The organism is Bacillus sp. 17RED48, assembly GCF_019837545.1.
In the GTDB taxonomy this organism is placed as follows: domain Bacteria; phylum Bacillota; class Bacilli; order Bacillales; family Bacillaceae_G; genus Bacillus_A; species Bacillus_A wiedmannii.
This window is the reverse complement of record NZ_JADAXG010000004.1, coordinates 173,015-288,357: the sequence shown is the minus strand read 5'-3', so window position 1 is coordinate 288,357 and position 115,343 is coordinate 173,015. Positions and strand designations below refer to the sequence as shown.

The 115,343-nt window shown below is 33.9% G+C and carries 120 protein-coding genes and 4 pseudogenes (2 of these 124 running past the window's edge); 99 read left to right on the top strand and 25 right to left on the bottom strand.

All coding sequences use genetic code 11. The features are described from left to right. Positions 1–371, bottom strand: partial view of a GNAT family N-acetyltransferase gene (locus ILT06_RS18545; protein ID WP_000009770.1) — the 5' portion only. The gene continues 61 nt to the left of window position 1, outside the view; only the first 371 of its 432 coding nucleotides appear in the window; the start codon lies at positions 369–371; the stop codon falls past the left edge of the window. 153 nt (positions 372–524) lie between these two features. Between ILT06_RS18545 and ILT06_RS18540 the strand changes: the two genes are divergently transcribed. From ILT06_RS18540 to ILT06_RS18515, 6 genes and pseudogenes are all read left to right on the top strand, one after another. After that, positions 525–1,235, top strand: coding sequence for an ABC transporter ATP-binding protein (locus ILT06_RS18540; protein ID WP_222655350.1), 711 nt, complete (start codon positions 525–527; stop codon positions 1,233–1,235). Beyond that, on the top strand, positions 1,228–2,427 hold the full coding sequence (locus ILT06_RS18535) for an ABC transporter permease (RefSeq protein WP_222655349.1): 1,200 nt from the start codon (positions 1,228–1,230) through the stop codon (positions 2,425–2,427). Before ILT06_RS18540 ends, ILT06_RS18535 begins: the two co-directional genes overlap by 8 nt. Positions 2,428–2,709: 282 nt before the next feature. Then, complete coding sequence (locus tag ILT06_RS18530; protein ID WP_064477370.1) at positions 2,710–3,297, top strand: YpjP family protein; 588 nt, start codon at positions 2,710–2,712, stop codon at positions 3,295–3,297. A 106-nt stretch (positions 3,298–3,403) separates the two neighbouring features. Further along, positions 3,404–4,039: an HAD family hydrolase gene (locus ILT06_RS18525; protein WP_222655348.1), complete on the top strand. Its 636-nt coding sequence runs from the start codon at positions 3,404–3,406 to the stop codon at positions 4,037–4,039. A gap of 1 nt (position 4,040) precedes the next feature. Then, positions 4,041–4,150: pseudogene (locus ILT06_RS33105) on the top strand (aminoglycoside phosphotransferase); the annotation flags it as partial. Between the two features lie 29 nt (positions 4,151–4,179). Next, positions 4,180–5,106 carry an aminoglycoside phosphotransferase family protein gene (locus tag ILT06_RS18515; RefSeq protein ID WP_098103303.1) on the top strand — a complete coding sequence of 309 codons (927 nt, stop codon included), beginning with the start codon at positions 4,180–4,182 and terminating at the stop codon, positions 5,104–5,106. 41 nt (positions 5,107–5,147) lie between these two features. Here ILT06_RS18515 and ILT06_RS18510 read toward each other — a convergent pair whose 3' ends face one another. Together ILT06_RS18510 and ILT06_RS18505 are read right to left on the bottom strand one after the other, a co-directional pair. Beyond that, the gene (locus tag ILT06_RS18510; RefSeq protein ID WP_088046796.1) at positions 5,148–6,431 is read right to left on the bottom strand and encodes a S41 family peptidase; all 1,284 of its coding nucleotides are present in this window, start codon (positions 6,429–6,431) and stop codon (positions 5,148–5,150) included. Positions 6,432–6,560: 129 nt separating this feature from the next. After that, positions 6,561–8,018, bottom strand: coding sequence for a serine hydrolase (locus ILT06_RS18505; protein ID WP_098103302.1), 1,458 nt, complete (start codon positions 8,016–8,018; stop codon positions 6,561–6,563). A 184-nt stretch (positions 8,019–8,202) separates the two neighbouring features. Here ILT06_RS18505 and ILT06_RS18500 point away from each other — a divergent pair, with 184 nt between their 5' ends. From ILT06_RS18500 to ILT06_RS18475, 6 genes are all read left to right on the top strand, one after another. Further along, positions 8,203–10,785 carry an alpha-L-rhamnosidase gene (locus tag ILT06_RS18500; RefSeq protein ID WP_098103301.1) on the top strand — a complete coding sequence of 861 codons (2,583 nt, stop codon included), beginning with the start codon at positions 8,203–8,205 and terminating at the stop codon, positions 10,783–10,785. 106 nt (positions 10,786–10,891) lie between these two features. Next, positions 10,892–11,848 (top strand): thymidylate synthase, encoded by a 957-nt coding sequence (locus ILT06_RS18495; RefSeq protein ID WP_222655347.1) that lies wholly within the window; start codon positions 10,892–10,894, stop codon positions 11,846–11,848. Between the two features lie 19 nt (positions 11,849–11,867). Continuing rightward, positions 11,868–12,356 (top strand): dihydrofolate reductase, encoded by a 489-nt coding sequence (locus ILT06_RS18490; RefSeq protein ID WP_000637214.1) that lies wholly within the window; start codon positions 11,868–11,870, stop codon positions 12,354–12,356. Positions 12,357–12,510: 154 nt separating this feature from the next. Beyond that, positions 12,511–14,496, top strand: a complete 1,986-nt coding sequence (pbpC, locus tag ILT06_RS18485; RefSeq protein ID WP_064477366.1) for a penicillin-binding protein 3 — start codon at positions 12,511–12,513, stop codon at positions 14,494–14,496. A gap of 242 nt (positions 14,497–14,738) precedes the next feature. Beyond that, positions 14,739–15,374 (top strand): FMN-dependent NADH-azoreductase, encoded by a 636-nt coding sequence (locus tag ILT06_RS18480; RefSeq protein ID WP_064477365.1) that lies wholly within the window; start codon positions 14,739–14,741, stop codon positions 15,372–15,374. Between the two features lie 111 nt (positions 15,375–15,485). Beyond that, the gene (locus tag ILT06_RS18475; protein ID WP_064477364.1) at positions 15,486–16,205 is read left to right on the top strand and encodes a lysophospholipid acyltransferase family protein; all 720 of its coding nucleotides are present in this window, start codon (positions 15,486–15,488) and stop codon (positions 16,203–16,205) included. Between the two features lie 40 nt (positions 16,206–16,245). Here the strand turns inward: ILT06_RS18475 and trhA are convergent, their stop codons facing one another. Next, positions 16,246–16,902, bottom strand: a complete 657-nt coding sequence (gene trhA, locus ILT06_RS18470; RefSeq protein WP_064477363.1) for a PAQR family membrane homeostasis protein TrhA — start codon at positions 16,900–16,902, stop codon at positions 16,246–16,248. A gap of 213 nt (positions 16,903–17,115) precedes the next feature. Between trhA and ILT06_RS18465 the strand changes: the two genes are divergently transcribed. The 4 genes from ILT06_RS18465 (at position 17,116) to ILT06_RS18450 (ending at position 19,662) form a co-directional block, all read left to right on the top strand. Next, positions 17,116–17,301: a twin-arginine translocase TatA/TatE family subunit gene (locus ILT06_RS18465; protein ID WP_064477362.1), complete on the top strand. Its 186-nt coding sequence runs from the start codon at positions 17,116–17,118 to the stop codon at positions 17,299–17,301. A gap of 42 nt (positions 17,302–17,343) precedes the next feature. Further along, positions 17,344–18,087, top strand: coding sequence for a twin-arginine translocase subunit TatC (gene tatC, locus ILT06_RS18460; RefSeq protein WP_000390124.1), 744 nt, complete (start codon positions 17,344–17,346; stop codon positions 18,085–18,087). Positions 18,088–18,415: 328 nt separating this feature from the next. Next, complete coding sequence (locus tag ILT06_RS18455) at positions 18,416–18,667, top strand: DUF2535 family protein (protein WP_000629012.1); 252 nt, start codon at positions 18,416–18,418, stop codon at positions 18,665–18,667. A gap of 152 nt (positions 18,668–18,819) precedes the next feature. Beyond that, the gene (locus ILT06_RS18450) at positions 18,820–19,662 is read left to right on the top strand and encodes a DegV family protein (protein WP_033657798.1); all 843 of its coding nucleotides are present in this window, start codon (positions 18,820–18,822) and stop codon (positions 19,660–19,662) included. A gap of 199 nt (positions 19,663–19,861) precedes the next feature. Here ILT06_RS18450 and ILT06_RS18445 read toward each other — a convergent pair whose 3' ends face one another. After that, entirely contained in the window at positions 19,862–20,836 is a 975-nt protein-coding gene (locus tag ILT06_RS18445) for an MBL fold metallo-hydrolase (protein WP_088046797.1), read from the bottom strand. A gap of 335 nt (positions 20,837–21,171) precedes the next feature. On the opposite strand from ILT06_RS18445, the gene ILT06_RS18440 reads away from it, so the two are divergent. After that, positions 21,172–21,759, top strand: coding sequence for an SCO family protein (locus ILT06_RS18440; RefSeq protein ID WP_046959312.1), 588 nt, complete (start codon positions 21,172–21,174; stop codon positions 21,757–21,759). 34 nt (positions 21,760–21,793) lie between these two features. Here ILT06_RS18440 and ILT06_RS18435 read toward each other — a convergent pair whose 3' ends face one another. Beyond that, a complete protein-coding gene (locus ILT06_RS18435; RefSeq protein WP_001288088.1) occupies positions 21,794–22,258 on the bottom strand; it encodes an Hsp20/alpha crystallin family protein in 465 nt (154 codons plus the stop codon). A gap of 217 nt (positions 22,259–22,475) precedes the next feature. Here ILT06_RS18435 and asnB point away from each other — a divergent pair, with 217 nt between their 5' ends. The 10 genes and pseudogenes from asnB to ILT06_RS18385 all read left to right on the top strand — a co-directional run bounded on the left by asnB (position 22,476) and on the right by ILT06_RS18385 (position 30,993). Further along, a complete protein-coding gene (asnB, locus tag ILT06_RS18430) occupies positions 22,476–24,377 on the top strand; it encodes an asparagine synthase (glutamine-hydrolyzing) (protein ID WP_064477360.1) in 1,902 nt (633 codons plus the stop codon). A 93-nt stretch (positions 24,378–24,470) separates the two neighbouring features. Further along, positions 24,471–24,830 (top strand): GNAT family N-acetyltransferase, encoded by a 360-nt coding sequence (locus ILT06_RS18425; RefSeq protein ID WP_000627500.1) that lies wholly within the window; start codon positions 24,471–24,473, stop codon positions 24,828–24,830. 48 nt (positions 24,831–24,878) lie between these two features. Continuing rightward, a complete protein-coding gene (locus ILT06_RS18420; protein WP_064477358.1) occupies positions 24,879–25,208 on the top strand; it encodes a hypothetical protein in 330 nt (109 codons plus the stop codon). A 386-nt stretch (positions 25,209–25,594) separates the two neighbouring features. Further along, entirely contained in the window at positions 25,595–26,449 is an 855-nt protein-coding gene (locus tag ILT06_RS18415) for a phosphatase PAP2 family protein (protein ID WP_222655346.1), read from the top strand. A gap of 138 nt (positions 26,450–26,587) precedes the next feature. Further along, entirely contained in the window at positions 26,588–27,550 is a 963-nt protein-coding gene (locus ILT06_RS18410; protein ID WP_064477357.1) for an ABC transporter substrate-binding protein, read from the top strand. A 130-nt stretch (positions 27,551–27,680) separates the two neighbouring features. Beyond that, positions 27,681–28,556, top strand: a complete 876-nt coding sequence (gene dat / locus ILT06_RS18405; RefSeq protein ID WP_064477356.1) for a D-amino-acid transaminase — start codon at positions 27,681–27,683, stop codon at positions 28,554–28,556. Positions 28,557–28,654: 98 nt separating this feature from the next. Continuing rightward, positions 28,655–29,302, top strand: coding sequence for a nitroreductase family protein (locus tag ILT06_RS18400; RefSeq protein ID WP_064477355.1), 648 nt, complete (start codon positions 28,655–28,657; stop codon positions 29,300–29,302). 259 nt (positions 29,303–29,561) lie between these two features. After that, positions 29,562–30,050: a hypothetical protein gene (locus tag ILT06_RS18395; protein ID WP_064477354.1), complete on the top strand. Its 489-nt coding sequence runs from the start codon at positions 29,562–29,564 to the stop codon at positions 30,048–30,050. An 85-nt stretch (positions 30,051–30,135) separates the two neighbouring features. Continuing rightward, positions 30,136–30,330, top strand: a pseudogene (locus ILT06_RS18390) (hypothetical protein). A gap of 114 nt (positions 30,331–30,444) precedes the next feature. After that, complete coding sequence (locus ILT06_RS18385; protein ID WP_098102801.1) at positions 30,445–30,993, top strand: cysteine hydrolase family protein; 549 nt, start codon at positions 30,445–30,447, stop codon at positions 30,991–30,993. Positions 30,994–31,028: 35 nt separating this feature from the next. On the opposite strand, the gene ILT06_RS18380 is transcribed toward ILT06_RS18385, so the two are convergent. Next, complete coding sequence (locus ILT06_RS18380; RefSeq protein ID WP_064477352.1) at positions 31,029–31,478, bottom strand: NUDIX hydrolase; 450 nt, start codon at positions 31,476–31,478, stop codon at positions 31,029–31,031. 254 nt (positions 31,479–31,732) lie between these two features. On the opposite strand from ILT06_RS18380, the gene ILT06_RS18375 reads away from it, so the two are divergent. From ILT06_RS18375 to adhP, 5 genes are all read left to right on the top strand, one after another. Beyond that, the gene (locus tag ILT06_RS18375; protein WP_064477351.1) at positions 31,733–32,626 is read left to right on the top strand and encodes a mechanosensitive ion channel family protein; all 894 of its coding nucleotides are present in this window, start codon (positions 31,733–31,735) and stop codon (positions 32,624–32,626) included. A gap of 158 nt (positions 32,627–32,784) precedes the next feature. Continuing rightward, on the top strand, positions 32,785–33,903 hold the full coding sequence (locus ILT06_RS18370; RefSeq protein ID WP_459553592.1) for a GAF domain-containing sensor histidine kinase: 1,119 nt from the start codon (positions 32,785–32,787) through the stop codon (positions 33,901–33,903). A 14-nt stretch (positions 33,904–33,917) separates the two neighbouring features. Beyond that, positions 33,918–34,565 (top strand): response regulator, encoded by a 648-nt coding sequence (locus tag ILT06_RS18365; protein WP_064477349.1) that lies wholly within the window; start codon positions 33,918–33,920, stop codon positions 34,563–34,565. A 192-nt stretch (positions 34,566–34,757) separates the two neighbouring features. Further along, complete coding sequence (locus ILT06_RS18360; RefSeq protein WP_048563126.1) at positions 34,758–35,612, top strand: MurR/RpiR family transcriptional regulator; 855 nt, start codon at positions 34,758–34,760, stop codon at positions 35,610–35,612. A 362-nt stretch (positions 35,613–35,974) separates the two neighbouring features. Next, the gene (gene adhP / locus ILT06_RS18355) at positions 35,975–37,012 is read left to right on the top strand and encodes an alcohol dehydrogenase AdhP (RefSeq protein WP_064477348.1); all 1,038 of its coding nucleotides are present in this window, start codon (positions 35,975–35,977) and stop codon (positions 37,010–37,012) included. A 140-nt stretch (positions 37,013–37,152) separates the two neighbouring features. Here adhP and ILT06_RS18350 read toward each other — a convergent pair whose 3' ends face one another. Together ILT06_RS18350 and ILT06_RS18345 are read right to left on the bottom strand one after the other, a co-directional pair. After that, on the bottom strand, positions 37,153–38,172 hold the full coding sequence (locus ILT06_RS18350; protein ID WP_000836586.1) for an ABC transporter permease: 1,020 nt from the start codon (positions 38,170–38,172) through the stop codon (positions 37,153–37,155). Next, the gene (locus tag ILT06_RS18345; RefSeq protein WP_000902494.1) at positions 38,169–39,071 is read right to left on the bottom strand and encodes an ABC transporter permease subunit; all 903 of its coding nucleotides are present in this window, start codon (positions 39,069–39,071) and stop codon (positions 38,169–38,171) included. The genes ILT06_RS18350 and ILT06_RS18345 overlap by 4 nt, the downstream gene beginning before the upstream one ends. 512 nt (positions 39,072–39,583) lie before the next feature. Between ILT06_RS18345 and gntK the strand changes: the two genes are divergently transcribed. The 15 genes from gntK (at position 39,584) to ILT06_RS18270 (ending at position 57,932) form a co-directional block, all read left to right on the top strand. Further along, positions 39,584–41,122, top strand: coding sequence for a gluconokinase (gene gntK, locus ILT06_RS18340; protein WP_088046801.1), 1,539 nt, complete (start codon positions 39,584–39,586; stop codon positions 41,120–41,122). A gap of 14 nt (positions 41,123–41,136) precedes the next feature. Next, entirely contained in the window at positions 41,137–42,486 is a 1,350-nt protein-coding gene (locus tag ILT06_RS18335) for a GntP family permease (protein ID WP_064477346.1), read from the top strand. A gap of 18 nt (positions 42,487–42,504) precedes the next feature. Then, complete coding sequence (gnd, locus tag ILT06_RS18330) at positions 42,505–43,401, top strand: phosphogluconate dehydrogenase (NAD(+)-dependent, decarboxylating) (RefSeq protein WP_064477345.1); 897 nt, start codon at positions 42,505–42,507, stop codon at positions 43,399–43,401. A gap of 270 nt (positions 43,402–43,671) precedes the next feature. Beyond that, complete coding sequence (locus ILT06_RS18325) at positions 43,672–44,892, top strand: tetratricopeptide repeat-containing glycosyltransferase (protein WP_064477344.1); 1,221 nt, start codon at positions 43,672–43,674, stop codon at positions 44,890–44,892. Between the two features lie 34 nt (positions 44,893–44,926). Then, the gene (locus tag ILT06_RS18320; protein ID WP_064477343.1) at positions 44,927–46,081 is read left to right on the top strand and encodes a CgeB family protein; all 1,155 of its coding nucleotides are present in this window, start codon (positions 44,927–44,929) and stop codon (positions 46,079–46,081) included. Positions 46,082–46,227: 146 nt separating this feature from the next. Next, a complete protein-coding gene (locus ILT06_RS18315) occupies positions 46,228–46,764 on the top strand; it encodes an NADPH-dependent FMN reductase (RefSeq protein ID WP_046955699.1) in 537 nt (178 codons plus the stop codon). Between the two features lies 1 nt (position 46,765). Continuing rightward, positions 46,766–47,995 carry an MFS transporter gene (locus ILT06_RS18310; RefSeq protein WP_088046803.1) on the top strand — a complete coding sequence of 410 codons (1,230 nt, stop codon included), beginning with the start codon at positions 46,766–46,768 and terminating at the stop codon, positions 47,993–47,995. A 201-nt stretch (positions 47,996–48,196) separates the two neighbouring features. After that, positions 48,197–48,754, top strand: a complete 558-nt coding sequence (locus ILT06_RS18305) for a YdcF family protein (RefSeq protein ID WP_064477341.1) — start codon at positions 48,197–48,199, stop codon at positions 48,752–48,754. A 100-nt stretch (positions 48,755–48,854) separates the two neighbouring features. After that, positions 48,855–49,802: an ABC transporter ATP-binding protein gene (locus tag ILT06_RS18300; protein WP_064477340.1), complete on the top strand. Its 948-nt coding sequence runs from the start codon at positions 48,855–48,857 to the stop codon at positions 49,800–49,802. A 3-nt stretch (positions 49,803–49,805) separates the two neighbouring features. Next, complete coding sequence (locus ILT06_RS18295) at positions 49,806–51,317, top strand: ABC transporter permease/substrate-binding protein (RefSeq protein WP_103655309.1); 1,512 nt, start codon at positions 49,806–49,808, stop codon at positions 51,315–51,317. 213 nt (positions 51,318–51,530) lie between these two features. Continuing rightward, entirely contained in the window at positions 51,531–52,958 is a 1,428-nt protein-coding gene (locus ILT06_RS18290; RefSeq protein WP_000129472.1) for a basic amino acid/polyamine antiporter, read from the top strand. Positions 52,959–53,033: 75 nt separating this feature from the next. After that, positions 53,034–53,294, top strand: a complete 261-nt coding sequence (locus tag ILT06_RS18285) for a hypothetical protein (protein WP_064477339.1) — start codon at positions 53,034–53,036, stop codon at positions 53,292–53,294. 106 nt (positions 53,295–53,400) lie between these two features. After that, positions 53,401–55,221 carry an AAA family ATPase gene (locus ILT06_RS18280; protein WP_064477338.1) on the top strand — a complete coding sequence of 607 codons (1,821 nt, stop codon included), beginning with the start codon at positions 53,401–53,403 and terminating at the stop codon, positions 55,219–55,221. Then, positions 55,211–57,061, top strand: coding sequence for a hypothetical protein (locus ILT06_RS18275; RefSeq protein ID WP_088046805.1), 1,851 nt, complete (start codon positions 55,211–55,213; stop codon positions 57,059–57,061). Before ILT06_RS18280 ends, ILT06_RS18275 begins: the two co-directional genes overlap by 11 nt. Before the next feature lie 274 nt (positions 57,062–57,335). Further along, entirely contained in the window at positions 57,336–57,932 is a 597-nt protein-coding gene (locus ILT06_RS18270) for a hypothetical protein (RefSeq protein WP_000487799.1), read from the top strand. A gap of 96 nt (positions 57,933–58,028) precedes the next feature. Here ILT06_RS18270 and racA read toward each other — a convergent pair whose 3' ends face one another. Beyond that, the gene (gene racA / locus ILT06_RS18265; RefSeq protein WP_064477336.1) at positions 58,029–58,571 is read right to left on the bottom strand and encodes a chromosome-anchoring protein RacA; all 543 of its coding nucleotides are present in this window, start codon (positions 58,569–58,571) and stop codon (positions 58,029–58,031) included. Positions 58,572–58,924: 353 nt separating this feature from the next. On the opposite strand from racA, the gene ILT06_RS18260 reads away from it, so the two are divergent. Beyond that, entirely contained in the window at positions 58,925–60,280 is a 1,356-nt protein-coding gene (locus ILT06_RS18260) for a hemolysin family protein (protein WP_064477335.1), read from the top strand. A gap of 132 nt (positions 60,281–60,412) precedes the next feature. Beyond that, on the top strand, positions 60,413–61,837 hold the full coding sequence (locus tag ILT06_RS18255; RefSeq protein WP_064477334.1) for an aldehyde dehydrogenase family protein: 1,425 nt from the start codon (positions 60,413–60,415) through the stop codon (positions 61,835–61,837). Positions 61,838–61,957: 120 nt separating this feature from the next. Here the strand turns inward: ILT06_RS18255 and ILT06_RS18250 are convergent, their stop codons facing one another. Continuing rightward, positions 61,958–62,350, bottom strand: a complete 393-nt coding sequence (locus ILT06_RS18250) for a YueI family protein (RefSeq protein WP_064477333.1) — start codon at positions 62,348–62,350, stop codon at positions 61,958–61,960. 233 nt (positions 62,351–62,583) lie between these two features. Between ILT06_RS18250 and ILT06_RS18245 the strand changes: the two genes are divergently transcribed. Beyond that, on the top strand, positions 62,584–63,717 hold the full coding sequence (locus ILT06_RS18245; RefSeq protein WP_081257457.1) for a BA2291 family sporulation histidine kinase: 1,134 nt from the start codon (positions 62,584–62,586) through the stop codon (positions 63,715–63,717). A gap of 33 nt (positions 63,718–63,750) precedes the next feature. Here ILT06_RS18245 and ILT06_RS18240 read toward each other — a convergent pair whose 3' ends face one another. Continuing rightward, positions 63,751–64,500 (bottom strand): DUF4397 domain-containing protein, encoded by a 750-nt coding sequence (locus ILT06_RS18240; RefSeq protein WP_064477332.1) that lies wholly within the window; start codon positions 64,498–64,500, stop codon positions 63,751–63,753. Between the two features lie 1,004 nt (positions 64,501–65,504). Between ILT06_RS18240 and ILT06_RS18235 the strand changes: the two genes are divergently transcribed. The 10 genes from ILT06_RS18235 (at position 65,505) to ILT06_RS18190 (ending at position 74,809) form a co-directional block, all read left to right on the top strand. Continuing rightward, positions 65,505–66,815: an aspartate aminotransferase family protein gene (locus ILT06_RS18235; protein ID WP_001205889.1), complete on the top strand. Its 1,311-nt coding sequence runs from the start codon at positions 65,505–65,507 to the stop codon at positions 66,813–66,815. Continuing rightward, positions 66,812–67,510: an acetate CoA-transferase subunit alpha gene (gene atoD / locus ILT06_RS18230; RefSeq protein WP_000208097.1), complete on the top strand. Its 699-nt coding sequence runs from the start codon at positions 66,812–66,814 to the stop codon at positions 67,508–67,510. Before ILT06_RS18235 ends, atoD begins: the two co-directional genes overlap by 4 nt. Then, complete coding sequence (locus ILT06_RS18225; protein ID WP_064477331.1) at positions 67,495–68,157, top strand: CoA transferase subunit B; 663 nt, start codon at positions 67,495–67,497, stop codon at positions 68,155–68,157. The genes atoD and ILT06_RS18225 overlap by 16 nt, the downstream gene beginning before the upstream one ends. Before the next feature lie 15 nt (positions 68,158–68,172). Beyond that, positions 68,173–69,441, top strand: a complete 1,269-nt coding sequence (locus ILT06_RS18220; RefSeq protein WP_064477330.1) for a peptidase — start codon at positions 68,173–68,175, stop codon at positions 69,439–69,441. Next, positions 69,438–70,283, top strand: a complete 846-nt coding sequence (ablB, locus tag ILT06_RS18215) for a putative beta-lysine N-acetyltransferase (protein WP_088046809.1) — start codon at positions 69,438–69,440, stop codon at positions 70,281–70,283. The genes ILT06_RS18220 and ablB overlap by 4 nt, the downstream gene beginning before the upstream one ends. 99 nt (positions 70,284–70,382) lie before the next feature. Further along, entirely contained in the window at positions 70,383–71,768 is a 1,386-nt protein-coding gene (gene rocR / locus ILT06_RS18210; protein ID WP_087980322.1) for an arginine utilization transcriptional regulator RocR, read from the top strand. A 210-nt stretch (positions 71,769–71,978) separates the two neighbouring features. Beyond that, a complete protein-coding gene (gene kamA, locus ILT06_RS18205; RefSeq protein ID WP_000902134.1) occupies positions 71,979–73,400 on the top strand; it encodes a lysine 2,3-aminomutase in 1,422 nt (473 codons plus the stop codon). After that, complete coding sequence (locus tag ILT06_RS18200) at positions 73,397–73,669, top strand: YokU family protein (RefSeq protein ID WP_000995761.1); 273 nt, start codon at positions 73,397–73,399, stop codon at positions 73,667–73,669. Before kamA ends, ILT06_RS18200 begins: the two co-directional genes overlap by 4 nt. 72 nt (positions 73,670–73,741) lie before the next feature. Next, on the top strand, positions 73,742–73,957 hold the full coding sequence (locus ILT06_RS18195) for a YozE family protein (RefSeq protein WP_000750728.1): 216 nt from the start codon (positions 73,742–73,744) through the stop codon (positions 73,955–73,957). A 189-nt stretch (positions 73,958–74,146) separates the two neighbouring features. Then, complete coding sequence (locus ILT06_RS18190; protein ID WP_000101496.1) at positions 74,147–74,809, top strand: hypothetical protein; 663 nt, start codon at positions 74,147–74,149, stop codon at positions 74,807–74,809. A 4-nt stretch (positions 74,810–74,813) separates the two neighbouring features. On the opposite strand, the gene ILT06_RS18185 is transcribed toward ILT06_RS18190, so the two are convergent. Continuing rightward, a complete protein-coding gene (locus ILT06_RS18185) occupies positions 74,814–74,981 on the bottom strand; it encodes a DUF3930 family protein (protein ID WP_000456535.1) in 168 nt (55 codons plus the stop codon). 150 nt (positions 74,982–75,131) lie between these two features. Here ILT06_RS18185 and ILT06_RS18180 point away from each other — a divergent pair, with 150 nt between their 5' ends. The 5 genes from ILT06_RS18180 to ILT06_RS18160 all read left to right on the top strand — a co-directional run bounded on the left by ILT06_RS18180 (position 75,132) and on the right by ILT06_RS18160 (position 77,875). After that, positions 75,132–75,311, top strand: coding sequence for a YozD family protein (locus tag ILT06_RS18180; RefSeq protein ID WP_000658451.1), 180 nt, complete (start codon positions 75,132–75,134; stop codon positions 75,309–75,311). 110 nt (positions 75,312–75,421) lie between these two features. Then, positions 75,422–75,604, top strand: coding sequence for a hypothetical protein (locus tag ILT06_RS18175; RefSeq protein WP_000473373.1), 183 nt, complete (start codon positions 75,422–75,424; stop codon positions 75,602–75,604). Further along, the gene (locus ILT06_RS18170; protein ID WP_222655345.1) at positions 75,604–76,425 is read left to right on the top strand and encodes a serine/threonine protein kinase; all 822 of its coding nucleotides are present in this window, start codon (positions 75,604–75,606) and stop codon (positions 76,423–76,425) included. The genes ILT06_RS18175 and ILT06_RS18170 overlap by 1 nt, the downstream gene beginning before the upstream one ends. Then, positions 76,407–77,162 carry a sporulation protein gene (locus ILT06_RS18165; protein ID WP_064477326.1) on the top strand — a complete coding sequence of 252 codons (756 nt, stop codon included), beginning with the start codon at positions 76,407–76,409 and terminating at the stop codon, positions 77,160–77,162. Before ILT06_RS18170 ends, ILT06_RS18165 begins: the two co-directional genes overlap by 19 nt. A 77-nt stretch (positions 77,163–77,239) precedes the next feature. Next, positions 77,240–77,875, top strand: coding sequence for a phosphatase PAP2 family protein (locus tag ILT06_RS18160; protein ID WP_064477325.1), 636 nt, complete (start codon positions 77,240–77,242; stop codon positions 77,873–77,875). On the opposite strand, the gene ILT06_RS18155 is transcribed toward ILT06_RS18160, so the two are convergent. Then, on the bottom strand, positions 77,865–78,746 hold the full coding sequence (locus tag ILT06_RS18155) for a cation diffusion facilitator family transporter (protein ID WP_000380378.1): 882 nt from the start codon (positions 78,744–78,746) through the stop codon (positions 77,865–77,867). The genes ILT06_RS18160 and ILT06_RS18155 overlap by 11 nt on opposite strands. A gap of 211 nt (positions 78,747–78,957) precedes the next feature. Here ILT06_RS18155 and ILT06_RS18150 point away from each other — a divergent pair, with 211 nt between their 5' ends. After that, complete coding sequence (locus tag ILT06_RS18150) at positions 78,958–79,338, top strand: YhfM domain-containing protein (protein ID WP_088046811.1); 381 nt, start codon at positions 78,958–78,960, stop codon at positions 79,336–79,338. A 66-nt stretch (positions 79,339–79,404) separates the two neighbouring features. Here the strand turns inward: ILT06_RS18150 and ILT06_RS18145 are convergent, their stop codons facing one another. Together ILT06_RS18145 and ILT06_RS33100 are read right to left on the bottom strand one after the other, a co-directional pair. Then, on the bottom strand, positions 79,405–79,719 hold the full coding sequence (locus tag ILT06_RS18145) for a thioredoxin family protein (RefSeq protein WP_064477323.1): 315 nt from the start codon (positions 79,717–79,719) through the stop codon (positions 79,405–79,407). A 23-nt stretch (positions 79,720–79,742) separates the two neighbouring features. Next, positions 79,743–79,895 carry a hypothetical protein gene (locus ILT06_RS33100; protein WP_229135726.1) on the bottom strand — a complete coding sequence of 51 codons (153 nt, stop codon included), beginning with the start codon at positions 79,893–79,895 and terminating at the stop codon, positions 79,743–79,745. 604 nt (positions 79,896–80,499) lie between these two features. Between ILT06_RS33100 and ILT06_RS18135 the strand changes: the two genes are divergently transcribed. Further along, entirely contained in the window at positions 80,500–80,673 is a 174-nt protein-coding gene (locus tag ILT06_RS18135) for a hypothetical protein (RefSeq protein ID WP_154131299.1), read from the top strand. Here ILT06_RS18135 and ILT06_RS18130 read toward each other — a convergent pair. Further along, complete coding sequence (locus ILT06_RS18130; RefSeq protein WP_088046813.1) at positions 80,652–81,260, bottom strand: hypothetical protein; 609 nt, start codon at positions 81,258–81,260, stop codon at positions 80,652–80,654. The genes ILT06_RS18135 and ILT06_RS18130 overlap by 22 nt on opposite strands. Before the next feature lie 700 nt (positions 81,261–81,960). Between ILT06_RS18130 and ILT06_RS18125 the strand changes: the two genes are divergently transcribed. The 3 genes from ILT06_RS18125 (at position 81,961) to ILT06_RS18115 (ending at position 83,764) form a co-directional block, all read left to right on the top strand. Beyond that, on the top strand, positions 81,961–82,314 hold the full coding sequence (locus tag ILT06_RS18125) for a hypothetical protein (RefSeq protein ID WP_088046814.1): 354 nt from the start codon (positions 81,961–81,963) through the stop codon (positions 82,312–82,314). Between the two features lie 280 nt (positions 82,315–82,594). Then, positions 82,595–83,251, top strand: a complete 657-nt coding sequence (locus tag ILT06_RS18120) for a DUF6944 family repetitive protein (protein ID WP_088046815.1) — start codon at positions 82,595–82,597, stop codon at positions 83,249–83,251. 234 nt (positions 83,252–83,485) lie between these two features. Further along, the gene (locus ILT06_RS18115; RefSeq protein WP_098110990.1) at positions 83,486–83,764 is read left to right on the top strand and encodes a hypothetical protein; all 279 of its coding nucleotides are present in this window, start codon (positions 83,486–83,488) and stop codon (positions 83,762–83,764) included. A 119-nt stretch (positions 83,765–83,883) separates the two neighbouring features. Here the strand turns inward: ILT06_RS18115 and ILT06_RS18110 are convergent, their stop codons facing one another. Beyond that, on the bottom strand, positions 83,884–84,021 hold the full coding sequence (locus tag ILT06_RS18110; protein WP_000443219.1) for a DUF3956 family protein: 138 nt from the start codon (positions 84,019–84,021) through the stop codon (positions 83,884–83,886). A 190-nt stretch (positions 84,022–84,211) separates the two neighbouring features. Between ILT06_RS18110 and ILT06_RS18105 the strand changes: the two genes are divergently transcribed. From ILT06_RS18105 to ILT06_RS18075, 7 genes are all read left to right on the top strand, one after another. Further along, positions 84,212–84,610 carry a CHRD domain-containing protein gene (locus tag ILT06_RS18105; protein ID WP_064477318.1) on the top strand — a complete coding sequence of 133 codons (399 nt, stop codon included), beginning with the start codon at positions 84,212–84,214 and terminating at the stop codon, positions 84,608–84,610. A 376-nt stretch (positions 84,611–84,986) separates the two neighbouring features. Further along, positions 84,987–85,238, top strand: coding sequence for a DUF3947 family protein (locus tag ILT06_RS18100; protein ID WP_098110989.1), 252 nt, complete (start codon positions 84,987–84,989; stop codon positions 85,236–85,238). A 615-nt stretch (positions 85,239–85,853) separates the two neighbouring features. Then, positions 85,854–86,354, top strand: coding sequence for a sigma-70 family RNA polymerase sigma factor (locus tag ILT06_RS18095; RefSeq protein ID WP_098110988.1), 501 nt, complete (start codon positions 85,854–85,856; stop codon positions 86,352–86,354). After that, positions 86,344–87,366: an anti-sigma factor gene (locus ILT06_RS18090; RefSeq protein ID WP_149173303.1), complete on the top strand. Its 1,023-nt coding sequence runs from the start codon at positions 86,344–86,346 to the stop codon at positions 87,364–87,366. Before ILT06_RS18095 ends, ILT06_RS18090 begins: the two co-directional genes overlap by 11 nt. Beyond that, positions 87,348–87,659: a hypothetical protein gene (locus tag ILT06_RS18085; protein ID WP_064477314.1), complete on the top strand. Its 312-nt coding sequence runs from the start codon at positions 87,348–87,350 to the stop codon at positions 87,657–87,659. The genes ILT06_RS18090 and ILT06_RS18085 overlap by 19 nt, the downstream gene beginning before the upstream one ends. Before the next feature lie 235 nt (positions 87,660–87,894). Continuing rightward, positions 87,895–88,431, top strand: coding sequence for a C1q-like domain-containing protein (locus ILT06_RS18080; RefSeq protein ID WP_098110985.1), 537 nt, complete (start codon positions 87,895–87,897; stop codon positions 88,429–88,431). A 116-nt stretch (positions 88,432–88,547) separates the two neighbouring features. Then, entirely contained in the window at positions 88,548–89,150 is a 603-nt protein-coding gene (locus ILT06_RS18075) for a C1q-like domain-containing protein (protein ID WP_088046818.1), read from the top strand. A gap of 718 nt (positions 89,151–89,868) precedes the next feature. Here the strand turns inward: ILT06_RS18075 and ILT06_RS18070 are convergent. Further along, on the bottom strand, positions 89,869–90,294 hold the full coding sequence (locus ILT06_RS18070; protein WP_081257454.1) for a GIY-YIG nuclease family protein: 426 nt from the start codon (positions 90,292–90,294) through the stop codon (positions 89,869–89,871). Between the two features lie 417 nt (positions 90,295–90,711). Then, positions 90,712–90,906: a hypothetical protein gene (locus tag ILT06_RS18065; RefSeq protein WP_000412573.1), complete on the bottom strand. Its 195-nt coding sequence runs from the start codon at positions 90,904–90,906 to the stop codon at positions 90,712–90,714. Positions 90,907–91,175: 269 nt separating this feature from the next. On the opposite strand from ILT06_RS18065, the gene ILT06_RS18060 reads away from it, so the two are divergent. From ILT06_RS18060 to ILT06_RS18040, 5 genes are all read left to right on the top strand, one after another. Then, positions 91,176–92,189 (top strand): glycoside hydrolase family 25 protein, encoded by a 1,014-nt coding sequence (locus ILT06_RS18060; RefSeq protein ID WP_098110984.1) that lies wholly within the window; start codon positions 91,176–91,178, stop codon positions 92,187–92,189. Between the two features lie 177 nt (positions 92,190–92,366). After that, entirely contained in the window at positions 92,367–93,218 is an 852-nt protein-coding gene (locus ILT06_RS18055; RefSeq protein WP_098110983.1) for a peptidylprolyl isomerase PrsA, read from the top strand. A gap of 489 nt (positions 93,219–93,707) precedes the next feature. Continuing rightward, positions 93,708–93,926, top strand: a complete 219-nt coding sequence (locus ILT06_RS18050) for a hypothetical protein (protein WP_000864293.1) — start codon at positions 93,708–93,710, stop codon at positions 93,924–93,926. A 228-nt stretch (positions 93,927–94,154) separates the two neighbouring features. After that, on the top strand, positions 94,155–94,562 hold the full coding sequence (locus ILT06_RS18045) for a hypothetical protein (protein WP_064477309.1): 408 nt from the start codon (positions 94,155–94,157) through the stop codon (positions 94,560–94,562). A 458-nt stretch (positions 94,563–95,020) separates the two neighbouring features. After that, positions 95,021–95,356, top strand: a complete 336-nt coding sequence (locus ILT06_RS18040; RefSeq protein ID WP_064477390.1) for a YolD-like family protein — start codon at positions 95,021–95,023, stop codon at positions 95,354–95,356. 217 nt (positions 95,357–95,573) lie between these two features. Here ILT06_RS18040 and gerPF read toward each other — a convergent pair whose 3' ends face one another. Next, positions 95,574–95,789, bottom strand: coding sequence for a spore germination protein GerPF (gerPF, locus tag ILT06_RS18035; protein WP_001141565.1), 216 nt, complete (start codon positions 95,787–95,789; stop codon positions 95,574–95,576). 209 nt (positions 95,790–95,998) lie between these two features. On the opposite strand from gerPF, the gene ILT06_RS18030 reads away from it, so the two are divergent. From ILT06_RS18030 to ILT06_RS18010, 5 genes and pseudogenes are all read left to right on the top strand, one after another. Further along, a complete protein-coding gene (locus ILT06_RS18030; protein ID WP_064477308.1) occupies positions 95,999–96,334 on the top strand; it encodes a hypothetical protein in 336 nt (111 codons plus the stop codon). 44 nt (positions 96,335–96,378) lie between these two features. Beyond that, positions 96,379–96,589: pseudogene (locus ILT06_RS18025) on the top strand (hypothetical protein). Between the two features lie 132 nt (positions 96,590–96,721). Continuing rightward, the gene (locus tag ILT06_RS18020) at positions 96,722–97,429 is read left to right on the top strand and encodes an SDR family oxidoreductase (protein WP_064477306.1); all 708 of its coding nucleotides are present in this window, start codon (positions 96,722–96,724) and stop codon (positions 97,427–97,429) included. 187 nt (positions 97,430–97,616) lie between these two features. Further along, a complete protein-coding gene (locus ILT06_RS18015; RefSeq protein ID WP_222655344.1) occupies positions 97,617–98,276 on the top strand; it encodes a DUF6944 family repetitive protein in 660 nt (219 codons plus the stop codon). Positions 98,277–98,410: 134 nt separating this feature from the next. Continuing rightward, entirely contained in the window at positions 98,411–98,623 is a 213-nt protein-coding gene (locus ILT06_RS18010) for a YqaE/Pmp3 family membrane protein (RefSeq protein ID WP_064477304.1), read from the top strand. A gap of 68 nt (positions 98,624–98,691) precedes the next feature. On the opposite strand, the gene ILT06_RS18005 is transcribed toward ILT06_RS18010, so the two are convergent. Next, positions 98,692–98,901, bottom strand: a complete 210-nt coding sequence (locus ILT06_RS18005) for a KTSC domain-containing protein (protein WP_000977083.1) — start codon at positions 98,899–98,901, stop codon at positions 98,692–98,694. Positions 98,902–99,366: 465 nt separating this feature from the next. On the opposite strand from ILT06_RS18005, the gene ILT06_RS18000 reads away from it, so the two are divergent. Continuing rightward, complete coding sequence (locus ILT06_RS18000) at positions 99,367–101,874, top strand: PBP1A family penicillin-binding protein (protein ID WP_222655343.1); 2,508 nt, start codon at positions 99,367–99,369, stop codon at positions 101,872–101,874. A gap of 222 nt (positions 101,875–102,096) precedes the next feature. Here ILT06_RS18000 and ILT06_RS17995 read toward each other — a convergent pair whose 3' ends face one another. Then, the gene (locus tag ILT06_RS17995) at positions 102,097–102,378 is read right to left on the bottom strand and encodes a hypothetical protein (protein ID WP_098112212.1); all 282 of its coding nucleotides are present in this window, start codon (positions 102,376–102,378) and stop codon (positions 102,097–102,099) included. A gap of 237 nt (positions 102,379–102,615) precedes the next feature. Here ILT06_RS17995 and ILT06_RS17990 point away from each other — a divergent pair, with 237 nt between their 5' ends. From ILT06_RS17990 to ILT06_RS17955, 8 genes and pseudogenes are all read left to right on the top strand, one after another. Beyond that, on the top strand, positions 102,616–103,761 hold the full coding sequence (locus ILT06_RS17990; RefSeq protein ID WP_222655342.1) for an MFS transporter: 1,146 nt from the start codon (positions 102,616–102,618) through the stop codon (positions 103,759–103,761). A gap of 15 nt (positions 103,762–103,776) precedes the next feature. Further along, a pseudogene (locus ILT06_RS17985) lies at positions 103,777–104,019 on the top strand (HesB/YadR/YfhF family protein). A gap of 396 nt (positions 104,020–104,415) precedes the next feature. After that, positions 104,416–105,537 carry a citrate synthase gene (gene mmgD / locus ILT06_RS17980; RefSeq protein WP_064477300.1) on the top strand — a complete coding sequence of 374 codons (1,122 nt, stop codon included), beginning with the start codon at positions 104,416–104,418 and terminating at the stop codon, positions 105,535–105,537. 98 nt (positions 105,538–105,635) lie between these two features. After that, a complete protein-coding gene (gene prpD, locus ILT06_RS17975; RefSeq protein WP_064477299.1) occupies positions 105,636–107,072 on the top strand; it encodes a 2-methylcitrate dehydratase in 1,437 nt (478 codons plus the stop codon). Positions 107,073–107,090: 18 nt separating this feature from the next. After that, positions 107,091–107,999 (top strand): methylisocitrate lyase, encoded by a 909-nt coding sequence (gene prpB / locus ILT06_RS17970; RefSeq protein ID WP_063261135.1) that lies wholly within the window; start codon positions 107,091–107,093, stop codon positions 107,997–107,999. A gap of 154 nt (positions 108,000–108,153) precedes the next feature. Further along, positions 108,154–109,863 carry an acyl-CoA dehydrogenase family protein gene (locus tag ILT06_RS17965; protein ID WP_222655341.1) on the top strand — a complete coding sequence of 570 codons (1,710 nt, stop codon included), beginning with the start codon at positions 108,154–108,156 and terminating at the stop codon, positions 109,861–109,863. A gap of 16 nt (positions 109,864–109,879) precedes the next feature. Beyond that, entirely contained in the window at positions 109,880–110,770 is an 891-nt protein-coding gene (locus ILT06_RS17960) for an NAD(P)-dependent oxidoreductase (RefSeq protein ID WP_064477297.1), read from the top strand. A gap of 36 nt (positions 110,771–110,806) precedes the next feature. Beyond that, on the top strand, positions 110,807–112,267 hold the full coding sequence (locus tag ILT06_RS17955; protein WP_098111958.1) for a CoA-acylating methylmalonate-semialdehyde dehydrogenase: 1,461 nt from the start codon (positions 110,807–110,809) through the stop codon (positions 112,265–112,267). A 70-nt stretch (positions 112,268–112,337) separates the two neighbouring features. On the opposite strand, the gene ILT06_RS17950 is transcribed toward ILT06_RS17955, so the two are convergent. Together ILT06_RS17950 and ILT06_RS17945 are read right to left on the bottom strand one after the other, a co-directional pair. Next, positions 112,338–112,970 carry a LysE family translocator gene (locus tag ILT06_RS17950; protein WP_098111957.1) on the bottom strand — a complete coding sequence of 211 codons (633 nt, stop codon included), beginning with the start codon at positions 112,968–112,970 and terminating at the stop codon, positions 112,338–112,340. 219 nt (positions 112,971–113,189) lie between these two features. Continuing rightward, positions 113,190–114,245, bottom strand: coding sequence for an enoyl-CoA hydratase/isomerase family protein (locus tag ILT06_RS17945; RefSeq protein WP_222655340.1), 1,056 nt, complete (start codon positions 114,243–114,245; stop codon positions 113,190–113,192). A 316-nt stretch (positions 114,246–114,561) separates the two neighbouring features. Between ILT06_RS17945 and ILT06_RS17940 the strand changes: the two genes are divergently transcribed. The 3 genes from ILT06_RS17940 to ILT06_RS17930 form a co-directional block, all read left to right on the top strand. Continuing rightward, positions 114,562–114,819 (top strand): hypothetical protein, encoded by a 258-nt coding sequence (locus tag ILT06_RS17940; RefSeq protein WP_046955733.1) that lies wholly within the window; start codon positions 114,562–114,564, stop codon positions 114,817–114,819. A 183-nt stretch (positions 114,820–115,002) separates the two neighbouring features. Continuing rightward, positions 115,003–115,242, top strand: a complete 240-nt coding sequence (locus ILT06_RS17935) for a DUF2584 family protein (protein WP_000667347.1) — start codon at positions 115,003–115,005, stop codon at positions 115,240–115,242. A 15-nt stretch (positions 115,243–115,257) separates the two neighbouring features. After that, on the top strand, positions 115,258–115,343 hold the start of the coding sequence (locus ILT06_RS17930) for an exonuclease SbcCD subunit D (protein ID WP_098102830.1). It continues 1,072 nt past the right edge of the window; 86 of the gene's 1,158 nt are visible here — the first part of the coding sequence; it begins with the start codon at positions 115,258–115,260; its stop codon lies beyond the right edge, outside the window.

Sequence of the window (115,343 nt, the reverse complement as noted above, 5' to 3'; positions counted from 1 at the left end):
TGTGCTTCTACTCTTTTTGTTCCACTGACTAGCCATGTGCCGATACAATTATGTGTCTTTGCTAATTGTTCTGCATAATCCATTAATACTTGTCCAATGCCTTTCCGTCGTATTGTAGAATTAACGCTAATAATTGAAATCTCCCCATAACGAGTTATATCTTCTAAATTTTCACGTATACGAAACCCAAGTAATCCACATATGGTTTCTTCTTCCTCATAAACATATAAAAAATCAAAAGGACTCATTTGTACGAATTGCAATCGGTTGTTCATATCTTCATAGGAAATAGAAGAACCTTTTAATTCTTTCGCTAAAGAACAAAGTGCATCTATATCGTCTATTGTAGCTTCGCGAATTTGAAAAGACATATAATCCACTCCAATAAAATGTAATCAAACATTAAATATTCTGTTAAAAAGTATGTATTCCTGCTATGAAAATAAATATTTTATAATGATATATAGATAGTTATATGTTATTCTTTTCCTTGATTTTATTGGAAATGGAAAGAAGGGGAATGTATGTTAGACGTGAATATTCGCTCTGCCGGATATGATATAGGGGAAAAGACAATTCATGATATTGCCTTTTCAATTGAAAAAGGTGAATTAGTTGCACTTATTGGTGCGAATGGTGCTGGGAAGAGTACGACGATTAAAACGATGCTCGGTTTACTTGTAAATATGAATGGTGAAATATCATTTGGTGAAAAGAAAAATCCTTATGCATACGTGCCGGAACACCCGACATATTATGATTATTTGACGCTTTGGGAACATATCGAACTATTAATGGATGCTCGCGAGAACGAAGTAGGAAGCTGGGAAAGAAAAGCAGAAGAGTTATTACATATGTTTCGAATGGATAAACATAAACATGAGTATTTATCAAAGTTTTCAAAAGGTATGAAACAAAAATCGATGCGCATTTTGGCATTTTTAACTGAACCAGATTTTTATATCATTGATGAACCTTTTATCGGTTTAGATCCAGTAGCTACGAAAGAGTTTTTAAGTTATTTATATAAAGAAAAAGAACGTGGCGCAGGTATTTTACTTTGTACGCACGTATTAGACACAGCTGAAAGAATTTGTGAGAGATTTTTACTCATTTCACAAGGTACATTAGTCGCAGATGGAAATCTAGAATCTATCCAAGCGTTAGCAGAAATGCCAGGGAGTTCATTATTAGACTGCTTTGATGTAATAGTAAGGCGTGAACAGCATGATTAAACAACAATTTTATAAAAGATTGCGCCATGAACTGGGGCGTAAATGGAAGTCCATACGTTCTATAACTGATTGGACGGTTGCACTATATATTATTATTCCTGCACTTATATTTATAGGGATTTATTATCGTTCACTATGGATGGAAGAATTATCGATGGGAGAGACAGTTTATTTCGGATTAGGTTTACTCGCATTTTATGTGATTACATATTCTAGAGGAGTTCGCTCATTTTTTGAACAAGCGGATAGTTTATTTTTAATTTCTTATCCCGCTCACATGCAAAAGTTAATCCAGTATGGCATGACATATACGTTAATTCGAATAGCGATAACGAATGTAGTGGTAGTAGTTACTATGTTACCAGTGTTGATGAAAAGTATTGGAGTGGCGCAGGTACAAATCATATTATTTTGGCTATTTTTTACTGCATTTCGATTTATGTTGTCGTTGTTAACGAGATTTATTCATATACGTGTGGGGAAACGATGGCTACTATGGATTGTAAAAAATGTGATATTTTCTATAAGTCTATCCTTTTTTGGATTGAGTCTGTTTCTTATTTATAAAAATTCCTTTTATTCTATACTATGTATCGGTCTAGCAGTTTTATTAATTATCGTATTGATAAAAGAAAAACTAAATTATAAAAATTGCTTTTTTAAAGAAGTTGAGAAAGAGAAAGAAGAAAGTATGCGCTGGACGAGTGGGATTATGCAAGTTGGTGGTCATGCGGCTAAACCGAGTAGTTCGAATAAAAAGCCGTGGATGTTTCCATGTTCTAAAAAGTTTTTAGGGAAGAAAAAAGATTCTCGTATTGTTGAATCCTTTTTAAAAGAATTTTTCCGTACAAGTAGTGCACGAATATTTTATATTCAAATTGTATGTATAAGTACTGTAAGTATTATCATGAGTCCGAGGTGGATTGTAGCTATTATTCTTGTATTTTCTTTAGTTGCAATTTCTCGTTATGCGCGCGATTATTGGAATGAATTTACGAAAAAAATGTTTCTTCATTTATATTGTGATGAAGGAAAATTACTACTGTTAAGATGGAAGGCAGATCGCTATTTATTACTTCCAGTACTGCTTTTGTATGGAATAGTTATACTTTCTCATTTTTATTTATTACCTGCTGTAATTGCCGGGATTATTTTTATAGTATGGATTGGTTGGATTGTATTTTTACCATAGAAAAAGAGCCGGAAAATGGCTCTTTTTTTAATCTGTTACACATTGATAAAGGAAATATACTAAAACGAGTATGCTTGCGGCGGAATACATGACATCTAAAGTCATCTGATTGCCTCCTCATTGTTGTTGTACTTATATTGTATGAAATCTTACAATTTCATATTCAAGTGAAAAATATGTGAACGTTAACAAAATTGTAAAGTGCAAAAATTACAATCATTTTGTATAATAGAAGAAACAACCGTTATATAAAATATAATGAGTGAAAGGGAGGGAACATAAATGCCAAATTGGTTTAGAAAAACCTTAGTCGCATTAATTACCGTATTTACATTTGGTTTAGTGACGCCTCCTTCCATATTGCTTGATAATGCCAAAGCTGCGGACAAGCCTACGAGTACAGCTGGGCAACAAAATTTGGAGAGTACGTCCTATACATATGAAGAAACGAATGACAGGTTAACCACCGATACTTTTATTACTTATGCAATGCTAGAAGCAGAGAAGCAGTCGATGCAAAAGTTTGGCACTAAAATTGGTCCAGTAATTGAAGATGAGTTTAAAGATGTAATATTACCGAAAATTGAAGAGGCAATTGCTCAGCTTGCCAATGATGTACCAGAAGATTCGCTGCAATCATTAGCGATTTCTCAAAGGCCAGCTGGCGGAAATAATGAAAAGATTTTTCATGTGTATGACACGAAATCAGGAAATGACTTATTGCGATTTCATGTAAGAAGAGATCATCCACCGCAAGATGGTTACTATTTTAATTTCCACTATCATCGATTTGATGATGGGTACTCAGGACACCATGAGTTAGGAAATATTTATTGGAATACGAATGTACCGCCAAAATGGCTTTCTTAAAAAGAACAAGAGAAAATCTTGTTCTTTTTTATGCTTATAGAAGGGTAAGACAACTATATTGTTGAATAAAATAGGTTTAGGAAAAAAGAAGTAAGGGAGTATGGGAATGCAAAAATATATTGTTTTTGACTTTGATGGCACATTAGTAGATTCACAAAATATATTTGTACCAATTTATAACCAGCTTGCTGAAAAGCATGGATATAAAACCGTAAGGGAAGAAGAAATTGAGTATTTACGTAAATTAACGATGCCGGAGAGATGTAAACAACTCGATGTACCACTGTATAAACTACCGATATTAGCATTAGAGTTTTATAAATTGTATCAACCTGCTATAAAAGATCTCATTTTGTTCCATGGGATGAAGGGTGTATTAGATGAACTACATAAGAAAGGCTACGGAATTGCAGTCATATCATCGAACTCAGAAGAGCATATTCGAGCATTTTTACACAATAATGATATAGAAAATATTCAAGAAGTGTATTGTTCAAAAAATTTGTTCGGAAAAGATAAAATGATAAAACGGTTTTTAAAATCCAAAAAGATAACAGAGAAAGATATGTTATATGTTGGTGACGAACAGCGAGACGTAGCAGCATGTAAAAAGGCTGGGGTAAATGTAATTTGGGTATCTTGGGGATATGATGTCATTGAAACAGTGAAAAAAGATGCACCAGATTATATGGTCAATACACCGATGGAAATTGTACAAGTAGTACAAGGGGCGTATTCTTAATATGAATACACTTCGAGCAGGTATTCATCATATTGAATTTTGGGTAGCAAATTAGAGGAGCCCATTTCTTTTTACGATCCGAATGGTTTTATAATAGAAGTAGCGTATACACCAAATGTAGAAATGTAAGGGGAGTATATATGAAGACAATTACAGCATGGCAAAACAATATACAAATAGTAAAGGATGCAGTTAATATTGAAGAAATCTCCAAAGGTTTCTCACCAGATAAGAAATATATAATTACGTGTGCGAATAACGAAAAATATTTATTGCGGACAGGCGATATGAAAGAGTATGAAAGAAAGAAAATAGAGTTTCAAATTTTAAATGAAATGCAAAACCGTAGTGTGCAAGCACAAAAACCAATTGAAATGGGTTTGTTGGCAGAAAAAGGTTTATGCTATGGCATTTTTTCATATTTAGAAGGGGAAGATGCGAAGAAGCTATTGCCTACGTATTCACCAAAAGAACAATATGAAATTGGTATAGAGGCAGGAAAAGATTTAGCAAAAATGCATACATATGAAGCTCCTAAGGATATCCTTCCATGGTATGAAAGAGCAATGAAAAAACATCGAAAATATGTAGAGGCATATAAAACATGTGGAATAAAAATAAAAAAAGATGATAAAATCATTAAGTTTATAGATGAAAATGAAATATATTTACAAAGCCGCCCAAATCGATTTCAACACGATGATTTTCATTTAGAAAATATAATTGTACGTGATGCGAAATATGTAGGTGTTGTTGATTTTAATGGCTACGATTGGGGCGACCCACTTCATGATTTCGTAAAAATTGCACTATTTGCAAGGGACATTAGTATTCCGTATTCAATCGGACAAATAGAAGGATACTTTAACGGGAGAATACCAGAGGAGTTTTGGAAATTATATGCGGTTTACGTTGGCATGACGGTTTTCTCTTCAGTTGTCTGGAGTTTACGAGCAGCACCGCACATGTTAGATGATACGTTAGAGCGTCTTACTATAGTTTTAGAAGATCATAAAGACTTTGAGTCATTAAAGCCAATTTGGTTTCAACCAGAAAAATTAATATGAAATAGAAAAGGTAGGTGTGATTCACATCTACCTTTATTTTTTTACCATTCTTCGTTTTGAAGCAGTTGTAATGCTAATTTTAAATCAACATCTTCTTGTAGATGTTCCGGAGTCCACGGGATATGTATATGCGGCTGTATACCAATTCCGGACATTCCTTCGCCTTTATCTATAATAGAGAGCCGTGAAGTAGGGTAGTAAAGTGCAAATGTATCAGCCCATTCCATTACCGCTAAATTAGAATAATCATTTAAACCAGCAGTAGGACGACCAATTACTTTTACTTTCAATGATTTTTTTGCTACTTCTACAAAAGAATCACCAGAACTTCCACATGTAACATCTGTTAATATAACTACTCTACAAGGTGATTTTCGTCCGTGTATTTTTAATGATTGAAGTTCTTTTGGTAACTCAGAAGTATCAAATGTAACGAATCCTTTTTTATAATTCTTTTTTAAATTTTGAATAAATATATCTGTGAATATTTTGGAAAGTTCGTCTAAAGAATCATAATCTTCCATTTCGATGTCTTTCATGCGTAAATGAAAGTTTCGTTCTGTATGATTTAATTGCATTGTATCTGAAGAATCTAAAAGGGAAATCTCTTTGTCTTCGAATAAGTAAGGAAGTAATTTAAAAAATGCATCATCACTCCCGCCACGATTCAATCGCACATCTATTATTAAGTTCGGAAAAGTATTAAGCTCATCTTTATGTAAGTCTAATAATTTATTAATAGCATCAGTATTTGCGAAATCCGTCAAAGTAATTAAGAGTGTATCTTTATTCTGCTGTTTAAATGAATAAATAGGCGTATATTCGCTTTGTTTATACTTTTGTAAAGTAATGGTTTCGGTTACGCCATTTTCATCTATAAGTGTACAATTTGATGATTTTAATAAAACATAATCCCATTTTTCACGTTCATATGTATTCTCATTTAAATACTTCTTATATTTTATTAATAACTCTGGAATTTTCATATTATCTAATGCTAGAATAGTCTGTCCTTTTTTCACTCTTATTTCTTGTGAATTGGATGTAATATATAGGCGGTCTTCGTATCTTTTCACCTGGAAGCCAACACTGTTAAGAGGTTGATTTTTAGAGTGCATTTTGAAAAACATATGATTATCTTTAAAGTCTAGTAAGTAATCACGTACAATTTCAGTAAATTGTACTGGTGTTAGTTCTCCTTGTCTCTCTAGTTTTTCAACTGTCTGTAAATAAGTAGCAGGATCGTCCCATCCTTCCTTATCTATACAACCTGAATAATCGTGATGAGTAATCGAAACAATTTCTTTGGAAATTTCTGTGTACACAGCTTTTCCTCCTGGTAATTTAATTAGTTGAATAATAGAATTCTGTATCCTTTACGTATTATCCTTTTTTTCGGATGGATAATTTAAAGGGAAATAGAGGGAAGTGTTATCTTCCCTCTATTAAAATATTTATTTAATTTTCTTAAATGCAAGCGGCTGCGTGCTTAACATAGTTGGTACATGTAACTGAAGGGATGGGAATTCACCACTAACACTCATTTCATAAGCCAATAATAAACTCATTTTCATTTGGAATAAGTCAACTTTTGCAGAGAAGATGTCGTAATGATGATGCGCTAATTGAATGTCCATCTCCATAAATTTTACAAATAACGAATCATCTCGTTTGTATACTTGTAATGTTCCATATGCAGGATGCTCGAAAGTACCGGTATAATCTTCTAACTTGTGAGAAGGTGTAGTCCCTTTAATTTGTTCAGGAATGGATTCAGTTGCTTCTTTCATCATTTCCTTCATTTTTTCAGTATCTTCTACAGCACGTTTATGCCAATCAATGGATTCTAATTCAAGTAGTTCGTCATAAATTTGATTAGCGAGATAAGTAGGTAGTAATGTACCTCCAGCATTCGTTAAAATGACAAGGCCTATGTTTTCTGTTGGTATGAATGAAACAAGCGCTGAAAATCCATCAATATTACCACCATGATGAATCACCTTATTACCACGATAAGCGCTAATAAACCAACCAAGGCCGTAACTATTTAATGGAGATTCAGGTAGTGATAAAACCGGTTGATCTGGAATTGAATTGTGCGGTGTATACATTTGTTGTAATAATTCAGGAGAAATTAATTCATGCTCTCCAAATTTCCCTTGTTTTAAGTGAAGAAGGACCCAATTGGCCATATCTTCAATTGTAGAATTAATACAACCAGCAGCGCCAACCGTATCAATATTGCGGAATGGAACTTCTTTTATTTCACCTTCATTTTCAATGTAAGGTAAAGCATAATCATCTGTAGTTTGTGAATCTGTAACAGAGAAATTTGTATGTCTCATATTTAAAGGTTCTAAAATATGTTCTGTAGCGTATTGCTCCCACGTTTGATTTGTAATGTTTTCAACAATGTAGCTAATTGTTGCATACATTAAGTTGTTATAAAGAAATGCTGTGCGGAACGGTGCATCAAGTTGTAAATGTTTTATTTTTTCAACGAGATCTTTTCGAGATAAGGAAGAGCTGTACCAAAGAGCCTCATGACGGCTTACACCAGTTCGATGAGAAGCTAAATCTCGTCCGGTAACTTGTGAGCTAGCAAGTAGTTCAGATAAAGAGAAGTTAGGTATATAAGACTGGACAGGAGTATCCCAATTAAACTTATTTTGTTGTGCTAACAAGCTTAATGAAAGTGTACCAAAAGCTTTCGTTGAGGAACCGATTGCGAACCGAGTATTCGGTGTAACAGTGTCTTTTGTCCCTAAATTTCGATAGCCAAATCCTTCTGAAATAATAACTTCACCGTCTTTTATAACAGCTACAGCAGCTCCAGGAACATTTAAATCCTTCATCATTTTTTCAACCGTTGTTTGTAAAGAAGTCATAACAGGAGTTTCAATTTTAGACATACTTCTAACCTCCAAATATAAATTTTGTTCTACCGCACTATACTTTCGGTAATAGAAAATGAAAACCTTTATAAATTTGGAAAGTTAATAATTTTGTAAGAATGAATGAAATTATTATTTGTTTAGAATTTTATTTTTATTATAATTAATTTAAATTAAGATATAGAAAAGATGGTGAAGAAGTGTGCTAACAATAAAGAGAGTACTTTGCGATAATAAAAAAAATCCGATAGGTATAGATTCAAAAGTTGTTAAAATGAGTTGGCTGCTTGAGTCGAGTAACCGAAATGTAAAACAACTTGCTTATCAATTGCAGGTTGCGAAGGATAGAGATTTTGAAATTATAATGTTTGATTCGCGAAAAGTAGAAACAGATCAAAGTTTACATATACCAATCAATTCATTTTCATACAGAGCGGAAACGCGTTATTTTTACCGGGTAAAGGTATGGGATAATTACGGAGAAGAATCATCTTGGTCAGAAGTAGCATTTTGGGAGACTGGATTACAAGGGCAAGATAACTGGAGCGGGAACTGGATTGCTGCGAAAAAAGAACGAACGCAAGTTATGTCTTTTAATAAATTTTTTTCTATTACAAAAGTAGTTAAAAAAGCGCGTTTATATATCACAAGTTTAGGATTATACGAGGCTTCTATAAATGGAGAGCGCATTGGAGATTGTTATTTTACCCCTGGATGGACAAGTTATGATAAGAGAGTACTGTATCAAACGTATGATATAACGCATTTATTAAAGGTTGAGCAGAATACTATTTCGGTTCTGGTAGGTAATGGCTGGTATAAGGGACCACTTACCATGCATCATGTACGTAATTATTACGGGAGAAGACGAGCAATAATTGCTCAATTACATATAACGTATGAAGATGGAACGAAAGAAAAAATTGTAACGGATGAAACATGGAAAGTAACTCCAAGCCCTATTTTGTATTCGGAAATTTATGAAGGTGAGGTTTATGACGCTAGGCTAGAAGAAAGTGGGCAAGAGCTAGAAGGTGTTGAAGTAACTGAGCATTCTAAACAAATAATTGTTGCACAAGAAAATGAATCAATTCGTAAAATGAAAATTATAAAACCGATTTCTATTTCAAAACTACCGAATCACGAATGGCTCATTGATATGGGGCAAAATATGGTAGGGTGGGTTCGATTTATAGTCCGTCATGTTTATATTGGGCAAAAGATAGAATTGCATCATGCTGAAATATTAAATAAAGATGGTAGTTTTTATACTGGAAATCTCCGAAAGGCAAAACAAAAAATAGTGTATATAGCAAAAGGAGAAGAAGAGGAAACGTTTGAACCACATTTTACATATCAAGGCTTTAGGTATGTGAAAATAAGTGGATTAACCCAGCCACCTCAAATAACAGATTTTGAAGGGATTGTATTACATACGGATATGGAAAAAGCGACTGAATTTGAAACGTCTAATCCATTAATCAATCAACTTCATCATAATGTGGAATGGTCTCAAAGAGGGAACTTTTTTGATGTGCCAACAGATTGTCCGCAGCGAGATGATCGACTTGGATGGACCGGAGATGCACAAATGTTCATTGGGACAGCTACGCAAATTATGAATGTACAATTGTTCTTTAAAAAGTGGCTCCAAGATTTATCATTAGATCAAAATGTTAATGGAGCTGTGCCTTTAGTTATTCCAGATGCTTTTGGGAAAAGAGCGGATTTTGATTTACATACTTCTGGTGGTTGGGGCGATGCAGCAATTATATGCCCGTGGGTTCATTATTTACATTACGGAGATGTATCGATTTTAAAAGAACAATATAACAGTATGAAGAAGTATATAGATTACATACGTTCACAAGGTGAGAACGAGTATTTATGGGATACAGGCTATCATTTAGGAGATTGGCTTGCATTAGATACGAAACCAGATGTATATGAAGGCGGAACAGACAAGCATTTTATTGCGACAGCTTATTATGCGTATTCTACATCGCTTTTACGAAGAATTGCTGAGATTTTAGATGAAACTACAGATGCTAAGTTTTATGCAGAGTTACATGGAAATATTGTTCAAGCGTTTCAAAATGAATTCGTTACACCGAATGGAAGGTTAATTTCAAATACCCAAACAGCCCACATATTAGTACTTCTTTTTGAACTAGTGAAAGATGATGTGAAGGAGAAAGTATTTAATCGCTTAATTGAGCTATTAAAAGAAAATAAAAATCATTTAACAACAGGTTTTTTAGGAACACCGTATTTGAATTTAATATTAAGCAAGTTTAACAGGCATGACCTTGCTTGTAAGCTTCTATTTTATGAAGATTATCCATCATGGTTATACCAAGTGAAAAAAGGTGCCACAACGATTTGGGAACATTGGGATGGCGTGAAAGAGGATGGAACACTTTGGAATGATAGTATGAATTCTTATAATCATTACGCATATGGCTCTATCGTTGAATGGATATACCGATATATTATTGGATTAGAAATGGATGAGACAAAACCTGCATATAAACATTTTTATGTACAACCACATTTTGATTCGAATTTAGAATGGATTAGAGTAAAACGTGAGACAGCTTATGGAGAAATTAAGATTGAGTGGCGTGTAGAAAATGAACAAGCCTTTCTCAAGATTTCTGTACCACCAAATACAAGCACTACATTGCGGATAGACGAAACGAATTGGAAAGCAGAACATAACATTGAAAAGGATTTAGGATCAGGCGATTATAAATTTACCTTTTGTAAAAATATAAAGGGGTAGAATTCTGTTAATATAGAAATATTTTTTATTGATTAGGATGATTAAATTTACTATTTTTCATGTTATGATAAATTTCATACACGATTGAAAGAAGGTTTTACTACATATGAAACATGCTGAAAATGAATACTTAAATTTATGCCGCCATGTAATGGAGCATGGTACGAAGAAAGAAGATCGTACAGGGACAGGCACTGTATCTGTATTTGGATATCAAATGCGTTTTGATCTAAGTAAAGGTTTTCCTTTATTAACGACAAAGAGAGTGCCGTTTCGCCTTGTAGCAAGTGAACTGCTTTGGTTTATGAAAGGTGATACAAATATTCGTTATTTATTGCAGCATAATAATAATATTTGGAATGAATGGGCATTTAAGAGCTGGGTAGAAAGCGATGAGTATACTGGTCCTGATATGACTGATTTCGGTCTTCGCTCACAACAAGATGAGGAATTTAAAGTGCAGTACGATGAGCAAATGGAATTGTTTAAAAAGAAAGTTTTAGAAGATGATGATTTCTCAAATAAATATGGTTATTTAGGAGACGTATACGGTAAGCAGTGGCGTGCTTGGAAAACGACAGCTGGTGAGACACTTGATCAATTAAAAGATGTAATTGAAATGATTAAAAAAACGCCAGACTCACGTCGCCTAATTGTTTCTGCTTGGAATCCTGAAGATGTACCAAGTATGGCATTACCGCCTTGTCATACGCTATTCCAATTTTATGTAGCGGATGGCAAACTTTCTTGTCAGCTATATCAAAGAAGTGGAGATATATTCCTTGGAATTCCATTTAACATTGCAAGTTACTCATTACTAACACATTTAATCGCACATGAATGTGGTCTTGAAGTGGGAGAATTTGTTCATACAATTGGAGATGCACACATTTATACGAATCATTTTGAACAAGTAGAAAAGCAATTGGCACGTAAACCACGTCCATTCCCGGAACTTACATTAAATCCAGATGTGAAATCTGTGTTTGATTTTGAAATGGAAGATTTAACGATTGAAGGATATGATCCACACCCAGCAATTAAAGCACCGGTTGCAGTATAATTGTAGAGGAGATGAAAAAATGATTGTTTCATTTATGGTCGCAATGGACGAGAATAGAGTAATTGGCAAAGATAATAATTTACCTTGGCGTTTACCGAGTGAATTACAGTATGTAAAAAAAACAACGATGGGCCATTCACTTATTATGGGCAGAAAGAACTACGAAGCGATTGGTAGACCACTGCCTGGAAGACGTAATATTATTGTAACTCGTAATGAAGGGTATCATGTTGAAGGTTGTGAAGTAGCACATTCTGTAGAAGAAGTGTTTGAACTATGCAAAAATGAAGAGGAAATCTTTATTTTCGGCGGAGCACAAATTTATGATCTCTTTTTACCTTACGTAGACAAGTTATATATAACAAAAATCCATCATGCATTTGAAGGAGATACATTCTTCCCAGAAATGGATATGACAAATTGGAAAGAAGTTTTTGTTGAAAAAGGTTTAACGGATGAAAAGAATCCGTATACGTACTATTATCATGTATATGAGAAGCAACAATAATAATAAGGATTGATGTGAAATTCACATCAATCTTTTTATTTGTATTCGTTAATATAAGTTTATAGATGATATTCAATAGTGCTATAATGAAATCTAGCATGTAAAAATGCTAAAATTTTCAAAAGTATTCATATAGAAAGAGGAGGAGAATCGATTGAGAAAGATATGGGGGATTCTTTTTCTTTGCTTAACGTTCATGTTAGTTGGATGTGGTAAAGAAGAAAAACCACAAGAAGCGTTTGATACATATACAAAAGCATGGAATAAACAAAAATTTGCAGAAATGTATGATCAATTATCCGAAAAGGCAAAAAAAGATATTTCAAAGAAAGAGTTCACTGAGAAATATGAAAAAATTTATTCTGGCATTGAAGTGAAAAACTTAAAAGTAGAAGTAGGAGAACTAAAAGAAGATAAAAAAGATGAAGGTCCTGTTCCTTTTAAAGTAAGTATGGATACAGTTGGTGGTAAAATCACTTTTGGTCATGAAGCAAAAATGGTGAAAGAAAAAGATGGAGATAAAGAATCTTGGAAAATAGATTGGACTCCTGATTTTATATTCCCAGGTATGACAAAAGATAGTAAAGTGCGTATGCAAACAACACAACCAAAACGTGGTGAAATATACGATCGTAATGGAAAAGGTCTTGCGACGAATGGGAAAGCTTCTGAGATTGGAATTGTTCCAGAAAAATTAGATGAAACTGCTCCGCAAACGAAAGAAGCAGTAGCGAAGTTGTTAAATATGTCTGTAGAAGAGATTGATCAAAAACTAGCTGCGAAATGGGTAAAACCAGGGTATCTCGTACCAATTGGAATTTTGCCTGAGGGAGCAACGCAAAATACGTACATCAATTTACCAGGTGTTGCAGCAAAACCTGTAAATGTTCGTACATATCCGTTAGGGGAAGCAGCAGCGCATCTTACTGGTTATATCGGAAAAGTAAATGCTGAAGATTTAAAAACGCTTCAAAAGAAAGGCTATCAAGCCGATGAGCCAGTTGGTAAGGCTGGATTAGAGCAAGTATTGGAAGAACAGCTACGCGGGAAAAAAGGTGGCCGTGTCTTCATGGAAGATGCACAGGGAAAAGAAATTAAAAATTTAGCGAAGACAGATGCTGTTGATGGAGAAAATGTAACTTTAACTATCGATAGTGTTGTTCAAGAAAAAACGTATAATGAAATGAAGGGAGAAGCTGGTTCAAGTGCGGCAATTAATCCGAAAAGTGGAGAAACTATTGCTCTTGTAAGTAGTCCAGCTTATAATCCTAATTTAATTGCACGAGGAACATCAAAAGCACAACGCGAGGCTTGGAATAATGATCCGAAAAAACCGATGACGAATCGATTTACACAATTATCGGTACCAGGTTCTGTATTTAAGCCGATTACAGGTGCAATTGGTCTTGAAACGAAAACAATCGATCCAAAAGAAGAATTGAAAATTGAAGGACTGAAATGGACGAAAGATTCTTCTTGGGGCAATTATTACGTAACACGTGTAAAAGATGCGAATCCGATTGATTTTGATAAGGCAATGAAATACTCGGATAATATTTATTTCGCACAAGAAGCTTTGAAAATTGGAAAAGATAAATTTATGGCTGAGGCGAAAAAATTCGGATTTGATGAGAAATTACCAATTGAATACGGATTCCCAGCTTCTAAAATCGCAAATGATGGAATTAAAAATGATATTCAAATGGCAGACACAGGTTATGGACAAGGGCAAGTATTAATGACGCCACTCCATCTAGCATTAACGTACGCACCAATTGTTAATGATGGAAACATACCTTCTCCATATATTATTAAAACAGATAAGCAACCAAAAGTTTGGAAAGAGAATGTAATTTCAAAAGGCAATCAGGATATATTAAAGACTGCTATGACGAAAGTAATTAATGATCCAGATGGTACTGGAAAAATTGCTAAAATTGATGGTAAGACGCTTGCTGGAAAAACAGGTACAGCGGAATTGAAAGTATCAAAAGAGGCCGAAGGAAAAGAACTAGGCTGGTTCGCTGCATTTGATTTAAATTCACCAGATATGGTCATTACAATGATGATTGAAGATGTAAAAGGTAGAGGCGGAAGTAATATTCCGGCTGAAAAAGTGAAACATGTGTTTCAAAAATAACATGTAATAAAAGGCTATCTCTATAATTTGTAGAGATAGCCTTTTTGTATGAAAAAATTCTTAATATCTATATACTGAATTTTAAAGAAACAAAATAAATCATTAACTTACGAAAAAAAAGTAGCTATTTTTTATTGACATCACACACGACTTTTTGTATTATACTTACATAAGGTAAGTTATTTACTTTCGAATTATAAATCTCAAATTAAAGATAAAGTGTGTAAAAGGGAGAGAATACAATGACAAAAGTACTATTTATTACAGCAAATCCAAATTCAGCAGAAGGTTCTTTCGGAGTGGCAGTAGGGGAAGCTTTCATCGAAGCTTATAAAAACGAACATCCACAAGACGAAGTTGTAACAATTGATTTATTCAACACTACAGTACCAGCAATCGATGCAGATGTATTCGCTGCTTGGGGTAAATTTGCAGCAGGTGAAGGCTTTGAAACTTTAACTGAAGTTCAACAACAAAAAGTTGCAGCAATGAACACAAACTTAGAAACATTTATGCATGCGGATCGTTATGTATTCGTAACTCCAATGTGGAACTTTAGCTATCCACCAGTAGTAAAAGCATACTTAGATAACTTAGCAATCGCAGGTAAAACATTCAAATATACTGAAAATGGACCAGTTGGCTTATTAGAAGGCAAAAAAGCACTTCACATTCAAGCAACAGGTGGCATTTATTCTGAAGGAGCGTACGCAGCTGTAGACTTCGGCCGCAATCACTTAAAAACAGTATTAGGATTTATCGGTGTAAATGAAACTGAATATATTGCAGTTGAAGGTATGAATGCAAACCCTGAAAAAGCACCAGAAATTAAAGAAGCAGCAATTGCTAATGCTCGTGAATTAGCAAAACGTTTCTAATATAGAATACTTAAAAATGTCCAAGCACTTGTTGTTTGGACATTTTTTCTTCTTTTTCCTTCGTTTGTCTAGTATAATGAAGGTCGGAATGATAATAGGTGGGGGTTCTGTATGATTCAAACGTTTTTTAAAATCTTTTATTTAATTTTAATCGTAATTGCGATTACACCGAGAATGTGGCGTCTGAAAAAACAAGTAAATACGATGTCGCCACAAGAAAAAGATAATGTTGTGTATAAAACGACAAATTGGTTTGGTAAGAAAATGGTACGTGTAGCTGGTGGGGCAGTTGAAGTAAAGGGACTTGAAAATGTTCCTAAAGATAAGCCGGTACTAGTTGTAAGTAATCATCAAAGTAATATGGATATTCCCGTATTATTAGGTTACTTAAATAAGCCAATTGGATTCGTTTCAAAAGCAGAGATTAAGAAGTTTCCAGTTGTACCAACTTGGATGGAACTTATGAATTGTGTATTTATGGTTCGTAATGATCGTCGTCAATCTCTTCAAGCGATTAAAGATGGAATTGAACTATTAAAGAATGGACATTCTATCGTAATTTTCCCAGAAGGGACGAGAAGTAAGGGTGGCGAAATCGGAGAGTTTAAGGCTGGGAGTTTTCACCTTGCAGTAAAATCTGGTGTAGCAATCTTACCTGTAACATTAGATGGGACATATAAAATGTTTGAAGCGAATGGCAACCGTATGAAACCAGCTCATGCAACAGTAACAATTTCTAAGCCGATTACACCTGAAGAGTATGCGAATATGGATATTAAAGAGTTAACGAAACATACACAGGACGTTATCGCATCACAATTACATAAGTAATAAAAAAGGTTTCAGCTTACATTAAGCTGAAACCTTTTTATTACGCTGTAGGTAAGACATAAAAGAGTACGCAGAAGAACATCATCGCACTACCACCTAAAACGAAAAGATGCCAAATGGCATGATTGAAAGGTAATTTTTCCCAAAGGAAGAATATAGCCCCTACAGAATATAAAATTCCGCCTGCTAAAAGTAGTGAAAAACCATGTCCAGTTAGATTTTCATAAAGTGGTTTAATAGCAACGATTATGAGCCATCCCATTATGATATAACATAATGTTGATGCTTTAATAAAGCGACGTACAAAGAAAATTTTGAAGATGATACCCCCGATTGCTAGTGTCCATATAATAGCGAGTAACGTCCAGCCTAATGGTCCACGAAGTGTAATCAGTAAAAAAGGAGTATATGTGCCAGCGATTAATAAATAAATGGCTGAGTGATCTAGTATAGTAAATAATTTTTCTACTTTTGGATGGTGAATGCTATGTAACAATGTAGAAAACAAGTACAGTAAGAACATGCTTACACCATAAACCGTAAATGCAAATACAGCAGATGCGGTACCATGCTTAGAGGCATGAATAATTAATATAATTAAGGCAGGGATGCTTAAAATGGCACCGATACCATGTGTAATTGCATTTGCAATTTCTTCTTTCACAAATTGCGTCATTCGTGTCATTTTTTCAGTCATAATGCAAATCCTTTCTACTATCATAAAATAATATGTCGTTTCCCTTACCATATCATACACAAGGGCAATAGAAAATGAAATTTGTATAATTGATTATATTTTTGAATTTTTTTGACAAAAGGCAATGGATTTGTTGACGTTTTCAAACTTTTTTGACAAAATAAAATTATGCAATAGTAGGACAAGGAATCTACTAATAAAGGGGATGGAGAAATGTTTTCAAATATTGGCTTTCCAGGATTAATTTTAATTTTAGTAGCTGTACTTATTTTGTTTGGGCCGAAAAAATTGCCGGAAATCGGAAAGGCTTTAGGGGAAACGTTAAAAGAATTCAAGAAATCAACGAAAGAATTGACTGATGATGCATTTCAAGACAAGGAAAAGAAAGAAAAAATGTAATGGATTTTCCTCGAAATGGATAAATAAAGTGTGGTGAACGAGATGGAAGATCGGGAAATGAGCGTAGTAGAACATATTGTTGAGCTTCGCAAACGAGTAATATATACAGTGCTATCCTTTGTCCTATTTTTAATTATCGGATTTACTTTTACGAAGGATATTTATTTTTGGCTAGTAAAAGATTTACCAATGAAATTAACAGTTCTCGGTCCAAGTGATGTATTATGGATTTTTTTCTCGATTGCTACAGTATTTGCTATCGTTTGTACAATTCCTTTTGCTGCTATACAAATTTGGTTATTTGTAAAACCGGGTTTACATCCAAATGAACAAAAAATGACAGTAATGTATATACCGGTATTGTCTATATTATTTATTGCAGGTTTATGTTTTGGATATTTCGTTGTAATGCCGTTTTTATTTCATTTTTTAACTACGATAGGTAATGAAATGTTTAATACGATGTTTACGACAGAAAAGTATTTTCATTTTGTACTTAATTTAACAGTTCCATTTGCTGTGATTTTTGAATTACCTGTAGTTGTCATGTTTTTAACGAGTATTGGACTGTTAACGGCGGAATTTCTAATAAAAATAAGAAGGTATGCTTACGTAGCATTGATTATCATTGCATCGTGTATATCACCGCCTGATTTTTTATCTCATAGTTTAGTAGCGGTACCGCTTATTTGTATTTATGAAATTAGTATCGCTTTATCAAAGATTGTTAATAAGCGAAAAAAGAAAAGAGAAGAAGAAATACAGTCGAAAAGTGCCTCGTTATAAAGGCACTTTTTTTATTTATTTGTTATACTTTAGATATAAACGTATACAATATATAGAAGAAAAAAATTATAGAATCTCCAAAATTTAGACAAACTTTGCGCTTTGCTAAGTTTATACTAAAATTATTAAGCAATATACGGATAACGGGATTCCTGTCTTATCGGATATTTAGGACGGAGGATGAATAGAGTATAAATCTTCTAACCAAAAGGACTACAGGGATTGACTAAGGATACTTTTGTATTCATAGAAGTCTCCACTTTAAACAACGTGTTACAGCGTAAAGTAGAGGAAGTTCAAAAATCCAATGAAAAAGAGGATTGATATTGTGATTACGAAAAGTTTTTATTTCACTCATTCAACAGGGGATTGTATTAAAATATTCGAAATCCCTGTCCTACAGGCACAGCATCCATTATCGTTTCTAATTCAGTCTCGTCTTCAATTATTTATTGCAAAAATTCAAAAACAAAAGCACCCAAGATTTTCGTATTCTTTCCGTGAATATTTGCAAAATTGTTTGAAGTGGAATGATTATTTAAATGTATATAAAACAAATACCCTTGAAAAAAATGCATGATACAGAGTATGGACAGGGTTAGTAAACTCTGTCTTTTTCATTTTAGGTATAAAAATATAATTAATTTGGTGAAATTTGTTCGAAATTGTTGAAAGCACAGGGAATGCTAGTATAATAACAAGGAGAGCGTATTGGAAAGGGAAGAATATAATATGCAAAAAATTAAAATTGTAACAGATTCAACTGCGGATTTAACGCAGGATGTAATCGAAAAGTATGGCATTCATGTGCTACCATTATCAATCTCTGTAAATGGACAAACATATTTAGATCGCGTTGATTTACAACCTGATGAATTTATTGAAGAAATGATTAAATCAGAGGAATTACCAAAAACATCACAACCGGCAATGGGTACATTTGTAGAAATGTATGACAAGTTAGGTGAAGATGGAAGTGAAGTACTTTCCATTCATATGACAAGTGGAATGAGTGGTACTGTGGCAACTGCCAATAGTGCTGCATCAATGACCGACACAAAAGTAACAGTTGTTGATTCTCAATTTATTACACATGCTTTAGCATATCAAGTAATAGAAGCTGCGAAAATGGCAAATGAAGGACGCTCACTAGAAGAAATTTTAAAACGTGTAGATGAAGTGAGAAAGAATACTCGTTTATATGTAGTAGTAGATACATTAGAAAATTTAGTGAAGGGTGGGCGTATCGGTAAAGGAAAAGCGTTTATCGGTTCGCTACTTAATATAAAGCCAATTGCTAGCCTTGAAGATGGTGTTTATAACCCTGTTACGAAAGTGCGTAGCCAAGGTCAAATTGTAAAAACGTTAGCTAAGTTATTTGAGGAAGATACAGCTGGAAAAGTTGTAAAAGCTGTTGCAATTCCACACGCGAAAGCAATTCCTTTAGCTGAAAATGTAAAAGCGGCTGTTGAAAAAGTGAGTGGATTTGCTCAATCAGAAATTTTCTTTACAACGCCTATTATTAGTACTCATACAGGTCCGGGTGCGATCGGATTTATGTATTTAGCAGAGTAATAAAAAAGCTACTTGAAATGAATTTTCAAGTAGCTTTTTTATGTGAATAGAAAGTAAGAAATAAGAAGGGTTATACAGGCACTCCCGCTAATGATATAGCGAGTCTGTAAATATTCATTCATAGAAAACACCCACTGATTAAAGTTTTACTTTATGATTTTCTATAGTATATGTTGGATATAGAAAATAAGTAGTTACGTTATACGTGTAATGTTTCAATTTTTTCATTTACTTGCTTATCGTTTGTTGCGCTATTATAAGTAAAAGTTTGGCCTAAAAAGAGTACATGCAGTTGTTCCCACGGTAACATACGTAAATTCCAATTATTTCGGAGCTTTGTTACTGCCTCGCGGGGTGTTTCATCGGCGAGGGCAAAGGCTCCGTAATGCATCGGTATAAAGTGTGTAGCGTTTAAATCTAAATAAGCTTGCACTGCCTCTTCAGGTGAAACATGAGATACTTTCATAAACCATTCTGGTTCATAAGCGCCAATTGGCATAAGGGCAATATCAATTGAAAAGCGTTTGCCAATTTCTTTGAAACCTTGGAAATATCCACTGTCACCACAAAAATAAATGGTTTCTTTCGTTGTTTCATTGCTAATAATCCATCCACCCCAGTGAGATGTATTCATATCAAATAAGGATCTTCTCGTCCAGTGTTGGGCCGGTACGAAGTGAAAGGAAACATCATTAATGATTGTATTTTCCCACCAATTATGCTCTTCCACACGAGTAAATTTTTTGCGAGTAAATAGTTTTTTCAGTCCAATAGGTACAAGGTATAAAACATCATCATTTAGCTGGCGAAGCGTTGAAAAATCTAAATGATCATAATGACCGTGTGAAATGAGGACAATATCAATTTTAGGTAGTTCTTGTATAGAAAGACCAGGTTCAGTAAGTCTTGGAACTAATTTTAATTTAGTAGCCCATACTGGATCTGTTAATATATTTAGCCCATTCGTTTGGATAAGGAATGTGGAATGACCAATCCAAGTTACAGTCGTCTTTTCAAAGTTGTTTTGTAGGAATTTACTTTGTTTAACAGGTGATTGTTCTACTAAAAAAGAAAAATCCTTTTTATTTTGTTTTCGTTCTTTTCGCCAACGTATAAAGGAACGAATTGATTTTTTTGTACTCACATTATCCATGTTTTCATAACGTTTTGTCATGAACATCACCTCATTTAAAATCGTTGTAATTGTATTGTACCGAAATGTTGTTAAGGAATACAGTGTATAACATGGATGAATGTTTAAGGAATTGTTAAAAAATAGGGGGATGCGTTTACAAAAGTAACAATAAAATTAGTTTTGCAACTTCTATTTAGAGAAATAATAGTAAAAAAATAAATTTTGTCTAGTAATTAGCTTGAAATAAAGAAGTAACATACGTAAATTCGTACGATTTCGTGAACAAATGTAGTAAACAATTTTCTCGTAGTGTTAACTTTTGTTATGATAAACATAACCTATTTAAATTTAGGATAGAGAAAAGAGGTTTATAAATGAAGCGTTATCAAAAAATAATTGGTCTTATGGTTGTATTTTGTCTCTTTGTACTTGCTGGATGTAGTGGATCGGGTTCAAAGCTTCGTAAACCATTGAATTGGGATTTAGAAACTTTCCAATTTACAAATCAAGATGGAAAGTCATTTGGTACAAAAGATTTAAAAGGGAAAGTTTGGGTTGCTGATTTTATGTTCACAAATTGCCAAACAGTTTGTCCGCCAATGACTGCTAATATGGCAAAACTGCAAAAAATGGCAAAAGAAGAGAAATTAGACGTTCAGTTTGTTTCGTTTAGTGTAGATCCAGACCTTGATAAGCCGGAGAATTTGAAGGCTTTCATTCAAAAGTTTACAGAGGATACTAGTAACTGGAATTTATTAACGGGTTATTCATTAGAAGATATTACAAAGTTTTCAAAAGATAATTTCCAATCACTTGTAGATAAACCTGAGGATGGTCAAGTTATACATGGTACATCATTTTATTTAATTGATCAAAACGGAAAAGTAATGAAAAAGTATAGTGGTATTAGTAATACGCCGTACGAAGACATTATACGTGATATGAAGAGATTAGTGGATTAAAAAGAAGGGTGCACAGCACCCTTCTTTTTTTACATTAGTCTATGGATAAAATGTCATGTTGTTGTGGAAGTTTTGGTGCCCGAATTTCTAACACGCCGTTTTGATACGAAGCTTTCGCTGCTTTTTTATTAATTGAGTACGGTAATTTAATCAATCTTGATGCTTCTGAAATGGAACGTTCTCGGCGATAATAGTTATGAGATGTTTCTTCCTCGACCTCTTCAAGTATCTCTTCTTTTACAGAGACTTTTAAGTATTCACTTTGTATTTCAATTTGAATTTGTTCTTTTTGTATACCTGGTAGCTCAGCTGTAACAACGAGTTCTTCACCAACTTCATATAAATCTACGGGGAATGTTAATAAACGATTTCCTTTTTGGAAAAAATGATTTAAATCAGCGATTACATTGCGAAGTGGTGTTTGCTCGAAGAAATCATCAATTTGCTTTAAATAATTGCGAACCGGTGGGCGAGAAGAGTCTTTTTTTTCTTCACTCATGGTATTCCCTCCTAGAAATCAATTTGCAATATCATATGACAAAAGCGGAGAAAGGTGATTGCCTAGTTTTCATGTTTTCATAAAAAATTGTTAAAAATGTGAAATGGAGTGATTTTTTTATAGTTTTTGGTCGCCATATTCAATTGATTATGCTAGTATAAATAGGGTTGATATAGTAGTATATAGACAGAATGAAAACTGAAAGAGGGTAAGAAGTATGTGTGGTTTTGTAGGATGTTTATGTGAAAACCCTAGAGAGTTTTCAGAAACAGAAAAACATCAATTTGAAAATATGAACACGATGATTTTCCACCGCGGTCCAGATGACGAAGGATATTTTCGTGATGAACATGTACAATTTGGCTTCCGCCGTTTAAGCATCATTGACTTAGAGGCAGGACATCAGCCGCTAACTTATGAAAATGATCGATATGTAATTATTTTTAATGGTGAAATTTACAATTATGTAGAATTACGTGAAATGTTACTTGAAAAAGGTGCAACGTTTGCAACACAATCAGATACAGAAGTTATCATTGCATTGTATGCACATATGAAAGAAAAATGTGTAGACTATCTTCGTGGTATGTTTGCATTTATGATTTGGGATCGTGAAGAGAAGAAACTTTTCGGTGCACGTGACCACTTCGGTATTAAACCTTTATACGTCGCACAACAAGGTGATACTACATTCTTCGCATCTGAGAAGAAAAGTATTATGCATGTGATGGAAGATAAAGGCGTTAATCCAACGTCACTACAACATTACTTTACGTACCAATATGGTCCAGAGCCAGAAACATTAACAATTGATGTTAATAAAATCGAGCCTGGTCATTATTTCGTAAAAGAAATCGGTAAAGAGATGAAAATCCATCGCTACTGGAAACCTTATTTCAATGCTTCAAGCGCAACGAAAGAGGAGCATATCCAAGCAATTCGTGATGTGTTATATGATTCAGTAAAAGTGCATATGCGCAGTGATGTACCAGTAGGTTCATTCTTATCTGGTGGTATCGATTCATCTATTATCGCTTCTATCGCAAGAGAAATGAATCCAAATCTTTTAACATTCTCTATTGGTTTTGAACAACGTGGTTTCAGTGAAGTTGATGTTGCCAAAGAAACTGCTGAGAAATTAGGCGTTAAAAACCATAACGTATTCATTTCAGCGAAAGAGTTTATGGATGAGTTCCCAAAAATCATTTGGCATATGGATGATCCTTTAGCAGATCCAGCAGCTGTACCATTGTACTTCGTTGCAAAAGAAGCACGTAAGCATGTAACAGTTGTTCTTTCAGGTGAAGGTGCAGACGAGCTATTTGGCGGTTATAACATTTATCGTGAGCCAAACTCACTAAAAATGTTCTCTTACATTCCTAGCCCAGGTAAGAGCGTTCTAAAAGCATTAAGTGGTGCTCTTAAAGAAGGCTTTAAAGGAAAGAGCTTCCTAGAGCGTGGATGTACGCCGATTGAAGAGCGTTACTATGGAAACGCGAAAATCTTCCGTGAAGAAGAGAAAGTTGAATTAATGAAGTATTACAATGAAAGTGTTAACTATATGGATATCACGAAACCATTGTATAACGAAATTAAAGATTATGATGATGTAAGCAAAATGCAGTACATTGACATGTTCACATGGTTACGCGGTGACATTTTATTAAAAGCTGATAAAATGACAATGGCAAACTCATTAGAACTTCGTGTACCGTTCTTAGATAAAGAAGTATTCGATGTTGCATCTAAAATTCCAACTGAATTTAAGATTGCTAACGGAACTACGAAAGCTATTTTACGTGAAGCAGCACGCGGAATCGTTCCAGATCACGTATTAGATCGTAAAAAACTTGGATTCCCAGTACCAATTCGTCACTGGTTAAAAGACGAAATGCATGATTGGGCTATCAATATTATAAACGAGAGTAAAACAGAGCATTTAATCGACAAACAGTATGTATTAAACTTACTGGAAGCACATTGTGCAGATAAAGGCGATTATAGCCGTAAAATTTGGACTGTACTTGCGTTTATGGTATGGCATCAAATTTATGTTGAGCATAAATACGATACGAATAAGTTCCACGAAGAAACGAAACGTGCGTATAGCTTAGTTTAATTAGAAAAACCTTAAGATCGCATTTGATCTTAAGGTTTTTTTCATAAATGGAACGAATTATTGATACAATAATAGTAAAAGGATGGACAACATATGATTACGTTTGAAAAAGTAAATGTAGAAAATGAAAACGTTGTTAAAGAAATGTTTCGCTCACATAGTTTAAGTGAGAATCAGGTACAGTATTGTGTGAAAGTTGATGATACATATATTGGTGTAATAGATTATCGTGTTCAAGAGGAGAGTGCGGTTTTATCTCAGTTAATTATTCACTTTGATTATCAAAGTTACGGTTATGGGACAAATACGTATTTTACATTTGAAGCAATGATGAAAGAAAGAAATGTGAAAGAGATAAAGGTACTGCAAACGGAATTAACAGAACAAGCAAAATCTTTCATAGAGAGCTTTGGTTTTAATGAAGAAGATGGAATATATGTGAAGAAAATATAACGATGAGTAGTTATGCAGGATAAATATAAGGCAGGTGGATGTATGACGATGACTTCTGGTCTTTTATTAATTGGAGGGTGTTTTCTAGTAGCAGAGCTAATCCATATGTTCATTCGAAAAAGAATGAATAAGAAGAGAAAGCCGTATGAATTACAATATGCCCCTGTGTTTTTCCTTTTATTTTGTATGCTTATTACATTACAAAACATAACGAACTTTCCGCCACTTTTAAATGTTTTTTTAAAGTTCGGTTTGCTGTATAGTAGCACTGGAATAGCCCTTTTATTTCTTTTATTTTGCATACGTTATATTCACTATCAATCGTATATATTTATTTTAAATTGGTTAAAGCACAATGATAGAAACCGCCTTACATAAGGCGGTTTTTTTATTTGTAATTGTAATGGCCTTATGTGTTACTTATACATAATGATGGGCACGGGCTTTGAAAGTTATATTTTTCTAATTGTAGTTCCATATATCAATAACACACACAAATACGAAGTGCGATGGATGCAATCTGAAATGAAATATAAGTAATGGGATAACAAGATGTATATGTTTTTGTATATAAAGCTCAAAATCCCACTAGAATTTATAAAAATGATTAGATGATTTAACATATTATCTATTATTAGTATGTGATACTATATATTCTTGATCTATAACGTAAGTAGGTGAATAAATTTGAAATGTGAATCAACTAGTTTATCTTAAGTGCTAACAAATAGTAGAAGGTGTTTTTTAGGAGGTATCGTTTTTGTATGTTTAATATTGATATGTTATTTCTTGAGTGGATGACCAGTCTGGAGGGAAGTGTGCCTACAACATTTTTTAAACTTGTATCTAGTATTGCAAATGAGACGTTGTATTTAGTTATTATTTCGATTTTATATTGGTGCGTTTCTAAAAGAAAAGCGTTTCATATGATTGTTATGCTTTGCTTCTCTGGTTATATGGGGATAGTGGTAAAGGAGTTCATGAAAATCCCACGACCGTATACATACGAGGGAATTCAAGCTTTATATGAAAAATCAGCAGCAGGTTATTCTTTTCCAAGTACACACGTCCAGTTAGCTGCAACATTTTGGAGCTCATTCATGATTTTATGTAAAAAGAAAATCATTTGGGTCATTGGAATTATTTTTATAATATTGGTTGCTACTTCCCGTCTATATTTACGTGTACATTGGCTCAGTGATATAATAAGTGCCGTTTTAATTAGTGTCATAGTTGTTTATTTATATACGAAAGTAACAGGGGAATTAAGTGATAGGAAATTTATATTGTTACAACGAATTGTATTGGCAGTTTCACTCATTATGTATTTTATAACAGACCAAATAGATAATTTAAAGTTACTTGGAGTTGTGACAGGTTCTACGATTGGTATAATATTAGAAAATCATTTTATTAAAATGAATGAAAATAATAATTTAAAAATGCAAGTGATAAAAACAGTATTAGGCCTTAGTGTCATGCTAATAATGCAGTTTATACTAAAAAAAGTAATACCTGATATGTATTATGTACGTTATGCATTGATTGGAATTACAATTACTTTCTTATGTCCATTTATTTTTTATATGCTACGGTTAAAAAATGTGAGTAGCAAATAAGTAAAGAAGTATTTTGAATAAAGATGAGGTCTGAATTATATATATTAAAAAAGTTTTCTGATATATCTATTGACAATGTATGAGATATACATTACTCTTTAAAATGTAAATGATAATCAATTTCAACTAGGAGGACTTATGACACGCACTAAAAATATGTTTATATTTTGCATTATGTTACTAACGATCATAATTGCAGGATGTAGTAAAGAAGAGAAGAAAGAAAATGATACATCAGCTAAAGCAAAAGATTCATATACGATAAAACATGCAATGGGCGAAACGACAGTAAATGGTACGCCAAAAAGAGTTGTTGTTTTAACAAATGAGGGTGCTGAGGCACTTTTAAGTGTTGGAGTAACGCCAGTTGGAACTACAAAACCACGAGCTGGTGATGAATGGTATTCTCATTTAGCGAAAGAGTTAAAAAATACGAAAGTAGTAGGAACAGAGCGTGACATTAATTTAGAGGCAGTAATGAAGCTTAAGCCGGATTTAATTATCGGAAATAAAATGCGTCACGAAAAAATATACGAGCAGTTAAAAGAAATCGCGCCAACAGTATATGCTGAAACATTGCGCGGTGATTGGAAAGAAAACTTTACGCTTTATACAAAAGCTGTAAATAAAGAAAAAGAAGGACAAAATGCTCTTAATGATTATAAAAAGCGTATTGCAGGAATAAAAGAACAATTAGGTGATAAAATTAACTCTAAAGTTTCAATTATTCGCTTCGTCCCAGGTGATGTTCGTATTTATCAAAAAAATTCATTCTCAGGCGTTGTATTAAATGATATTGGATTTAAACGACCACCACTACAAGATAAAGATGAATTTGCGATAAAAGGAATTACAAAAGAACAAATTCCAAATATGGACGGGGACTATTTATTCTATTTCACATCTGATAAAGATGCGGATAAGAATAATGAAGGAAACACGTTAGCGAAAGAATGGATAGAAGATCCGCTCTTTAAGCAGTTACAGGCTTCTAAAGATAATAAAGTATTCCAAGTAGATGAAGTGATTTGGAATACAGCAGGTGGTATTGTAGCTGCAAACCTTATGTTAGATGATATTGAAAAATATTTTCTAAAGTAAATAAATGGTCAAGTACATCACTGTAAATGAGTGATGTACTTTTTTTATTATAAAATACAGAAAATTCCTTCTTTTGAGCGTGGATAAGTTGTACAATTAAACCAATTCTGGAATAAAGGAGTGGGAATGAATGAAAGCTACTCATAAAGATTGGATTTTGTTTAATGGAAGAATTGTAAATACGAAGGAAGAACAGCCGATGATTCCATTGGAGGAGAGAGGCTTTCAATTTGGTGATGGTATATACGAGGTATTCAGACTATATGATGGGAAGCCACATTTATTAGATCTACATTTGGAACGATTCTTTAATTCTATGGAAGAAATAAAACTAATTCCACCTTTTACTAAGAAGGAGTTAGTGGAAGAGTTGCATCAAATGATTGAAAAAAATCAATTTCAAGAAGATGGGAATGTATATTTGCAAATATCAAGAGGTGCTCAAGCACGTAATCATGTATATGAGTCAAATATGCAACCAACATATTTTGCAAATATTGTTTCGTTTCCAAGACCAATTGCTGCTATGGAACGAGGAGTAAAAGTTACTGTAGAAGAGGATATAAGATGGAAGTTCTGTCATATAAAATCTTTAAATCTGCTACCTAATATTATGATTAAAAATAAAATAAACGAACAAGGCTATCAAGAAGCGATATTAGTACGAGATGGAATTGTAACTGAAGGGTGTCATTCAAATTTCTTTATGGTGAAGAATAATAAATTGATTACACATCCGGCTGACAATTTCATTCTACACGGCATTACACGTCACTTCGTTATTACATTAGCGAAAGAGTTACATATTGAAGTAGAAGAACGAGAATTTTCACTACAAGAAGTATATGAGGCTGATGAGTGCTTCTTTACAGCGACACCACTTGAAATATTCCCAGTCGTTCAAATAGGTGATGAACAGTTTAGAACCGGCGAAAGAGGATCGATTACAAAGAAACTCCAAGTTGCATATGAAGAAAGTATTCGTTTGTTTAAAGTTACGAACTAATATTGAAGAAAAAAGCTGGTATTCCTCCAGCTTTTTTTCATGATATAATTCAAGCATAGGACCAGATTTGAAAACGCTGTAAAAAGGGGATTTAATGTATGAATTATGAAGATTTTAAAGAAGTAATTCACGGTAGACGAAGTGTTAGGAAGTTCACAGAACAAGAAGTATCCACTAGTGATATAAAAGAAATTATTGATTGTGCTCGTTATGCACCGAGTGATACAAACTCACAAACTTGGGAATTCTTGGTCATTATGAACCGAGAGAAAATTAAAGAAATTGAACAAATGACATGGGATGCATTACATAAACTTGCGGCAAAAGCGGCAGAAAACGGAGAAGAGAAAGCAGGGAAATTACTTACACGTTCTTTCGGACCATATGCAACAGCTTTCTCGGAGGCGCCAGTATTAATCGTATGTTTGGCAACACCATATGAATCAAAGTTTCGTGAAAAGATTTTTGATCCAATTGCTTTTGTTCCAGATTCAGTTTGGGAAGAAGAAGGAATTAAGAGTAGCTGTTTAGCGGCACAAAACTTAATGTTGGCTGCATATGCGAAGGGGCTTGGTACTTGCCCGATGACAGGACCGGTATTGTTAGCTCAAGATGAACTACGACAATATTTACAAATTGAGCCTGAAAAACAAATAAATATGGTTATTTCACTCGGTTTTCCAAAAGATAAGCCGAAGAAACTTCCAAGGAAAGAAGTAGATGAGATTACAACATTTGTTTTTTAAAGCCCAAAATAAAAAGACATTGAATGAACAATGTCTTTTTATTTTGGACAGGTATGTAATTCATCTGTTGGGCTAAAATGATAGATAAGAGGGAATTACTATTTATTTCATAAAAAAAATTAATGTTCTATTAAGGAAAGTATGATACATTAATCGTGAGCAATATTCTATTTGTTCATGAAAGTGTAAAAAGTAGTCTTAAAATTTAAAAGTTATTTTTGTATAATAAATTATAATGAAATGACAGGGGGGATGAATTTTGAAAAAATTCATAATCACTGGATTGTCTGTATTGTTATTAGTTGGTTGCGGTGCTCCGCAGGAAAAAGAGGGTACACAACCAAAGCAGGAAGAAAAAGTTGTAAACGCAAGTAATGAGAATATAGTTGTATTTCCTGAAGGAGCAGTGCCAGTCGGAGAAGGAAAAGTAAAAGTCATTACACCAGATGGCACTTCTGAGAATGGTAATATACCGGCTGTATTCATCAAAAAGGATACTTTAATTCAGCAAGTTGAATTAGAGCTTTCTAATTTTCAAAACGATAAAGAAACATTTATATTTGTAGACCAAGTGTATGCAGATAAACATCAAGTCACTAGTACAACACAGACAACAGTACAATTAAAAGAAAAGACGCTTGAGACAGGTAGTCATACGATTACTGCAGTTCAGTATGAAAACAATGACCCAAAAGGAAAGGTTATTAGTTTAAATCAAGCAACATTTGAAACAAAACCAGCGTCATAAGAAGAATAAAAAGTACATTACTCAAAAAGTAGTGTACTTTTTTGTTTATATTAGAGGATGTCATAGTAAATCACTTGTTTCTACTATGACAGAGAAAGAGGCTGAAGATGTGAATCGGTGTATTTGTATCGTCTTTATTCGTATAACGATGTCATTAATTTGGTTTACGATACAAGAAGTAATTCAAATTACGCTCAATTAACAAATTCATGATTTGTTAAAAGGAGCTATTTGTTTTACCATTGTTTATCTATCATATGATAAACTCAGATTAAAGTAAGTTTTGAGGGAAATATGTAGGTGTTTCATTTGAAATGTCGAATAGTACATACGATGTCGTAATAACAAATTTTCTATTGTTTACTGTGAAACAGAAGAAGGGGAGATAGTAGTTATGAAACGAGCGCTTATTAATATTGATTATACATATGATTTTGTAGCTGAAAAAGGTGCTTTAACATGCGGGAAACCAGGACAAGAAATTGAGAAGGAAATTGTCCATATAACGAAGCAATATATTGAAAATGGAGATTACGTTGTCTTTGCGATTGATAAACACGAAGAAAACGATGTATACCATCCAGAATCAAAGTTATTCCCGCCTCATAACATAGCTGGTACAAATGGGAGAGATTTGTTTGGTGAATTACAAGAAGTGTACGAAACATATAAAAATGCAGAGAATGTATATTATATGGATAAAACACGATATAGTGCATTTGCAGGAACAGACTTAGAAATGAAGTTACGAGAAAGAGGAATAGAAGAAGTTCATCTTGTAGGTGTTTGTACTGATATTTGTGTTCTTCACACAGCAGTAGACGCTTATAATAAAGGATTTAAAATCGTAGTTTATAAAAAGGCAGTTGCATCTTTTAATGCGCAAGGACATGAATTTGCACTTGGACATTTTAAGTCATGCTTACATGCAGAAGTGAAGTGAAAAAAAGAGGCCTTTAAAAAGGTCTCTTTTTTCGTTTAAATTGTGACGACGTTTTGCTCGATTAGTTTTTTTATGAATGGACTAATTTTTTCTGGTAATCCATTTAAATTAAAAAATTGTACATGCAATGATTCAAACCCATCAGCTTTTAACGTACCACCTGTAATATTTTTGCAAAGGTATGCGATTGTTATAGGGTAAAATTCATCTCCGTTCGGTAATTTCACAAAAAATTCTTTTCCGGAAAATACATGTATTAACTGTAAAGTTCCTATTTCAATCCCTGTTTCTTCAAGAACTTCACGTCTTCCGGCTTCTTCTGTTGATTCACCAAGTTCAACAAATCCACCGGGAACACCCCAAACACCATTTCGCCTTTGTTGTAGTAATATTTGTCCTTGTTCATTGAAAACAGCTACAGCAACGCCAGCTAGATTGAGTGGTCTTGATCCAATAATTTCTCTTAGTTCTTCGATATAGCCCATTGTTAGTTAACCTCCGCGAGTCAAAATATTTTCAAATGAACAATTCGGCGTTGTGTTAATATTCCCCTTTTTGTTTAGGTAAGTATTGAGGTCTTAACATAAAGGCATTTATAAAAAATTCTATTGTTATCTCCCTTTAGATAATAAAAAAGGGTATATTTATAGAAGAAAGTGTAACAAGTTTTAAGGAAATCAAAAGGTATGACAATAAATTAGTTTTTCATGAAATTTTCATTAGTTAAGGGTGTGGATGGATGAGTGTATTAACGTATACTGAAGAATTTTTTAATTATGTAAGAGAGTTTTTACTTTTAAGATTTTTACTATTTGCTTTAGTTTTAATCATTATCTCTTTTGTAATCAACCGAATTATTGATTGGTTTTTTAGGAAATCAAGCTTTTTTGATGAAGAGGTAGAGCAAACGATTCAAAGTGTGATTCGATCTATTTTTAGATATATCATTATCATCAGTCTAATCATATATTTAATTAGCCAATTTGTAGATATAAAAAGTATCATTGCAGGTGCAGGGATAGCGGGAGTTGTTATTGGTTTTGCTGCACAACAGATGTTAAAAGATGTTATATTAGGCTTTGCGAGATTAGCGGACAAAGAGTTTCGTGTTGGCGATTTTGTTACTTTTAACGGAACAAATTCAGGAACAATTGAGGAAATTAGTATTCGTTTTATGCAAATTCGTGAATGGTCAGGAAAACTCCTTACGATACCACACGGAGAGATTAGGACGATACAAAATTTTAATAAAGGATGGATGCGCGTAATTGAACGGATTACGGTAAGCTATCAGGAAGACCCTACAAGAGTTAAGGAATTGTTAGAAGAAGTTTGTGTTAACTGCAATGAAAAATTCGCTCCAAATCTTTATAAAGTAGAAGATGAAGCTGTGGAACCGTTTAAATACGTTGGTGTTACAGATTTAAATCCGAATCTTAAATACGTTGGATATGAATTTTGTATTACAGGTTTAATAAAGCCGGAAGATTATTTTGAAATTTCTAGACAAGTAAGATTTGAATTAATGTCTATGTTCCATAAGAATCAAGTGCAAATGCCATCAGCAAATATGTTCATTACTACTGAAAGTATACAGCATGCCCATGGTGGACAATCTTTATCGGACAGCTAAAATAGAATAGTTTGTTAACAAAAATCTAGCTTCCAACATTGGATAGAAAAACAATAATAAAATGATTAAAATAAAGAAAGAACTGAAGGAATTCAGTTCTTTCTTTATTTGTAGAATTTAGAAATTTCTTAATGTTATAATGATAGATGGTGATGAAAATGAACTTTGAAGAAAAAGAGATGTATCGTTTAGAAGCATTAAAAGCAATTGCAGAATTATTAAATGAAGCAACAGACTTACAAGACATGTTAGAAAAAGTGTTACATACATTGTTACAAGTTATGAATTTACAAACAGGGTGGATTTTTTTTATTGATGAAAGTGGAAAGCAACGTATGCTTGTAGATGAAAACTTACCGCCAGCTCTTACGTGGCAAGAGAAGAAGCCAATGTGTGAAGGAGACTGTTGGTGTGTAGAGCGCTTTGTGAATGGCAGATTGGAAAAAGCGACAAATATTATTGAATGTAAGCGAATAGAGGATGCGATTGAATGTAATTGGGGAGAGACCGAAGATGTTACGCATCATGCGACAATTCCCCTTAGGTCTGGATCGGAGAAATTTGGTCTATTAAATGTGGCCTCGCCTCAAAAAACACATTTTTCAGAGGAAGAATTAGCATTATTAGAATCGATTGCATTTCAAATAGGAACGACAATACAACGTATTCAGTTAGTGGAGAAAGAACGTAAATATGTAGTGGTAGCTGAAAGAAATCGATTAGCTCGTGATTTACATGATTCAGTAAAACAATTGTTATTTTCTATTATGCTAACAGCAAAAGGTACTTTAAATATGACGCAAGATAGAGACTTGCAAGAGATGTTGAGCTATATTGGAGAATTATCACAGGAAGCATTACAAGAAATGACACTTTTAATTTGGCAATTAAGACCGGAAGGATTAGAGAAAGGTTTAGCAGAGGCGATTAAAAATTATGGTAAGTTGTTAGGGATTCACGTGGAAGTTCGAATTGATGGAATGGTTTCAATTGGAGATGAAATAGAAGAAGTTTTATGGCGTATTAGTCAAGAAGCAATACATAATTGTAAAAAACACGCTTTATGTGAAAAAGTAAATATTCTTTTGAAAATAGAAAATAATCAGTTGTATTTTTACATAGAGGATAACGGAATAGGATTTATACAAGATCACGTAAGAGAGTCAGCGCTCGGTTTAAAAAGTATGAAGGAACGTATTCAGTTAATGAGGGGATCATTTCAAATAAAAACTGAGCTGAAAAAGGGTACGAAAATTGAAATTCAATTGCCGGTTTAAAGGGGAGAAGAAGATTGAAGATTAAATTACTACTAGTTGAGGATCATCATATCGTTCGAAGAGGACTTGTATTCTTTTTAAAAACGAGAGAAGAATTTGAAATAGTTGGGGAAGCAGAAAATGGTGAAGAGGCATTAACATTCATTCAAACGGAAAGACCAGATGTAGTATTAATGGATCTATCAATGCCGAAGATGGATGGTATAGAAGCAACAAAACGGATAAAAAAATATGATGAAACAATAAAGATACTTATATTAAGCAGTTTTTCAGAACAAGACTATGTTTTACCAGCACTAGAAGCTGGAGCAGATGGTTATCAATTAAAAGAAGTACAACCTGAGCAACTTGTTGCTTCTATCATTGCAGTACATCAAGGAAATGCGAATTTTCATCCGAAAGTAACACCGGCACTATTAGGACGGTCAGCAGAAAAGAAAGAAAAAGAAAACCCTTTTTCCATGTTAACGAAAAGAGAGCAAGAAGTACTTCGTGAAATCGCGAAAGGGCGAAGTAATAAAGAAATTGCAGCAGAGCTTCATATTACAGAACAGACTGTGAAAACACATGTTTCAAATGTTTTAGCTAAATTGGAAGTAGATGATCGTACGCAAGCTGCATTATATGCGGTGAAGCATGGAGGAAATAATAAATATGAATAATTATGTACCATGTAACGACAGAATACATAGGAGTATTTAAAATTTATCAAGCTATTTGCGGGCTTATAATCAGTGGGAGATGTACAATACTCTCACTGATTAAAGTTTCAATTTATAGTAGTGCCAAATAAAGGTTTTTCTTCTTTCGATAATTAGGTACAATAAAGCTACGATGGAAGGGGAAGATATGCTATGCCAGGTACAAGAAGTGGGATTGGTAAGATTCAGGCTTCGTTAAACGGTTTATCACCGAAATTGCGAAGTATTGCCGAACATATATTGAAACATCCACAAGATGTTGTACATAAATCTATTACAGAATTAGCTGAAGTTACGAATAGTTCTGAAGCTACGATATTCCGCTTATGTAAGCACCTTGGTTTTCAAGGTTTTCAAGATTTAAAGATTACATTAGCTCGTGAAATTGTACATACTCCGATGCAAAATATTCATGAAGAAGTATCGGCGGAAGATAGTATGGTAACTGTTGCTAAAAAAGTTTTTCATTCGCATATTACAGGACTGCAAGATACATTACATTTGCTAAATGATACAGCGCTAGAGCAAGCCGTAAAGGTATTACAAGACGCAAGTCGTATTGAGTTTTATGGAAATGGTGGTTCTGGTATTATTGCGATGGATGCATATCATAAATTTATGAGAACGGGTATTTCTTGTATTGCTCATACAGATTCACATTTTCAAATTATGGGTGCGGGTTTACTTACTAAAGAAGCAGTGGTCATTGCAATTTCTCATTCTGGTAGCAATAAAGGGTTACTGGAAGCGTTAGAAGTAGCAAAAGCAAGGGGTGCTAGCATTATTGCAATTACGAGCTATCAGAAATCAGCATTAAGTCAACTTGCTGATATTACATTATATACTTCAACACGTGAGACGGAATTCCGCACAGAAGCAAGTTCATCAAGATTAGCACAGTTAAGTTTATTAGATACTTTGTACGTTGGGTTATCGTTACAACGCCAAGAAGAGACGTTGCAAAATTTACAAAGTATACGTGAAACAATTTCGATGAAACGAATATAAAAAGTCCTTCAGTTGAAGGGCTTTTTATATTGGCCAATAGTCTTTTGTGAAAATTTGATGATTATAATTTCCTGTTTTAAAAAATCTTTATTAATTGAGTCTCATACTCCGCACATTGAATTCTAATAAGCTTATATATGGATGAAATTTCAGTTTTCCTTCAAATATAGTAAGAAAACATTTGGTTAATAATTCAAATATTGTTCAATATTTAACAATAGGCTTTTAAAATTACATGTTATGATGAACATGTAATGATGATTGAACACTTAAATTTGGCATAATGATTAGCCGAACCAGTGAAGACAGAAGTTGTGAGATGAACTCATTAAAATTCTAAAACACTAAAGGGGAGATCACATATGAAAGCAGTAGTAGTTAATAAAAATAGTAAAGCAAACATTGAAGTTATTGAAAAGGAATTACGTCCGTTACACTCAGGTGAAGCGCTAGTAGATGTAGAGTATTGTGGGGTTTGTCATACTGATTTACACGTTGCAAATCATGATTTTGGAAACACAGATGGCCGTATTCTTGGTCATGAGGGTGTAGGTATTGTTACGAAAATTGCTGATGATGTAACTTCACTAAAGGTAGGTGACCGTGTAAGTATTGCATGGATGTTCCAATCTTGTGGACGTTGTGAATATTGCGTAACAGGTAGAGAAACATTTTGCCGTGAAGTTAAGAACGCTGGTTATTCAGTAGATGGTGGTATGGCAGAACAATGTATCGTTACAGCTGATTATGCGGTGAAAGTACCAGAAGGATTAGATCCTGCTCAAGCATCATCAATCACATGTGCGGGCGTAACTACATATAAAGCGATAAAAGTATCAGACATTAAACCTGGTCAACCTATCGTCATCTATGGTTGTGGTGGATTAGGTAACCTAGCTATCCAATATGCTAAAAACGTATTTGGTGCAAAGGTAATTGCAGTAGATATTAATGACGATAAATTAGCGTTAGCAAAAGAGGTTGGTGCGGATATGACTATCAATCCAATTTCTCAAGGTCCTGCTGATAAGATTGTTCAAGATGAGTTTGGTGGTGCTTATGCTGCTGTAGTAACAGCCGTTTCTAAAGTAGCATTCAACTCAGCAGTTGATGCAGTACGTGCTTGTGGTAAAGTCGTTGCAGTAGGTTTACCAGTAGAAACTATGGATTTAAACATTCCGCGACTTGTACTAGATGGAATTGAAGTAGTTGGTTCTCTAGTCGGTACTCGTAAAGACTTAGAAGAGGCATTCATGTTCGGTGCAGAAGGAAAAGTAGTGCCGGTTGTTCAAACTTGTTCTCTAGATAAAGTACAAAATGTATTCGAAGAAATGGAAGAAGGTAGAATTCAAGGACGTATGGTAATCGATTTTAAACAGCATAATTGTGATTGCAAATAATTCACTTTAAATATAAAAAGCATGAGTCTAGCTAAAGACATGTAAAAAAGTTAGACAGCAGAAAGAAGATGATCCCTGCATTCAACAGGAATCATCTTCTTTTCATTCCACTACTATCAATGTCGACTAACGAGAAAGGATTAAAGGTTCACTTTATCTACAAACGAAAAAGAATCTTTACTTTTAACAAATTTTTTATGATTTGGAACGGTTTGAATTGCTACAACTTGCGAATCTCTTGCTTTCAGTGCATCTTGAATCCCGATTGTCATAAGCTTAATAAATAGAATCGTAATAAAGAATGAAACGAGAGTATACAAAATAATCCACCATGAAATATTCATTTCATAACGATTTAATCCAATAAGGCCTGCCCAATCATTCGATAGAGAAACAGGTTTGAGTACTCCGTCATAGAGTTCACGCATTTGTATCCCACCAATTATAATATCAAGCAACGCTAAATGGATAACGAGTATGAGAGTTTGGACGATATGTTCCATAAATAAAACAAATAAGCGGTCAAGTAATAAGACTCGTAAGTGTTTTTTGATAATATGAAAACGGCTAGCACCCAGTAATTGTGAACTTAAAATATAATCTTGTTTCATAAATTCATCAACCTCTGAGGATATATATAAAGAAAGTGTAGGCAGAGCGACGAAAATAAGTACAAGTACTTGATAAAATGCAAATGAAATATTTGGATCTAATCTATCAGCATTTGATATGATTACAATATTAACGGGCGTGATGAGTATAAATGCGATAAATAAAGTAGGAATATAGTAAAACACTTCTGAGCATGCCTGGAAAAATCTCTTGAATTTTGGAGCATATAAACTTAAGAGAATTCCTATACATGTTCCGAATAAAATTCGAAAGAAGCTAATTGCCACAGCTAATAAGATAGTGAATTTTGCTCCTTCTATAATTTGTAAGAAAACAGACTCTCCAAAACGATCAGATCCAAAAGGCGGTATTAACGATGGTGGAAAGGGGGCCTTTCCAAGTAATTCGTTATTGTCATTGTAAAGTAACTGAGGAGGTTTTGGGATGTTATCTTTAAAGAACCAACTATAAATAAAACTAGCTGAAACAAGTATGAATAAATAAGTAAAGCCGATTAAAAAGCGTTTTGATTTCCAAATAGATTTCATAAAGCTGCTCCTTTCAATTGCTTTTGCCATCTATTCATCATGAAAGAGATTATTTGAAAAATGGCATAAAACGGTAAGATAATCATGACAAGTATGATAAATGCAGCTGGAGGTGAAATAAACGCCTTTTTAAATAAAAATTGAATAATGCCTTGCATATTAAAAACAAATTCTAAAATAAATAAGTTAGAAAGTAAGAAAACAAAAATCGTTTTTAAATGGTGGAAGAAGTGGATAGATATATTTTTGAATAAATGAATGCATAGTATATAACTTGATGAAAACCCTTTTCCATATGCAACCTCTACGTAATGTTTTCCATGTTCTTCTTTTATGTATAACACCATCATCCGAAACATTTGTAATGTAGGTAAGACAGCTAAAGATAAAATAGGGAGTAAATAAGCTCGATTTTCATTAAAAGAAATAATGGTGACAGGTAATTCCCCGAATTTCCGCAGTAACCATATGAAAAATATTTGTAAACAAATCATCATCATCATATCAGGGACAGCTTCTAATATGAACACAATTCGGTTTATCCATTTTTTTATATAATCTTTTGCTAAAAAATAAAAAAATGCCATGCTAGATGAGATAAAGAGCGCAAGCAAAAAGGCTACAAATAATATAATAAACGAATATAGGTAAGGTTCTAAAACAGTTGGAAATAATGGTGTTGTTTTTAAATGACCAAACTTTGGGTCTGATCCTATAACCAACAATGATTCAGGTGAGAAAACCTGTTTTAACATAGTAACGATCTGGTTAAAAAAATAAATTGGTTGAAAGGTGAATCCTTGTTGAGTGATAAATAAATAAGGTAAATTTAATAATAGTAACAGTGATAAAAGAATGGATGAAAGCTTAATTGTGAATTGAGATATTTTATGTAACATTAAATCCCTCCGACATCTTTTTACAACATTATACAATAATGTCTAAAATATTGTTTTATTTTTCTGAAAAATATAAATACTATTTGATTTTATAGCATGGAACATATATTTACAAGTTAATAAAGTGATAGTAGGATACGCGCTCTAAGACTATTAAGAGAAAAGTACGAGAGAACTTAATACAATAAAAACGAGCAAAGTGCACAAAGTTTCCATTGAGGAGGTAGTTGCTGTACAACTCCTTTTTCATGCAAATAAGTAGAATGTATGGAAGGAGTATATATGTGTTGTTAATGAAAGAAAAAGAGTGTGTTGCGCAACGAATAGAACGCAACTTTACCGCAGGGAAAAGCTAAATTTAGTATGTAAGTGAAATGGAATGAGGGGATTTATTTTTTGTGATGAAAAAAATTTTCTTTTTAAAACTTGATTAATGAAAAAATATTTTATATACTAATTCATGTAAACGGTTTACTAGTTCGTATTTTACTAGAAACGAAGGGAAGATTCGCATGGAAACAAGGGGGAGAGTAATCGGGATTGATATCGGTACCACAAGTACAAAAACGGTTGTGTTCACAGAAAAAGGAAAAGTCGTTGCATCACATGCAGTTGATTATCCAATTATTCAACCGAACGTCGGATGGGCTGAGCAAGATCCTGATGTAATATGTGCTGCTGTATACAAAACTGTAAGCGTTGCCATTGAAAAAGGTAACGTGTTACCAGAAGATATTTCGTCAATCGGTATTAGTACAGCGATGCACTCATTAATTGCAGTAGATGAAAACAGTACGCCATTAACGCGTTCTATCATTTGGGCAGATAATCGAAGTACGAAGCAATCAGAAAAATTATTACAACATATGAATGGGCATGAAATTTATAGACGAACGGGTACACCAGTTCATCCGATGTCGCCGCTTTCTAAATTATTGTGGATGAAAGAGGAAGAGCCAGAATTATATAGGAGCGCTTATAAATTTATTTCCATTAAAGAATATGTTATTTATCAATTATTTTCACGCTACGTAGTGGATTATTCAATTGCATCTGCTACTGGGTTATTTAATTTAGAAACATTAAACTGGGATGAAGATGTTTTAACGATGTTACATATGTCACCAGAACAATTATCAACACCTGTGCCAACTACATATATTTTATCGGGTATGAAACCTGAATTAGCACAGAAGATGGGCATTCGTGAAGATACGCCAGTTGTTATTGGTGCAAGTGATGGTGTTCTTGCGAATGTAGGCGTTGGGGCAATATCGCCTGGCTCAGCTGCAATTACAATTGGTACAAGTGGTGCAGTTCGAACAATTTCATCAAGTGTTAATACAGATGAAAAAGGAAGAACGTTTTGTTATGCATTAACAGACGAGCACTGGGTGATTGGCGGACCAACGAATAACGGCGGAATATTACTGAGATGGTTACGTGATGAATTTGGTAGCCCGGAACAAGAAGTTGCAAGGAAGCTTGGCATTGATCCGTATGATTTATTAATTAAGTATGCGGAAAGTGTACCAGCTGGAGCGGGTGGATTGCTATTTTTACCGTTTCTATCTGGAGAACGTGCACCTTACTGGAATGCAAATGCTCGTGGTACATTCTTTGGAATAAACCTTCAGCATAAACGAGAACATTTTATACGTGCAGTCATGGAAGGTGTTTGTATGAGCGTATATTCTGTTGCACTCGCAATCAGGGATTGTACAGGGCCACTTACTGAAATACGCGTTTCAGGAGGTTTTGCGAAATCTGCATTTTGGAGACAAATGTTATCCGATATGATGGGAAAAGAATTGCTTGTTCCTGAAAGTCATGAAGCATCTGCGCTTGGGGCAGCGGCAGTTGCTTTATATGCTGTAGGAAAAATTGATTCTCTTGAAGAGGTAAAGGATTGGATTGATATTGTTCATCATCATGTACCGAATAAAGAAAATACGGCTATATATTTAGAAATGTTTTATATGTATGAACGACTTTACAATCGCTTGAAAGAAGAATTTGATTGTATAGCTGCTTTCCAACGTAAACAATAGGGGGATTGGGAGAAATGGTAGTTGGAATCGTACTAGCGGCAGTTGTCATACTACTTTTACTTATTACGGTAGTAAAATGGCATCCGTTTGTCGCGTTAATATTAACAGCAATTGGTGTAGGGCTAGCAATGGGAATGCCATTGATTGGAACTTCACCAAAAGATCCAGGGATTATCGATTCTATTAAACTAGGGCTTGGTAATACGTTAGGGTTTTTAGCGATAGTTTTAGCATTAGGAACGATGCTTGGAAAAATGATGGCCGAATCTGGCGGTGCTGAACGAATTGCTACCACATTAATAGATCGTTTTGGGAAGAAACGTGTTCACTGGGCGATGATGTTCGTTGCATTTTTAGTAGGGATTCCAGTATTTTTCCAAGTTGGATTTGTACTACTAATTCCATTAGTATTTACAATTGCGTTAGAAACAGGGGTATCGCTTATTACAATTGGTATTCCACTAGTAGCAGGACTATCTGTTGTACACGGACTCGTTCCACCGCATCCGGCAGCGATGGCAGCGGTAGGTATTTTTAAAGCAGATGTAGGGAAAACAATTTTATATGCATTAATTGTCGGACTTCCAACTGCAATCATTTCAGGTCCGCTTTACGGGAAATGGATCGGTGCTCGTATACATAAAGAAGTACCATTAGATATAGCGGAGCAATTTATTGAAAGAGATAAGAAGAAGGAACTTCCTAGTTTCGGAAATACATTGTTTACTATTTTACTTCCAGTATTTCTTATGCTAGGTGCATCGATTGCGGAAGTAGGGCTAAGCAAAACAAGTCAACTTGCACAAGTATTGCACTTCATTGGAGATCCAATAGTCGCGTTATTAATTGCAACGATATATTCTTTCTTTAGTCTTGGTTATGCAAAAGGTTTCTCAAAAGATAAAGTATTACAATTTACAAATGATTGTTTAGGGCCAATTGCGAACATACTGTTAGTTATTGGTGCAGGCGGTGCGTTTAATAAAGTATTATTAGATTCTGGAATTGGAACGACAATCGCAGAAATGGCGAAAGAATCTCATATTTCACCGATATTATTAGGTTGGGGAATTGCGGCACTTATCCGAATTGCGACTGGATCTGCTACAGTTTCTATGATGACAGCAGCTGGAATTGTAGCACCGATTGCAGCAAGTACACCAGGTGTAAATGTTGAACTACTAGCACTTGCAACAGGTGCAGGTTCATTAATTTTATCACATGTAAATGATTCTGGGTTTTGGATGATTAAAGAGTATTTCGGAATGACTGTGAAAGAAACATTATTAACATGGACTGCAATGGAGACGATATTATCTGTTGTAGCACTTGGGCTAATTTCATTATTAAATATATTTGTATAGAATGGGAGATTGATTAATATGAAACTAGGTTTAATTGGATTAGGAAAAATGGGATTCCCATTAGCAGAACATTTATATGAAGACAATCATGAAGTAGTTGTATATGACGTTAATAAAGAACTTGTTGAAAAAGCAGGGGCTTTAGGGATTACTGCTCGTCATACATTAAAAGAAATGATTGCTGAACTAGAAGCTCCTCGTAAAATTTGGGTAATGGTACCTGCGGGAGAAGTTGTTGAATCGGTACTAAAAGATGTATATCCATTATTAGAAGAAGGCGATATCGTTATTGAAGGCGGAAATTCATTCTATAAAGATACGTTACGCCGTGCTGAAGAAGCGGAAAGCTTTGGTTTACATTACGTAGATATCGGTACATCAGGCGGTGTAGAAGGAGCTAGATACGGTGCTTGCTTAATGGTTGGTGGAGAAAAAGAAATTTACGATCAATTAGAACCTTTATTTAAAGATTTAGCAGTAGAGAATGGGTATTCGTATGCTGGTCGCGTCGGAAGTGGTCATTTCTTAAAAATGGTTCATAACGGTATTGAATACGGTATGATGCAAGCAATCGCTGAAGGCTTTGAAGTGTTAGATAAAAGTGATTTTGATTTCAATTATGAAGATGTTGCAAAAGTATGGGCAAACGGATCGGTTATCCGCGGTTGGTTAATGGACTTAACTGAAAAGGCATTTGCAGATGATCCAAAACTAGATGGCATAAAAGGTGTGATGAACTCTTCAGGAGAAGGGAAATGGACTGTGGAAACGGCACTTGAACTTCAAGCGGCAGCGCCGGTAATTGCAATGTCATTATTTATGCGCTACCGTTCTCAAGAAGATGATACATTCCACGGAAAAGTAGTTTCAGCTCTTCGTAATCAGTTCGGTGGACATGAAGTTGTGAAAAAATAGGAAATGATTTTTGAAAGAAACTTGTGCAAAGGCGCAAGTTTCTTTTTTATAGTGTAAGAAATTTCTAAATTGAAAATACCAATCAATCATTATTTATTTGTACTGGATGTATCAAATATATAGTGAAGCATGAAAGATGTCCCAACATAAAAATAAGAATAAATAAAATGAAATTTTCATAAATAGTAAAAGGATGATTATGTCATCAATGTAGCTATGAAGTGGTGTTACATATGAAAAGAGCGTGTTAATAAAATATGAGGTGGTTAAATGGGAAATGAGCAAGTGAAGAATGCAGGGAAAGAAAAAAAGTTATGTCTTTGTATGATTGTTAAAAACGAGTCTAGAATTATGGAAAGATGTTTAAATGCTACAAAATCAATTGTAGACTTTGTTTCTATTTGTGATACGGGATCAACTGATCATACACCCGAAATTATTGAAAATTGGTGTAAAGAAAATGAAATCCCAGGAACAGTTCATCATGAACCATTTAAAAACTTTGGTTATAACAGAAGTTTAGCTGTTTCATTGGCACAAAAAACATATCCAGAAGCAGATTATTTATTAATATTAGATGCAGATATGATATTAGAAGTTAATCCTGAGTTTGATAAGACTAGTTTAACGGAAGACCATTATCTTACATTGCAATATGATATTCATATTAAGTATTGGCTTACACGCCTTTTGAAAGCTTCTTTACCATGGAAATCTGTCGGTGTTACTCATGAGTATTGGGATATAGATCGTTCCAAAGTTGGTGCGAATTACAATACGAGAGTAGCAAGGTTAGAGACGCTTGTCGTTAACGACCCTGGTGATGGTGGTAGTAAAGCTGATAAATTTGAGAGAGATGAGAGATTATTGTTAGAAGGGATTAATGATCCAGAAACAACGCCTGATTTGCATATAAGATATTTATTTTATTTAGCCCAAACTTATTTTCATTTAAGTCAATTTGAAGATTCGATTAAATGGTACAAAAAAAGAGTGGAAGCAGGGGGATGGGTTGAAGAAGTTTTCTATTCGTTATTGCGAATAGGATTTTGTTATGAACAATTAGCAAACCGTTCGGCAAATCAGCAACATGAAGTAACAGAAGCGGAAGAAAAAGAAACTATGAAGAAGCAAGAAGAACAATATACAGCATTAGCAATTCTTTATTTTCAAAAAGCGTGGGAATACCGACCAACTAGAGCTGAACCATTATACCAACTTGCAAGAATGTATCGATTAAAATCTCAAAATAATATTGCTTTGATGTATGCCTTGCAAGGGAAGGAAGTTCCTTTTCCGAATAATGATCTTCTATTTGTAGATTACCATGTGTATGATTACTTATTTGACTATGAGATTTCTATAAGTGCTTTTTATATACCGCATAAAAAACATTTAGGTGCAGTGTCACAAAAATTTTTGGAATCGAAAAAAGAAGAGTTACCGTTGCATATAGCAAATATGGTAGAAAGTAATGCGAAATTTTATTAAATACAATTTCGGTTAAAGGAGTAGTGGAGTAATAATGGAATTAATACGATGGGCGCTAGAACTAGGAGAATCTGTGCATGGAAATACGTATGAAGAATTGATGCCACTACTAGATTATTATTATGATCGTGATCATTTAAAAGCGTATTGTATTGCAAATCTGCTTTTAGACATGGACGTAGCAGATGAGCATCGGCAAAGGATTGAATTAAGAAGGTGCATTGCTGCTTATTATGCTGGATTATATAAAGTAGCAAAAAAACATGCAAATGAGCTTTTACTTAAATATCCGGATGTGGATTTGTATAAAAATAATTTAAGGCTAATGGAAGCTTATTTGAATAAAGAATATGATTATTGTCTTTTTATATGCCCAAAGACGTATGGTAGTTTCATAGATGTCGCGCGAGCTTTGAAATGGCGATTGGAGCAGGAGGGAAATACAGCAATTATTTCAGAAACAATACTAGAAAATGTGAAAAATACAATTGTTTTTGGAGCGCATACATATGCACATAACCCGAATCTACTTCCGAAAAATGCAATTATTTATAATTTAGAACAGCTATATGAAGGAAGCCCTTATGCGCACCCCCTTTATTTAATGTTATTAAAAGATAAGGAAATTTGGGATTATAGTAAACAAAATATAGCATGGTTAAAACAAAAAGGTGTAGGAAAAGAAATAAGACATATAGGAATGAACTATGCCCCAACTTTGGAAATAAAAAAAGATGCATTTGAAGATGAGGTAACTGAAGACATCGATATACTGTTTATAGGTGCTCTTAATCCGAGGCGGCAAGCTATTTTAGATCAATTAAAAGCAGTTGCCCCCAATTTAAATATTGTTTTTAAAAATAATGCGTGGGGAATTGTTAGAAATGAGTTGATCGCTAGGTCTAAAATTATATTAAATATTCATTTTTACTTATCAGGAATTCTTGAAACACCTCGAGTTTCTTATGCGGTGGCAAATAAGAAATTTATTATTTCGGAAAATAGTAATCCAGAGGACGAGATAGAGTGGCCAGGAATTGTGTTTACTCCATACGAAAAAATAATAGAAAATATTATGAAATATGTAGCTTTACCAGAAGAGCGTATTAAATTAGCAGAAAAAGCGTATAACCATTTTGAAGCGAAAGGAAACATTGGCATACTGTGTCATAAAGAGGAGGAAAAGTAATTGTGAAGAACTCATACTTTCGTATGAGTTCTTTTTTTCGTCTATCATACTATTTTATCAAGCTAGTTCCCTCTTTATATTGTGTTTTGTATAGAAATTTCTGATAATATATAAGTATAACTGAAAAACAAAGGAGAGAAATAATTATGAAACTAGTCGTTATTAACGGTACTCCAAGAAAATTCGGTAGAACTCGTGTGGTGGCGAAATATATTGCTGATCAATTTGAAGGGGAGTTATACGATTTATCAGTAGAGGAACTGCCTTTATATAACGGGGAAGAATCACAACGTGAATTAGAAGCGGTAAAAAAATTAAAGGCATTAGTGAAAACTGCAGACGGTGTAGTACTATGTACACCTGAATATCATAATGCAATGAGTGGGGCGTTGAAAAATTCGTTAGATTACTTAAGCAGTAGTGAATTTGTTCATAAACCTGTCGCATTACTTGCAGTTGCTGGAGGCGGTAAAGGTGGCATTAACGCATTAAACAATATGCGTATTGTTGCTAGAGGGGTGTACGCAAATGCAATCCCAAAACAAGTTGTGCTTGATGGACTTCATGTACAAGACGGTGAACTTGGAGAAGATGCAAAACCATTAATTCATGATTTAGTTAAAGAATTAAAAGCATATATGAGCGTATATAAAGAGGTGAAAAAACAACTAGGAGTTGAGTGATATGTCATCTCTGTATAAAGATTCACGCTTGTATTTCATTCTAGGGGCCAATAGTCTATCAGCTATTGGCTCCGGTATTGTTATGATAACGATTCCGTGGTTGTTAATTAAAGAGAATGGAGGAGAGACAACGTTTGGTTATGTCTCCATCATCGCAACTCTTATTATGTTTTTATTAACACCGTTTATCGGGCAGAGTATTGATCGTTTTTCAAGAAAATCTTTATTATTATGTAATGAAGGTATTGGGATAGTCATTATAGGGATGATGGCTATATGGGGATTTACTGGGCAACCTTATCATTCTATTCACTATATTCTTATATATATAGCAGGGTCATTTTACTATTTATTATTTTATCCTACAATATTTGCGTTTAACCAAGAGATATTTCAAGCAGAACATTATAAAAATTTAAGTGGAACAATGGAAATACAAGGACAGTTAACTCAAGTTATTTCAGGAGCGGCTGCTAGCTTCCTTATTGAAATCATTTCTTTAAAATGGATTTTGTTAGTAGATATGTTAACTTTTGCAGGAGCATTTTTCCTTTTCTTATGTATACCGTACGTAAAGAAAAAGGAAGTAAAAAGGAAAGTAACATTTAAGAAGCAATTGTTCGAAGGGATTCACTTTATGCAAAAGCGTCCGAAGTTCTTTTGGTTTTTACTGGCGACTTATATGCCGTTTATCGGTGTCATGATGGCAAATTATTTAATCCCGGTATATATTTCAGATCTATTAAAAGCCAGTGCCTCAGTATACGCAATAGAAGGTATGATGTACGGCGTCGGAGCGGTTCTTGCGGGAATAGGTATTCCAATTATGATGAAATATATAAAGATAGAAGTTTCAATCGTCATGACGATGCTCATTTATGTAATTTCAATTACCGCAATGATTATTGAACCTTCCGTAATGTTGTTATATGGACTTGCAATTTTTCATGCAATTGGCAATGCAGGTACAAGAGTGGCAAGAAATGTATTGATGATGGAGGAAATTCCAAACGAAGTAATGGGACGTGTAGACAGCTTATTTCGATTAATTGGTACAGGAATACGAATTGTATTATTAATGCTGTTTACAGCTGGTGTATCTAAAACTGGGGTAATGCTCCCTTTTTACGTATTAAGCTGCATATTGATTTTTTCATTAGGAATCGCAATTTATTATGTACTTTCACAACGTAAAGTAGGGACGAACGTTTCAAATAAATCAATCGTATAAAGTGAAACTTTATACCGTGGGGGTTCTGTTCACCCCTCACCAATCGGGCTTTTACGGGCAGCCCGAATCCCACCTAACTTCTTTGCTTTCGCTGAATTTTGAGTTGGGGGTCTTACTGCCCAGCAAATAGCGGGATAAAAAATACTTCTGCCTCCCTATCTTTTTCTATATAATAAAAAGAAAGGGAGTGCAAACTTATTTATGAACAAATGGATATTGCTTATAATCTTATTACTACCGCCACTATACATTCTTTATATGACGTTTCGAATGAAGAAAGTTGCTCGTGAAAAATTGAGTAATCACTCTCCATACGTTCTTATATTAGGCGCAAAGTTATTTGGAGATAGACCGTCTTTATCTCTTCAAAACCGTTTGGATGTAGCGTTGGAATATTTATATTCCCATCCTGAAGCGAAAGTAATTGTTTCAGGTGGTCAAGGGGAAGATGAAGATATACCGGAAGCTCATAGTATGAGAAACTATTTAATGGTACATGGTATAGATGAGAATCGTATTTTAATAGAAGATCAATCTACAAATACGTATGAGAATGTAAAGTTTAGTATGGATTTATATGATGTGAAACATGCGGTAGTTGTAAGTAATACGTATCATTTATATAGAACGAAAATAATCGCAAAGCGTTTAGGCATGAAGATGGAGGCACTAGCTGCTGAAACACCAATGCGCTCTAAGAAAAAAATGTATGTACGTGAATATGCTGCAATAATGAAAACAATATTGTTCGACCGTTAGAGCTCAAATGTGGGCTCTTTTTTAATTATAAAGCGTATCATTTGAAATGAATGCCGTATTCCATCAAAATAAAGGAAACAACATTAAAGGAGCTGTATTTGTGATTCAATTTAATCATGTGTCAAAAGCGTATGAAGATGGCACGAAAGCAGTGGATTCATTGCATTTAGAAATTAATAAGGGAGAATTTTTTGTTCTCATTGGTCCGAGTGGTTGCGGGAAAACAACGACAATGAAAATGATTAACCGTTTAATTGAAACGACTGAAGGATCTATTTTAATCGATGGAAAAGATATTCAACAATATAATATTAATGAATTGCGTTGGAATATAGGATACGTATTGCAGCAAATCGCTTTGTTTCCGCATATGACAATTGCAGAAAACATTGCAGTTGTTCCTGAAATGAGAAAATGGAGCAAAGAAAAAATAAAAGCTCGTGTCGATGAGTTGCTACAGATGGTCGGGCTAGATCCAGACGTATATCGCGATCGTATGCCTGATGAATTGTCAGGAGGGCAAAAGCAGCGCGTTGGTGTCGTAAGGGCATTAGCCGCAAACCCGAAAATCGTTCTTATGGATGAACCGTTTAGTGCGTTAGATCCATTAAGTAGGGAACAGCTTCAGAAGGATATCGTACAATTGCAAAAAAAGATTCAAAAAACAATTGTGTTCGTAACACATGATATGCAAGAAGCGTTATCGCTTGGAGATCGTATTTGTATTATGAAAGAAGGAAAAGTTGTTCAATTAGATACACCAGAAGGTATTATACATAATCCGAAAAATGAGTTTGTAGAGGAGTTCATTGGAAATCGTGGACGACCTTGGTATGAGGGGAAAAGTATAGAAGATGTATTACCACTTGATAAAAGTATGCGGATAGAAGGGGATGCACTATCATTGCATTCTTCTTTACAAGAAGCATTAATTCGTGTACGAGCTGACGAAGTCGTTCCAGTTGAAGAAAATGGTCAATATGTTGGAGCTTTAACAAGTCGTCATATTGTTAATTACATTGTTGAACAAATGAAGGAAAGAGGCTAAACAGTGACTGATTTTATACAAACGTTCCAAGAGCGAAAAATAGAATTACTAACTGCATTAAGTGAGCATTTACAAATATCGCTTATTTCACTATTTTTTGCAGTAATTATTGCGGTGCCACTTGGCATTTTATTAACGAGAAAACAACGAATGGCTGAATTTATAATAGGAACTTCTGCAGTTATGCAGACTGTCCCATCACTGGCATTACTCGGACTTTTAATTCCGTTAGTAGGAATTGGAAAACTTCCTGCCATTATTGCATTAGTTGTGTATGCACTATTACCTATTTTACGAAACACATATACAGGAATAAGGGAGTTAGATGAATCTTTAATCGAGGCAGCGAGAGCTATGGGGATGAATAGCTGGAGAAGACTGTGGAAGGTAGAACTTCCTCTTGCTTTACCAATTATTATGGCCGGTATTCGTACGGCGATGGTATTAATTGTTGGAACAGCTACATTAGCAGCTCTTATAGGTGCTGGTGGGCTCGGAAAACTCATATTACTTGGTATCGATCGAAATGATCATGCGCTTATCATTTTAGGGGCCGTACCAGCCGCGTTACTCGCTTTATTTTTTGATGTAGTACTTAGAGTGCTTGAGAGTCCAAAACGCTCCTCTAAGCGTATTATATTGACGATATGTATTACTTGTATAATGATTGCTTCTCCCTTTCTTTGGAACACACAAAAGAAAGATATTGTTATTGCCGGCAAACTTGGATCAGAACCTGAAATTTTAATTCAAATGTATAAGCAACTTATCGAACAAGATATCGATTTACACGTAGAATTAAAACCAGGTCTTGGAAAAACAGCATTTGTATTTGAAGCATTGAAATCAGGAGAAGTAGATATATACCCTGAATTTTCAGGAACAGCTTTATCTACTTTCGTGAAAGAAGAGCCAAAAAGTACAAATCGGGATGAAGTATATGAGCAGGCTCGCATTGGAATGGAAAAGAAATATAATATGGTTATGTTGAAGCCGATGGAGTATAACAATACATATGCACTAGCTATGCCGAAAAAAATAGCAGATCAAAATAATATAAATACAATTTCTGATTTAGGAAAAATGGCACAGGATGCTAAAGTAGGATTCACATTAGAATTTGCTGATCGTGAAGACGGTTATAAAGGAATGCAAAAATTATATAACTATAAGTTTTTAAATGTGAAAACGATGGAACCGAAACTACGTTATAGTGCAATTCAATCAGGGGATGTTAACGTAATCGATGCATATTCAACTGATAGTGAACTTGAGCAGTATGGACTGAAAGTGCTACAAGATGATAAAGGGTTATTCCCACCGTACCAAGGTGCACCATTATTAAGAAAAGAGACGTTACAGAAATATCCTGAACTTGAAAAAGTATTAAATACATTATCTGGGAAGATTACAGATGAAGAAATGCGAAAAATGAATTATGAAGTAAATGTGAATGGAAAAAGTAGTGAAGAAGTTGCGAAACAATTTTTACAAAAAGAGAATTTACTTCGTTAATTTTACAAGAAATATACAAATTTATATGTATGAAATGACCGTTCATTACAAAATGAACGGTTTTTTTGTGCATACTTATACATTTTTTCAAAAAAGTATTCCATTTTTCTTCATTTTCTTTTAGAATAAGTAATGTTTTCCTGAAAAAATATAAGAGAAACGTCTATTAGAGAAAAAGGTGACTTTAATAGTTGAACGAACATAACACCTAGAATGACAGATGGGGTGGTACAAATAGAAAAGAAGTTAGGTTTTTTTCCATTAATTGCATTAGTAGTCGGAACGATGGTTGGTGGCGGTGTTTTTAGTTTACCGCATGATTTAGCAGTAGGAGCGAATAGCGGCTCTATAATAATTGGTTGGTGTATTACAGCGATGGGAATGATTCCACTCGCGCTCGTATATCAAACGTTAGCAAGACAAAAACCGGAGCTTGAGGGCGGAATTTATAGTTATGCACGTGCTGGTTTCGGAGAATATATCGGATTTAACAGTGCTTGGGGATATTGGCTAGCAGGAATTTTAGGAAACGTTGCAACAATCATGTTACTGTTTAGTACATTAGGTTATTTCTTCCCCATTTTTAAAGGTGGAAATAATGTTGCGTCTATTGTTGGAGCGTCACTTTTATTATGGACACTTCATTTTCTAATTTTATTTGGAATTCGTGAAGCATCTATTATGAATGTTATTGCAACGATAGGGAAATTAGTTCCAATCGTATTATTTATTGTTGTAATGGTAACAGCATTTCGCTGGGATACGTTTACACATGATTTTTGGGGAGAAGGAACTATATCAGTTTCCTCTATACTTGGTCAAGTGAAAAATACAATGCTTGTAACTCTTTGGGTTTTCATTGGGGTTGAAGGAGCGGTTGTATTATCTGGTAGAGCGAAAAATAGCCGAGATGTTGGTAAAGCGACAGTACTTGGACTTATTTTAGTAATGTCTATTTATATTTTAATTTCTGTCTTGTCTATGGGAGCGATGACAAGAGGAGAGCTTTCCGTGTTAGAAACCCCATCAATGGGACATGTATTAGAACATGTTGTTGGGACATGGGGCGCAGTTGCGATTAACATTGGGTTAGTTGCTTCACTTGTAGGTACATTAATAGGCTGGTTTTTACTTGTTTCTGAAATTTCCCACGTAGCAGGAAAAGATGGCGTGTTTCCGAAAGTCTTTACGAAAACAAATAAAAAACAAACGCCACATATGGCATTATGGATTTCAAATTGCGTTGCCCAAATTATATTTATAATCGTTCTGTTTTCAGAATCAACATATCAAATTATGTATTTCATAGCTTCAACATCAATTTTAGTACCATATTTATTATCAGCGTTATTCCAATTCAAATTAGTTATTACAAACGAACTAAAAGATGCAAAAGTAAAAAACGGCTCGTTAGCTTTAATTGCTTCTATTTATTCTGTATGGCTTCTATATGCAGCAGGTTTGAAAAATTTATTACTTGTTTCAATCGTGTATGGAATCGGGATTATTGTTTACATGTATGCAAGAAAAGAAAAAGGAAATCGTTGTTTTAAAGGTATTGAGAGATATGTAATGTGGGCAATTGTTATCGCAGCTATCACATCACTTTATATGCTATTAACTGGAAATATAAAAATGTAAAAGTCCTTTTAAATAAAGGGCTTTTTTCTTTGTCTAGAGAATATTTAATACATAAGATATTCAGGAGGGATGAAAATGGAAGAAAAAAAACAGTTAACCAGAATTGTTGATTTAGCGAGTGAAGTAAGGAAAGTATTAGTGCAAGAATCCTTTTTTAATCATCATCCTGAACTACGAGGAGTGATTGAAAATTTAGCGAGTGCTGTAGAGAATTTGGCGGAATTACAGCAAAATACAGATGAAAACGCTGAAGATCGATTACGATATGTACTTGCTAAAATGAAAATTGCTCATAATGCCATTTTACAAGAGAAAAAAGCATTTCCATCTCATTAATATACGTTTTTATTTTGAACCTGGCGGATAACGTCAGGTTTTTTGTTTCTAGTTTTTCATTTCTTTCATACACTAAGAATAGTATGAAAAAAAGAAGGTGACGAAGGTGAAATTACATAAAGCTCTTCAGCCAAGTTTTATAAAAAGAATGTACTATATGAGGTTTATCGGAAAGTTTACAAAAGCAGAGAGAGAGAAGAATGGAGAGAATTTTTTTGTGCAATGCCTATCGCCAATACCATTCACGTTACAAGAGCAATTAAAAAATGAACCATACGTATTTGAAGGTTTATGTAGCAATAAAAAGAATGAAAAAGTCTTTTCGGAATTAAAGAAAAGAAAATTAGAAAAGCAATTGGTTATGTTTCGTCTCTATTATGAAAGAGGACATATATACGTGGAGTTAATTTGTGCGGAAGAACCACGAGAAATGGCCAATGGCTATAAAATGATTCCAGTACCTAAAGTTTCCGAATACAAAAAAGGAGAGTCTTTAGAAAGAAAACTTGGAAATGGCTATTTGTCATTTCTAATGCCAAAATATCCGAAAGACTTTGAGCCTCCCGAATTATTGTGGCACGATGGAAGGTTATATGGAAATATATCTTTAAAGTCATCATCAATTAGTTCAATCGCCTATTTTGAACAGCAGCGGGAATGTAAGTATATAGACTTAAATGACTGGATGAAGTATGTGGAAATAGCGGTAGAAGATCAATTGTATTTTGTAAGCAATCACATGTATGAGCAATTAAAAAAACGAATGACTGAAGAAGGTAAGCATGTAGAAGTAGAGGAAATAAAAGTGCACAAGGATGAATGGGAATGGGATGAGCGTGAATCCGTCTTTTTACAGTATGTAAAAAGTTTTGTACGTAATAAAGGGCTATATTTGGATGAAACGGACATTTATAATTTCCATATAAGTGCGAAAACAAATATGTTGACGATTCTAGGTGGTATACCAGGCGCTGGGAAATCCCGATTTGTGCAAGCTTATGCAGAAGCACTTGGATTACAGTATGGGGAAGAATTGGTTTGGATTCCGATTTCACCATCGTATCAAGAACCACATGATTTACTTGGTTACCTTCACCCAAATGGTACTTTTATTGAAAGTGAAACAAAATTAGTTAGGGCGTTAATGAAGGCAAAAGAAAATCAAAATCAACTATATATAATCGTTTTTGATGAAATGAATATGTCGCATATTGAGCATTGGTTTACTCCATTTCTATCTGTTCTTCAACTTGAAAAGCAAAACCGTATTCTAAATTTGTATGAAGGTGTACAAGAAAAAGAAAATCCAATTCCATCAACAATTGAAATTGGTGAAAATATTATATTTGTAGGTACAGTAAATTTTGATGAAACAACGAAAGAACTCTCAGATCGATTATTAGATCGGACGAATTTAATAACGTTACAAAAGATTCCGTTTTGTGAGATGTGTATGGAACAAGAGAAAATTGTATTACAACCACCTCTGAAAGTAACTGCAGGAGAATTTCGTATAAGCTGGGTCAGGAATAAAGCGATGATTGAGGTGTTTTCTGAAGAAGAGTTAGAACTATTAGATAAGTTACATGTTGTATTGTCATCACATGATATGTCAAAGGGAATTTCATTTCGATGTGCAAACGCAATCGCTACTTACTTGCAAAATATACCGTTCCAAAATAATCATTCCTATATGATCAGTAGAGAAGAGGGATTTGATTTACAAATCAAGCAACGTGTATTGACGAAAATAAGAGGGACTGAAATGATGGTTGGGTCTTTACTTTCTGAAGACGTAAAAAGGGGGGCAACATTACTACCTCTTTTGCAATCGCCACTTGCAAACAGAGTATCTACATTTGAACACTCTTTAGCATATATAAGAGAAAAGCGTAGAGAACTGGAGCTGTATGGCTATGCAAAATGAAGGGCGATATGAAACAGAAATCGTTGATACGAAAGAAACGCTCCCTTTTGTATTAAAGTTAATCATTGGAACTGAGGCAAAAGGGGAATATATTTTATTAAATCGTCTTTGTACATCTACTACAGAATTAGTTCAATGTATTTATAAAGTACAAGAATTAAAACCAATTAGATTGCATTACCATTATGAAAGTCCAATGAATATTACTTTTATATGGAATAAAGTATATGAGGGACAGAAAAATATAAAAGAGTCAAAATATGAAATAAATGAAAAAAAACAAAAGGTATTAATATATGAACATGGAAAAACGGAATTCTTTTATCCATGGCGTTGTGGATTATATCATTTTGAAGTGAATATAGAAGATAGAACGTATTATGGCGCATTTCAAATCGTTCCCAAAAATTTTTTTGATGATCAATTTGAAATGATTCAAAACTATGTAAAGTCAATTTTGAATGAGTTGATTTTAGATAGAGGTTATTATAAAAAGACTTTCTCTGCACTTAGTGATATTGAAGATTCTTCTTATTTAGTGTTACTTAGAAAGTTGCCGCAAAAAATGAAAAAGATAAAGCAAATTTTCAAGAAAATAGAATCGAGTTCAAAATTTATACATGAATATAAATGGGAAGAACAGGAGCGGAAAGCGACGAGAAAAGGAGCCATAGTGGCGGAAAGAAAACCGTATGCAAAATATTATAATCGTAAGTTGATAGAACAAAAAAATAGTAAGGAAAATGCATTTCTTAAATTTAAAGCGATGCAATTTTATCTCTATTTACTTGAAGCGGAAAGTTTTTTGCGCCAAACAATTGAAATATTAGAAAGAGCAAAAAGGAAGAAATCAGAAGAATTTCAAGCTGTAAAAACGATTATACAAACAATTGAGCGTAATGGATCAGTGACCGATAGAGAGAAACAAAAATATAAAAATATACATTTACTAAAAGAGGCGGATTTGCGAAAAAGCTCTATGAAGATACAAGAATATAAAATATTAGCGCATTTTGTACATGAAAGTGTACAATACTTTCAAACTTTAATGCATTCTCCATTTTGGAGAGAAGTTTCCGAAACTGGTAACATGCACTCACATAATTTACCGATACCACATCAACAACTACTACAGCATTTAGATTTACTTCCACAATATACAGAACAATCTCCATCTTTATTATTTGTTTATAAACCAACATTTTTAGTGTATGAATATTACGCTTTTTTTATCGTTATTTCCATGTTAGAGCAAATTGGTTTTGAGGCTAGAAATTCCATTCGTGAACAAATTCAAGAACATTTTTATGTAGATGGATTACAGGATGGAACGACAGTAGTTTTACAACGAGATGATATTAGAGTACAAGTCGCATTTAATGATTTAATTGAAACTCATCCTCTTATTGCATTAAGTAAAGGGAGTAATTTTTATAATGGAGAAGATACGAAGAAGCCAGACATTCGCTTAGACTGTTATGTAAAGGAAGAAGGGAAATACGTATATCAATCTTCTATTATTATCGAAGTGAAGTATAGCCCCATGTACAATATTTTTCAGCACGTTGGAAATACGAAGGCAACTGAGCAAATGTATAAGTACTGGTCTATAAAATATGTAGAAGAACAGGATGGAAAGAGAGTCTATTATCGAAGGGCCATTTATGAAGTTATTTGTGTATATCCAGGAAGTCATATGCATAGTAAAAAAATTGAGTCTGGATGTGGTGTGTTCTTGCAATTATATCCATATAAAACGAAACAAGGGGAAGAGAAATTAGCCGGAAAACATGGAATGGTACAAATTTTTGAGAAGTGGTTAAAAAGCATGAAGAAGTAAAAAAATCCTTTTTTATAAAGGATTTTTTTAGATTAAGAAGAAATATATGCTGTATGGAAGGCAGCTTTATACGATTTGAATTTGAAAGTAATATAAATATATTGTTAGAAGAACGGTACATGAGGGATAAAAGACAATTAAGATGGAATTTAATTCATTTTGCAGAATATAATAAGTCATAAATATTTTTAGTTGCATACGAAGATTTGTTCTTATATGATAGATAGTGAAAGCGTTATCAAAAACAGAGCGGCGATGGGAAAGGCGGGTAAATATGTTCCAGCGTGTTCAAACAAAAGAAGAACATTTTTGGTTCGAGCAACTATGGGGAGATTTTTGTGAAGAAAGAAACTTAATGTTCGTAGAACGTAATTTAAATCCATCACGATTTTTATTAATAGAAGATGAACATCATATTGGTACAGTAGAATGTATTAAGTATACGGAACCAGAGCAATCGAATTCTGAGTTTTTCTATCCGTTTTCTAAAAATGATTTAGTGAAAGATTTGAAAAATGTGTATGAAATAGGCAAGTTAAGTATTGCGAAAACGTCTCGTGGGAGAGGACACTTCAAAAGACTAACAGCTATTTTATTTATGCATGCATTAGAAACGAAAGCAGAATGGTATATTGCAGCAGTGACAAAAAGAATGTATATGTATTTATTAACACTCGGTTTCCCAATTGAACCGGTAGATAAGCCATTTCAGTTTCATGATACTTTACAAGGTGTACCAGTGCGAATTCATGCCCGAAAAGGGGCTACGCATTTGTATTCTTTAAAAGAATTTCGAGATGTGATTCAAGGGAATGCTCATGCACAGGCATTAATCGCAGAATACAGTAAAAATATTATGTTAACAAAATAAAGCGAAATGAATATATATAATAAAGAGAATGCTATTTTAATATGAAGTCTTTCTTCATGAAAAAAGACCCTTATTATTTTAATAAGGGTCTAAAAATTATAATCCAAATATACTAAAAATCATTTTGCGGCGCTTCGGCTTCTTTTCTCGTTCATATGTTGGTTTTGAATCGGGAGTAATATATATTGGTTCTTCTTTCTTGAGGGAAGCTTCTAGCTTTTGAATCCGCTCTAACATTTCCTCCATTTCACGGCGATGTTGTAAAAGTTGGTACGTAACAACATCATTTGCCTTATCTTGCATTTGTTCTTCCATTCGATCTAGCCTTCTCGTAATAGTGTTTAATTGAGCTGCTAATTGCTCAAATTCATGTGATGATTTGTTTTGAACAATTGTATTTACTTGAGTTTTTAATTCTTCAACATCATTTGATGATGTTTTTTGAGTAGGGTGAGAGTTTTGAGACTGCTCTATTTGTAAAAGATGGAATTCTAACATTTGATCTAAATCTTCTTGTGTGAAAATAAAGTGACCATATTTATTTTTTTCTATCGTAAGATTTAATTGTTGTGCAATCCGGACAACAGCCTTTGGGCTAACACCTAATTTTTTTGCGATAAATGGTGTTTTATATTCCAAAATAATCCCTCCTATATATATCCTGTTGAATGATTTCGATCTATGAAGGAAGTTCCCTTCTAGTGTGACAAAAGAAGTGTGGAATCGGCAAAGAAAGTGTTTTTTCACGAAATGAAGCTGTGAAGAATATATCGTTTATATAAAATGTTTTATCTTAAGATTTAGAACTATTTGACTAAGGGAAATGAATTAGATTATCATAATGATAAATATCTTTTTTATGTATGCATATAATATATAAAAAGGTGGTTGCTAATGTAGAATTTTGTTAGAGTATTAGAATGCTTACTTCACTTGAATAAAATTAAGTAGGAGGTGGCTTCCTTGCTTACAATGTAAGTAAGGAGAAGTATTTGGACATATATAGTATAAGTATAGTGATTGTTTTAATTGCCTTAACGGCATTTTTCGTTGCAGCAGAATTTGCAATTGTTAAAGTGCGAAGTTCACGAATTGACTATTTAATTGCAGAAGGAAATAATCGCGCAACATCTGTCAAAACAGTCATTACAAACTTAGACGAATATTTATCTGCTTGTCAGCTAGGAATAACAGTTACAGCTCTGGGGATTGGGTGGTTTGGTAAACCGGCGTTAAAGCAAATGTTTGACACGCTTTTTGCAAATTTGAACATTTCTACTCAACTAGCAGACATGTTTGCTGTAATTTTAGTGTTTTTGTTTATTACATTTTTACATGTTGTAATAGGGGAATTGGCCCCAAAAACATTCGCGATTCAAAAAGCTGAACAAGTGAGTTTGTTTGTTGCTAAACCATTAATTTTCTTTTATCGTATGGCGTTTCCATTTATTTGGCTATTAAATGGATCAGCCCGCATTATTACGAAGTTGTTAGGGCTGAAACCACCGAAAGGGCACGATGAGGTTCATTCAGAAGAAGAATTACGGTTATTAGTTTCAGAAAGTTACAAAAATGGAGAGATTAATCAGTCTGAATATAAATATGTAAATAAAATTTTTGAATTTGATGATCGTATAGCGAAAGAAATAATGGTACCCCGAACTGAGATGCATATTATAAGTAAAGAAATGCCTGCTGAAGAAGCTTTGCAAAAAATGTCTCGGGAAAAATATACGAGATATCCAGTTGTAGATGGGGACAAAGATCACGTAATAGGCTTTGTAAACTTTAAAGATATTTTCACAGATTTTGTGCAGCATAATGCAGTAAGTAATAAGAAAGTAGAGCAATATATTAGGCCAATCATTTTAGTTATCGACTCTATCCCAATACACGACTTATTTTTAAAAATGCAAAAAGAAAGAACACATATTGCTATATTGATAGATGAATATGGTGGTACGTCTGGACTTGTTACAGTTGAAGACATTTTAGAAGAAATAGTGGGAGATATTCAAGATGAGTTTGATACGGATGAACAGCCAGAAATTCAAAAAGTTAGTGAAACGAAAACAATACTAGAGGGAAAAGTGCTTGTTAGTGAAGTGAATACGTTATTAGGTTTAACGATTGATGATAATGGTGTTGATACAATTGGTGGTTGGATTTTAACGAAGAATATAGAAATTGCTGAAGAGGATTTCATTGAAATTGAAAATTATAAGTTTTGTGTAAAAGAATTAGATGGACACTATATAAAGAGATTAGAAGTAACAAAAACTGTAGAATCAATTGTTATTTTAGAAGATGAAAAACAAATTCCATTTCAAGAACAAATTAGTTCGTAGACTCTGCTATATGGCAGGGTTTTTTTGAGCATAATGTTTTTGGCAGAATAAGTGCTATGATACAATGACATAAGTCAGACCTTTCACTAGGTGAAATATTGTTGTAAACATATATTTGGAAGGGGAAGAATTATGAAAAAGCATTTATATATAAATGGAGATTGGAAGCCTGTAAACACTTATAAACCATTATACGCACCATATTCTGAAGAAACGTTAGCGGAAATTGCACAAGGAACGGAAGAAGATGTACAAGAGGCTGTTACTGCTGCAAAAAATGCAATGAAAAAAATGAATACATTATCTGCATATGATCGTGCGACTATTTTAGAGAAGGTTGCACAAAAAATGGATGAAAGAAGAGAAGAATTTGCAGAGATTATTGCAAAAGAGGCTGCAAAACCAATTCGTGCTGCGAGGGGAGAAGTAGATCGTACCGTTCAGACATACAAATTTGCAGCGGAAGAAGCGAAGCGTATATACGGTGAGACACTGCCACTTGATGCAGCACCTGGTGCAGATGGGCGTATTGCATACACAATACGTAAACCGATTGGGGTTATAGGAGCTATTACACCATTTAATTTCCCATTAAATTTAGTGGCGCATAAAGTCGGCCCTGCAATTGCTGCCGGAAACACAGTTGTGTTAAAACCAGCTGATCAAACGCCATTATCGTCTTACGCATTAGTTGAATTATTTGAAGAGGCAGGATTGCCAAAAGGAGCTTTAAATATTATTTCTGGTCCCGGTTCAACTGTAGGTGAGGCGATAGTTACAAATGATGATGTTGCTTCCATTACTTTTACGGGAAGTCCGAAAGTTGGAATTGGAATTAAGGCAAAGGCTGGGTTAAAGCGAGTTACATTGGAACTAGGATCAAATGCTGCTGTAATTATTGATGAAGATGTAGAATTAGCAGATGAATTAATTGAACGTGTAAAATGGGGAGCATTTGTAAACAATGGACAAGTTTGTATTTCGGTACAACGTGTTTTTGTACATGAAAAGAGAATGGATGAATTTCTTTCAAAGCTAAAGAAAGCGATGGAAACAGTTGTTGTTGGGGATCCATTGCTGGAAGAAACGGATGTATCGGCTTTAATTTCGAAAAAAGATGTAGAGCGAATAGAAATGTGGGTGCAAGAAGCTATTAAGGAAGGGGCAGCTGTTTTATACGGTGGTAAGAAACGTGATGCAAGGATTTTTGAACCAACTGTATTAACAAATGTTCCAGAGTATGTATCTGTTCAGTGCCAAGAAGTATTTGGTCCACTCATGACAGTAAATACATTTAAAGAATTTGATGAAGCGATAGAGCAAGTAAATCATTCACGTTACGGCCTACAAGCAGGTGTGTTTACAAATAATTTGTTTAAAGCAATGCGTGCAATTGATGAGCTTGAAGTTGGTGGTGTCATGATAAATGATATTCCAACGTTTAGGGTAGATCATATGCCTTACGGTGGTGTGAAAGAAAGCGGTACGGGGCGTGAAGGAATTAAATATGCAATAGAAGAAATGACAGAAATGAAATTAGTGTGTATTAAAAAATAAAGTAGATTAAGCTTAAACAAAACAATAAAAAACGAGAAGGAAATGTTTACGATTCCATACTCGTTTTTTATTGTTTGTTTTACGTTTTTCAGAACGATTTCATTTAATCAAGTGTACCTTTTATTTCATTTCTTGTTTGAAAATAGCATCTTCTACATAAATTTGTTCTTTGTCAATAGCGGTGCTATGAGATAATACTAAACCGATTGGTGTTTCTATGCCTTTATTTTGAACAATTGTAAAAGGAACATTTTTTTCATTTGCTAATTTAATGTATTTTGATAAATGTGGGTAAGCAATGCCACCATTTAGGAATATTTGTAATGATTGAGAAGAGCGCATGCTACTAGCTACTTCAGAATATACATTACTTTGCATTACTTGACCGATAGTTAAAGCGATTTCTACACGCTCACGTAATGTAGTTAAATACATATTACGTTCTTCTGGTTTGTTCTGCTTTTGGCCGTAAATGCCTTCTTGGAGATAATCTTCCACATTTTTATTTACCATATTTTTCACACCTTTCATTTTCTATTGTACGAAAGAATGAAGCAGGATGCAAAAAAAGTCGCATCGAATGTAAAAAAATTTGAATGAAAGGAAGGAAAATGGAATGTATCAATTTAAACTTTTAATAAAGACATTAAAAATTTTATCAACACATATTAACAAAATGTGACAATAATCTATTAACGAATCGCATTTTTTGTGTTAATATTCAAAATATAAAGGGTATTCGTCGCATGGAAATGGAGGGAATGGGGGTTTTTCCAATCGATAAGGATATTAAAGAAGTATTTTGTTCGCACTTGAAAAACAACAGGCACCAATTCGTTGAGAACTGGAAAAACAAAATGATAATTTCCGATAAAGATCCATATAAACTAGAAGCAGTTCAAAATGGAGAGGATTTATTAGAGTTAATTATCGAACTTACTATGGAAGAAAAAGATATAGATTATCTTCAGCCATTATGCGAGAAAATTGCTATTGAACGTGCAGGGGCAGATGCGAATATTGGAGATTTTGTTTATAATGCAAATGTGGGAAGAAATGAACTTTTCGAAGCGATGTGTGAATTAGATGTTAGCGCACGTGAATTGAAACCGATTATGGCCCAAATACATACTTGTTTTGATAAATTAATTTATTATACTGTTTTAAAATACTCGGAAATTATATCAAAAAATTTAGAGGAAAAACAGCAATATATTAACGAAACACATAAAGAAAGGCTGACGATTTTAGGGCAAATGTCAGCAAGTTTTGTACATGAATTCCGTAACCCACTCACTTCAATTATGGGATTTGTTAAATTATTAAAAGCAGATCATCCAAGTTTATCGTATTTAGATATTATTTCGCATGAATTAGACCAGTTAAATTTTCGTATTTCGCAATTTTTACTCGTATCGAAAAAAGAAATGTGGAATGAATCAGAACGATTTTGGCTTAACGATTTGTTTCAAGATATTATACAGTTCTTATATCCGAGTTTGGTCAATGCAAATGTTTCGATTGAAAAGAATTTACCGTATCAAATTCCACTTGTTGGCTATCGGAGTGAAGTGAGACAAGTATTTTTAAATATATTAATGAACTCAATTGACGCTCTAGAATCAATGAAAGAAGAACGGAAAATTATCATTGATGTATTTGAAGAAGATCAATCGATTCGAATTGTGATAAAAAATAATGGGCCAATGATTCCAGCTGAAAGTGTAGAAACGATTTTTGAACCATTTGTAACTACTAAAAAGTTAGGAACTGGTATTGGATTATTTGTATGTAAACAAATTGTAGAAAAACATAATGGGTCCATCATGTGCCGTTCAGATAACGAATGGACAGAATTTCAAATTGTATTTCAAAAATAAACAGTCTACACCAAATGAATGGTGTAGACTGTTTTAATTTGTAAGTATAACGGCTTCTAATTTAGGATCTTTCGCTGAATAACCTAAAAGTGAAATTGTATATATGATGTTCGGTTCGACTTTGAAATTCGGTATAGTTAGTAAGACGCTGGGATTATCGGCGAGTGAAACTTCAATATCTGCTGTACCAGGACTAACTTCTAAAAAATCTGTTATTTGTTTAAAGAGTACATTTTCAAATAAATGATCTCCACCTTTTAAATCTACATTTACAACAGGGGTATCTGGAGAAAAATGTGCAAAACGCATTTTTGCTTGACCAGCTGGTAAATGTGTATTATCAAGCATAGGTTGTAATTGTAGATGATTGTCACTATTTATTGCAGCAAAAGTATAAGTGTGATTCCCCATTATTGGTACTAAAGCTGAAAAGATGGGAGTTTCATTTCCAACTGGGACAATATCTATACGGTATTTACCTTGCACTAATGTTAAATAGGGACTAAATTGTTTGAAAGAAATATTTTTAATAACCTTTTGCCCGTTTACTAAAATGTCAACCGCAGGTGTATTTGAAGCAGAGTGAAAAAAACGTATGTGTGACGGTAAAGCAGCTTCTTGTGAATCTCTTTTTTCATACGCCTGTACAAGTTTCGTAAGCGCATCGTAATATTTCATATATAGTTCTACATATTTTTTCGGATTATTAAATTGATAGTAACGAGCGAGCTGTTCGTAACGTGCAGCTTCTTGTCCATATTTTTCAATTTCAGATTGAGACATGAACATTCCTCCTTTGTCATCATTAAAACTATATGCTTAACAAGAAAGAAGTTATGCGAGAAAATTGTTTTTTGAAGGAGAAAAGTTAAAAATTAATAAAGAGTATTGCTTATGGATAAGTGTATTTTAGGTGAAAGTGCCTTATAATTTTCTAGAGTAAACAGCAATATATCATCTATGTTGGGTGATGATGTACCGATTACAATGTATATTTCGAAATAAAAAACCTTAAGAGCGTATGAAGTAACATATCGAAAACATGTCCAAAAATCCTTAGGAAACTAGGGATTTTTTTAATAATGGGCAAATACACATACAAAGTGATAATTGTCCTACATAAATTATAAAGGAAAGGTAGTTCAAATATAAGGAAAGGAATGAAATATTGGGATGGGGATATCCCAAAAGGAATTATGAATGGCGTTATGGACGATTTTGTGCTTTAGGATGTAGGATGAATTTTGAATTTGTAACATTATTTTTTCTATTTACGTTAGCAAGTGGCAGTATTAACCGATAAAAGAGCGTCGTGCCGAACTGATTAATGTGGTTAATCGGTTCTTTTTTTATTGTATAAAACGGAGGAGAATGTATGTGAAATATTGGTTTCTATAAAAATAATTGCTATGCATTTAGTGGGATTAATTGTCGATATTTGTTTGAAAATATGCAATATAAAGTAGGAGAATAGGAAGGAGTTTAAAGGGAGTTTCGTCGAAGTTTACACAATGTCGGCAATTGAGGGCAGCTGATATTATGTTGAGAAAGTATGTAGTGAAGCGTTTATTTTATATAAAGGAGGGTTATTTGAGCGTATAGATAAGGGTTGGTCTTCGTTTTTAAGTTCTGAATTTTCTGTTTTTCGAATTAATATTTAGCACTCATTTGTATATTTTATAATAGTTTTTTGATAAAATCACTGCTTTCGCAGAGGGTTCTTTTTTATGAAAGAAACGTCAATTTTCTTCATATATATATACAAATTGGAGAAATGGGGGAGCGCTATGCGCGATTACTTAATTAAACCACTTGTTGGTCAGCCGTATCCAATGATTTCACATGGAAAAGGTGTGTATTTGTATGATCAAAACGGAAATAAATATTTTGATGGCTCGTCAGGGGCAATTACGGCAGGTATTGGGCATGGCGTAAAGGAGATTGCAGATGTTATAAAAAAGCAAGCAGAGGAGATTGCTTTCGTTTATAGATCACAGTTTACGAGTGAACCAGCTGAAAAATTAGCGAAGAAATTAAGCGATTTAAGTGTAGGAGATTTGAACTGGAGCTTTTTTGTGAATAGTGGTACGGAAGCAAATGAAACAGCTATGAAAATTGCAATCCAGCATTTTCAAGAGCGAGGTATTCAAGGGAAGCATAAAATTTTGTCACGATGGATGAGTTATCACGGTATTACGATGGGAGCCTTATCAATGTCTGGGCATCCACTGCGCAGACAACGTTTCGTGTCAATTTTAGAAGATTATCCAACTATTCCAGCTCCATATTGTTTTAGATGTCCAGTGCAAAAGGTATATCCAACTTGTCAGCTTGCTTGCGCGACTGAACTAGAAAGATCAATTGAAAGAATTGGTGCAGAACATATCGCAGCTTTTATCGCTGAACCGATTATCGGAGCAGCTGGAGGCGCAGTCGTTCCGCCGAAAGAATATTATAAAGTCATTAAAGATATTTGTAGTCATTACGATATTTTATTTATTGCTGATGAAGTAATGACAGGGCTTGGTCGTACTGGCGCATGGTTTGCGATGGAGCATTGGGGGGTAGAACCGGATATTATGACTCTTGGTAAAGGTTTAGGAGCTGGATATACACCGATGGCAGCGACGATTGTAAGTGACCGTGTTATGGAGCCAATTTTACGTGGATCGCGTTCTGTAATGAGTGGGCATACGTTAAGTGCAAATCCATTATCTGCAGCAACAGCTCTAGCTGTTATTGAATATATGGAGAAACATAATCTACCTGAAAAAACAGCAGAAAAGGGAGAGTATTTAATAAAAGGACTACAGAAAGTTCAGCAACAATCGACAATCATTGCTGATGTGCGCGGAAAAGGGTTGCTGATTGGAGTAGAATTGCAACCGTTTACAAAAGCGTCGGAACTTATTTCGGTTGCAGCTAAAAATGGTCTTCTTTTATACCAAGCTGTTTCAGGGCAAGCAGGAAAAGAAGATAGTGCACTGCTTGTAGCACCGCCGATGACAACTACATATTCCGAGTTAGATGAATTACTTTCGATTTTTGCAAAAAGTGTAGAAGAAATGATGCAAAAAGGAGGGCATAGTATCGCATGACAACTATTACGAATACATTCGATAAATTAAAAGAGATAGAGGAAGTAATTTCTTTGTTCCACGATGATATGACATTAATGTTTGGAGGATTTGGGGGGATCGGATCTCCCCCATCTTTAATACAGGCGATTTTAGAAAAAGGAGTTACAAATTTAAATTTAATAGGAAATGACACGGGATTTCCTGATGTAGGAATCGGTCGTCTTGTTACGAATGAAAGAGTAAAATCATTAATTACTTCACATATTGGTTCAAATCCAAATGCAGGAAGACAGCTCAACGAAGGAAGGTTACAAATCGAGTTTTCTCCTCAAGGAACATTAGCAGAGCGTATTCGCGCTGGTGGTGTAGGACTTGGAGGTGTATTAGTTGATGTAGGTGTTGATACGATTGTAGAAGAGGGAAAACGTACAGTTGAAATGAATGGCAAGACATATTTAGTTGAAACAGCATTAACTGCTGAGGTTGCAATTGTATATGCAAAAAAAGCGGATCCGTTTGGTAATCTTGTGTTTGATAAAAGTGCTCGAAATATGAATCCTCACGTTGCTATGGCAGGGGATATAACAATTGTAGAAGCAGAAGAAATCGTTCCACTTGGAAGTTTAGATCCAGAAGAAATTGTTGTCCCAGGAGTATTTGTAAATTATATCGTACCGTCGGAAGGAGTGAATTGGAAATGGGTATGGGCGTAGAAGTGAGAGATAAGATTGCTAGGCGCGCGGCAAAAGAAATACAAAATGGTATGATTGTAAATTTAGGTATTGGTATACCATCGCTTGTACCGAATCATCTTTCTGACGATATAAACGTTATGTTTCATGCGGAAAATGGAATTGTAGGTATGGGACCTACGCCAAGAAAAGGGAATGAAGACGAAAATTTATGTAATGCAGCAGGTTTACCGACTTCTCTTATTACAGGAGCGAGTTATTTTGATAGTTGCACAGCGTTTGGGATGATTCGAAAAGGTTTATTAGACATAACGATTCTTGGTTCATTACAAGTAAGTGAGAATGGTGATTTAGCGAACTGGATTGTACCAGGAAAACGCGTTCCAGGTATTGGGGGAGCGATGGATTTGGCACAAAAAGCGAAGCGGGTCGTTGTTGTGATGAATCATGTCGATAAATACGGAAATGCAAAAATTGTTTCGGAGTGTACATTACCATTAACTTCAAAGAAATGTGTAGATTTAATTATTACGGATATGGCAGTTATGGAAGTGACGCAGGATGGACTCGTTTTACAAGAATTAATGAGTCCATACACAGTGGAAGATATAAAACAACATACAGAAGCTGATTTTAAAATTGGCTCTAACTTACTAGTAATCGAATGAGGGGAGATGTAATATATGGAGCAATTAAAAAAGAAAATTTGTGATTATATCGAGAGTCATGAAGAGGAAAGCGTAAAATTTTTAAAACGATTAATTCAAGAAAAAAGCGTATCTGGTGATGAAAGTGGTGCACAGGCAATTGTAATTGAAAAATTACGTGAGCTAGGTTTAGATCTTGATATTTGGGAACCTTCATTTTCTAAAATGAAAGATCATCCTTATTTTGTATCACCGCGTACAAGTTTTTCGGATAGCCCGAACATAGTGGCAACTTTAAAAGGAAGTGGCGACGGGAAATCTATGATATTAAATGGACATATTGATGTCGTACCAGAAGGAGATGTGAATCAGTGGGACCATCACCCTTATAGTGGTGAGCAAATAGGGAATCGTATATATGGTCGTGGAACAACGGATATGAAAGGCGGCAATGTCGCACTGATGCTTGCGATGGAAGCCATTATTGAATCTGGTATTGAATTAAAAGGAGATATTTATTTTCAAAGTGTAATTGAAGAAGAAAGCGGCGGGGCAGGAACATTAGCGACTATATTACGAGGATATAAAGCAGATGGTGTTATTATTCCAGAACCGACAAATATGAAGTTTTTCCCGAAACAACAAGGGTCCATGTGGTTTCGTCTACATGTGAAAGGCAAAGCAGCACACGGTGGAACGCGTTATGAAGGAGTAAGTGCAATTGAAAAAAGTATGTTTGTTGTAGATCATTTGAGAAAATTGGAAGTTAAGAGAAATGACCGAATTACAGACCCGTTATTTAAAGGAATCCCGATTCCAATTCCAATTAATATTGGGAAAATTGAAGGTGGGAGCTGGCCAAGTTCTGTTCCTGATTCGTTAAATTTAGAAGGAAGATGTGGTATTGCGCCGAATGAGACTATAGAGGCAGCAAAAGAAGAGTTTGAGAATTGGATCGCTGAATTAAATGATGTGGACAATTGGTTTGTTGAAAATCCTGTAGAAGTAGAGTGGTTTGGAGCGAGGTGGGTTCCTGGTGAACTAGAAGAAAATCATGAGTTAATTACGACACTAGAGCATAACTTTGTTGAAATCGAAGGGAACAAACCAATTATTGAAGCATCTCCGTGGGGGACTGATGGAGGTTTATTTACACAAATCGCTAACGTACCAACGATAGTATTTGGTCCAGGAGAGACGAAAGTAGCACATTATCCAAACGAATATATAGAAGTTGATAAAATGATAGCTGCCGCAAAAATTATTGCATGTACATTACTAGATTGGTGTGAGGTGAAAAAATGAAATACTATGAATCTTTTAGAGAACAGACGAATGGCTATACAGTAGAAGGCGTTTTAGACTATTTTAATAAACGTATTCGAGTAGACCACTATACAGGAAATATTGAGAGGATTATCCAAACAATTGACGAATTAGCAGAGAAGCATTCTTTCACTAAATGTATTATTAAAGGAAAGGGAGAGCATGTTTCTACATGGCTCTCTTTCGGTTTTTTATTGGAAGCAACAATACCGCATTATTTTCAAGGTCACGATGTATACTTCTTCGTGAAATTTATTAATGATGAAAGGCGAAATAGTATTCATTGGGCTGAGGAAGATACCATTTTAAGCGGTGTTAAAGCAAAAGAAGTAAAGGAAAAAATAGTCCCAGAGAAATTTTTATTAAGAAAAGCGACAGAAGAGGATGCGGAAGAATTAGCAGCTGTCTTTGGAGAAGTATTTGAAGTTTATCCGACGCCTTTAAACGAAGCGAGTTATGTAAAACAAACGATGAAAGAAGACGATACAATATACTATGTGTATGAATTTGAGGGGAAAATAATTAGTACAGCCTCTGCAGAAATGAATATAAAAGAAGGAAATGCAGAATTAACGAATTGTGCTACTTTACCCGAATATCGTAAACATGGGTTTATGAAAAGTTTACTAATTAAGTTAGAAGAAGAACTGCAAGAAAAATCGATTTTCTGCTCCTATACAATTGCTCGATCGCTTTCTTTCGGAATGAATGCGGCTTTTCATCAGTTAGGTTATACGTATACAGGAAGACTGGCGAACAATTGCTACATTTTCGATAAGCTGGAAGATATGAATATATGGGTGAAAGATTTGTCTAAATAGTACGGTATAAAAAATAGAACGGAATCGTCATGCTTATAATCGCATATAGGTATGCCAGAAATTCGGCATGTTATTGCTGGATTTTCGGCAAAAGGGGGGATGACATTGCTAGCAGTTTCGACACAAGAAGTCATTGAAGCGATTTTGGGCAGTATTGATGAGGCTATACACGCAGTAGATGAAAATGGTATTACAATTTTTTATAATACTGTAGCTGCAAAACACGATGGATCAAAAATTGAAAAAGTGTTAGGAAAACATTTGTTAGAAGCGTTTCCTTCTTTATCTAGGGAAACAAGTACGTTAATGAAAGTGTTAGATACAAAAAAACCAATCGTTCATCAAGTTCAGCATTATCAAAATTTAAATGGGGAAGACATTTGTACAGTAAATACGACGTTACCTATTTTTATAGATGGAAATATTGCTGGAGCTGTTGAAATTGCAAAGGACTATTCTACAGTTCAAAAACTTACGGATACAATTGTAGATTTGCAGTCAAAAATAAAGCGGTCATCTAGAAAAAAAGCAATTAAAAAGCATGTTGCATTTGAGACGATCGTGACGGATGATGCTCGATTTAAACAGACGAAAGAATTAGCACAAAAAGTAGCGCCAACTGATGCAAATGTTTTAATATATGGGGAAACAGGAACAGGGAAAGAGTTATTTGTACAAGCGATTCATGAAGATTCTAAACGGAAGAACAAGCCATTTATTGCACAAAACTGCGCAGCTTTGCCAGAGTCGCTATTAGAAAGTTTATTGTTCGGAACGACAAAAGGTAGCTATACCGGGGCAATTGAACGAGCGGGGTTATTTGAACTTGTAGATGGTGGGACATTGTTTTTAGACGAACTGAATTCAATGCCTCTCGATTTACAAGCGAAAATGCTACGTGTGTTAGAAGATGGTGTAATTCGTCGAATTGGTGATAATAAGACGAGAAAAGTAGATGTTCGCGTTATTACCGCAATGAATCAGCCACCAGAAGTATGTTTAAGAGAGAATAAAATTCGTACGGATTTATATTATCGATTAAATGTCTTTTCATTATATATTCCGCCGCTACGTGAAAGAACTGAGGATGTATTATTATTAGCGTCTTATTTTTTGAACGAATATAATAAAAGTTATAAAAAAGGTGTACTTCAAATGGATAAGGAAGCGAAAGAAAGACTACAAGCTTATCAATGGCCTGGCAATGTTCGTGAACTAAAACATACGATCGAACATGCTGTCATTATTGCAGAAGGGGATACACTAACAGCCAATTGTTTACCGCGTACATTTCGGAAAGAGGATCTGCCAAAGAAGAAGAGCATATTGCCACTTAGAGAAGCACTTCATCAAACGGAAAAGGAATTAATAGATCAAGCGTTAATTGAAACGGAAGGGAATATATTACAAGCTGCAAAAATGTTAGGTATCCCTCGCCAAACGCTTCAATATAAATTGAGTAAGTACGACAAAACCGCCGAATAATTGGCGGTTTTTGTGTGTTTGCACCAATAAAAGCGTGTTTACATATATAAAAAGTAATGAATATGATAGTATGTATGGATTTCATACAGTGCTTACAAATATTTTTTTGTTTATGTAATAGCGTTCTCCATACATTTACTTATCAATAATGTAAAGTTGGCATAACTATTGCTTATATAAAGGATGAGCGTATAAAAAGGGGGAATAGCAATGTTACATGATGTATACAAACCAAATCGTCACTGGAAGGATATCGAGTTGTGGAAGGATGTTACTGAAGAGCAATGGAATGACTGGGTTTGGCAATTAACGAATACGATCAAAACTTTGGATGACTTAAAGAAAGTGATTAATTTAATACCTGAAGAAGAAGAAGGCGTTAAAATTTCAACAAAAACGATCCCGTTAAATATTACACCGTACTATGCTTGGCTAATGAATCCTGATGACCCACGCTGTCCGATTCGGATGCAATCTGTACCGATCTCGGAAGAGTTATATAAAACAAAATATGATTTAGAAGATCCGCTTCATGAAGATGAAGATTCACCAGTTCCAGGGCTAACACATCGTTATCCAGACCGCGTATTGTTCTTAGTAACGAATCAATGTTCTATGTATTGTCGTTACTGTACACGACGTCGTTTTAGTGGACAAATTGGAATGGGTGTGCCGAAGAAACAATTAGATGATGCAATTGGTTACATTCGTGATACACCACAAGTACGAGATGTATTAATTTCTGGTGGTGACGGTCTTCTTATTAACGATAAAATTTTAGAATATGTATTAAAAAATTTACGAGAGATTCCGCATGTCGAGATTATTCGTATCGGAACGAGAGCGCCGGTAGTATTCCCGCAGCGTATTACAGAAAACTTATGTAATATTATTAAAAAATACCATCCAGTATGGTTAAATACACATTTCAATACTTCTATTGAAATTACAGAGGAATCGAAAAAAGCATGTGAAATGCTAGCGAATGCTGGTGTTCCAGTTGGAAACCAAGCAGTAATTTTAGCTGGTATTAACGACAGCGTTCCAATTATGAAAAAACTTATGCATGACTTAGTAAAAATCCGTGTACGTCCATACTATATTTATCAATGTGACTTATCTGAAGGTATTGGTCATTTCCGTGCACCAGTATCTAAAGGTCTTGAAATTATTGAAGGTTTACGCGGTCATACATCTGGTTATGCGGTTCCAACATTCGTTGTAGATGCACCAGGAGGCGGCGGGAAAATTGCGCTTCAACCAAACTATTTAATTTCGCAAAGTGCAGATAAAGTTGTACTTCGTAACTTTGAAGGTGTTATTACAACGTATCCAGAGCCAGAGAGTTATATCCCAGGAAGAGCAGAAGGGTACTTTAAAGAAATCTATCCAAACTACGAAGAAAAACGTTCAGATGTTGGTATTGCAGGTCTTATGAGTGATAAGAAATTTAACCTTGTTCCAGACGACTTACAGCGTATGAGCCGTCGTAAAGACTATGAAGATAATGACACTCATGCATCACTAAAAGATAAACGTGATAAGCGTGATCAACTTAAAGATAAAAAGTATCAATCGCAAATGGCTAAATTAGAAGAAAACGACAAAAAAAATGAGGGTGATGCAGTATGAATTGTATGTGGTGTGACAGTACAGAAGCGAAAGAAAGCTTGAATACTGTATATTGGGAATTACCAGATGGTACGAAAGCCATTGAAATCCAAGAGACACCATGCATTTCTTGTTCCTCATGTGGTATGGACTATCAAGCAGATCAAACAGTGAAAGAAATAGAAGATCAATTGTTTCTAATTTATACGAAAGATTTACCAAAACAACTAACATATGAAGAATTAATGGGAAGACCACGTCTATTAAAAAGAAATTATTTCGACTTTTAACCAGCTTTTATGCTGGTTTTTTTCTTTTTTGCCTTGTATAATGTATCCAAGTTAGAAAGGCAGGGAATATTTTTGAAAAAGACATTTTACCACTATATGATGAAGCATCGTGCAGCTTTATTTAGTAATGAAGTATCGAATTTAGCAGAAGCAATGTATGATGATTTAAGCTTTCCAAAGCAATCTGAAGATTATGATGAAATTAGTTCATACTTAGAGTTAAGTGGATTGCTAGAAAGTATGTCTATATTTGATGAAGCTTGGGATTTATACATACAAGAGAGATAAGAACTATATGAAATTTTTGACGTGAAGCTAGTCTATTTGCTAGCTTTTTTACGTTGTAAATAATTTTTTTTATACAGTGATATTTTTTATTGAAAAAATTTATGAATATACGCTTCTGTGATAAGCGTTTTTATGTAGGTTGCATATACTGTTATCAAAATCACGACGTCAAAAAAAGGAGAGATATAGATGGCAAGAAAAAAGCAACCTAAATATAACGTAGGGGACATAGTCGTGATTACGCTATATGGAACCGTTGGTAAAATCACAAATATGAAGGTTTTAGATGGAGTTTACGTTTACGAAGTCAATAATCACGATGGGTTTTACGTAGAGCAAACGTTGCAGCACGTTTCAGAGCAAGATATGAAAAAAGGTGAAACTGAGTGGATTGAATTAAACTATAATTTCACATTTGGTGATCTCGTGCAAGTAACAGGATATGATAAAGATGTGTTTCGTATTGTTGGTTTTCGTACAGAAGTATGGAGATATAAAAATGACGCATGGGAAGATACTATATACGAATTGTCACGAATTACGGATGGTGAATGGTTAGAAGCGGATGAATCAGATTTAACGTTACTTGCTAATGCTCAAACGGCAAATGCAATTTTGAAGAAAATGAAACAAGATAAAGCTGGTATGAATAAATTAGATTTAGGAAAATTAAAGTCAATTAACAACTCAAAAAAAGTGAGTGTTAAGACAAATCGTCAAGAAATCATTGATGGATTACTTGATATTTATAACGATTATCAATTGTTATTCGATACATTTAAAGATGAAGAATACAAAATTGTTATGGATGTTGTTCATAATTATTTAGTTAAATTGACAGAGAAAAAATAGTTAACTAGAAAGAGAGAATGAATTGAACAACAACATATGCAGTATAAGGTATGCCTACAATTATTAAAAAAATAAAAAGCCATTTAATAAGAGAGTCTGCCCATTGATCTTCATGCATGAACTCTTCTTTTGTTTGCCCTACTTCTTGTTCTACCTCATATTGGTACTCCATAATTAAATCCCCCTTTTTGATAGCTTGTACTACCATCGTATGTATCTCGTCCAAAGGATATGACCTATAAAAAAAGAAAAACTATTTTTCTAATCTCATATACATAATTTTGAGATTTTTTCATAAAACAGAAATAAAGGAGTGATGCTCATGAAGGAAATTGAGGTCGTAATTGATACGGAAGAGATTGCGGAGTTTTTTTATGAGCAACTAATTGAAAGAGGATACGTCCCAAAACGAGAAGAAATTGAAGATCTCGCAGATATTACATTCGAGTATTTATTAGAGAAATGTATGATTGATGAAGTTTTTGATGAAGAGGATGAGTGAAAGTAACGGCGGGCTTAACTCGTCGTTTTTTACTCTTTACAAACTTGTCACAACTATAGTCGGAAATTATTGGTATAATTAAAAGAAAATTTTACTCAAGAGGTGAAGGGATGTTCAAAAAAATTATTGATTCTTTATTAGGTAGGAAAAAAAATCGTTCGTATTCTAGTAGTGATTATCGCCATAGAGGTCGCTCTTATTCAAGTAGCGATTATAAACGACGTTCATCTGGTTATGGGCATCAGCATTATAAAAGAAAACGTAAAAGCCGTAGCTTCTTTTCAAGTAGCTGATGAAATGGCGTCGTATACTAGCTTTATTTGATAGACCACTGCGAAAAAATACAATCGTTGCAGAACGTTATAAAATTGAATCAGTAATTGGAATGGGCAGTTATGGGGTTACATATGTCGTTAATGATTTACAAATAAATAGAAATAAAGTCTTAAAACAATTAAGACAAAGTAAACAAAGGTATGAGTCTGGTAGAAAATCATTTGAACAAGAGAAAATGATTTTACAAACATTAAATCATCATGCAATTCCTAGTTTATATGATCATTTCGTATGGGAGAAAAAAAGCTTTTTCGTGATGGAATATATACCTGGTAAAAATTTCGAAGATTATATTTTCTTAGATGGGCATGCATATACAGAACGTGAAGTTTTAAAAATTTTATATGAAATATTAGAAATTGTATCGGTGTTTCATAGTAAAGGTATTATTCACCGAGATTTACGCATTCCAAACATATTAATGAAAGAAAACCAAATTAGTATTATTGATTTTGGATTAGCTAAATTGAAGGGTGAGGGTGATGAACGAGCTACAGCTTATGAAGGTGAACAAGCTTTGATGCGAGAAGTTCACTTTCGTAGCGATTTTTATGCGCTTGGTCATTTCTCGTTATTTTTATTATATGCAGGCTATGAATCTAATGAAAAACATGAAAAACCATGGTATGACGAATTAACTTTGGAAAATTATAACCGTGAAATGCTTATGCGAATGTTACAAATAAAAACGCCGTACTATGAGAATGTACAAGATTTAAAAAAAGATATAGCTTTTGCTTTAGAAAGGATGGAGGTTCCATGTTTCAAAAGTTTTTAGCAAGTGTTGGTATTGGTAATGCAAAAGTAGATACAGTTCTTGAAAAAGATGAGTATATTGTTGGAGAAGAGATACTAGGGAAGGTTCATATAACTGGTGGTTCAGTTAGCCAACAAATTGAAAGCATTTACTTAACGTTATCGACGTCGTATGTACGAGAAGTGGATGATAAAAAAGTAACAGCAACATATGATTTAGAGCGAGTTCGTTTAACAGAACCTTTTTCTGTTGAGCCAAATGAAAAAAAAGAAATTCCATTTTCATTTATAATGCCAGTTGAAACGCCGCTTACACTTGGAATGAAAACAGTTTGGGTGCATACAGGTCTTGATATTAAACGCAGTATAGATCCAAGTGATCGTGATTACATTCAAGTGTTGCCCAATGCACTATTAAATAGTGTGTTAGAGAGTGTAAATCAATTAGGTTTTAAAGCGCGTCATATAGAATGTGAAGAATTACCGTATCGATTACGTAAGCAAGTTCCGTTTGCACAAGAATTTGAGTTTGTTCCTGTTTCCGGAGAGTATTATGGGAAATTAGATGAACTAGAATTATTAATCTTACCAAGCGCTTACGATCGCTTAGAAATTATTATGGAAGTAGACAGAAAATCTCGCGGATTAGCAGGTTTATTTGCAGAGGCGCTTGATCTTGACGAGAAAGTGATTCGCTTTACAGTAACGAATGAAGATATTCCAACAATGCAAGAAAAAATTAACAATTATATTTTTTAATAAACTATGCATAAAAAAGAAATGGAGAGGAAAACTAAAACAACCGCTCCATTTTTTTGCATAGTGAGGTTATGTATGTGAAACGATATCGACATTTATACTTGTTAAGTTTTACGCTACTCATTTGTTTTGTCGTATTATCACTTTCGTATCATACCGCTTGTATTGAGAAATTTGACAATATAGTCGCGCATTTTATTCAAAGCTTTCGAAACGATTACTTGACAGCCTACTTTACTTGGATGTCTTTTATCGGTTCCAAAAGAATATATTTTCCGTTACTCATCATTCTTGTAATGTATTTTCTCGTTAGAAAAAAGTTGCTTAGCGCATTACTTCTAACAATTAATTATTATGGATCTCGTTATTTAAACAGTATGCTTAAACTATGGTACGAACGAGCAAGACCGGATGTAACGCAGCTTGTTACGGCAACTGGATATAGTTTTCCGAGCGGTCATACGATGAATGCTACTGCTTTTTTAGGATTTATTGCATACGTCACAATTACAGAAGAACGTATTACATTGCATAAAAAATTGTTGATTATTTTTATAGCGAGCTTTGTTGTATTATCTATTTCAGTTAGCCGAATATATCTTGGCGTTCACTATCCATCTGACATATTAGCAGGATGGGCAGCTGGCGGTAGCTGGCTCGTTTTATGTGTTATATTTCATAAAGCGTTCATTAAAAAAGAACCTATGTCATAATAGGTTCTTTTTCCATTGGTTCAACATGAATGTGTGCATGGTAAATGCCAAACTTTTTCCGAAGCATAGCCTCGATGTTGTCAGTAATACAATGACTTTCACCAACATCCATACGAGCATCTACCTCGATTGTAATATCAACGTACGTTTGATTCCCGTACATACGCGCGCGAATGTCTACGATGTTTTCCACCCCACCAATATGTTCAATAGCACCAGCGTACTCTTCCATCTTATCTGGATCGATTCCATCCGTTAACATATGAGAAGCTTCTACGAAAATCTCCCATGCAGTTTTACAAATAATAAGGCCGACAATTAAAGCGGCAATAGGGTCTAAAATAGGCATTTGGAACTGCGAACCGACAATACCTACAACTGTACCGATACTTACGAGAGCATCTGATAAATTATCCTTTGCAGCGGCTTCTAATGATTTACTTTTTGTTCGTGCTGCAATCTTTTTCGTATACAAATACACAAAGTACATAACGACAGCAGAAAATAAGGCTACCCATGCAGCAAGTACATTAGGCGCTGCTTGTTTCGGATTAAAAAAAGATTGAATGGCACTAATAACAACTTCTAAACCGACCGTTGCCATAATAAAAGAAGCAACGAGTGATGCAATTTGTTCTGCGCGCGAATGCCCATAAGGATGATCTGGATCACGAGGTTTACGAGAGATTTTTAGACCAATTAATATCGCTAAAGAAGCACCGATATCCGTTAAGTTATTTAAACCGTCAGCACGTAATGCGCTAGAGAGGGTAATATAACTGATGATGATTTTCATAGAGGATAAAAATATGTAGGCCATAATGCTAACAATAGCACCTTTATCAGCTTCTTTATGAGAAAGAGTATCCATTTTAATCACTCACCTTTCTACAAGGAATTTCTTTCTATAAATAGAGTACCAAACAAAACTCGTGTGGGTCTATACAAACATTGTTGACGTTTTTTAGGTTTTTAAGAAGGGGATAACAAAGTTTCGTGAAGGAAAAATATGTTGTAAAGTGCAAAGTTAGAGTGTGAAATTAATTGGGTTTTATTTCCAATTAAAAAGGGAGGGTAAGAGGATGAAAAAACTAATATTGTTCTTACTATGTATTGTTCTTATAATGATTGGTTGTAATTCATCAAATATCGAAAATATGAAGGAACATAATATTTCTAAAGTATCCATATCTACTTTTAATGGCTACGGTGGATTAAATGAAAATTATTTTCTAAACATAGAAGACAAACAAATAATCAATGGAATTAATAATATGTTTAATGGCATGAAAAAACAAAAGAAAAGAGGCGAAACACCACAATACGATATACTAATTACATATGAAAATAGTGATACGAAGGGGATACATTTATACCTCGGAGATGAAGGGGAAAGGAGTGTAATTATGTACATTGGTCATGAAGAAACTGTATACTACACTTCTGAAGAAATGACGAAATAACTACGAAAGATAATTGTGAAAAAAGATTAAAACCCTCTAGAAATTATTTTTCAGAGGGTTTTAATCTTAGTATGCTTCTAAAAACTCAGTAACTTGCTCTTCAGTTTTTGCGTTAGCACTGTGTAAGTGGCCTAGTTTCTCACCATTTTGATATACAAGTAAACTTGGAATACCCATTACTTGATACTCTTCAGCGATACTTGGAAACTCATCTTTGTTAATAGAATACCATCCAAACTTATTGAACTCTTCCATTACATCTCCGATAAAGTTGTCCATACGCACGCAATCTGGGCACCATGTCGTAAAGAACTTAACAACTACTGGTTCCTCACTTGCGATGATATCTTTGAATTCCTGTTCAGATTTGATTTCTTTCATGTTTTGTTTCTCCTTTTTCACTATCAATATTTTTGGTTGTTTAGTTGGTGTATTTGCTGTGAAACGAAAACTTCTAACGAAATTCTAACTAGAGTTTTCTTTCCGAATAATTCGTTTGCAAATTGATCCACCGCAGTTTCTTGAAGTCCTGGTACAACATGGAAGTAATTGTCCAATGTGATACCTACTCTGTTAAGTCCGAAACGTTCGCTTGTGATCTGCGGATATATACCTTAGATACTAGAAAAGAATATTAGGAACCTCACTTTTCTTTATAAGCTTTTTCATGAGCTGTGTCAAACTTATGAATTGTAAGGTTACTATTTTAAGTAGGGTAAATCAAATTGTATTCATGATAGCCATCGCTATAACGTTCTTCTCTCACATATTTTTATGAGATGTTTATGAAGCGACTGAAATGTAATATCGGATAAAACAAGCAATCTCTTTCCGGTACTTAGAGAAGGTAAACGGTGGTTGATCATTACTCATAAATTTTATGAGTAATGATCAACAAGCAGGAAATTCAAAAAAAGATGTAGGGGATGCATATATGATCGTTATAAGAACTTATTCGTGAAGTTGTGAGAGAAGAGATTAGGGCGGCGTTATCAGAATTCCAGTAATAATCACAACCAAATAAAGTAATGTGGGTGAAACAAGCGTGACTAACAAGAGGGGATGTATAGAGTGAAAGAAAAAACATGATGTGGAACGTGAAAGGGATCATAAGAAGATCTTAGGAATTATTTAGCGGTTAAGAAGTCAGGGGGAATTAGGGTGTTGAAATGGGGGAAGAAACAAAAACGCCCACCTTGCATTGTCTGTGAGAAACAAGAAGGTGAGCCTCAATTAAACGAAACGAATTGGATTTGTGAAAATTGTGCCCAAATTACGCATGAACAAGGTATTGAAAGAGATACCTATACCCTTTATATCTTATTCCATAAATAACAAAGCTGGTGGGCTTCTGATTCAAGAGCTATTAAATGATCGTTATTAATAGAGTTATTCGTATACATTTTGTTCTTTTGGATGTTAAGGACAGTATAATTCACATCGTTATATTCATTTGAAAATGTTGATTCATTTAATAATGTCAGTGTTGAGTTGATGTTATATTTATCAATTCGCTCTTTCTTTCCTTTGAAAAATAGTTTAATAAGATGCGGCTCATCATTTATGAGCAAACCGAGTTCAGGTGATGAGCGGACGATTAAATTATCTGATAACCAATGCGATTTACCTGGATCAAACCAAGAGACGTCTTTGTTTTTAATAAATTTTTTGTACTGCTTTATAACATCAATGTAGTTTTGCTTTTTCTTCTGGTCAACAGTTTGTACTAATGTTTCAAAACATTCAAAAGGTAGTTCGTTTTTATGAAATTTAATAACAGTTTCTCGTAATTGTTTCCAGTAATCAAAAACCGGGTGATATTCAGGTTGAGATTTTAGATTCTTTACAAAATTTGTTTTAGCTGCACTACTTTTCAGTGTGAAGTCTAAAAATTGTGTAAGTCCCACTTTAATTTCCTCCATGTTACACCCCCTTTCCAAACATTACAAATTCGATATTGGATAGGGAAATCCTGCATTTTTAAGGAGATGAACTAGATGCTAGAAAAATCGATGTTCATACACAATGGCAATTGTAAAGCTGATTCGCAAAAATGACGAATAACGTGCTTTTTTTATTTTCTTTATAAAGCGCATGCATATTCATTGATTTACAGATATGTATTACATGAGCATAGTGTTTTTGATAAATAATAGAATGGTTATAAGATGGGAATAAACGGAAATGCAATTATATGAAAAAAGGTCCTGTTGTTTTCAACAGGACCTTTCCTAAAATGGCAAAGAGTAACTCTTACCTTACTCTTCTCGTATATAATACATCAAAAAGATAGATGTGTATACAACAAGAAATTCCAATATAATTATTTGAATATAGGGTTTAAAAATGATAAGGTGGAATTTTAAATAAGGAATTAAATGACAAATGTTGATTTGTCAGGTGATTCAAATGAATTTCTATCAAATTGTAGTTAATAAAGTAATATTGAGATAATAAGATATGCAATTTTGCATACCGGATTTTAATAGCGAACAAGAGTATGAAATATCTAAATAATACGGAAGTTGAGGGAGAGTAATACTAAAATTTCATTTGTTTTTTACTGTAATAAATAAATTCATTTGAATAGAGTCGAAAAATAGAGGTTTGCCTTAGTCATTTATGAAAGTCAAGAATATTTATAACCATAGGAGTAAATACGCAGGTCCGATTTTTGTAATGATGGAGGGAATTGATGTGGACATAACTCAAAGCATGGCAAGAATAGTGGTAAATGGAAAGGATCTTCCGTTTATTTCAGTTAGAACTTCTGTATGGAATCAAGGACCTGTAAATGATTTAATTGTTTCGACAAACTTGAGAGTCGAGGAGCTTTATCAGTTTATGTGGTCGCAAGTGCCAGTAATGCTTGCGATGTATTTTCTTCAAGGAGCGGACTTAATGCGGTTTGCTAGAATTAATGGGATTAATCAAAGGGGAATGGGAGAATATATATATCATTTCACTTGGGGATAAAACGAATGTAATGTAGCTTAACAGCTGCTTTTTTATTTTGTAGAAAGAAAGTGGGGATTTTAATACCTTACAAATGTATAGTCATTAAAAAAGAAGTAGCAATATGTATAAAAATAATACAGAATTACGCTCAATATATGAGCATGATTTCTTAGAAAATTTGCTTTTATAAAGCAACCTAATAAAAGAGGGAAAACGAAGAGATAATTTGAATTTTTAACAGGTAGATGTGGGATTGAATAAGATGAAAGTAATTACTTAATGTTGGGATAGGTTATAAATGGAGAACCAACTAAAGGAAATATTTGGTGCGTTAATAGCAGCTATAGGTACAATAACTGCCGCTATTGGAAGTACACCTTTTTATTTTATAAGCAGTAATGTAAGGAAAGATTTGAATGTATACGGGAACGTATTACAAGCAGTTGGAAATGCTTTAGAGGCTGATGGTCAAGGGGAAATATCGCTTGAAAAAATCGGAAATGAAATTCAATCAATTGGTAATGTAACTGTAATATCTGGATTGGTTATTGAGTTTAAAGATGAAACAAAAATTAAATTAGTGATTGCTGGGAATTGGACACAGGCTTTAGGAGGACTTACAGCATTAGCAGATGAATTTGAGGATACTTCAGATAAAGATGAATCTTTAAATATTGTAGGAAACTTATTGCAAGCTATAGGGAATTCATTGCAAGCAATTGGGGGTATTTATGAACTGAAAACTAATAGAGAAGAGAGACAGTATGGTAAAGAAAATCAATTAAATGATATTGAAAAAAATTCAAACATTCAAGTGAATAGCGAACCGAATGAAAAAAATAAAGAAGGTCAACTTATAGAAATAACAGGAAGTTGGATACAAGCCGTAGGTTCCGTAATTTCATTAATTGGACAAATACGTGAAGAAAGTGAGGAGTTGGAAGGGAGCGATTGATAGACTAGCTTAAAAAATTAAAATGTAACTATGTTCTAAAACGACAATGAGTAATTTTCACCTTTTTTTGATGAACCATTATTATATGAAAATCATATAATATATTGTAGGACAAGCAACCAGCTTATAATCTATTAAATACTCAAAGAGCTTACCTTTTATATATCTTCGCATCTACTGATCTAGATGCTCTTTTTTATTGAACAAAACAACCATTTGGATAGGAGGTTAATAATGGGGATGACATTAGAAGAATTAGAAAAGTGTTATAATAAAGCCTTTATTGAGGGAGCAGAGTACGTAGCTGTTCAGATTGAAATGGATGGATTTCATAGCGATGAAGTAATTATTAACGACAAATACAGTATAGATTCTAAATTAAAGTATTATAAGAAAACATACAATGAAAATTTAGAACATAGATGGATTCCAGGGATTCGTATTGTAGGTTTTGCATATGGCTATTCGTTCTCGGAAATTCTATATGAATTAGGGTTGCTAGTGAAGAAATGATTAAACAAATAGCAGTTATTTTACGCGATGCCGTGCTTTTAGTGGTGTCTTTTTTGTTGTGAAGGAAAGATATAAATAAAAAGAGAGCCTAAGCTCTCTTTTGAATAGATACCTAACGTTTATGCACAGATTGGAATTCCTAATGCTATTAGGGTCAATGCTACTTGAAGAGAAAGTTCTAATCTAGCAATTTCGATTCCAGCGACTGAGACCACTAAAAGAGGTTGTCCATTAACGAACAAAACACAACTTTCCATACTTATGCCTCCTTCCGAGTAATCTAATATAGTATATGAATAAAAATTTAATACGTAATAGTCAGATTATAGAATTGATAATTTAACCTATGGTATAAAAAATTTAAGTAGACTAACAGCCGATTTATTAACACCATATATGAAGGGCAAGAATATATTAGGAGTATATAAAAACGTAGGAGTGGTAAATATGTTCTTTGCAAAGTTACGCGGTAGGAATGAAGTTCCATCAGTAGAAACAGATGCTCGAGGAGAGGCTTTTTTTAAATTAAGCCTGGACAAGCTTAGCTTAAAATTCAAATTAGATTTATTCGATATAGAGGATGTAGTTGTTGCTCATCTGCATCTTGGATCAAAAGGAACGAACGGTCCTGTTGTAGCTTTTTTATTTGGACCTATAACAAATCCAGTTTCAATAGAGTGTGCAACCCTCACAGGAATGATTACTCAAGATGATTTGATAGGGCCGTTAGCGGGTCAAACATTAGGTAACCTTGTAAATGAAATCATATCTGGAAACATATATATTAATGTTCATACAGTACAATATCCTAATGGTGAAATTCGTGGACAATTGAAGTATTGCTAATGAATTATAGTATTGTAAAAAATAAAGCATCCGTTGAGGGTGCTTTTATTTGGAGGAGGATGTATTAATAAGTCATATACCTTTAATAATCTTGAAAATTCATTTTCATAGTTTCAAAAGTAAATGAATTTAATTAGACGTAGTTAATTCACTATCTCTTTAGTTTGTGAATCTATTGACAGAAAATTCAAAATAAAACACCCTCTAAAATTAAATTAGTATTAGTAGATGAACCTTGTAAATGAAATATGAAAGTGTAACAGATAATAAAAATCTTTAAACCTAATCAAAGCTAATAGATTAACTCTCCGCACCCACTGAAATAAAGAATCATAACATAAATTGTAATTACTTTTACGGAAGTGAGTTGAAAATAATGTATTATTCATATTTTGCTTCTCAAGCAGGTATGCGACCAGCGTATGGTACATCAAAAACGTTTAGCGGAGCACAAAGTACAGTTCAAGCTGTTCAACAAGCGTTACAAATGCAACAACAAATGCAAATGCAGCAACAAGGTATCCAGCCGTATTATTCATCTACGGAGTATTTTTACCCAGTGCATCAAATCACACCGTATGGAAGTTCTTTTCTTACTATCCCATATGGAACTGTATTTAATCTATAAATTGAAAGTTTAATTAGTAGGGGCAAGTATCCCAAACCGATTATTAGTCCTCACAAAGTGGACATATACGGACGATCCGGCTCCTACCTATCTTTCTTGCATGTTCCGAAATTTTTTTTTGAGTCTTATTACCCGCAAATGGAGAGGGGGATATGTAAGCGTCAAATAGTCCCCACCTACAATTTGTAAATAACCGATGAGATAATCACCGTACATACTACAAGTGGAATTTTTTTGATGCGAATATACCGATTAAAGAAAGAATGAGAATTATTTTATCATGACAAATGATGGTTAGTGGCTCCGTATGAAAGGATACATAAATATTTACTTACGCGAACCTGGTTGAGATGTAAAAACGAAGTCCTATCTGTGGTTATTTTGTACAGGAAGATTGTCCTAAGACTATCAAGTTACAAGAGTAGGAGAACATCTGAGTCGTTTTTTGACTGTTTTTGAAAGATATTTACAGCTATAACATCACATATTTTGTTTATAATTGTAAATAGTTATTGAAATGTATAAATGTTTTTTTATTAATAAAAAAGAAATAAAGGAAAAATAATGCAACTTTTTAATTTGCTTATTCGTGTTATATATGAAAGGAGGAGGGGGATGGAGATTGAAGAAATATATAAGGTTTATATAAATGATGTGTACCGGTATTTATTTTCCCTTTCTCGTAGCCATCACGTAGCGGAGGACTTGATGCAGGAGACTTTTTATCGGGCGTATCTTTATTTAGAAGACTATGAAAACCAAAAGGTAAAATCATGGCTATTTAAAGTGGCATATCATACTTTTATTGATTTCGTTAGGAAAGAGAAAAAAGTAACCTTTGTAGGAACGGAGGAATTAGAGACAATACAAGCAGGGGAATCTACAGAAGAGTATGTAGTGGCAAAAAATAGTTATGAAAAGTTAATTCAGATTATTCATACTTTACCAGTGATAGAGGCACAAGCTATTTTATTATGTGACGTACATCAATTAACGTACGAAGAGGGTGCTTCTGTACTAGAGTTAAAGGTAAATACGTATAAAAGTCACATATTTCGCGGGAGAAAGAGATTAAAAGAATTGTTAAAGGAGGAAAAGAGTCAAAATGACAAATGATAAACCGCATCCTGAACAAGATGATTATAAAAAATTGTTACAAGAAGCTCTTCATGAAAGACCGGCTTCACTTCCAGATGGAAAACAGGAGCAAGTGTTGAAAATAGGTAAAAAAAGAGCACGTATTACGAATATTTTGATTGTATTTACTTTTTTATTACTCATTCAACCTACTTTATATATATCTACACTCTTATATTATACATTGGCACCTACAAACGCGATGGAGATACGGAATGTAGTAAATCAAACGTTAAGTGTAACAGAACCAAATGTATTTTTGAAAGATAGGGACATGGAGCAAACGTTGTTACCGCTTAGTTTGCAATTGCATTTTGATTTGTATAAAAGAGTAGGAAAGAAAGATATTCGAATAGGAGAAGAGAAAACAGATTATGTATTTAGTAGAGCAACGAAAGTAAGCCGTGAATATACAACAGATGAGAAAATTCCAGAAATCCCGTATATAGATAACGAAGTATTGTCTCATCCTAATAATTATAATGCGTCCTATGATAGTAGCGAAGAAGCGCAGGTATTAAAGGGTCTTCCGCAAGAATCTGTTGTAGAAGCATTTGTATCTTTTAGAGAATTATTAAGTGTACAAGAGGTAACGGATATGTTTCCTACTATTGATATCGTTTGGTATGCCGTTAATACAGGATTAGAGGAGAAGCAAATGAATGATGAGGGTATGTATGTAGCCCCGATTGGCTTCCCAGCAGATATGATTTCAAGGCCAAGTGGTGCTTTTGAAAGTGATTCACCTCATGAGGAACAATTTATTGATGTTTTAAAGTCATTACAGAAGCATGAAAGTTTAGCAGTGAAGCTATCTAGAGCGAAAGTATTAGAGTTGTCAAAGCGTATTTCTTTCCTTGAAAAAAATGGGATAAAAACATACGGGGCAGTTGTAACTGGGCCTAAAGTAGAAGTTGAAAAATTGATGAGCCACGAAAAAGTTAGAAAATTGAAAGTAGGTGAAGCGAGGTTATGGAATTGGCATTCTTAAAAAAAGGACAGAATCGTATGTATAAACAGGAAACGTGGATGGGGACTATTTCATTAATTATTGCCTTTCTAGCGTTATTGTATTTGAACATTATATTGCTTATTCAAGAAACATTTATAGGTAAAAGTTTTCTGCAAATAGTTGGTATTGGAGTGGTGTGCTCAGTCATAGGTATGATTACCAAAAACAAAAGTCGAAAATATGCATTGTGGGCATGTAGTTTATTTATTTTTATACTGCTGTTTTCTGTATTTGGATTTATGCTAGGTTGGATGATAAGCTTTGGGCCATAAAAAAAGAGCGAATGTAGATTCGCTCTTTTTTATGTATAAAAGTAAACTAGATAAGAGAAGAACTTATGAAATTTGAATAGTAAGCATTATACATCTAGGTTGAAGTTTTATTGATATGTTTTCCGCCCGTGTATATATAAATAGGCGCAAATTTTGGACTAAAACAATAGCTCGTCCAAACATTGCCAATCCCTCTTACATAATATGTAGTAATAAGCATGAAAGGGGAACTAGTATGTCTTGCTATTACTACTGTAAGTATTGTAAAGAGTATAAAAAGAAACAGCATGATTGTTGTAAGTGCACGAGTAAGTGTAATGACAACGAGGAGAAGCTTGTTAGGGCATCTGCATTTAGAGCTAGAAATACGGTGAATCAAACAGTTCCTGCCAATACTTTTGTAAAGGTATTGTTCCAAAATGAACAATTTGATTTAGCAAATGAGTATAATCCAGTAACGTCTATTTTTATTCCGAACACTAGGGGAGTTTACTCTATTATTGGAACGATTGGTTTCTTTCCAAACGATCCTAGCTTAAATTATAGAGCTCGTGTAGAAATTCGTGTAAATGGAAACGCAGCAATAGCTATAGATAATGACTTTTTCGGTCCAATAAGTTTTGGAAATGTAGTAAGTGTTTCGACGATTATTCAATTGAATGAAGGAGATCAAGTTGAGGTTTATGCACAAAGTAGCATAGACGGAGTTTTAAGCACTTCGGAAGACGGCTCACATTTTGAAGCTGCAAGATTCCCTTCTCCAATTAAATAAAGTCGAACATACAGAAAATAAAGAATAATCCTCATCGAAATGGTGGGGATTTTTTTTGTTGAAAATAGTATCAGTTTGTCCAAACTATTCTAATCTATATTGCATAGTATGTAATAATAAATAAATATAAAGGGGGACTTACTACGTCATATTATTACTGTAAGTATTGTCAAGGTTACAAAAATAAAAGTCATGATTGCTTTAGAAAAAATAGTCAATGTGATAGAAAGTATGTACAAGTGAATTGTTGTGATGATAAGAAAGAAAAGCTTGTAAGAGCGTCTGCGTTTAGAGCTGTTAATACAATGAATCAGCCTGTTCCGGAAAATACTCCTGTTAAAGTATTATTTCAAAATGAACAGTTTGATCTAGCAAATGAATATAATCCTGCAACATCTATTTTTACTCCGAAGACTAAAGGGGTATATAGTGTATTAGGGAATATAACATTTTCTCCAAATGATTTTAATGTAAATTACAGAGCTAGGGTTGAAATTCGTGTGAATGGAAATCCAGCAATAGCAATCGATAATGATTTCTTTGGAACCGGGGTATTTTTTAATAATGATGTTTCAGTAACGTCTATTTTGCAATTAGAAGCAGGGGATTCAGTTGAAGTTTTTGCTGAGAGTAGTGTTGCTGGAGTAATTGTTCAAAATGTTAATGGTTTGAATACAGTTCATTTTGAAGCTGCAAGATTTCCTTCTCCAATTAAATAACGAAGAGAATATATTACTTTTCAGTAGGTTTAGTTAATCCCCTTTACCAAATGGTGGGGGATTATTATTGTTTTTCTAAAATATATAAGTAAATAGGTTAATTATAGTTTGTTTCAGGAGAATTTCACATGCTAGGATGTAAGGTTGAAAGTGCTAGCTTATTATGGGTATTAGATATTCTGCAGGTAATAAAAAGAGTAAAACAAAAAAATGTAACATGGTTGTGAAAATTTTTTGTTTTACATTTACCAGTTGTCTTATAGAATAGCAAAGACATCTTGACTTATGAATATATATAAGTCCGTATAATTACGGTTTTTTTCTTTACTATATAGAAATTACATATTTAACATAGGTTTGTGTAGGTATTGCTATTGAATGGAAAGGAATAACATTAAGGCGATTACACTATATAAAAATAAAATTAATCCTAAGATGAGTAGTATGGGATACAACTTGAACATGTTGGACCTCCTTGAGTATATAAAGAATTTCAATAAATATTTGGTCAATTTAGAAGGGGAATGTATGAATGAGAATTGAATAATACACTAATTTAACAGCGATTAGTTTAAAGGAAAAAGAGCATGACATAGCTATCAAGCTCTTTTCTCAATGGCGAAGAATAAGTCTTTATATTGTCTTGTTATCCGTTAAAAACCATAGCGGACTTTAAGGGAGAGTGCCAAACTCTATTAAACTAATTTATGATCTGAGCTCATGCCCATTCATAGTTCTGAGTAGTTATTTTTTTATCAATTAATCCTCTTTGTCCAAAGCTGATAACTTCTAAGGCTTCTCTTCCTATATAGTAATTCGTACATTGGGTGTTTTCTAGTGGAGTATGCCAAGAAATTAAAAGTGCTTCTACATCTGATAATTTTTGCTCAGAATATTTACCTCCATTAGGAAATTCTAACATCCCTAACCTTACATGGATGCCTCTTGCCCCATGAATCCATTCTTTGTAATGTTCATTTAATCGTTTCGAAAAACTTCTTTTTGTTTTTCCGATATATAGTAATTTTTCCTTCCCACGATACACTCTATAAATTGCATATATACCTTTTGAAAAAGCTTCTTCATAATGATTGATTTCAGATAAATTATAAAGTTTAGACCACCTAATATGTACAATAGTCATACATCTCACCCTTTTATCAAGATATTAAAATAAATCGTCTTTTTTCAATTTCTCAAAAATCGAAAGAAAATGCAAGGATTATAGTGAACGTATAATAAATAAAGGAGTATTGTTGATTACACATTGATTAAATTGTTTATAAGCAGCAGGTAGATTGATCGCTCGTAAAATATAAAAGTGAGCAGGTTTATGTGTACAGAATGAGAGATAAATAAAAAAAGAGCATACATAAAAAGTACGCTCTAAAGAAAGATAGGTTTTATGAGTGGATAATCTCCATACGATAATATATGCTCGATTAATAAAAACGTGTAAAAAATCAATAGATTATCAATGGAATAACATGAAATGAGTAATTTTGGTCTATTCCCGTAGTCGCGGAGCTAACCAAATTGTAAGGATTGCGAATAGAATGGATTAACAACTGGATAATGATCGTACTTCAGTTTCGTATTTCTTATAGTTTGGATATTGCGTAATAGTTTGACACTTAGGTGTGGAAAGTTGATTAATTATAGAAACATTTGTAATTACCTCGTTACAAGGACCGAAAAATGTGATTTTTAGTTTTGAGTTTGGTGGAACTTTGACCACGATAGGTTTTTTTTCCATGAAATCAGCTCCTAAGACGCAGTATTGTATACTGCGTTTTTTTGTTTAGATTAATATATAATATGAAATTTTTAGTTGAGTTGATAATGATATGGAGTTTGATGGTGTGATTAGATTATGAAAAATTAGTAGAAACTTAATTAAAAGATCGTATATTTTGAAAAATAATATAGATTTTCTTTATTTATAGTATAGATAGCTAGTATTAGGCATAAGGGGCTTTCAATAAGTCAAGCTTTGAATATGATATTAAAAGGGGATGAATTGTATTGGGGTATATTATCGATATTTCAAAATGGAATGGAACTATTGATTGGGGTATTGCAGCATCTCAGCTAGATTTAGTTATTGTTAGAGTTCAAGATGGCTCGAATACGGTAGATTTTATGTATCAAAATTATGTGAATGAAATGAAGAAACGCAGTATTCCATTTGGTAATTATGCATTTTGTCGTTTTATATCTATTGCTGATGCAAGGAAAGAGGCACAAGATTTTTGGAGTCGTGGCGATAAATCTGCTAAGTTTTGGGTGGTGGACGTAGAAATTCAAACGATGATGGATATGCAAGGGGGGACACAAGCGTTTATAGATGAATTACGCCGTTTAGGTGCGAAAAAAGTAGGGCTATACGTGGGGCATCACACGTATGTATCATTTGGAGCACGTAATATTGAAGTTGATTTTTTATGGATTCCTCGTTATGGAGGAAATAAGCCAGCATATCCGTGTGATATTTGGCAATATACTGATACGGGAAATGTTCCTGGTATTGGGAAATGTGATTTAAATCAATTAATAGGAAATAAGTCGCTTTCTTGGTTTATAGGCTCGGATCAAGTAAATCAATCTATTCAATTTAACAGAGAGAATACACAGCAATCAAATGGTATTGGTATTGCAGTTTCGAAATATTCTGATGGATATGAAATAAACCTATATGAAAATCCTGCGAATCCTCAGTTTACAGGTACAATCACTCAAAAAAATCCATATTTAGTCTTACATGGTTATTGGGAAGACGCAGATAAAGATATGATTTGCTTAGGCAATGATAAACAGTGGGTATATGTAAAACATTTTGATGTAGAATGGTTTTATGCAGTTTCAAAATATCCTGTTGGGTATGGAGTGAATTATTATGCAGAGCCTGAATGTATAAATTATAAAGGAAATATTGATGGATCAAAATCTTTTCGTGTGTGGGGCAGAGCCAAAAATGCGGTAGATATCGGGCAAAATAATTGGATACTGGAAGAACATGTAACTATTAAGAATCTATAGGAATACGTAAAGGGTCATTTTACTGATACATAGTAAGATGACCTTTAATATTTGAACAAAAAAGAACATGATACATAGCTTATTCAAATGAAATGAATTACATGTGGAAAACACATTGTTAACACAAGTACATTGTATAGTTATTCTTATATAATAATAAAAGTGAGGTATTTTGAATTGAAAAAGAAAAAGCTATTTTTAGGAACAATTATTTCATGCGTAGTACTGGCATTATCGGCATGTGGTTCCTCAGACAATGTAGTAACATCAAAAATAGGGAATGTTACAGAGAAAGAGTTAAGTAAAGAATTAAGACAAAAATATGGGGAAAGTACTTTATACCAAATGGTGTTAAGTAAGGCGTTGCTAGATAAATATAAAGTTTCAGATGAGGAAGTAAAAAAACAAGTAGAAGAAGCAAAAGATAAAATGGGTGACAACTTCAAATCGACTTTAGAGCAAGTTGGATTGAAAAATGAAGATGAATTAAAAGAAAAAATGAAGCCAGAAATCGCATTTGAGAAAGCGATTAAAGCGACTGTCACAGAAAAAGATGTAAAAGATAACTATAAACCAGAAATGAAGGTAAGTCACATTTTAGTGAAAGATGAAAAGACTGCTAAAGAAGTGAAAGAGAAAGTAAATAATGGAGAAGATTTTGCAGCTTTAGCGAAGCAATATTCAGAGGATACTGGTTCAAAAGAACAAGGTGGAGAAATAACTGGTTTTGCTCCAGGGCAAACGGTGAAAGAATTTGAGGAAGCTGCATATAAATTAGATGCAGGACAAGTAAGTGAGCCGGTAAAAACAACTTACGGATACCATATTATTAAAGTGACAGATAAAAAAGAATTGAAGCCATTTGATGAAGTAAAAGATCAAATTCGTAAAGATTTAGAACAGCAAAGACTACAAGATACGACAGGTAAATGGAAACAACAAGTAGTTAATGATTTATTGAAAGATGCTGATATTAAAGTGAATGATAAAGAATTTAAAAATACATTTGAATTTCTAGAAAAGAAATAATGATTGGAATTAGAAAAGGGAACCTATATAGGTTCCCTTTTCTAATTAGTGTGTGTGTTATAAATAGATAGTAAGACAATATAATATTACATTTAAATATTAAGAATTACAATGGGAATTTATGTAATTATTTTAAATAGGAATGATCAATGCTTCATAGAATGTTGATATTATAATGTTTCGTTTGCTTAATTTCATTAAATATAAAGTGGGTTTATTAATTTCATCCCACTATTTGCATGTAGTCTGATTGGCGTGGGCTAATTAAAACCTGAATTGATTTAAGTTTTTCTTTATTGAAGTGGATAAACATAATTTACAGAATGAAACATACAATAGTATTGAAAAAATATTGATATTAAATGAAGTGAAAGCAGAGCATTCTACTAAAAAAGGATGTTCTTTTTAGTATGAAATTTTTAGGATATAGAAAGAATGCTTTTAAACGAATTACTTAATAGATAAATATATTATGTAGGAGGAGAAAATATGAAAGTAATTTTTCAGAGAGAAGGCGGGGGGAAGGTTTTTGAATCGCATGATGAAGATATAAGTAACTTATTAGCTATTTTAAAAGAAACGAAAGGGATTAAGATTGGGATGGTTGACTATGAAGTATTAAAATACGAATTAGAGTATTTTCGTAACCCAAAAAAAGCAGTAACGGAGAGGGAATTACATATAATAGTACAACCAAAATATATGTAGTAAGGGGAGATTATGTATTCTTAAACAGTATGTACGGAAAGAGAGTGTTTACATTGCTCTCTTTTCTATAGAAATTTTGTGAGTTCGTTCTTTATAATATATGCTTTCATTTATAGTTGGTTAATAAACTTGAAAAATTAAAACTTTTTAGTTTAGGCAGGGATTTTATATTCAAGTAGATAAATGTTCATATAAAGTGTTTTTTATACAAATATTGGAGGAGTAAAAATGAGTTTAGCAAGTTATATAGGGTGCAATGTAGAAATTCCGTTAACGAATCCAGATTCCAATGATGTAATTGTTTTTGGATCGTGCTTTTCAGATGAAAGTATGCTTGAAATTGTACAAGAATTTCAATTTCAAACAAGTTACACGTATGAAGTTTCAACGAGCTGGGGCATTGAACTTGTTGAGTGGCAAATTGAAAAGGAGAAGAAAGATGCTAAAAAAAAGCTATTAGCTTTATGCTCGATTATGGAAGGTTATTTAAATGAGGGGGACTATTTTGAATTATTCAGTTGTTGGGTTGGTGATGAAGATCAGGAACGAGTGGGAGAATTAAAATTAAAAATAAATCATTTTAATATAGATGAGATTTGTATTCCGGAAAGAACGCTTGTCAGGATAGAAAAGTAAATATAGAAATATACGTTATTAGAAAAAAGCGACTTCTCTTTGTATGAAGTCGCTTTTTCTGTTGATATGTGAACGGCCTATTATATAAGAAGTGAAAAGCTCATTTGATGAAGAAAAAATAAATGATGGATAAAAATATAATTTAAATCATTCCAAAAGAACGTAGGTTCGTGTATAATTAGAACGAATGTTCTTGTGTGTGTACATAGTATACGAATAAGAAATAAAGTGAAACTTTAATTAGCGAGGTGTTCATCGTCCGTTATTTATTAGCTTTCACCAATTAAGCGTTTACGGGCAGTTGATTTTCGTATTACCTCCTCGCATATAGCGGATTTTGAGGTAGGAGCTCCACTACCTGTTAATGCGGGATAAATATGAGCCTAGCAATTATTAACGAATAATTGAGGAACAATATGTGTGAAATAGAATGGATAAATGATCAAGGAGATAAAGAAATGAATGATGTAAAGGTGCAGAAAATAGAAAGAGAATGGGTTCCATTTACAGTAATGTCGGAACAGTTGTTAAGTATGCGAAAGGTTGTTGTAGAGAAGTTTAAAGTACAAAAACCGTTCTTAACAAACGAAGCAAAAGAGAGAATTTCTGATAAATTATTAACGTCATTATTGTCTGAGAAAGAAATATTGGTGACATATTTTGAAGATGGATACATCCTTACAAGTTATATGACAGTTGTGCATATAAATCCGCTAAAGCACAGTGTAATATGTACTGACGCATTTTATAAAACTTACGTATTTAATACTTCTGATATTATTGAAATAACGTAAGGGAAGCTGAAATTTCAATTTTAGCTTCCTTTACGTTATGTTAGATGAGGGATATAAATAATGAAAGGAAAAAGCAGCTAGCTTCATACTAGCTGCTGAGCCCCAGGGAAAGGGAGAAAAAGATAGGGTACTCCAAAAATCAATAATAGCTGTGTAACAGCCTGATTATAGTATAGACAAATTTAAAATTCCTAAACAGAACGATGAAAAAATAGGATTAGGCTGTACCCACTTGGTTTTGATCTGCAAGGTCAGAATCAAACGTATTAGTCGCGCTCACGCCATTAAAAGTATTAACAACAAAACCAACATTTGAAGCACCAGATCCATTATAAGCCTTCGTATTTTCTTTCGGAGAAACGTTGTAGAAATCACCTAAATTAAATGAACCGTTACTATTTTGTACAACTAAATTCCCTACAACTGAGGGCATAGTTTTCACCCGCTTTACAATCATTTGTTAACACTACTATATGGTCTTATAGTCCAAATGGTTCATGTAACAAAAATTGTGGAATAGTAAAACGTTTGAAGTGTAGCTTAATCCCGTAATAAAAGTATGCTAAAATTAATGTAAGGTTGAGTAATTAATAATAACAATTGTATAATTAATATATACGAAATCGAAGGAGGCAAAATGTAATGAATAATGTTATAAAAAAAGTAGATTTAACAGATACAAAATCAAGTAATCTTGTTGCGCTTATTTATAGCAATGAAGTTATTTTGGTTGAAGAAGCATTTTGTCCAAATGAAATAAAATTAAAGTTTAATGAAATTGCAATTTTATCGGCTATTAAAACAGCACATATAATGAAAGTAACCATGAGAAAAGAACTGGAAGCAATTTTTCATGACACTGGTGTTTTATTTGTGAAGCATAGTGTTGATTATGGTAACAGTCAATCTATCACTATGCATTTTGAACAATTCAAAAAGTTGCAAAATGAGATTGAGAATTTAAATAAAAATAGGTAATCAGACTAGATGAAGATTCTTTCATAGAGGTGAACTGTTCTAGGATGAAAAATTGGTTTGAAATTTTTTCAGATGTATCTCACTGTAAGCATAAATATGGTTTTATTAAGATGCAGGATAATGAAGATTTTAAAAGAAGTAATCTACGTGTAGCTTTTATGTATCGGTGTGAGAAATGCGGGAAAGAGAAGCGGGAAAGAGAAGCGGAAATATAAAAGCAATAACGAAATGAATAATGACTTTTTTGATATATAAGCAAGAGTAACTGTTATGGTTACTCTTTTTGCTTACATAAAAACTCCTACTAAAGTATGAAATGAGTTGATACTTTAGTAAATGGCTGAATGAAAAGGGAGAGTGTAAAATTTTATAAAGGAGGAGAGGTACATGCAACGAAACGAAACTGGAAAAATTGTAATGATTACAGGAGTGACGCAAGGATTAGGTCGTGCAATGGTTGATCGATTTCATGAATTGGGATGGAATATATATGGCTGTGGACGTTCAAAAGATAAAATTGAAGAATTGAAAAAATATTACGGTAATATACATGATTTTCAAATAATCGATGTTTCAGACTCCCAGCAAGTAAGTAGTTGGGCAAATTATATACTTCATAGAAATAGAGCACCAGATTTGCTAATAAATAATGCATCGATTGTTAATAAAAATGCGCCACTGTGGAAAGTAACCGCTCAAGAATTCGAAAATATAATGAATGTAAACGTAAATGGTGTAGTAAATGTAATTCGGGCATTTGTCCCAGCGATGGTAGCTAGGAAAGAAGGAATGATTATTAATATGAGTTCTAGTTGGGGCCGAGAGGGAGAAGCTGAGCTTGCGCCATATTGTGCCTCAAAGTTTGCAATTGAAGGTATCACGAAATCTATGGCACTTGAATTACCCTATGGTATGGCTGTTGTTGCTTTAGATCCGGGCGGAAGTATCAGTACCCCAATGCTGTATTCATGTGCACCACAGTATGTAAATGAATCACCCACACCTGAAATGTGGTCACGTAATGCGATTAAATTTATATTAAATATAACAATAGATAAAAATGGAGCTTCATTGACATGCCCAGAATGTACGTAAATATATATTGAATTGCCATATTTTTAGTGATACACACTTTGTCCAAAAAAGTACCTTTCAGGTGCTTTTTTTGTATGATTAGCACATTATAGAATGCACAAAATTACATATAGAAAATAAATATGAGTTAGAGGATACCATTTATGTATTTCGAAAGCACTAGAAAATTTCTAAATAGGTGATAAAAATGAATCCAAGCGGTTTAAAAGTGACAGGGGCATGGTTTCAAGTAGGAGGAAATCTTACAGCGGCTATTGGGACGACAAGAGGATTTATTGGAGAAGAGAAAGTTGAATCGGATCTTGTAATTGTAGGAAGCTCATTACAAGCCCTCGGGTATATATTACAAATTATAGCGAGTAATGATACCGGAGATGAACCTGAAAGAGAAAATCAAAATATGTGTTTGGAGAATAAAATTGAAATGCTTGATAAAATGGGCATTGAGTTATTAGCATTAGGGAATATATCAAATATAATAGGAACATATTTTAATATACATGAACAATTGAAAGAGAATGATTATCTTATAATTGTCGGGAACAGTTTACAATCGATTGGTGCATTTTTAGGAGTGGAAGCGGCTTTGCTTGAGATGAAAGCAATACAGAGAATTATTATATTAGGTAATTCTCTGCAAAGTTTAGGTGCTGGACTTCAAGCGTATCAAGGTATTATTAATGTATCAAAGAACGAAATAGAAAAGGAAGACAGTACGGTTGATAAGAAAAATGAGAGAATAATAGCACTCATTGGTGTTTGGATACAAGCGATAGGAACTTCTATTTCTGCGATTGGATTAACTATAATAGAGGAAGAAGGAAGATTAGAAAAAATAGATATGTGAAAATACACATTTGATAAAGGTAGGGAAATTTCAATTTTACATATGTGGTAAGATTGAAGTAGTAGGTTTTTAGGCATATGAATAGAATATATAAGAATAGAGATAAAAAATACAAAACAAGGAGTTTTCAAGAGATGATGTATTTATTGGCAATTCTACTACCACCTGTAGCTGTATTATTTTGCGGAAAACCATTTCAAGCAATCATTAACTTCATATTAACATTAATATTTTGGGTTCCAGGAGTTATACATGCGATATTAGTTGTACATGATAAAAAAGCAGACCGGAGATTAAAAAAACAAATTCAAGCATATGATGAAATGAATAAGAGGGATAGAAGATAGCTAAGTCGTGAAATGATTAAAAAAAGAAAGGGGGGACTACCTCCTTTCTTTTTTCATTCTGTTTAAGTTTAAATTTTAGTATAGCGGTAAGAATTTTTAATATAAGTATTGTGATAATTAGTTTTAGATTGTGCACTTAATAAACCGGTGTAAATATTTTCAGGCACGTTAAAGAAATCATACATTCCATTCTTTAATTGAATGCGTAAAATCATAGAAAAAGGATTATAGCCAACAGCAACTATATTTTTTGAACTCACGGGAGATAGCTTCATCATTACGCAACTCCTCACTTTTCATTTTTTATTATTTCTTGTAGATGTTGAGTTTGTGGTGTTGAAATCCTTATAATTAAAGAGGTATTATACTTATATGCAATATATTAAATGTTTGTTATACGTAATAATAAGGAAGTTCACACGAAGTACATATCGTTGTGCTATTTTTATTTCACCTTTGATTTATAAATAAGAAAATATTGACCATTTGAAAAAAAGGTATATTATTTATACGAGGTATAAAAATTCACTTTTTACATTCTATGCTTAAAGGGGCAGCATTATTAGGAAAAATAGAAGTGAAAATAGTTTGCATAAGAAGAATTCTAAAATTTATAATCTGTGAATTAGGAAAATATTGAATGCTCCAGGTCAATATACTTTCTTAATGAAATTCAGTTTAGAAAGTGACCTCAATATTTTTAAGTAAATCAACGGGAGAATTGAAAGGCAGGAGAAAGTAACATGTCAGAAAATTATCGTTCTCGAGAGGAGCGACGACAAGTTAAAAAGAAAAAACAGCCAGCTTCTAAAACACAAAAACCAAAAGGGAAAACATCGTTCTTTCGTAAGTTTTTAATTACTTGTTTATTACTTGGTATTGTTGGTTTAGTGGCAGGGGTTGCTACCTTCTTCGTAATGATTAAGGATGCACCAAAACTTGAGAAAGCAAAACTTGTTAATCCGTTATCCTCAAAAATTTATGATAAAAATGGCGATTTGGTTTATGAATATGGGAAAGAAAAACGGACGAATGTTACGTATGATCAAATTCCTAAATTAGTAGAAAATGCATTTTTAGCAACAGAAGATGCACGTTTTTATGAGCATAGCGGAGTAGACTTCAAAGGTACTGCCCGGGCTGTGTTAGTGAGTCTTAAAGGAGATTACGGCTCACAAGGTGGAAGTACGATAACGCAGCAGGTTATTAAAAACTATTTCTTATCGATGGAAAAAACATCAAAACGTAAGGTTCAGGAAATATATTTAGCGTATAAGCTAGAACAACAGTATTCAAAACATGAAATTTTAGAAATGTATTTAAATAAAATTAATTTAGGAAACCGTTCATATGGAATCGCAACAGCAGCACAAAACTACTATGGTAAAGAATTAAAAGAGTTAACATTACCAGAAGTTGCGATGCTTGCAGGTTTACCGAAAGCACCGAATAACTATGATCCAACGAAAACGGACAATATTCAAAGAGCAACAGAAAGAAGAGATGTTGTATTAAAATTAATGAATCGACATGGTTATATTACGAAGGCAGAAATGGAAGAAGCTTCGAAAGTTAAAGTAACAGATGGACTTAAAACTGCAACTGTACAAGCAATGCCATATCCTGCATTTATGGATGCAGTTGTGAAAGAAGTAGAAAAAGAATTGCCAGATGCTAATATTGGTTCTGACGGTTTAGAAATTTATACAACTTTAGATAAAGATGCACAGAATACTGCTGATAGGATATTAGATGAAAATATTATTAATTATCCAAATGATAAATTCCAAGGTGCTTTCACATTTATGGATACGAAAACAGGTGAGGTTCGTGCTATAGGTAGTGGGCGCGGTGAAAATAAAGCAGTATTTAAAGGGCATAATATGGCAATTGAATTAGATCGTGCAGCTGGTTCAACTATGAAGCCAATCTTTGATTACGGTCCTGCAATTGAATACTTAAAATGGGCTACGTATCATCAAATTGATGATTCTCCATTTAAATATTCAACTGGACAAGAACTTCGAAATGCGGACAGAAGTCATTTAGGCCCAATAACTATGCGTGAAGCGTTAAAAATGTCGCGTAACGTTCCAGCAGTTAAAACTGCAAAAGAAGTAGGACTTAATAAATCAAAGGAATTCTCTGAGAAATTAGGTATTACATTTGAAAAAGCGCCAGCAGAATCTACAGCTATTGGTACAAACGAAGTATCACCAACTGAAATAGCGGGTGCTTATGCGACATTTGGTAATGGTGGAAAGTATACGAAACCGCACTTTGTTAAGAAAGTAGTTTATCCAGACGGCAAGTCACAAAGTTTTGGACAAAAACCAAAACAAGTTATTGCTGATTCTACAGCATATATGATTACTGATATGCTTCGCTCAGTAGTGACATCAGGTACTGGTACAGCGGCAAATATTAGTTCTTTAGATGTAGCTGGTAAAACGGGTACAACAAATTATGATTCAAAACAATTAGCGAAATTTAATATTCCAGAAAGTGCAACTCGTGATAGTTGGTTTGCAGGTTATACGCCGCAATATACGATGGCAGTATGGACTGGGTATATGAAAGATGGTAAAGACGAGTATATTAGTAGTAAAAATACGAAAATTGCACAATTGATCTTTAAAGAAATGATGAGCAAGACGGCTACAGATAAATCAAGATTTAAAATGCCAAGTAGTGTTATTCAAGAAGGTAGTGAGCTACGTATAAAAGGTGAAAAACGTGATTCTTCACCAAATACGAGCGTACCGGATACAACGGAACAACCTAAACAAGATCAACAGCAAAAAACTGAAGAAGAGAAAAAGCAAGAAGAATTAAAGAAACAAGAAGAACTTAAAAAACAAGAAGAACAAAAGCAACAAGAGGAACTGAAGAAGCAAGAAGAACAAAAGAAACTAGAAGAGCAAAAGAAACAAGAAGAAGAAAAGAAACAAAATGAACAAAATAATGGAAATGGCCAAGGAACGACACCTCCAGCAAATAATGGAGGAGGCCAAGGAAATACAACACCTCCAGCGAATAATGGAGGAGGCCAAGGAAATACGACACCTCCAGCGAATAACGGAGGAGGCCAAGGAAATACGACACCTCCAGCGAATAATGGAGGAGGCCAAGGAAATACAACACCTCCAGCAAATAATGGAGGTGGTCAAGGAAATACAACACCTCCAGCGACCACACAACCAGATACTGGCGGGAATGCAGGAGAAGCCCCTGTCAATAATGGACAATAAGAGAAGTTGATAAAAAGTACAAAAAAGCACTTAAGATTTGTGAAAATTACAATCTTAAGTGCTTTTTTATCGTTTAAATTAAAATGTTGATTATTGATTTCCTACAGAAAAGTCTATAGTAAGCAGTTTTTAGGATTAAATAGTTGTTATGTGAAATTACTACATAATTTTTTATTTGAAGTATTATTTTCGTTAAAATGCAGCAGCTATGCAAGGATGAATTTAAATGTTAAAAGTACCGTAGAAATTTTGAAAATAAATGGAAGGGAAATGATAAAAAACTTGAGCCTGAGGTAGTGGAGGATAACTTTGGCTATGAAAAGTGGTACTACTTGGATGCGTGCCATGATGCCAAAATGATGGGGTAACTTGACCGGGAATTTGATATTGTTGCCAAGTTGTGGGAAGTTCAATTCCTACATCGGAGCTAGCCGTATGTACGGCTGGAACGTGTATTTCGGGGGTCGAAGGAACGACGACTGTCACTCTTGAAGATACCCACATAACATAATCACTCCTAAGTTGTGATAATAAAGTAGTATATTCTATTCACGCGTATAAAGGTACATATAGATAGGACTTTAGGCTAATGTATACGTATAAAGTTGTAAGACCAATTTATATTGATGGTGGACCATTTATTATAAAAAGTTACGTCTATTTACGGAGGGAAAAGGGACTAAGAAAATGTAAAATGGAGGTGTTAATTGCAAGAACATACGTATTTATGGAGGAATTTTAATGGAACGATTATGGACGAAATCATTTATTCAAATGACTTTCGCAATGTTATTTTTATTTACAGGATTTTATTTACTAGTTCCAACGCTCCCGCTCTTTATTAAAGAGATTGGTGGCAATGAATCACAAGTTGGACTTATGATGGGAATGTTTACAATAGCAGCAGTTGTAATACGACCGATTATCGGAGGAATGTTAGATCAATATGGGAGAAGATCTTTTATTATTTTCGGACTCTTCTTTTTTGGGATAACGATGTATTCTTATAATTTAGCATCGACTATTGTTCTTTTAGCTGTTTTACGGGTTATTCATGGGGTGACATGGGCTGTTTCTACAACAGCTGTTGGAACAGCGATAACTGATATTATTCCAGATTCACGCCGTGGTGAAGGTATGGGTTGGTACGGGATGTCTATGACAATTGCAATGGCAATCGGCCCAATGATTGGATTATCGGTTGTACAACATTATTCATTTCACGGTCTATTCTTGTTGGCAACTCTTTTATCCTTTATGGCAGTCCTATTATCGTTCATGACGAAAATGCCATTCACACCACAAAAAGAAAAAGGGAAAATGCAGTTGTTTGAAAAATCGGTTCTATCCATTACAATTGTAGTTTTCTTTTTATCATTTGCATATGGAGGAATTACGACGTTTTTACCGCTATTTGCATCTTCAATCGATGTGAATCCTGGGACATTCTTTCTTGTATATGCAGTTGCTTTAACGATTGTAAGACCAATTTCAGGAAAACTATTAGATAAGTATGGAGAAGTATTTATTATACTCCCGGCACTATGTATTACGATTATCGCGATAGTTGTATTAACGATTTCAAATAGTTTAATAGGGGTAGTTATCGCAGCTGCATTATACGGTGTTGGATTCGGTTCAGCACAGCCCGCATTACAAGCAGCGATGCTTACAATTGTTGATCCGAGTAAAAGAGGAGTTGCTAACGCTTCATTCTTTACTGCATTTGATTTAGGGATTGGACTTGGTGCGATTTTACTTGGAGTTATTTCGCAAATGTTTGGTTACCGTATTTTATTTGTAGGTAGTGCAATTTCAGGACTAATCGCTTTCATTATTTTTGTCATTTTTGTAAAACAGCGATTAGGTAAAAAAGAATTTGCGTAAACGGGAGTAACAAAGATGAAAATTTCAATTGAACTTAACGATTTACAATGGTTAAAGGATAACATAATAATAGTTCAATTCAGCCGGCCTATTCTTTAGGGATAGTTTCTGAGAAATCAGATGGGGAAATCGTGTCAGTTGAGAAAGAAGTCATTCTATTTTGGGAGATGTTTATAATCTTTGGTACTTTAAAACTATCATTTAGTTAAATGTTACTATGAGGAAACGGAAGAAATTCAATTTAATTATGTGAAATAATAACTTTTTTAAAAATAAATAAGTTTTATATAAGAATTATATTGATGAGATAGTGAAATAAATATCATGTAGAAACGAGTTGTATATGTGTACAGCTCGTTTTTTTTATTTTCTTAAAAAAATTGGTTGAATGATATATTCTGTGGGATTTTCTGAGTCATCCTTATATTTTGTTTTAATAAGACATATAAAGAAGTCAGTCCTTTCTTTATAAAATGTGAAAATTATTTTTGAAAAATTGTATTGTTACATCGGTAAAAGTATAGGAAACTTATCATTATAAAATAAATTGAAATCTTCTAAAAACTCTGATACATTGAAATAGAAATGTAGTTTCACGATTTTGTAAAGGCTTACAGTTATGTGCACGAAGATCTATTAGGATTGGAGGAAATAATGATGAAAGCTGAAGAAAAATTTTCCCCGGGATTAGATGGTATAGTGGCAGCGGAGACGAAAATTTCGTTTCTTGACACAGTGAAAGGTGAAATTGTAATTCAAGGGTATGATTTAATCGAACTCTCAAAAACAAAAGAGTATTTAGATATTGTGCACCTTTTATTGGAAGAACATCTACCGAATGAGGATGAAAAAGCACAACTTGAAAAGAAATTAAAAGAAGAATACGCGGTACCAGAAGGTGTATTCAACGTATTAAAGGCATTACCGAAAGAAACGCACCCGATGGATGGATTGCGTACAGGTGTGTCCGCATTAGCTGGTTACGATAATGATATCGAAAACCGCTCGTTAGAAGTAAACAAAAGCCGCGGGTACAAATTATTGAGCAAAGTACCAAACATTGTAGCGAATAGCTATCATATTTTAAATAATGAAGAGCCAATCCAGCCTCTTCAAGAATTAACATATAGCGCGAATTTCTTCTATATGTTAACAGGTAAAAAACCAACTGAACTTGAGGAGAAGATCTTTGATCGTTCCCTTGTTTTATATAGTGAACATGAAATGCCAAACTCTACATTTACAGCGCGCGTTATTGCATCAACGCAATCGGACTTATATGGTGCTTTAACAGGGGCAGTTGCATCTTTAAAAGGTAGCTTACACGGTGGTGCGAACGAAGCGGTTATGTACATGCTGTTAGAAGCTGGTAATGTTGAGAAGTTTGAAGAGTTGTTACAGAAGAAATTATATAACAAAGAAAAAATTATGGGCTTTGGACATCGTGTGTACATGAAGAAGATGGATCCAAGAGCACTGATGATGAAGGAAGCTTTGAAGCAGTTATGTGATGTAAAAGGTGATTATACACTATATGAAATGTGTGAAGCTGGAGAAAAGATTATGGAGAAGGAAAAAGGAATTTATCCGAACCTTGATTATTATGCAGCTCCAGTATATTGGATGCTTGGTATTCCAATTCAACTTTACACACCAATCTTCTTTAGCTCTAGAACAGTAGGACTATGTGCGCACGTAATTGAGCAACATGCGAACAATCGATTGTTCCGTCCACGTGTTAATTATATTGGCGAGCGACATGTACTTAGTAAATAAGAACAACTGGGGAGTTGTTAGCGCCGCCCGCTAGATGGGTGTTTGACCGACACCCATCATTAATAATAACGAATTTTCGACAGAAAGGGAAGAATAGTATGATTAAAACAAATGAAATTAAACAAAAAGATGCATTATTAGAAGAAATTGCGGATTATGTATTAAATAAAGAGGTAACTAGTGCAGAAGCATTCAGTACTGCTCGCTACGTATTACTTGATACGCTTGGATGCGGAATTTTAGCACTACAATATCCAGAGTGTACGAAATTACTAGGACCAGTTGTACCAGGAACAATCGTACCAAATGGTACACGTGTACCAGGTACGTCATATGTGCTTGATCCAGTGAAAGGTGCATTTAATATCGGATGTATGATCCGTTGGTTAGACTATAACGATACTTGGCTTGCAGCAGAGTGGGGACATCCATCTGATAACTTAGGCGGAATTTTAGCAGTTGCAGATTATATTAGCCGTGTTCGTATTTCAGAAGGAAAAGAACCATTAAAAGTACGTGAAGTATTAGAAATGATGATTAAAGCACATGAAATTCAAGGTGTACTAGCTTTAGAAAATAGTTTGAATCGTGTTGGTCTTGACCACGTATTATACGTAAAAGTAGCAACAACTGCTGTAGTTGCAAAAATGCTTGGCGGAACACGTGAAGAAATCTTTAATGCATTATCACATGCATGGATTGATAATTCTAGTCTTCGTACATATCGTCATGCACCAAATACTGGCTCACGTAAATCATGGGCAGCAGGTGATGCAACAAGCCGTGGTGTTCATCTTGCAATGACTGCTCTAAAAGGTGAAATGGGTTATCCAACAGCATTATCTGCACCAGGTTGGGGATTCCAAGATGTATTATTCAATAAACAAGAATTAAAGTTAGCAAGACCGTTAGAGTCTTATGTAATGGAAAATGTATTATTTAAAGTTTCATACCCAGCAGAGTTCCATGCACAAACAGCTGCAGAGTGTGCTGTGAAATTACATCCAGAAATTAAAGAAAGATTAGATGAAATTGACCGTATTACAATTACAACTCATGAATCAGCAATTCGTATTATCGATAAAGAAGGTCCATTAAATAACCCAGCTGATCGTGATCATTGCTTACAATACATTACGGCAATTGGTTTATTAAAAGGAGATATCGTTGCGGATGATTATGAGGATGTAGTAGCAAATGATCCACGTGTAGATGAATTACGTAATAAGATGGTTGTTGTTGAAAACAAACAGTACAGTTTAGATTACCTTGACCCGAACAAGCGCTCAATCGCCAACGCTGTTCAAGTTCATTTCAAGAATGGCACTGTAACAGAAAATGTGGAATGTGAATATCCACTTGGTCACCGTTTCCGTAGAGACGAAGCAATTCCAAAAGTTGTTCAAAAATTCACTGCAAATATGGCAGGTCATTATTCTAGTAAGCAGCAAGAACAAATTCATGAAGTTTGTCTAAATGAAGAAAAACTAGAAAATATGAATGTAAACGAATTTGTAGATCTATTTTTAAATTAATGATAGGGGGAATTTAGAATGGCTTGGGTTGTGAATAAACAGTCAACACAAGAGGAGCTTGCGAATCGCTTCCGAGCTTTAGTAGAAGCAAATGAAATTTTGCAAATTCCAGGTGCACATGACGCAATGGCAGCTTTAGTTGCGAGAAATACAGGATTTTCAGCTCTTTATTTATCAGGAGCTGCTTATACTGCAAGTAAAGGACTGCCTGATTTAGGAATCGTGACGTCTACTGAAGTAGCAGAGAGAGCAAGAGATCTAGTAAGAGCTACAGACTTACCAGTTCTTGTTGACATTGATACAGGATTTGGCGGTGTCTTAAACGTAGCGAGAACAGCGGTAGAAATGGTAGAAGCGAAAGTTGCAGCTGTTCAAATTGAAGATCAACAATTACCAAAGAAATGTGGACATTTAAATGGTAAGAAACTCGTTACTACAGAAGAATTAGTTCAAAAGATTAAAGCGATTAAAGAAGTTGCACCAAGCTTATATATTGTGGCACGTACAGATGCTCGAGGTGTAGAAGGCTTAGATGAAGCGATCGATAGAGCGAACGCCTATGTAAAAGCAGGTGCAGATGCGATATTCCCTGAAGCACTTCAATCAGAAGAAGAGTTCCGTCTATTTAATAGTAAAGTAAATGCACCTTTACTTGCGAATATGACTGAGTTCGGGAAAACGCCGTATTATAGTGCAGAGGAATTTGCGAATATGGGCTTCCAAATGGTTATTTATCCTGTAACTTCACTTCGTGTTGCAGCGAAAGCATATGAGAATGTGTTTACTTTAATTAAGGAAACAGGTTCTCAAAAAGATGCACTTTCAAGTATGCAAACGAGAAGTGAGTTATATGAAACAATTTCATATCATGACTTTGAAGAATTAGATACTGGAATTGCAAAAACAGTATTATCAGAGGATCAATAGATAAAACAACTAAGGCGATGAGAATACATCTTTGGCAAAACGAACTGCTTGATGTGAAAATTCATCGCCTTCTGTTTTCAAAAATAAGAAATTCCACTCATCGTAGACAAGCATACGTAGTAGCAAGTAAGGCCGAAATGATAGGGGGATTCAGATGGAGAAAACGAAGTTACCGTGGGATGAATTTTTTTCACTTAATAAAAATGTGAATCATAGTTTCTTTACGCCAGAAGATTTTTCCGGAGATGAAGATTTAATCGCAAAAACGACAGAACAATTCGTTAAACAAGAAATTGTTCCACAAATGGAGACTATTGAACAACATAACTATGAAGTTTCTCGTCAATTATTTGAGAAAGCTGGAGAACTTGGATTATTAAGTATCGAGGTCCCAGAAGAGTACGGTGGATTTGAGTTAGGAAAGGCAGTTTCAGGGCTTGTAGCAGAAAAAATGGGATATGCTGGTGCATTTAGCGTTTCCTTTAATATACACGCTGGTGTAGGTACATTGCCTTACATATATTATGGAACGAAAGAACAAAAAGAAAAATATTTGCCGAAAATTGCGTCTGGAGAATGGATTGGGGCTTATGCTTTAACTGAGCCAAATGCTGGTTCTGATGCTTTAAGTGCAAAAACGAGTGCTGTATTAAATGAAGATGGAACTGCTTGGAAGTTAAATGGTGAGAAGCAGTGGATTACAAATGCTCATATGGCAGATGTATACGTTGTTTTTGCGAAGACAAATAAAGGAATGACAGCGTTTATTGTCGAAAGAACATGTGAAGGTGTATCCATTGGACTAGAAGAAAAGAAAATGGGGATTAAAGGTTCTTCAACGGCTACCCTAATTTTAGAAGATGTTGTCATCCCTGCTGAAAATGTTTTAGGGGAAGTTGGGAAAGGGCATCACGTAGCTCTTAATATCCTTAACTTTGCTAGACTAAAGCTGGCTTTTGGAAATATTGGAACAGCAAAACAAGCAATTGGTTTATCGGTTCAATATGGAAAAGAGCGAAAACAGTTCCAAACAGAATTAGTAGATTTTACGATGATTCAAGAGAAAATTGCAAATATGATCATTGCTACATATGGAGCAGAAAGTGCAGCTTATCGTACAGCAGGTGTCATTGATGAAGCAATTTATGAGAGTGATGAAGATCTTATGAAGAAAATGTCTCAATTTGCAATTGAATGTGCACTTAATAAAGTAAATGCTTCTGAAACACTTGGTCATATCGTAGATGAAGCTGTACAAATTCATGGTGGTTACGGTTATATGCAAGAGTACGAGGTAGAACGATTATATCGTGATGCTAGAATTAGTCGTATTTTTGAAGGAACGAACGAAATTAATAGATTAACAGTTGCCAAAATGTTAATGAAGCAAATGGAACAAATTGAAGATACTGAAGTAGAAATTGATGTAGAAAATGTCGAAAGAAACCATCGTTACATTTTATTAGCAAAAAAATTGTTGAAACAATCTTTGAAAACGCTCTCTAAAACTCCGGGGTTGAAAATTGATCAAGAGCAAGAATATTCACGTGTATTATCAAATATGTTAACGGACGTGTACGTCATGGAATCAGCATTTTTACGTACGAGTAAAGCAATTAGTAAAAATGGTGATGAGAAAGAGCGTACGAAACAAATGATAACTGACGTTATTTGTGAAGAAGGCTATCGTAATGTAGAAGAAGCAGCGGTTTCTATACTTTCAGCGGCTGTCACAGAAGAACAAGATAGACACGTGATTTTAACTGAAATTCGTCAATTATTAGTGCCTTTATACACGAACGTATTTACAAAAAAGAGAGAAATTGCGAAAGCTATTATAAATCGTGGAAAGTATATTGTGTAAATAGGAGGAAAGCGATATGAAAAAGATTGGTTTTATCGGTTTAGGTAACATGGGTCTTCCAATGTCTAAAAATTTAGTTAAATCAAGTTACACAGTATATGGTGTGGATTTAAATAAAGAGGCTGAAGCTTCCTTTGAAAAAGAAGGAGGAATTATCGGCTTATCAATTTCAAAACTAGCAGAAACATGTGATGTGATTTTTACAAGTTTACCTTCACCTCGCGCTGTTGAAGCGGTATATTTTGGCGAAGAAGGCTTATTTGAAAATAGCCATTCGAATGTAATTTTAATTGATACAAGTACTGTATCTCCACAGTTAAACAAACAGTTAGAGGAAGCTGCGAAGGGAAAGAAAGTAGACTTTTTAGCCGCACCTGTTAGTGGTGGGGTAATTGGAGCCGAAAACCGTACATTAACGTTTATGGTTGGTGGATCGAAAGAAGTATATGAGAAAACGGAATCTATCATGAGCGTACTAGGCGCGAATGTTTTCCATGTTAGTGAGAATATTGATAGTGGTACAACAGTGAAATTAATTAATAACTTATTAATTGGTTTTTATACAGCTGGTGTGAGTGAAGCTTTAACATTAGCGAAAAAGAATAATATGGATTTAGATAAAATGTTTGATATTTTAAATGTAAGTTACGGTCAAAGCAGAATTTATGAGCGTAATTATAAAAGTTTCATTGCAACTGAAAACTACGATCCAGGCTTTACTGTAAATTTATTAAAGAAAGATTTAGGATTTGCAGTAGATTTAGCGAAAGAAAGCGAACTGCACTTACCAGTTAGTGAGATGCTATTAAACGTATATGAAGAAGCAAGTGAAGCTGGGTACGGCGAAAACGATATGGCTGCTTTATATAAGAAAGTTAGTGAACAATTAATTTCTAATCAAAAATAATAGAATTATATACATCATAAAAAAGGAGAGAATATAATGATTACAACTGAAATTAAACGAGTAAAAAATCATATTAATGGTGAGTGGGTAGAATCTACTGGTACAGAAGTAGAAGCAGTTCCAAATCCGGCGACTGGAAAAATTATCGCTTACGTTCCATTATCTCCGAAAGAAGATGTTGAAAAAGCTGTTGAAGCGGCAAAAGCAGCATACGAAACATGGTCTAAAGTACCAGTTCCGAATCGTTCAAGACAATTGTATAAATATTTACAGCTTTTACAAGAAAACAAAGACGGGCTTGCAAAAATCATTACGCTAGAAAATGGTAAAACGTTAACGGATGCAACTGGTGAAGTACAGCGTGGGATTGAAGCGGTAGAACTTGCAACATCAGCACCAAATTTAATGATGGGACAAGCTCTTCCGAATATTGCTAGCGGCATTGATGGATCGATTTGGCGCTATCCAATTGGAGTTGTTGCTGGTATTACACCGTTTAACTTCCCAATGATGATTCCATTATGGATGTTCCCACTTGCAATTGCTTGCGGTAATACATTCGTATTAAAAACATCTGAAAGAACGCCACTTTTAGCAGAGCGACTTGTAGAATTATTCTATGAAGCTGGTTTTCCAAAAGGAGTATTAAATTTAGTACAAGGCGGAAAAGATGTTGTAAATAGCATTTTAGAAAGTAAAGATATTCAAGCTGTTTCGTTCGTTGGCTCTGAGCCGGTAGCTCGTTACGTGTATGAAACAGGTACGAAACACGGGAAACGTGTACAAGCGTTAGCTGGTGCGAAAAACCATGCGATTGTAATGCCAGATTGCAATCTTGAGAAAACAGTGCAAGGTGTAATTGGATCTGCATTCGCAAGTAGTGGAGAGCGCTGCATGGCATGTTCAGTAGTAGCGGTAGTAGATGAAATTGCTGATGAATTCATCGACGTACTAGTAGCAGAGACGAAGAAATTAAAAGTAGGTGACGGTTTCCACGAAGATAATTATGTTGGACCATTAATTCGTGAATCTCATAAAGAGCGTGTATTAGGCTATATTAATAGCGGTGTAGCAGATGGAGCAACTTTATTAGTTGATGGCCGCAAAATTAAGGAAGAAGTTGGAGAAGGTTACTTTGTAGGTGCGACAATCTTTGATGGTGTAAATCAAGAAATGAAAATTTGGCAAGATGAAATTTTTGCTCCAGTATTAAGCATTGTACGAGTTAAAGATTTAGAAGAAGGTATTAAATTAACAAATCAATCTAAATTTGCAAATGGCGCGGTTATTTATACGTCAAATGGTAAACATGCACAAACGTTCCGTGATAATATCGATGCTGGTATGATCGGTGTAAACGTAAACGTTCCAGCACCAATGGCATTCTTCGCATTTGCAGGAAATAAAGCTTCCTTCTTTGGTGATTTAGGTACAAATGGTACAGATGGTGTTCAATTCTATACACGTAAAAAAGTTGTAACTGAGCGCTGGTTTTAATATAGAGTGAACAGCCAAATCAGTTGTTAAATGAAAACCACCACTATTAATAGTGGTGGTTTTCGTCTTGTTAATTATTTTTTTCAAAAGCTAGTTTAATACCAAAACCGATTAAGACGATTCCTGTTAAGCCTTGAATATAACGTTGCGTCCTCGATTTTTTCATAAAAGCACTAATTTTATCAATTAAAAATATATAAAAAGCGAACCAAATAACTGTTAAAACGAGGTAAGTAAGACCCATTACGAGAAGTTGGATAAACGTATTATGATTTGGATTTAAAAATTGCGGTAAAAAGGTTAAAAAGAAGACTGCAACTTTAGGGTTTAATAAATTCGTAAGAAATCCTTGGCGAAAGCAAGAAGTGTGTTCATCTTCATTATTTAAAGATATATCGTTCGTATCAAAGCCTTCTTTGTTTCTTACCGCTAAAAGGGCTTTAATGCCAATATAAATTAAATATAGAGCTCCAACGTACTTGAAAATAGAAAATAAAAGAGCTGACTTTACAATAATTGCGGAAAGTCCGATTACTGCTGCTAAAGTATGAATTAAAAGTGCAACACATGTACCGAACACTGTTTTCACTCCACCGACCTTACCAGCAACCAATGTATTTTTCGTCGCCATTGCAGTATCAGGACCGGGTAAAATAATAAGACAAATAGACATAATGATGAAAAGAAAATAATTTTCAATCATAGTTGCTCCTCCTTTTTTATTTTTAGAATATTTGATTAAAAATAGTGTAGCACATATTTTGATTTAATAAAATTAAATTTTATTAAAAATTATTAAATGAGAAAGAGGCTATATAGTAGTGGAATTTCACTACTATATAGCCTCAATTTTAGCCCGCATGACCGGTGAGGGCTAATAATAAGCGGGCAATGCACCCCCACTTATTAATATTTCACCTTATTATGCATTAAGTAAGTTAAAGAATCGATTTACATCTTCTTCTGAAACATCACTTAACTGCTTATATTTATAATTCGGATTTTGATCTTTATCAACGACAACAGAACGTACTCCTTCGAAGAAATCTTCATGTCTCATGAAATTTTTAGCAAGTACAAGGTCGGTAGCGAAACATTCTTCAACGGATTTATCTTGTCCATCAATAAATTGTTTTAATGTTACTTTTAATGAAATAGGGGATTTTGATAATAGCGTTTCGTTTGTTTTTAAAGCAAAGGAACTTTGAGCTTTTTCCAATGAATCGGTGATCTCTTCAATTGTATCGAATGCAAAATGTGAATTCATTTCTTCTAATGAAGGAGCAAGTTCACTTTCTAAGTTTGGAGCAGTTGCAAATGTACGAATGACTTCTTTTAAATTAGTATGTACATCATCTTTTTTATGCCAATTTACACTTTCAAGTTCAGTAAGGAAATTTGGTAATGAATCAGATGTCATAAAGTAATCAGCAGCGTTTATAAATAATACGTCAGCAGCTTTTAAAACAGCTGCTGTTAAAGCAACATATCGGCCAGCAAACCCTGGAGCCTTATTTAAGAAATATGCAGCACCGACGTCTGGGAAGAAGCCGATATTCATCTCTGGCATTGCCCATTTCGTACGCTCAGTTACAATTCGATATTTTGCACCATTTGTAAGACCGACACCACCACCCATTACAATTCCATCTAAACAAGCGATGATTGGTTTTTTATATTGATAAATATATGTATCAATTTCATACTCTTCTTCAAAGAAACATTCCGCATGCTGTAATGCAGCTTCATTTGAACGTGCTTCATAAAGAGTTTTAATGTCGCCGCCTGCACAAAAACCTTTAGTGCCAGCTCCTTTTAATACGATAAGCGCAATTCGCTCATCATGTTCCCATTCTTTCAGTTTTTGCCCGATTGGTTGCAACATGTCATAAGATAAAGAATTAAGTGCTTTTGGGCGGTTTAAAGTAATTGATGCAACGCCGTTTTCGCTAATAGAAAATAAAACGTGTTCAGTCATAATTCATCCTCCCTTACATATCTTCTTATTCTTAATTCTTGATACGTACTGAAATGTCCTTTATAAATTTTGTCTAAAGTTGACGGTATGTGTTAATTTGTATACCGCATATTTTGACGAGATATATTTGCAGGATTTTTGAGGTTGAAAATGAATATTACAACATTACTGTAATTGTAATTATTTGAAATTATCATGATAAACACGCTATTATATATGTGTAAATTGTACATAATCACTTCAAAAAGAGTATTTGAAGTGATTATGATGAAAGAAAAATTGCTTTTCATTAGAAATAGAGAAAGGAGAAATCGGAATGCCAGGACCTTTACTATTGTCGGTGATTATTTTGTCTTCTTTAATGATAGGGATAACGCAGTATTTTCATCATACAGATACGACAGAGGAAGTGAAGGATAAAGTACGGCTTGTATTTCCGATTTTTATCATATCTATTTCTTTTTGCATTTTATTAAATAAGGATGGGTACATTATCGCAGTATTTTCATTTTTTGTAGCGATCGTTTTCATTACAGTTTTATATTATGTAATGAAAGACTTTATACAAAAATAAAGATGTCACATTAGACATTTTTATTTTTACAATAAATAAAATTTCACATACCGTATTATATGTAAAAATAAAAAACATATAGCGGTAGAAAAGTGTGTACTTTGCCGTGTATTTACTTGTCAATCTTGCATAGCCAATATACTATTAATAATGTGGAAATTAGAAAAAGGGGTTGTATCTGTCATGAAATTTGAGATGCACACAAAAATTATTTCAAATGAAAAAGAAGTAAGATTACATATAGAAGAAAACATATTTCAATTAAAATTGGATGGTTATCACTTATTTACAGTTCAAGAAATATTGCCTTTATATAAATCAAATGAAGAAAGAATTGGTAGTGCAATGATACAAAAGTTAGAGTGGGAAAACGGAAAAACTACAATAAACTATCAACTCGTATCACTAAAATCAGTAAATTAAAAGGAGCAGGAAACTATGAAGTTATTTCATACAGCGGATTGGCATTTAGGAAAGCTCGTTCATGGCGTGTATATGACTGAAGATCAAAAGATTGTATTAGA

Excerpts from the sequence above, each read along its gene's own strand:
- ILT06_RS17940 (WP_046955733.1), top strand. The coding sequence starts at position 114,562 with ATGCCAGGACCTTTACTATTGTCGGTGATTATTTTGTCTTCTTTAATG.
- ILT06_RS18285 (WP_064477339.1), top strand. The coding sequence starts at position 53,034 with ATGGAAGAAAAAAAACAGTTAACCAGAATTGTTGATTTAGCGAGTGAA.
- ILT06_RS18445 (WP_088046797.1), bottom strand. The coding sequence starts at position 20,836 with ATGACAAAACGTTATGAAAACATGGATAATGTGAGTACAAAAAAATCA.
- ILT06_RS17950 (WP_098111957.1), bottom strand. The coding sequence starts at position 112,970 with ATGATTGAAAATTATTTTCTTTTCATCATTATGTCTATTTGTCTTATT.
- rocR (WP_087980322.1), top strand. The coding sequence starts at position 70,383 with ATGACATTGCTAGCAGTTTCGACACAAGAAGTCATTGAAGCGATTTTG.
- tatC (WP_000390124.1), top strand. The coding sequence starts at position 17,344 with ATGGAAGATCGGGAAATGAGCGTAGTAGAACATATTGTTGAGCTTCGC.
- ILT06_RS18200 (WP_000995761.1), top strand. The coding sequence starts at position 73,397 with ATGAATTGTATGTGGTGTGACAGTACAGAAGCGAAAGAAAGCTTGAAT.
- ILT06_RS18530 (WP_064477370.1), top strand. The coding sequence starts at position 2,710 with ATGCCAAATTGGTTTAGAAAAACCTTAGTCGCATTAATTACCGTATTT.
- ILT06_RS18240 (WP_064477332.1), bottom strand. The coding sequence starts at position 64,500 with ATGTCTCAATCTGAAATTGAAAAATATGGACAAGAAGCTGCACGTTAC.
- ILT06_RS18465 (WP_064477362.1), top strand. The coding sequence starts at position 17,116 with ATGTTTTCAAATATTGGCTTTCCAGGATTAATTTTAATTTTAGTAGCT.
- ILT06_RS18415 (WP_222655346.1), top strand. The coding sequence starts at position 25,595 with ATGTTTAATATTGATATGTTATTTCTTGAGTGGATGACCAGTCTGGAG.
- ILT06_RS17960 (WP_064477297.1), top strand. The coding sequence starts at position 109,880 with ATGAAAAAGATTGGTTTTATCGGTTTAGGTAACATGGGTCTTCCAATG.
- ILT06_RS18100 (WP_098110989.1), top strand. The coding sequence starts at position 84,987 with ATGTATTATTCATATTTTGCTTCTCAAGCAGGTATGCGACCAGCGTAT.
- gntK (WP_088046801.1), top strand. The coding sequence starts at position 39,584 with ATGGAAACAAGGGGGAGAGTAATCGGGATTGATATCGGTACCACAAGT.
- ILT06_RS18150 (WP_088046811.1), top strand. The coding sequence starts at position 78,958 with ATGAAAAAACTAATATTGTTCTTACTATGTATTGTTCTTATAATGATT.
- ILT06_RS18170 (WP_222655345.1), top strand. The coding sequence starts at position 75,604 with ATGAAATGGCGTCGTATACTAGCTTTATTTGATAGACCACTGCGAAAA.
- kamA (WP_000902134.1), top strand. The coding sequence starts at position 71,979 with ATGTTACATGATGTATACAAACCAAATCGTCACTGGAAGGATATCGAG.
- ILT06_RS18090 (WP_149173303.1), top strand. The coding sequence starts at position 86,344 with ATGACAAATGATAAACCGCATCCTGAACAAGATGATTATAAAAAATTG.
- ILT06_RS17995 (WP_098112212.1), bottom strand. The coding sequence starts at position 102,378 with ATGTGGGTATCTTCAAGAGTGACAGTCGTCGTTCCTTCGACCCCCGAA.
- ILT06_RS18425 (WP_000627500.1), top strand. The coding sequence starts at position 24,471 with ATGATTACGTTTGAAAAAGTAAATGTAGAAAATGAAAACGTTGTTAAA.
- ILT06_RS18290 (WP_000129472.1), top strand. The coding sequence starts at position 51,531 with ATGACAGATGGGGTGGTACAAATAGAAAAGAAGTTAGGTTTTTTTCCA.
- prpD (WP_064477299.1), top strand. The coding sequence starts at position 105,636 with ATGATTAAAACAAATGAAATTAAACAAAAAGATGCATTATTAGAAGAA.
- ILT06_RS17965 (WP_222655341.1), top strand. The coding sequence starts at position 108,154 with ATGGAGAAAACGAAGTTACCGTGGGATGAATTTTTTTCACTTAATAAA.
- ILT06_RS18245 (WP_081257457.1), top strand. The coding sequence starts at position 62,584 with ATGGAAATGGAGGGAATGGGGGTTTTTCCAATCGATAAGGATATTAAA.
- ILT06_RS18070 (WP_081257454.1), bottom strand. The coding sequence starts at position 90,294 with ATGACTATTGTACATATTAGGTGGTCTAAACTTTATAATTTATCTGAA.
- ILT06_RS18015 (WP_222655344.1), top strand. The coding sequence starts at position 97,617 with ATGAATCCAAGCGGTTTAAAAGTGACAGGGGCATGGTTTCAAGTAGGA.
- ILT06_RS18065 (WP_000412573.1), bottom strand. The coding sequence starts at position 90,906 with ATGGAAAAAAAACCTATCGTGGTCAAAGTTCCACCAAACTCAAAACTA.
- ILT06_RS18130 (WP_088046813.1), bottom strand. The coding sequence starts at position 81,260 with ATGGAGGAAATTAAAGTGGGACTTACACAATTTTTAGACTTCACACTG.
- ILT06_RS17990 (WP_222655342.1), top strand. The coding sequence starts at position 102,616 with ATGGAACGATTATGGACGAAATCATTTATTCAAATGACTTTCGCAATG.
- ILT06_RS18370 (WP_459553592.1), top strand. The coding sequence starts at position 32,785 with ATGAACTTTGAAGAAAAAGAGATGTATCGTTTAGAAGCATTAAAAGCA.
- asnB (WP_064477360.1), top strand. The coding sequence starts at position 22,476 with ATGTGTGGTTTTGTAGGATGTTTATGTGAAAACCCTAGAGAGTTTTCA.
- ILT06_RS18120 (WP_088046815.1), top strand. The coding sequence starts at position 82,595 with ATGGAGAACCAACTAAAGGAAATATTTGGTGCGTTAATAGCAGCTATA.
- ILT06_RS18310 (WP_088046803.1), top strand. The coding sequence starts at position 46,766 with ATGTCATCTCTGTATAAAGATTCACGCTTGTATTTCATTCTAGGGGCC.
- ILT06_RS18000 (WP_222655343.1), top strand. The coding sequence starts at position 99,367 with ATGTCAGAAAATTATCGTTCTCGAGAGGAGCGACGACAAGTTAAAAAG.
- ILT06_RS18320 (WP_064477343.1), top strand. The coding sequence starts at position 44,927 with ATGGAATTAATACGATGGGCGCTAGAACTAGGAGAATCTGTGCATGGA.
- ILT06_RS18475 (WP_064477364.1), top strand. The coding sequence starts at position 15,486 with ATGATTCAAACGTTTTTTAAAATCTTTTATTTAATTTTAATCGTAATT.
- trhA (WP_064477363.1), bottom strand. The coding sequence starts at position 16,902 with ATGACTGAAAAAATGACACGAATGACGCAATTTGTGAAAGAAGAAATT.
- ILT06_RS18350 (WP_000836586.1), bottom strand. The coding sequence starts at position 38,172 with ATGAAATCTATTTGGAAATCAAAACGCTTTTTAATCGGCTTTACTTAT.
- atoD (WP_000208097.1), top strand. The coding sequence starts at position 66,812 with ATGACAACTATTACGAATACATTCGATAAATTAAAAGAGATAGAGGAA.
- ILT06_RS18165 (WP_064477326.1), top strand. The coding sequence starts at position 76,407 with ATGTTTCAAAAGTTTTTAGCAAGTGTTGGTATTGGTAATGCAAAAGTA.
- ILT06_RS18325 (WP_064477344.1), top strand. The coding sequence starts at position 43,672 with ATGGGAAATGAGCAAGTGAAGAATGCAGGGAAAGAAAAAAAGTTATGT.
- ILT06_RS18345 (WP_000902494.1), bottom strand. The coding sequence starts at position 39,071 with ATGTTACATAAAATATCTCAATTCACAATTAAGCTTTCATCCATTCTT.
- gerPF (WP_001141565.1), bottom strand. The coding sequence starts at position 95,789 with ATGCCCTCAGTTGTAGGGAATTTAGTTGTACAAAATAGTAACGGTTCA.
- adhP (WP_064477348.1), top strand. The coding sequence starts at position 35,975 with ATGAAAGCAGTAGTAGTTAATAAAAATAGTAAAGCAAACATTGAAGTT.
- ILT06_RS18410 (WP_064477357.1), top strand. The coding sequence starts at position 26,588 with ATGACACGCACTAAAAATATGTTTATATTTTGCATTATGTTACTAACG.
- ILT06_RS18250 (WP_064477333.1), bottom strand. The coding sequence starts at position 62,350 with ATGGTAAATAAAAATGTGGAAGATTATCTCCAAGAAGGCATTTACGGC.
- ILT06_RS18375 (WP_064477351.1), top strand. The coding sequence starts at position 31,733 with ATGAGTGTATTAACGTATACTGAAGAATTTTTTAATTATGTAAGAGAG.
- ILT06_RS18155 (WP_000380378.1), bottom strand. The coding sequence starts at position 78,746 with ATGGATACTCTTTCTCATAAAGAAGCTGATAAAGGTGCTATTGTTAGC.
- ILT06_RS18305 (WP_064477341.1), top strand. The coding sequence starts at position 48,197 with ATGAACAAATGGATATTGCTTATAATCTTATTACTACCGCCACTATAC.
- ILT06_RS18115 (WP_098110990.1), top strand. The coding sequence starts at position 83,486 with ATGGGGATGACATTAGAAGAATTAGAAAAGTGTTATAATAAAGCCTTT.
- ILT06_RS18190 (WP_000101496.1), top strand. The coding sequence starts at position 74,147 with ATGGCAAGAAAAAAGCAACCTAAATATAACGTAGGGGACATAGTCGTG.
- ILT06_RS18180 (WP_000658451.1), top strand. The coding sequence starts at position 75,132 with ATGAAGGAAATTGAGGTCGTAATTGATACGGAAGAGATTGCGGAGTTT.
- ILT06_RS18020 (WP_064477306.1), top strand. The coding sequence starts at position 96,722 with ATGCAACGAAACGAAACTGGAAAAATTGTAATGATTACAGGAGTGACG.
- ILT06_RS17935 (WP_000667347.1), top strand. The coding sequence starts at position 115,003 with ATGAAATTTGAGATGCACACAAAAATTATTTCAAATGAAAAAGAAGTA.
- ILT06_RS18030 (WP_064477308.1), top strand. The coding sequence starts at position 95,999 with ATGAATAATGTTATAAAAAAAGTAGATTTAACAGATACAAAATCAAGT.
- ILT06_RS17945 (WP_222655340.1), bottom strand. The coding sequence starts at position 114,245 with ATGACTGAACACGTTTTATTTTCTATTAGCGAAAACGGCGTTGCATCA.
- dat (WP_064477356.1), top strand. The coding sequence starts at position 27,681 with ATGAAAGCTACTCATAAAGATTGGATTTTGTTTAATGGAAGAATTGTA.
- ILT06_RS17955 (WP_098111958.1), top strand. The coding sequence starts at position 110,807 with ATGATTACAACTGAAATTAAACGAGTAAAAAATCATATTAATGGTGAG.
- ILT06_RS18105 (WP_064477318.1), top strand. The coding sequence starts at position 84,212 with ATGTTCTTTGCAAAGTTACGCGGTAGGAATGAAGTTCCATCAGTAGAA.
- ILT06_RS18175 (WP_000473373.1), top strand. The coding sequence starts at position 75,422 with ATGTTCAAAAAAATTATTGATTCTTTATTAGGTAGGAAAAAAAATCGT.
- ILT06_RS18380 (WP_064477352.1), bottom strand. The coding sequence starts at position 31,478 with ATGGGCTATATCGAAGAACTAAGAGAAATTATTGGATCAAGACCACTC.
- ILT06_RS18005 (WP_000977083.1), bottom strand. The coding sequence starts at position 98,901 with ATGATGAAGCTATCTCCCGTGAGTTCAAAAAATATAGTTGCTGTTGGC.
- ILT06_RS18315 (WP_046955699.1), top strand. The coding sequence starts at position 46,228 with ATGAAACTAGTCGTTATTAACGGTACTCCAAGAAAATTCGGTAGAACT.
- ILT06_RS18535 (WP_222655349.1), top strand. The coding sequence starts at position 1,228 with ATGATTAAACAACAATTTTATAAAAGATTGCGCCATGAACTGGGGCGT.
- ILT06_RS18080 (WP_098110985.1), top strand. The coding sequence starts at position 87,895 with ATGTCTTGCTATTACTACTGTAAGTATTGTAAAGAGTATAAAAAGAAA.
- ILT06_RS18420 (WP_064477358.1), top strand. The coding sequence starts at position 24,879 with ATGACTTCTGGTCTTTTATTAATTGGAGGGTGTTTTCTAGTAGCAGAG.
- prpB (WP_063261135.1), top strand. The coding sequence starts at position 107,091 with ATGGCTTGGGTTGTGAATAAACAGTCAACACAAGAGGAGCTTGCGAAT.
- ILT06_RS18450 (WP_033657798.1), top strand. The coding sequence starts at position 18,820 with ATGCAAAAAATTAAAATTGTAACAGATTCAACTGCGGATTTAACGCAG.
- ILT06_RS18505 (WP_098103302.1), bottom strand. The coding sequence starts at position 8,018 with ATGTCTAAAATTGAAACTCCTGTTATGACTTCTTTACAAACAACGGTT.
- ILT06_RS18525 (WP_222655348.1), top strand. The coding sequence starts at position 3,404 with ATGCAAAAATATATTGTTTTTGACTTTGATGGCACATTAGTAGATTCA.
- ILT06_RS18400 (WP_064477355.1), top strand. The coding sequence starts at position 28,655 with ATGAATTATGAAGATTTTAAAGAAGTAATTCACGGTAGACGAAGTGTT.
- gnd (WP_064477345.1), top strand. The coding sequence starts at position 42,505 with ATGAAACTAGGTTTAATTGGATTAGGAAAAATGGGATTCCCATTAGCA.
- ILT06_RS18220 (WP_064477330.1), top strand. The coding sequence starts at position 68,173 with ATGGAGCAATTAAAAAAGAAAATTTGTGATTATATCGAGAGTCATGAA.
- ILT06_RS18440 (WP_046959312.1), top strand. The coding sequence starts at position 21,172 with ATGAAGCGTTATCAAAAAATAATTGGTCTTATGGTTGTATTTTGTCTC.
- ILT06_RS18515 (WP_098103303.1), top strand. The coding sequence starts at position 4,180 with ATGAAGACAATTACAGCATGGCAAAACAATATACAAATAGTAAAGGAT.
- ILT06_RS18495 (WP_222655347.1), top strand. The coding sequence starts at position 10,892 with ATGAAACATGCTGAAAATGAATACTTAAATTTATGCCGCCATGTAATG.
- ILT06_RS18360 (WP_048563126.1), top strand. The coding sequence starts at position 34,758 with ATGCCAGGTACAAGAAGTGGGATTGGTAAGATTCAGGCTTCGTTAAAC.
- ILT06_RS18095 (WP_098110988.1), top strand. The coding sequence starts at position 85,854 with ATGGAGATTGAAGAAATATATAAGGTTTATATAAATGATGTGTACCGG.
- ILT06_RS18085 (WP_064477314.1), top strand. The coding sequence starts at position 87,348 with ATGGAATTGGCATTCTTAAAAAAAGGACAGAATCGTATGTATAAACAG.
- ILT06_RS18040 (WP_064477390.1), top strand. The coding sequence starts at position 95,021 with ATGAATGATGTAAAGGTGCAGAAAATAGAAAGAGAATGGGTTCCATTT.
- ILT06_RS18050 (WP_000864293.1), top strand. The coding sequence starts at position 93,708 with ATGAAAGTAATTTTTCAGAGAGAAGGCGGGGGGAAGGTTTTTGAATCG.
- ILT06_RS18275 (WP_088046805.1), top strand. The coding sequence starts at position 55,211 with ATGCAAAATGAAGGGCGATATGAAACAGAAATCGTTGATACGAAAGAA.
- ILT06_RS18255 (WP_064477334.1), top strand. The coding sequence starts at position 60,413 with ATGAAAAAGCATTTATATATAAATGGAGATTGGAAGCCTGTAAACACT.
- ILT06_RS18185 (WP_000456535.1), bottom strand. The coding sequence starts at position 74,981 with ATGGAGTACCAATATGAGGTAGAACAAGAAGTAGGGCAAACAAAAGAA.
- ILT06_RS18225 (WP_064477331.1), top strand. The coding sequence starts at position 67,495 with ATGGGTATGGGCGTAGAAGTGAGAGATAAGATTGCTAGGCGCGCGGCA.
- ILT06_RS18335 (WP_064477346.1), top strand. The coding sequence starts at position 41,137 with ATGGTAGTTGGAATCGTACTAGCGGCAGTTGTCATACTACTTTTACTT.
- ILT06_RS18540 (WP_222655350.1), top strand. The coding sequence starts at position 525 with ATGTTAGACGTGAATATTCGCTCTGCCGGATATGATATAGGGGAAAAG.
- ablB (WP_088046809.1), top strand. The coding sequence starts at position 69,438 with ATGAAATACTATGAATCTTTTAGAGAACAGACGAATGGCTATACAGTA.
- ILT06_RS18010 (WP_064477304.1), top strand. The coding sequence starts at position 98,411 with ATGATGTATTTATTGGCAATTCTACTACCACCTGTAGCTGTATTATTT.
- mmgD (WP_064477300.1), top strand. The coding sequence starts at position 104,416 with ATGATGAAAGCTGAAGAAAAATTTTCCCCGGGATTAGATGGTATAGTG.
- ILT06_RS18385 (WP_098102801.1), top strand. The coding sequence starts at position 30,445 with ATGAAACGAGCGCTTATTAATATTGATTATACATATGATTTTGTAGCT.
- ILT06_RS18145 (WP_064477323.1), bottom strand. The coding sequence starts at position 79,719 with ATGAAAGAAATCAAATCTGAACAGGAATTCAAAGATATCATCGCAAGT.
- ILT06_RS18110 (WP_000443219.1), bottom strand. The coding sequence starts at position 84,021 with ATGGAAAGTTGTGTTTTGTTCGTTAATGGACAACCTCTTTTAGTGGTC.
- ILT06_RS18480 (WP_064477365.1), top strand. The coding sequence starts at position 14,739 with ATGACAAAAGTACTATTTATTACAGCAAATCCAAATTCAGCAGAAGGT.
- ILT06_RS18045 (WP_064477309.1), top strand. The coding sequence starts at position 94,155 with ATGAGTTTAGCAAGTTATATAGGGTGCAATGTAGAAATTCCGTTAACG.
- ILT06_RS18270 (WP_000487799.1), top strand. The coding sequence starts at position 57,336 with ATGTTCCAGCGTGTTCAAACAAAAGAAGAACATTTTTGGTTCGAGCAA.
- ILT06_RS18235 (WP_001205889.1), top strand. The coding sequence starts at position 65,505 with ATGCGCGATTACTTAATTAAACCACTTGTTGGTCAGCCGTATCCAATG.
- ILT06_RS18490 (WP_000637214.1), top strand. The coding sequence starts at position 11,868 with ATGATTGTTTCATTTATGGTCGCAATGGACGAGAATAGAGTAATTGGC.
- ILT06_RS18125 (WP_088046814.1), top strand. The coding sequence starts at position 81,961 with ATGAAAGTCAAGAATATTTATAACCATAGGAGTAAATACGCAGGTCCG.
- ILT06_RS18435 (WP_001288088.1), bottom strand. The coding sequence starts at position 22,258 with ATGAGTGAAGAAAAAAAAGACTCTTCTCGCCCACCGGTTCGCAATTAT.